Annotated in this window: 71 protein-coding genes, 1 tRNA gene and 2 pseudogenes; 36 read left to right on the plus strand and 38 right to left on the minus strand. The window is 70.4% G+C overall.

What is annotated here, in order from left to right; all coding sequences use genetic code 11:
* Window positions 1-96 precede the first annotated feature (96 nt).
* Both ACFP2V_RS03140 and ACFP2V_RS03145 read left to right on the plus strand, forming a co-directional pair.
* Window positions 97-345, plus strand: coding sequence for a DUF6458 family protein (locus ACFP2V_RS03140; RefSeq protein ID WP_381204939.1), 249 nt, complete (start codon window positions 97-99; stop codon window positions 343-345).
* Between the two features lie 156 nt (window positions 346-501).
* Window positions 502-993: an LURP-one-related/scramblase family protein gene (locus tag ACFP2V_RS03145; RefSeq protein ID WP_381204941.1), complete on the plus strand. Its 492-nt coding sequence runs from the start codon at window positions 502-504 to the stop codon at window positions 991-993.
* A gap of 34 nt (window positions 994-1,027) precedes the next feature.
* On the opposite strand, the gene ACFP2V_RS03150 is transcribed toward ACFP2V_RS03145, so the two are convergent.
* Complete coding sequence (locus ACFP2V_RS03150; RefSeq protein ID WP_381204943.1) at window positions 1,028-1,846, minus strand: carbon-nitrogen family hydrolase; 819 nt, start codon at window positions 1,844-1,846, stop codon at window positions 1,028-1,030.
* Window positions 1,847-2,064: 218 nt separating this feature from the next.
* Here ACFP2V_RS03150 and ACFP2V_RS03155 point away from each other — a divergent pair, with 218 nt between their 5' ends.
* Window positions 2,065-2,889: a maleylpyruvate isomerase family mycothiol-dependent enzyme gene (locus tag ACFP2V_RS03155; protein WP_381204945.1), complete on the plus strand. Its 825-nt coding sequence runs from the start codon at window positions 2,065-2,067 to the stop codon at window positions 2,887-2,889.
* 101 nt (window positions 2,890-2,990) lie between these two features.
* Here the strand turns inward: ACFP2V_RS03155 and ACFP2V_RS03160 are convergent, their stop codons facing one another.
* Window positions 2,991-4,289: an MFS transporter gene (locus ACFP2V_RS03160; protein WP_381204946.1), complete on the minus strand. Its 1,299-nt coding sequence runs from the start codon at window positions 4,287-4,289 to the stop codon at window positions 2,991-2,993.
* Window positions 4,286-4,939, minus strand: a complete 654-nt coding sequence (locus tag ACFP2V_RS03165; protein WP_381204949.1) for a GntR family transcriptional regulator — start codon at window positions 4,937-4,939, stop codon at window positions 4,286-4,288. The genes ACFP2V_RS03160 and ACFP2V_RS03165 overlap by 4 nt, the downstream gene beginning before the upstream one ends.
* Window positions 4,940-5,162: 223 nt before the next feature.
* Here ACFP2V_RS03165 and ACFP2V_RS03170 point away from each other — a divergent pair, with 223 nt between their 5' ends.
* Window positions 5,163-6,062, plus strand: a complete 900-nt coding sequence (locus ACFP2V_RS03170; RefSeq protein ID WP_381204951.1) for a D-alanyl-D-alanine carboxypeptidase family protein — start codon at window positions 5,163-5,165, stop codon at window positions 6,060-6,062.
* Window positions 6,063-6,198: 136 nt separating this feature from the next.
* On the opposite strand, the gene ACFP2V_RS03175 is transcribed toward ACFP2V_RS03170, so the two are convergent.
* The 8 genes from ACFP2V_RS03175 to ACFP2V_RS03210 are packed head-to-tail and all read right to left on the minus strand — an operon-like array spanning window position 6,199 to window position 12,674.
* Complete coding sequence (locus ACFP2V_RS03175; RefSeq protein WP_381204953.1) at window positions 6,199-7,362, minus strand: flavin reductase family protein; 1,164 nt, start codon at window positions 7,360-7,362, stop codon at window positions 6,199-6,201.
* Window positions 7,359-7,802, minus strand: coding sequence for an acyl-CoA thioesterase (locus ACFP2V_RS03180; protein WP_381204955.1), 444 nt, complete (start codon window positions 7,800-7,802; stop codon window positions 7,359-7,361). The genes ACFP2V_RS03175 and ACFP2V_RS03180 overlap by 4 nt, the downstream gene beginning before the upstream one ends.
* 8 nt (window positions 7,803-7,810) lie before the next feature.
* Window positions 7,811-8,584, minus strand: a complete 774-nt coding sequence (locus ACFP2V_RS03185) for an enoyl-CoA hydratase/isomerase family protein (RefSeq protein ID WP_381204957.1) — start codon at window positions 8,582-8,584, stop codon at window positions 7,811-7,813.
* A gap of 20 nt (window positions 8,585-8,604) precedes the next feature.
* On the minus strand, window positions 8,605-9,105 hold the full coding sequence (locus tag ACFP2V_RS03190) for a peptidase associated/transthyretin-like domain-containing protein (RefSeq protein ID WP_381204959.1): 501 nt from the start codon (window positions 9,103-9,105) through the stop codon (window positions 8,605-8,607).
* A gap of 8 nt (window positions 9,106-9,113) precedes the next feature.
* Complete coding sequence (locus tag ACFP2V_RS03195; protein WP_381204961.1) at window positions 9,114-9,899, minus strand: dioxygenase family protein; 786 nt, start codon at window positions 9,897-9,899, stop codon at window positions 9,114-9,116.
* Window positions 9,896-11,134 (minus strand): NAD(P)/FAD-dependent oxidoreductase, encoded by a 1,239-nt coding sequence (locus tag ACFP2V_RS03200; RefSeq protein WP_381204963.1) that lies wholly within the window; start codon window positions 11,132-11,134, stop codon window positions 9,896-9,898. Before ACFP2V_RS03200 ends, ACFP2V_RS03195 begins: the two co-directional genes overlap by 4 nt.
* Window positions 11,135-11,143: 9 nt before the next feature.
* Entirely contained in the window at window positions 11,144-11,458 is a 315-nt protein-coding gene (locus ACFP2V_RS03205) for a 2Fe-2S iron-sulfur cluster-binding protein (protein WP_381204965.1), read from the minus strand.
* Complete coding sequence (locus ACFP2V_RS03210; protein WP_381204967.1) at window positions 11,451-12,674, minus strand: cytochrome P450; 1,224 nt, start codon at window positions 12,672-12,674, stop codon at window positions 11,451-11,453. Before ACFP2V_RS03210 ends, ACFP2V_RS03205 begins: the two co-directional genes overlap by 8 nt.
* A gap of 468 nt (window positions 12,675-13,142) precedes the next feature.
* Between ACFP2V_RS03210 and ACFP2V_RS03215 the strand changes: the two genes are divergently transcribed.
* The 5 genes from ACFP2V_RS03215 to ACFP2V_RS03235 all read left to right on the plus strand — a co-directional run bounded on the left by ACFP2V_RS03215 (window position 13,143) and on the right by ACFP2V_RS03235 (window position 19,612).
* Window positions 13,143-14,495 carry an MFS transporter gene (locus ACFP2V_RS03215; protein WP_381204969.1) on the plus strand — a complete coding sequence of 451 codons (1,353 nt, stop codon included), beginning with the start codon at window positions 13,143-13,145 and terminating at the stop codon, window positions 14,493-14,495.
* A 199-nt stretch (window positions 14,496-14,694) separates the two neighbouring features.
* Window positions 14,695-15,882, plus strand: coding sequence for a CaiB/BaiF CoA transferase family protein (locus ACFP2V_RS03220; RefSeq protein WP_381204971.1), 1,188 nt, complete (start codon window positions 14,695-14,697; stop codon window positions 15,880-15,882).
* A complete protein-coding gene (locus tag ACFP2V_RS03225) occupies window positions 15,879-16,655 on the plus strand; it encodes a citryl-CoA lyase (protein WP_381204973.1) in 777 nt (258 codons plus the stop codon). Before ACFP2V_RS03220 ends, ACFP2V_RS03225 begins: the two co-directional genes overlap by 4 nt.
* On the plus strand, window positions 16,648-18,264 hold the full coding sequence (locus tag ACFP2V_RS03230) for a class I adenylate-forming enzyme family protein (RefSeq protein ID WP_381204975.1): 1,617 nt from the start codon (window positions 16,648-16,650) through the stop codon (window positions 18,262-18,264). Before ACFP2V_RS03225 ends, ACFP2V_RS03230 begins: the two co-directional genes overlap by 8 nt.
* 67 nt (window positions 18,265-18,331) lie before the next feature.
* Window positions 18,332-19,612 (plus strand): acyl-CoA dehydrogenase family protein, encoded by a 1,281-nt coding sequence (locus tag ACFP2V_RS03235; RefSeq protein WP_381204977.1) that lies wholly within the window; start codon window positions 18,332-18,334, stop codon window positions 19,610-19,612.
* A 56-nt stretch (window positions 19,613-19,668) separates the two neighbouring features.
* Here ACFP2V_RS03235 and ACFP2V_RS03240 read toward each other — a convergent pair whose 3' ends face one another.
* The 3 genes from ACFP2V_RS03240 to ACFP2V_RS03250 all read right to left on the minus strand — a co-directional run bounded on the left by ACFP2V_RS03240 (window position 19,669) and on the right by ACFP2V_RS03250 (window position 23,315).
* A complete protein-coding gene (locus tag ACFP2V_RS03240) occupies window positions 19,669-20,172 on the minus strand; it encodes a MarR family winged helix-turn-helix transcriptional regulator (RefSeq protein ID WP_381204980.1) in 504 nt (167 codons plus the stop codon).
* A 332-nt stretch (window positions 20,173-20,504) separates the two neighbouring features.
* Entirely contained in the window at window positions 20,505-21,965 is a 1,461-nt protein-coding gene (locus ACFP2V_RS03245) for an MmgE/PrpD family protein (protein ID WP_381204982.1), read from the minus strand.
* Between the two features lie 18 nt (window positions 21,966-21,983).
* Complete coding sequence (locus ACFP2V_RS03250; RefSeq protein WP_381204984.1) at window positions 21,984-23,315, minus strand: MFS transporter; 1,332 nt, start codon at window positions 23,313-23,315, stop codon at window positions 21,984-21,986.
* Window positions 23,316-23,481: 166 nt separating this feature from the next.
* On the opposite strand from ACFP2V_RS03250, the gene ACFP2V_RS03255 reads away from it, so the two are divergent.
* The 5 genes from ACFP2V_RS03255 to ACFP2V_RS03275 all read left to right on the plus strand — a co-directional run bounded on the left by ACFP2V_RS03255 (window position 23,482) and on the right by ACFP2V_RS03275 (window position 30,222).
* Window positions 23,482-24,255 carry an IclR family transcriptional regulator gene (locus tag ACFP2V_RS03255; protein ID WP_381204987.1) on the plus strand — a complete coding sequence of 258 codons (774 nt, stop codon included), beginning with the start codon at window positions 23,482-23,484 and terminating at the stop codon, window positions 24,253-24,255.
* Entirely contained in the window at window positions 24,252-25,457 is a 1,206-nt protein-coding gene (locus ACFP2V_RS03260) for a CaiB/BaiF CoA transferase family protein (protein ID WP_381204990.1), read from the plus strand. Before ACFP2V_RS03255 ends, ACFP2V_RS03260 begins: the two co-directional genes overlap by 4 nt.
* On the plus strand, window positions 25,454-26,410 hold the full coding sequence (locus ACFP2V_RS03265) for a citryl-CoA lyase (protein ID WP_381204993.1): 957 nt from the start codon (window positions 25,454-25,456) through the stop codon (window positions 26,408-26,410). Before ACFP2V_RS03260 ends, ACFP2V_RS03265 begins: the two co-directional genes overlap by 4 nt.
* Window positions 26,407-29,031 (plus strand): aconitate hydratase, encoded by a 2,625-nt coding sequence (acnA, locus tag ACFP2V_RS03270; RefSeq protein WP_381204996.1) that lies wholly within the window; start codon window positions 26,407-26,409, stop codon window positions 29,029-29,031. Before ACFP2V_RS03265 ends, acnA begins: the two co-directional genes overlap by 4 nt.
* A 192-nt stretch (window positions 29,032-29,223) precedes the next feature.
* Complete coding sequence (locus ACFP2V_RS03275; RefSeq protein WP_381205000.1) at window positions 29,224-30,222, plus strand: BRO-N domain-containing protein; 999 nt, start codon at window positions 29,224-29,226, stop codon at window positions 30,220-30,222.
* A gap of 78 nt (window positions 30,223-30,300) precedes the next feature.
* Here ACFP2V_RS03275 and ACFP2V_RS03280 read toward each other — a convergent pair whose 3' ends face one another.
* From ACFP2V_RS03280 to pdhA (ACFP2V_RS03290), 3 genes are read right to left on the minus strand one after another with little or no spacing between them, the layout of a single operon-like run.
* The gene (locus ACFP2V_RS03280) at window positions 30,301-31,785 is read right to left on the minus strand and encodes a dihydrolipoamide acetyltransferase family protein (RefSeq protein ID WP_381205003.1); all 1,485 of its coding nucleotides are present in this window, start codon (window positions 31,783-31,785) and stop codon (window positions 30,301-30,303) included.
* Between the two features lie 15 nt (window positions 31,786-31,800).
* Window positions 31,801-32,793, minus strand: coding sequence for an alpha-ketoacid dehydrogenase subunit beta (locus tag ACFP2V_RS03285; RefSeq protein WP_381205006.1), 993 nt, complete (start codon window positions 32,791-32,793; stop codon window positions 31,801-31,803).
* Between the two features lies 1 nt (window position 32,794).
* Complete coding sequence (gene pdhA, locus ACFP2V_RS03290; protein ID WP_381205009.1) at window positions 32,795-34,078, minus strand: pyruvate dehydrogenase (acetyl-transferring) E1 component subunit alpha; 1,284 nt, start codon at window positions 34,076-34,078, stop codon at window positions 32,795-32,797.
* A 573-nt stretch (window positions 34,079-34,651) separates the two neighbouring features.
* Here pdhA (ACFP2V_RS03290) and ACFP2V_RS03295 point away from each other — a divergent pair.
* Window positions 34,652-35,683, plus strand: coding sequence for a phosphotransferase (locus ACFP2V_RS03295; protein ID WP_381205012.1), 1,032 nt, complete (start codon window positions 34,652-34,654; stop codon window positions 35,681-35,683).
* A gap of 142 nt (window positions 35,684-35,825) precedes the next feature.
* On the opposite strand, the gene ACFP2V_RS03300 is transcribed toward ACFP2V_RS03295, so the two are convergent.
* A complete protein-coding gene (locus ACFP2V_RS03300; protein ID WP_381205015.1) occupies window positions 35,826-37,427 on the minus strand; it encodes a protein kinase domain-containing protein in 1,602 nt (533 codons plus the stop codon).
* Between the two features lie 347 nt (window positions 37,428-37,774).
* Between ACFP2V_RS03300 and ACFP2V_RS03305 the strand changes: the two genes are divergently transcribed.
* Window positions 37,775-39,457, plus strand: coding sequence for a protein kinase domain-containing protein (locus ACFP2V_RS03305; RefSeq protein WP_381205018.1), 1,683 nt, complete (start codon window positions 37,775-37,777; stop codon window positions 39,455-39,457).
* A gap of 117 nt (window positions 39,458-39,574) precedes the next feature.
* Here ACFP2V_RS03305 and ACFP2V_RS03310 read toward each other — a convergent pair whose 3' ends face one another.
* On the minus strand, window positions 39,575-40,117 hold the full coding sequence (locus ACFP2V_RS03310) for a bacterial proteasome activator family protein (RefSeq protein ID WP_381205021.1): 543 nt from the start codon (window positions 40,115-40,117) through the stop codon (window positions 39,575-39,577).
* A gap of 918 nt (window positions 40,118-41,035) precedes the next feature.
* Between ACFP2V_RS03310 and ACFP2V_RS03315 the strand changes: the two genes are divergently transcribed.
* The gene (locus ACFP2V_RS03315) at window positions 41,036-41,185 is read left to right on the plus strand and encodes a hypothetical protein (protein ID WP_381205024.1); all 150 of its coding nucleotides are present in this window, start codon (window positions 41,036-41,038) and stop codon (window positions 41,183-41,185) included.
* A gap of 29 nt (window positions 41,186-41,214) precedes the next feature.
* Here ACFP2V_RS03315 and ACFP2V_RS03320 read toward each other — a convergent pair whose 3' ends face one another.
* Window positions 41,215-42,195, minus strand: coding sequence for an NAD(P)H-quinone oxidoreductase (locus ACFP2V_RS03320; RefSeq protein WP_381205027.1), 981 nt, complete (start codon window positions 42,193-42,195; stop codon window positions 41,215-41,217).
* An 86-nt stretch (window positions 42,196-42,281) separates the two neighbouring features.
* Here ACFP2V_RS03320 and ACFP2V_RS03325 point away from each other — a divergent pair.
* Window positions 42,282-42,598, plus strand: a pseudogene (locus tag ACFP2V_RS03325) (ABC transporter permease); the annotation flags it as partial.
* A gap of 107 nt (window positions 42,599-42,705) precedes the next feature.
* On the opposite strand, the gene ACFP2V_RS03330 reads toward ACFP2V_RS03325, so the two are convergent.
* From ACFP2V_RS03330 to pdhA (ACFP2V_RS03355), 6 genes are all read right to left on the minus strand, one after another.
* The gene (locus ACFP2V_RS03330) at window positions 42,706-43,800 is read right to left on the minus strand and encodes a potassium channel family protein (RefSeq protein ID WP_381205030.1); all 1,095 of its coding nucleotides are present in this window, start codon (window positions 43,798-43,800) and stop codon (window positions 42,706-42,708) included.
* Window positions 43,797-45,287, minus strand: coding sequence for a molybdopterin molybdotransferase MoeA (locus ACFP2V_RS03335; protein ID WP_381205033.1), 1,491 nt, complete (start codon window positions 45,285-45,287; stop codon window positions 43,797-43,799). The genes ACFP2V_RS03330 and ACFP2V_RS03335 overlap by 4 nt, the downstream gene beginning before the upstream one ends.
* Window positions 45,284-46,228 (minus strand): NTP transferase domain-containing protein, encoded by a 945-nt coding sequence (locus ACFP2V_RS03340; protein WP_381205140.1) that lies wholly within the window; start codon window positions 46,226-46,228, stop codon window positions 45,284-45,286. The genes ACFP2V_RS03335 and ACFP2V_RS03340 overlap by 4 nt, the downstream gene beginning before the upstream one ends.
* 239 nt (window positions 46,229-46,467) lie before the next feature.
* On the minus strand, window positions 46,468-48,045 hold the full coding sequence (locus ACFP2V_RS03345; protein ID WP_381205036.1) for a dihydrolipoamide acetyltransferase family protein: 1,578 nt from the start codon (window positions 48,043-48,045) through the stop codon (window positions 46,468-46,470).
* Complete coding sequence (locus tag ACFP2V_RS03350; protein WP_381205039.1) at window positions 48,045-49,049, minus strand: alpha-ketoacid dehydrogenase subunit beta; 1,005 nt, start codon at window positions 49,047-49,049, stop codon at window positions 48,045-48,047. Before ACFP2V_RS03350 ends, ACFP2V_RS03345 begins: the two co-directional genes overlap by 1 nt.
* Window positions 49,046-50,212, minus strand: a complete 1,167-nt coding sequence (gene pdhA, locus ACFP2V_RS03355; RefSeq protein ID WP_381205042.1) for a pyruvate dehydrogenase (acetyl-transferring) E1 component subunit alpha — start codon at window positions 50,210-50,212, stop codon at window positions 49,046-49,048. Before pdhA (ACFP2V_RS03355) ends, ACFP2V_RS03350 begins: the two co-directional genes overlap by 4 nt.
* Window positions 50,213-50,402: 190 nt before the next feature.
* Between pdhA (ACFP2V_RS03355) and ACFP2V_RS03360 the strand changes: the two genes are divergently transcribed.
* Entirely contained in the window at window positions 50,403-50,888 is a 486-nt protein-coding gene (locus ACFP2V_RS03360) for an Lrp/AsnC family transcriptional regulator (RefSeq protein WP_381205045.1), read from the plus strand.
* Window positions 50,889-51,122: 234 nt separating this feature from the next.
* On the opposite strand, the gene ACFP2V_RS03365 is transcribed toward ACFP2V_RS03360, so the two are convergent.
* Together ACFP2V_RS03365 and ACFP2V_RS03370 are read right to left on the minus strand one after the other, a co-directional pair.
* Window positions 51,123-51,713 carry a TetR/AcrR family transcriptional regulator gene (locus ACFP2V_RS03365; protein WP_381205048.1) on the minus strand — a complete coding sequence of 197 codons (591 nt, stop codon included), beginning with the start codon at window positions 51,711-51,713 and terminating at the stop codon, window positions 51,123-51,125.
* The gene (locus ACFP2V_RS03370; RefSeq protein WP_381205051.1) at window positions 51,710-53,224 is read right to left on the minus strand and encodes a 3-hydroxyacyl-CoA dehydrogenase; all 1,515 of its coding nucleotides are present in this window, start codon (window positions 53,222-53,224) and stop codon (window positions 51,710-51,712) included. Before ACFP2V_RS03370 ends, ACFP2V_RS03365 begins: the two co-directional genes overlap by 4 nt.
* Window positions 53,225-53,465: 241 nt before the next feature.
* On the opposite strand from ACFP2V_RS03370, the gene paaN reads away from it, so the two are divergent.
* Entirely contained in the window at window positions 53,466-55,157 is a 1,692-nt protein-coding gene (gene paaN / locus ACFP2V_RS03375; protein ID WP_381205054.1) for a phenylacetic acid degradation protein PaaN, read from the plus strand.
* Window positions 55,158-55,179: 22 nt separating this feature from the next.
* Here paaN and ACFP2V_RS03380 read toward each other — a convergent pair whose 3' ends face one another.
* From ACFP2V_RS03380 to ACFP2V_RS03390, 3 genes are read right to left on the minus strand one after another with little or no spacing between them, the layout of a single operon-like run.
* Window positions 55,180-56,085, minus strand: a complete 906-nt coding sequence (locus tag ACFP2V_RS03380; protein WP_381205058.1) for a TrmH family RNA methyltransferase — start codon at window positions 56,083-56,085, stop codon at window positions 55,180-55,182.
* A 10-nt stretch (window positions 56,086-56,095) separates the two neighbouring features.
* A complete protein-coding gene (locus ACFP2V_RS03385) occupies window positions 56,096-57,433 on the minus strand; it encodes an HTTM domain-containing protein (protein WP_381205062.1) in 1,338 nt (445 codons plus the stop codon).
* Window positions 57,430-58,257, minus strand: a complete 828-nt coding sequence (locus ACFP2V_RS03390) for a DUF5819 family protein (protein WP_381205065.1) — start codon at window positions 58,255-58,257, stop codon at window positions 57,430-57,432. Before ACFP2V_RS03390 ends, ACFP2V_RS03385 begins: the two co-directional genes overlap by 4 nt.
* A 409-nt stretch (window positions 58,258-58,666) precedes the next feature.
* On the opposite strand from ACFP2V_RS03390, the gene paaA reads away from it, so the two are divergent.
* The 5 genes from paaA to ACFP2V_RS03415 are packed head-to-tail and all read left to right on the plus strand — an operon-like array spanning window position 58,667 to window position 62,274.
* A complete protein-coding gene (paaA, locus tag ACFP2V_RS03395) occupies window positions 58,667-59,647 on the plus strand; it encodes a 1,2-phenylacetyl-CoA epoxidase subunit PaaA (protein ID WP_381205069.1) in 981 nt (326 codons plus the stop codon).
* Complete coding sequence (gene paaB, locus ACFP2V_RS03400) at window positions 59,644-59,931, plus strand: 1,2-phenylacetyl-CoA epoxidase subunit PaaB (protein WP_381205072.1); 288 nt, start codon at window positions 59,644-59,646, stop codon at window positions 59,929-59,931. Before paaA ends, paaB begins: the two co-directional genes overlap by 4 nt.
* Window positions 59,928-60,662 (plus strand): 1,2-phenylacetyl-CoA epoxidase subunit PaaC, encoded by a 735-nt coding sequence (paaC, locus tag ACFP2V_RS03405; RefSeq protein ID WP_381205075.1) that lies wholly within the window; start codon window positions 59,928-59,930, stop codon window positions 60,660-60,662. Before paaB ends, paaC begins: the two co-directional genes overlap by 4 nt.
* Window positions 60,656-61,216: a 1,2-phenylacetyl-CoA epoxidase subunit PaaD gene (gene paaD / locus ACFP2V_RS03410; protein WP_381205078.1), complete on the plus strand. Its 561-nt coding sequence runs from the start codon at window positions 60,656-60,658 to the stop codon at window positions 61,214-61,216. Before paaC ends, paaD begins: the two co-directional genes overlap by 7 nt.
* On the plus strand, window positions 61,216-62,274 hold the full coding sequence (locus ACFP2V_RS03415; protein ID WP_381205083.1) for a 2Fe-2S iron-sulfur cluster-binding protein: 1,059 nt from the start codon (window positions 61,216-61,218) through the stop codon (window positions 62,272-62,274). Before paaD ends, ACFP2V_RS03415 begins: the two co-directional genes overlap by 1 nt.
* A gap of 213 nt (window positions 62,275-62,487) precedes the next feature.
* Here ACFP2V_RS03415 and ACFP2V_RS03420 read toward each other — a convergent pair whose 3' ends face one another.
* The 5 genes and pseudogenes from ACFP2V_RS03420 to ACFP2V_RS03440 form a co-directional block, all read right to left on the minus strand.
* On the minus strand, window positions 62,488-62,817 hold the full coding sequence (locus ACFP2V_RS03420) for a rhodanese-like domain-containing protein (protein WP_381205143.1): 330 nt from the start codon (window positions 62,815-62,817) through the stop codon (window positions 62,488-62,490).
* Window positions 62,818-62,890: 73 nt separating this feature from the next.
* Complete coding sequence (locus tag ACFP2V_RS03425; RefSeq protein ID WP_381205086.1) at window positions 62,891-63,745, minus strand: hypothetical protein; 855 nt, start codon at window positions 63,743-63,745, stop codon at window positions 62,891-62,893.
* A 151-nt stretch (window positions 63,746-63,896) separates the two neighbouring features.
* Window positions 63,897-64,364, minus strand: a pseudogene (locus tag ACFP2V_RS03430) (hypothetical protein); the annotation flags it as partial.
* Between the two features lie 99 nt (window positions 64,365-64,463).
* A complete protein-coding gene (locus tag ACFP2V_RS03435; RefSeq protein WP_381205146.1) occupies window positions 64,464-65,876 on the minus strand; it encodes a DUF2252 domain-containing protein in 1,413 nt (470 codons plus the stop codon).
* Window positions 65,877-66,208: 332 nt separating this feature from the next.
* The gene (locus ACFP2V_RS03440; protein WP_381205089.1) at window positions 66,209-66,913 is read right to left on the minus strand and encodes a ScbR family autoregulator-binding transcription factor; all 705 of its coding nucleotides are present in this window, start codon (window positions 66,911-66,913) and stop codon (window positions 66,209-66,211) included.
* A 215-nt stretch (window positions 66,914-67,128) separates the two neighbouring features.
* Here ACFP2V_RS03440 and ACFP2V_RS03445 point away from each other — a divergent pair, with 215 nt between their 5' ends.
* Both ACFP2V_RS03445 and ACFP2V_RS03450 read left to right on the plus strand, forming a co-directional pair.
* Complete coding sequence (locus ACFP2V_RS03445) at window positions 67,129-68,193, plus strand: ScbA/BarX family gamma-butyrolactone biosynthesis protein (protein ID WP_381205092.1); 1,065 nt, start codon at window positions 67,129-67,131, stop codon at window positions 68,191-68,193.
* A complete protein-coding gene (locus ACFP2V_RS03450) occupies window positions 68,190-69,158 on the plus strand; it encodes an NAD-dependent epimerase/dehydratase family protein (protein WP_381205096.1) in 969 nt (322 codons plus the stop codon). The genes ACFP2V_RS03445 and ACFP2V_RS03450 overlap by 4 nt, the downstream gene beginning before the upstream one ends.
* Before the next feature lie 365 nt (window positions 69,159-69,523).
* Here the strand turns inward: ACFP2V_RS03450 and ACFP2V_RS03455 are convergent, their stop codons facing one another.
* Window positions 69,524-71,575 carry a hypothetical protein gene (locus tag ACFP2V_RS03455; RefSeq protein WP_381205101.1) on the minus strand — a complete coding sequence of 684 codons (2,052 nt, stop codon included), beginning with the start codon at window positions 71,573-71,575 and terminating at the stop codon, window positions 69,524-69,526.
* 708 nt (window positions 71,576-72,283) lie between these two features.
* Between ACFP2V_RS03455 and ACFP2V_RS03460 the strand changes: the two genes are divergently transcribed.
* Window positions 72,284-72,496, plus strand: a complete 213-nt coding sequence (locus tag ACFP2V_RS03460) for a hypothetical protein (RefSeq protein WP_381205105.1) — start codon at window positions 72,284-72,286, stop codon at window positions 72,494-72,496.
* A gap of 21 nt (window positions 72,497-72,517) precedes the next feature.
* On the plus strand, window positions 72,518-72,709 hold the full coding sequence (locus tag ACFP2V_RS03465) for a hypothetical protein (RefSeq protein ID WP_381205108.1): 192 nt from the start codon (window positions 72,518-72,520) through the stop codon (window positions 72,707-72,709).
* Between the two features lie 205 nt (window positions 72,710-72,914).
* Here the strand turns inward: ACFP2V_RS03465 and ACFP2V_RS03470 are convergent.
* A tRNA-Leu gene (locus ACFP2V_RS03470) sits at window positions 72,915-72,998 on the minus strand.
* Between the two features lie 680 nt (window positions 72,999-73,678).
* On the opposite strand from ACFP2V_RS03470, the gene ACFP2V_RS03475 reads away from it, so the two are divergent.
* From ACFP2V_RS03475 to ACFP2V_RS03505, 7 genes are all read left to right on the plus strand, one after another.
* Complete coding sequence (locus tag ACFP2V_RS03475) at window positions 73,679-74,551, plus strand: FhaA domain-containing protein (RefSeq protein ID WP_381205111.1); 873 nt, start codon at window positions 73,679-73,681, stop codon at window positions 74,549-74,551.
* Between the two features lie 10 nt (window positions 74,552-74,561).
* A complete protein-coding gene (locus ACFP2V_RS03480) occupies window positions 74,562-75,071 on the plus strand; it encodes an FHA domain-containing protein FhaB/FipA (RefSeq protein WP_042163133.1) in 510 nt (169 codons plus the stop codon).
* Window positions 75,072-75,203: 132 nt separating this feature from the next.
* The gene (locus ACFP2V_RS03485) at window positions 75,204-76,742 is read left to right on the plus strand and encodes a Stp1/IreP family PP2C-type Ser/Thr phosphatase (RefSeq protein WP_381205150.1); all 1,539 of its coding nucleotides are present in this window, start codon (window positions 75,204-75,206) and stop codon (window positions 76,740-76,742) included.
* Window positions 76,743-76,769: 27 nt separating this feature from the next.
* Complete coding sequence (locus ACFP2V_RS03490) at window positions 76,770-78,206, plus strand: FtsW/RodA/SpoVE family cell cycle protein (RefSeq protein WP_381205115.1); 1,437 nt, start codon at window positions 76,770-76,772, stop codon at window positions 78,204-78,206.
* Window positions 78,203-79,678, plus strand: coding sequence for a peptidoglycan D,D-transpeptidase FtsI family protein (locus ACFP2V_RS03495; RefSeq protein ID WP_381205118.1), 1,476 nt, complete (start codon window positions 78,203-78,205; stop codon window positions 79,676-79,678). Before ACFP2V_RS03490 ends, ACFP2V_RS03495 begins: the two co-directional genes overlap by 4 nt.
* A gap of 170 nt (window positions 79,679-79,848) precedes the next feature.
* The gene (pknB, locus tag ACFP2V_RS03500) at window positions 79,849-81,864 is read left to right on the plus strand and encodes a Stk1 family PASTA domain-containing Ser/Thr kinase (RefSeq protein WP_381205121.1); all 2,016 of its coding nucleotides are present in this window, start codon (window positions 79,849-79,851) and stop codon (window positions 81,862-81,864) included.
* Between the two features lie 188 nt (window positions 81,865-82,052).
* Window positions 82,053-82,337 (plus strand): hypothetical protein, encoded by a 285-nt coding sequence (locus tag ACFP2V_RS03505; RefSeq protein WP_381205124.1) that lies wholly within the window; start codon window positions 82,053-82,055, stop codon window positions 82,335-82,337.
* Window positions 82,338-82,339 lie beyond the last annotated feature (2 nt).

An 82,339-nucleotide genomic window follows, 5' to 3' on the forward strand; every position in this document is an offset into this window, starting at 1 on the left:
CCCCCCCCGACGCATGAGTGATGACTGCCCGGGTACCCGGAGGCAACCGGAAGGACCGGGGAAGAACCGGAAGAACCGGAGAGGAAGGCGGCACTCATGGGACTCGGCGGGTGCATCATCCTGATCGCCGTAGGGGCGATCCTCACCTTCGCGACCGACTGGGACATGCAGGGAGTCAACCTGAACCTGGTCGGCGTCATCTTCATGATCGTCGGGCTGATCGGCGTGGCGACCTTCAGCAGCATCGCCCGGCGCAGGCGCGTCGTCGTTCCGCCGGCCACACCGGTCATCGACGACACCCGCCCGCACAGCCGCGACGGCTACAGCGACGGATACGGGGTCTGAGCGAGCACCACCGGTGCGCGCCGTGCGTGCCTTGTACACCGTGTGTGCCCCATACACCGCATGTGCCATGTACACCGCATGCGCCGGGTGCGCCGCATGCCGACAATCGGCCTAGTGACGGCGTCGGGAGGCGGGCGGCGGGGCACCCGTGATGGCATGAGATTCCTCGTACGCGACCGGCTCCTCGGCATCGGTGACGACTACTGGATCGAGGACGACCAGGGCAACAAGGTCTTCCTCGTCGACGGCAAGGCCCTGCGGCTGCGGGACACCTTCGAACTGAAGGACGTCCGGGGCCGCGTGCTCATCGACATCCGCAAGAAGATGTTCGCCCTGCGCGACACCATGGTGATCGAACGGGACGGCGAGGCGCTGGCGGCGATCCGGCGCAAGCGGCTGTCCCTGCTGCGCAACCACTACCGGGTCACCCTGGCCGACGGCACCGAACTGGACGTCAGCGGCAAGATCCTCGACCGTGAGTTCGCCGTGGAGTACGACGGTGAGCTGCTCGCCGTGATCTCACGGCGCTGGCGGCACATCCGGGAGACGTACGGCGTCGACGTCGTACGGGACGACGCGGACCCGGCGCTGCTGATCGCGGTGGCGGTGTGCGTGATCCACCTGGCGGAGAAGGAGCGGGAGGGCTAGGGCCTGCCCCGGGGCCGCGTCTCGGGGCGAAGGCTCAGGGGTGCGGGCGGTCCAGGCCGAGGACGCGGTCCTTGAGGGCCGGGAACCGATCGCGGGTCTTCGCCACCGTCGCCGGGTCGAAGTCCACCGTGAGGACCTGCTCTCCGGGGCCGGCCTCCGCCAGGACCTCTCCCCACGGATCGACCACGATCGAGTGACCCGCCTGCGGAACTCCGGCGTGGGTTCCGGCCGTTCCGCACGCGAGGACGTACGCCTGGTTCTCCACGGCCCGCGCCTGCGCCAGGAGCGTCCAGTGGGACCGGCGGCGGTCCGGCCAGCCCGCCGGGACGACGAACGTCTCGGCACCGGCGTCGACAAGACCGCGGAAGAGTTCGGGGAAGCGGAGGTCGTAGCAGGTCGCGACACCGAGCGTGGTGTGCGGCAGCGGCACCGTCACCAGCGCGTCGCCCGCGCTCATCAGTACGGCCTCGCCCTTGTCGAAGCCGAAGCGGTGGATCTTGCGGTACACGGCGGCCAGGTCACCGGCGGGGGAGAGGACGAGCGAAGTGTTGTAGAGCGGCCCGTCGCCCGTGGCGGAGCCGCCGTCGGCGGCAGCCCGCTCCGGGATGGAGCCCGCGTGCAGCCATACACCGGCGTCGCGCGCGGCCGCGGCCATCGCCTCGAGGGTCGGCCCGTCGAGAGGCTCCGCCTCGCGCGCGAAGTCCTCGTAGGCGAACGCGCCGGTCGTCCACAGTTCCGGCAGGACGACGAGGTCGGCTCCGGCCTGTTCCCGCACCAGAGCGGCGACCCTGCGCCGACGGGATTCGACCGATTCACCCTCGTTCATGGCGACTTGGAGCAACGAAGCGCGCACAATACCACCGTCCTGGCATTCGACTCGTCGGCACGGCCTACGATCGTCACACGAAAGCACTGCCGGGGTGCCTCGCAGCAGCGTAACTTGGGGGCCCTCCCGGTTCGAGCGTAGCCGAGAACCGGGGGAGTCCCGAGACGCCCGCCGAGCGCAGCCACCGCCCACTGGCACCGCCGCCACAACCTGCCCGTGTACCGACCGCCGAGGGGTCCCGTTCCGTGAGTCTGCATCCCACCCTCCAGCCCTACGCCGACGCCTGGAACCAGTCCGTCGAGGCGATATCCGAGCTGGTGCAGCCGCTCGTGGAGGCCGACTGGAACCGGCGGACGCCGTGCCCGGGGTGGTCGGTCCGCGATGTGGTCTCCCATGTCATCGGTCTGGACTGCGAGATGCTGGGCGACCCGCGCCCGATCCACACACTGCCGCGCGACCTGTTCCACGTCACCAACGACCAGCAGCGCTACATGGAGATGCAGGTCGACGTGCGCCGCCACCACACGGCGCCGGAGATGACCTCCGAGCTGGAGTACACGATCATCCGCCGCAACCGCCAGCTGCGGAACGAGTCGCGTGAGCCGGGCCGGACGGTGCGCGGCCCGCTCGGCTCGGAACTCACGCTGGAGGAGTCCATGCGCCGGCACGCGTTCGCCGTGTGGGCGCATGAGCAGGACCTGCGCGTGGCTCTCGGCCGCCCCGGCAACCTCGACTCCCCCGGCGCGCACGTCGCCCGGGACGTGCTGCTCGCGGAGCTGCCGCGGGTGGTCGCCGAGAAGGCTCAGGCACCGCGCAGCTCGGCCGTGGTCATCGACGTCCACGGGCCCGTGGAGTTCCTGCGCACCATCCGCGTCGACATCCAGGGCCGGGGCACACTGGAGACCGCCCCGGCGCTCGGCCCGGCCGTCACGCTCGGCCTCGACTGGGAGACGTACGTCCGCCTGGCGTGCGGCCGGGTGACACCGGACGCGGTGTCGGACCGGGTGAAGACGGAGGGCGACCCGGACCTGGCGGCGGCGATCCTGCGGCACTTCGCGGTGACGCGGTAGGACCGACGGGAGCGGGGCGCCGGGCGCCCCTGGACGGCACCCGGGCCCCGGCGCCCGCCCACGCACCCCTTGCACCGGAACCGGCCCCGGCACCGGCCGGCTCACACCGGCACGTGCACGCTCTCCACCCGGCTGACGACCAGCCGTTCCCGCTCCCTGCGCGCCGCCTGCCCGCGCAGCCGCAGGATCTGGGTGAGCCCGAGGGCCTGGAGGACGAAGACGGCGGCGAAGGCGACGCCGTAGTCCCCGCCGGTGGCGTCCAGCAGCACGCCGACGGCGAACAGGGTGGTCATGGACGCGATGAAGCCACCCATGTTGGTGATGCCGGACGCCGTGCCCTGCCGCTCCGGCGGGTTCACCGGGCGGGAGAAGTCGAAGCCGATCATCGAGGCCGGACCGCAGGCACCCAGCACCGTGCACAGCACCACCAGCAGCCACATCGGGGCCGTCTCGCCCGGGTAGGCCAGCGTGGCCGCCCACAGCAGAGCCGTCACCCCCACGGTCCCGAGGACCAGCGGCAGCCGCGCGCCGTGCTGCCGGGCGATGAGCTGGCCGTAGACGAGCCCGAAGACCATGTTGGACAGCACCACGAGGGTGAGCAGCTCACCGGCGGTGGCCCGGTCCAGCCCCTGCGCCTCGACGAGGAACGGCATGCCCCACAGCAGCAGGAACACCATCGCCGGGAACTGCGTGGTGAAGTGCACCCACATCCCGAGCCGGGTCCCCGGTTCGCGCCAGGAGGCGGCGACCTGCCGGCGCACGTAGGCGGCGCCCTGGTGCCGGACGGGGTCCGGTTCCTGCCCCTCGGGGTGGTCCTTCAGGAACAGCAGGAGCAGGACGAACACCACGACACCGGCGAGCGCGCTGCCCGCGAAGGCCGCCGTCCAGCCGATGCCGTGCAGCAGTCGGGCCAGGACCAGGGTGGAGACGAGGTTGCCCGCCATGCCGGCCAGCCCGGCGAGCTGCCCGATCAGCGGCCCGCGCCGGGCCGGGAACCACCGGCTGCCCAGCCGCAGCACGCTGATGAACGTCATGGCGTCCCCGCAGCCGAGCAGGGCGCGGGAGGCGAGCGCCATGCCGTACGACGGGGAGAGGGCGAAGCCGAGCTGCCCGATGGTGAACAGCACGGCGCCGATGCCCAGAACCTTCTTGGTGCCGAGCCGGTCGACGAGCAGGCCGACGGGTATCTGCATGCCCGCGTAGACCAGCAACTGGAGGATGGAGAAGGTGGACAGGGCGGAGGCGTTGACGCCGAAGCGGTCGGCCGCGTCGAGGCCGGCCACGCCCAGGGACGTACGGAAGGTGACGGCGACGAAGTAGACCGAGACGCCGATCCCCCACACCACCAGGGCACGCCGCCCGCCCGGAGGATCCCCGGGCAGGGGACTCGCGCCGGTCATCGCACTTCTCCCCGGGCCAGGTGGGAGAACCAGCCCACGTGCCGGTTGACGACCCCGGCGGCCGCCTCCGGGTCCCCCGAGCGCAGCGCCTCGAGGATCTCCTGGTGCTCGGAGAGGGTCTTGGCGATGCGGTCGGGATGCGAGTACATGACGGCGACTCCCATCCGCAGCTGTCGGTCGCGGAGCTGGTCGTAGAGGCGGGAGAGGATCTCGTTGCCGCCGCTGCGGACGATCTCCGCGTGGAAGCAGCGGTCGGTGACGGACGCGGCGGCGAAGTCGCCCGCGGCGGCCTGTTCCCTCTGCCGGGCGAGCAACGCCTCCAGGCGCTCGATGAGCCCGGGGGGCGCGGGGACGGCCTTGCGCACCGCGTGCTCCTCGACGAGCAGCCGGGTCTCGACGACGTCGGCGATCTCCTGCGCGGAGACGGGCAGGACGAGGGCGCCCTTCTTCGGGTAGAGCCGGATCAGCCCCTCGGCCTCCAGCCGCAGCAGCGCCTCGCGCACCGGTGTGCGCGAGACCCCGGCGGCGTCGGCCAGCTCCCCCTCGGTCAGCAGCGTGCCGCCCTCGTAACGGCGTTCGAGGACACCCTGCTTGACGTGGGCGTAGACGCGCTCGGCGGCGGGGGGTTGCTTCACGGGAGCCGGACTCATGCCGACAGGATAGATACAACACGTACGCATGGACGCGTTCGTCCATCATCCGGACCGACCGCGCCGCGCTGTCGCGCGGACCGGGACCCCGGACCGGGAAATTGCCCCCGCCCCGGCGCACAACCATCCGCGCCACCCAAGTGTCAGACTCGTGCGACCGCTCCCGGCCGCACCTCAACTCGGCCGCAGCAATAGGGCATTCAACGCAATCGGGGTACCTCACTTGAACATCGGGATTCAGGGCATCCGGGTCCGCAGAGCCGTCGGTGTCGCCGTGACCACCGGCGCCGTGCTGGCCTCCGGCGCCCTCTACGCGGCGCCCGCGCAGGCCGCCGCCGCACCCACGATCGCCGCCAAGGGCGGCTTCGTGATGAACGACGCGAACGGCAAGTCGCTCTACACCAAGGCCGCGGACACCCGCCTTTCGACCGGTTCCACGACGAAGGTCATGACCGCGAAGGTCGTGCTCGCGCAGAAGAACCTGAACCTCGACGCCAAGGTCACCATTCAGATGGCCTACAGCGACTACATCGTGGCGAACAACGCGTCCTCCGCGCGCCTGATCGTGGGCGACAAGGTGACCGTGCGTCAGCTGCTGTACGGGCTGATGCTGCCGTCCGGCTGCGACGCGGCGTACGCGCTGGCCGACAAGTTCGGTACGGGCTCGACGCGGGCCGCCCGTGTGAAGTCCTTCGTCGGGAAGATGAACGCCGACGCGAAGAAGCTGGGGCTGAAGAACACCAACTTCGACTCGTTCGACGGCATCGGCAAGGGCAATAACTACTCCACGCCGCGCGATCTGACGAAGATCGCCAGCAGCGCGATGAAGAGCGCCAACTTCCGCGCGATCGTCAAGACGAAGACGTACACGGCGAAGACCGTCACGAAGACGGGCAGCACCCGCACGATGGCGCCGTGGACCAACACCAACACGCTGCTGAACAACTACAGCGGCGCGATCGGCGTGAAGACCGGCTCGGGCCCGACGGCCAAGTACTGCCTGGTCTTCGCCGCGACGAAGAACGGCAAGACCGTCATCGGCACGGTCCTCGCCTCGACCGGCTCCGCCCAGCGCGAGACGGACGCCAAGAAGGTCATGAACTACGGCTTCGGCCGGATCTGACCCGCGCCGGACGCACACGGCGCGCACGGGGGCTCACCCACGTCGGGTGGCCCCCGTCGCGTACGGGGCGTGCGGGGCTACGGGGAAGGAGCCGGGACCAGCGGGCCGGCTGAACCGCTCAGGTGGGACGACGGGCTCAGGCCTGCTGGGCGGACTTCTCGGCTTCTCGGGTGAGGCGACACAGTTCGTCGGCCAGGACCTCGATCCGGGCTCCGGAGACCGGCGGAATCTGACACAGCCGGAGCATGAGTTCGCATCGTCCGTGCCTGTTGCGGATGGGGGCCACCAGGCTTGCGCCCTCGTACTGCTTCTCCGGCTCGAGGTCCACCGGCCGGAGATCCTCCCCCGCGGCCTGGAGCATCGCCTGGATCTCGCGTTGCTTCGCCGGCGTGACTCCGTCCACGCCGTACTCGGTCAATGCGGGAAAGAGCAGCGTGTCTCTCGTGTCCCCGGCGTAGGACCCGGCCCAGCCGTGTTTATGCGCATGGTCCAGACGCTCCTGGGATATGCGCAGCAACTCCTCGCCCGCGGTCCTCGCCCTGTTCATCCACTGCTCTATCTCCGCCTCGGGAGCGCCGGTCAGGAACACCTCGCCGAAAGGAGGCGTGAGCGGCCACTTCGAACCGAGGATCGTGGACGTCGGCACATCCGGGCCGGCGACCGTCGCCACGGCCACCGCGTGGTCGGCGACCTTGGCGTAAGCGGTCACCTCCCCGTGGGCCGCATGCGCGAGGCGCTGCATGCCGTCGCGGATGTACTGCACGGTCTGCACGCTCTCGGCCACGATCGCATCACTCGGTGCGACGAAGGACCCCGGGACGAATCCGCCGAAACCGCCCTGGAAGAACAGCAGCGGGGCGACCGGACGATGGATCTCCAGGCTTTCGACCAAACCGGTCACGAAGTAGTGGTCTCCTGCCGGGGTGCAGGCCTCGAGGCTGCAGTCGATGCTGCACACCACGTCCGGGAGAACCGGCGAACCGTTACTGGAAGGCGACCACTGAAGTCCCTCGAACCGCCTGTCCGCGGGTCGGGACAACGCCCTGCAGAGGTGTTCCTGGTCGTGGGCGAGGATGTTGACGGTGAAGCGCCCCGCTTTCCTGATCGCGGCGAAGCTCGCGGAGTCCCGCGTGGGCAGGAAGCCGACCAGGGGCGGGTCGAGGGACACGGAGGTGAACGTGCCCACGATCAACCCGACGGGCTCCCCGTCCGCGTGGGTACTGGATATCAGGGCCACCCCCGTGGGGTGATGCCCGAGGGCCTGCCGGAAGGCGGCGGGATCCACCGCGCCGCCGCTCACGGGTGACTCGCTTCGCGTTCGGGGGGTGTGGCCAACGCGCGGATCTCCTCCGGCCAGGGTGTGGCCGCACCGCTGGAACGGTCGGTCAGCACGAAGACCGCTCGGGACGTCGCGACCAGCCGCGTGCCCACCAGCATGCGCTGCGCGAGTCCCAGCGAACTGCGGCCGACCCGGTCGAGGCGGGTCTCGGTGGTGAGCGTCGCGGGGTGGTGGACCTGCCCCTTGAAATCCACCTCCAGCCGGACCAGCGCGATGATTGGCTCGAACCCCACCGCCGGCCTCACCTGCTCGTTCATGAACGCGTAGCGCGCGTTGGCGAGGATCTCGGTGAACGCGGTGTTGCCCATGTGGCGTTGGAAGTCGAGGTCGCTCACCCGGAGCGTGTCCTTGACGATGTGTGCGCGGGGCTCCGAGAGCCCGGTGCTCGACTGATCGGTCATCAGTGTCCTCAGCCGGCCTTCACGGCCTTGACGGAGGCGCCGAACTCCTTTAGCGCCTCGGCACGGTACTCACGCATCTCCTCGTTCGCCTGACGGCCCCGCACGAGACCCTCGGCCAGCGGGAGATCCGCGACCGCGTGGAACAGCCGCTTGGTGGCCTGGAGCGCCATGGGCACCTGTCCCGCCAGTTTCTCGGCGATCTTCAGCGCCTCGGCGAACTCCTCGCCCGCCGGGACGACGCGCGTGACCATGCCCATCCGCTCGGCTTCCTCGGCGTCGACCAGGCGCCCACTGGCCACCAGCTCGAAACCCGCCTTGCGGCCGAGCTGCTTGGTCAGGTTGGCCATCACCACCGCCGCGACAAGACCGTGCTTGATCTCGGGGTAGCCCATGCGCACGTTGGCCGACGCGATGGTGATGTCACAGGCGAGGGCCAACCCGCAGCCGCCGCCGACGGCATACCCGTGAAGGGCGGCGATCACCGGCTTGGAGATCTCGGGAATGGTCTTGTGCAGACCGTAGGTGAGTCCGGCGCGGTACTCGACGCGTTCGGTGTTGTCGGGCGTGAGCTCGGCGAACTCACCGGTGTCGGCGCCCGTGCAGAAGGACGTCCCCGCCCCGCGGACGACCACCGCACGGATCTCGTCGTCCTGGTCGGCTCCCCGCAGTTCTTCGATCAGGCGCTCGTAGAGCGCGCTGTCCATGGCGTTGAGCTTGCGGGGACGGTTGAGGGTGAGCACCAGCACATGGCCCAGGCGCTCGACAATGAGGTTCTCTTCCATGGTTCAGCCTCGTTCGTGCTCTAGTCGATGGAGAAGAAGACGGACTCGCGCTCGCCCTGCAGCCTGATGTCGTACCGCAGGTGACGCTCGACGTCCGTGGGCTGTGCGATCAGGAGGGGCCGCCTGGCCTCGGGGATCTGCCGCAGGATCGCGTCGGACCCGTTGGCCCGCTCCTCGTCGGGGAAGTACACCTTCGTCGCCAGCGGCCCTGCCAGGCCGCGCGTGAAGACGAAGATGCTCAGGTGCGGCGCCAACCGGTTGCCGTCGGGCAGCGTCACCGGTTCCGGCTTCCTCACGACGGCGCGGAAGCGACCCTCGAGGGTGCGGACACGGCATGCCTGCTCCTGGCTCCAGAGCTCGAGGAACGCGCCGTAGTCGACGTGGTCCCCTTGACCGTCCAGGACCATGCCCTCGATCACGACGGCGCCCGGATCGTCCTCGGCGACGGCCTGGGTGATGCCCCGCGGGGTCATGGCGAAGCCGAACAGGGGACCGCAGGTCTGTGCGGGCGTGAGAATCATGGCCATCCCTACTCGAACGGGGTCGCGGCCGAGCCGCGCAGCACGATGTCGAACCGGTAGGCCAGCGCCGAGGGGTTCTTGGTCAGCAGGGCACCCGGGTCGGTTCGCTCGGGTGGGTGGATGACCGCGCCGCTGCCGTCGACGGTGGGCAGGGCCCGCCGGGGGCCGAACGACTCCGCGATGGAGTTCTCCTCGTCGAGCAGGGCGATCAGGCGCTCCTGGCCTCGTCGGTCCGGGACGGCGTTGATCATGCGGTCCATGCGGATCAGCGGGTCGCCCTCGAAGTACATCTGCGTGACGAGCCGGCCGGCGCAGCCGGCACCCAGGACGGAGAAGTGGATGTGGGACGCCCGCCAAGCACGGGCACCGTCCTTGAACATCGCCGGGTACGGGCCCGGACGGATCGTCACGAAGCGGTAGGCGCCGCGGCTGTCGGTCAGGCACCGGCCCGCGCCGTGGAAGTTGGCGTCGAGCGGAAAGCCCGACACGTCCATCGAGTCGCGGTAGCCCCCGGCGGCGTTGGCCTGCCAGATCTCGACCAGGGCGTTCTTGACCGGGATGCCACCGCTGTCGGTCACGGTTCCGTGGACGATGACGCGGGTGCCGATGGGCTCCGAGACGCCCTGCACCGTGAGGTCGTGGTCGAACGCGCCGAGCTTCAACTGCCCGAAGGCGGGGCCCGGCAGGTGGTGGAACCACTCCTTGTCCAGGTGCACCGGCGCCGCCAACGGCACACGCAGGGTACTGACGACGGAGTTGGAATCCGCCAACGGCGGATCGAACGATTCGATCATGAGGTTGCCCTCCCCAGTGCTTGTGCGGCGAGGGCCCGGATGCTGACACTCTCGTCCGCCAGGTGGTGACGCGCGGGACTGATTCCGCGGTCCAGCAGCCTTCTGGCCGTCAGGAAGGCGCCGGGGTCGTTCAGCGCCTCGACGGCGATCAGGCGGTCCCCGCGGTAGTGCCACAGCGAGAAGCCCGCGCCGTCCTCGGTGGTTCTCCTGATGACGCCGTCGCCGTCGCCGGTCAGGCCGACGATCTGCAGCCGGACGTCGTACTGGTCCGACCAGAACCAAGGCGCCGGCCGCGGGGGCACCGCGCGACCCGCGATGTGGGCCGCCGCCGCCTTGGCCATGTACTCCGCGTTCTGGACCGACTCCAGGCGGAGTCTGCCGCCCTGCCAGGCGAAGTTGGCGCAGTCGCCCACCGCGTACACCGACGGGGCGCTGGTCCGGCCGATTTCGTCGACGGTGATGCCGTTGTCGACCGTGATGCCGGCTCCCGCGGCGAGTTCGGCGACCGGTTCGGCACCGATCCCCACCAGGACGAGATCGGCCTCGATCCGGGTCCCGTCGGTGAGCACGCCGGCGACCACGCGGCCGTTCTCGCCGTCCAGCGACTGGAGCGCGCGGCCTTCCAGGACCTCGACCCCGGCGCGCAGGTGCTCCGAACGGAGGTGGTCGGCAGCTTGCTCGCTGACGACTCGCTGGAGCAGTCGGTCACGCTCGACCACGGTGACGTGACGTCCGAGGCGGGCCGCCACCGAGGCGAACTCGAGACCGATGAAGCCGCCACCGAGAACGAGTACCGACTTCGCCCGGTCGAGTGCCCCGGACAGGGCGTCGGCGTCGGCGAGCGTGCGCAACACGTGCACGCCCTGAACTCCGTCGACCAGCGAGTCGGGCAGGCGTCGGGCCCGCGCACCGGTCGCCAGGACCAGGTTGTCGTAGCGAAGAGTGCTGCCGTCCGTCCGGACCACGACCTGCTGGGCGACGTCGATCCGGGCCACCCGTTCGCCGGTGCGCAGGTCGACCTCGGGCTTCGCGCGGCCGGCGGGTGTGCCCAGCGTGAGGTGCTCCTGCCCGATCTCTCGCAGCAAGTAGCGCTTGGACAAGGGGGGGCGCTGGTAGGGGACGGCGGCTTCGGCGCCGATCAGGGTGATCGGCGCGTCATAGCCTGCGGCGCGCAGGTGCATGGCCGTGGTGTGGCCGGCCTGTCCGGCGCCGATGATCGCGGTTCCGTGTGTCATGGCGCGGCGTCACCAGGTGGACGGTACTTCGACGGTGATTCCGTCAAGCTCGGGCCGGGCGGAGATCTGGCAGCTCAGGCGACTGCCGTCGCGCCGAGGTGCGTCGGCGAAGTCCAGCAGGTCGGCCTCGATCGGGCCGGGCTCGCCGGTCCGGTGGTCGGACTCGACGTAGACATGGCAGGTGGCACACATCATCCCGCCACCGCATTCCCCGACGATGCCGGGAACGCCGTTGGCCACGGCCGCCTCCATCAGGCTGACGCCGTCGCCGACCTCAGCGGTGATGCGCTCGCCGTCGGCGGTGATCCACGTCACCTCAGCCATGATCAGAACCTCCGAGCCGGACCAGCAGACTCTGTGGACCGCGGTGGGCCATCGTCTTCGTCCATGCGGGTCGTTGTCCCTTCACCAGCTCCATGCCGGGGAAGGCGTTGATGAGTTCTTCCAGCACGATCTTCATTTCGATGCGTGCCAGGGGGGCGCCCATGCACACGTGGGTGCCGTATCCGAAGGACAGGTGACCTCGTGCGTTGGCGCGGTGGATGTCGAAGTCCGACGGCCGTTCGTACTGGTCCTCGTCGTGATTCGCCGATGCCAGGCTCAGCAGGACCTTGCCTCCCGCGGGGATGGTCGCGCCGCTGAGTTCGACGTCCTCGAGGGCCCTGCGCCGCCAGGTCATGACCGGGGTGCTGTGCCGGAGGACTTCTTCGACGGCACGCGGGATCAGTGTGGGATCCGCGACCAGTTCCTCCCAGGTCCCGCGGTTTTCCAGCAGCGTGAGGATGCTGATGGTCAGACCGTTGGTCACGGCCTCATGACCGGCCAGCAGCAACGCGAACACCAGACAGACGATCTCGTTCTCGGTCAGTACCGAGTCGTCGCCTCCGCGAAGTTCCAGCAGCTTGCTGGGGTAGTCGTCGCGCGGTGCCCGCTTGCGGTCCTCGACGATCTCCTTGCAGAAGTGGAAGAAGTCGTTCAGCTCATGGCCGGCATCGATCATTTCCTGCCGGGTCGGCTTGCCCCAGATCATCGTGGCGCGGTTGAGCGCCCAACGCTTGATCATCAGAGGGTCCACGTCGTCGACACCGAGGAGCATGAACACCACGCGCGCGGGCATCTCGTGCGTCAGCTCGGCGACGATGTCGACTTCGTCCTTGCCGCGCAGGCCGTTCACGTACTCCTGCACCAGCGCACGGATGCGCGGCTCGCACTCGCGATAGCGCTTGGGGTTGAGGAACTGGCCGGCACTCTGCCGGATCCGGGTGTGCCGGGGCCGGTCCGTGTTGGACTGCACCGGTTCGACGGTGAAGTCGTTGTCGGCGAGGAACCGGGTCAGTTCCTCGGGGTAGCCCTCCAGCGAGTCCAGGACGTTCGAGGCGGAGAACCGCTCGGGGTCCTTGAACACCGAGAGGACGTCCTCCCGTTTCGTGACGACCCAGTAGTCGGTCTCCTCGTTGTAGAACACCGGCGCCTCGCGACGGGCCATCGAGAAGAAATCGTAGGTGCCGTCGTGGTCGAACGGCCTGAAACCGCTGGTCACGGGGCATCGTGCGGCCGTCGGTCGCTGATCCACCACCGCCATCCGTCTCCACCCTCCCTCAGCGGCCGCAGCGACCGCTTGTTGTTTCGTCAACAGGCGGCCGAGTCTGTCCCGACGCTTGATGATTTGTCAACGGATCTGGGTGGCCGAGACAGCCACAAGGCTTGATCCATGCACGTTCGCGCCGGCCGGGGGGTCGCCGAGACCCGCCGACCGACCGCGAACGAGGCCTGCGGAGAACCGGACCGTCCCCGGCCGACCCCGGCCGCGGACAGGTGGCCCTTTTTCCGCAGTTGTCAAACTGACCCTTGACAAGTCAAGAGCGGTGGGGAGAGCGTGTGCCCTTGATCACTCAACACCTTGCTGAGCAGCGCTCTCCCATACCCGGGACGGGCCTTCTCGTGTCGCGGCTCATCGTCGGTTCGGGTGCGGCACTTCCTTAGCGGTATCCAGTCGAGAGAGGACGTCATGGGAGCGAATCAGACTGCTGAACCCAAAGCGTCGGTCGCCCTGGCGACCGACCACGCTCCAGGGGGCGAGGGGAAGAAACGCCGCCGGGTGGTCTACGCCACGCTGGTGGGTACCACCATCGAGTGGTACGACTTCCTGGTCTACGCCCAGGTCGCGGCCCTACTCTTCGGCGACCTGTTCTTCAGCGGGCTCGGCCAGTGGAGCCAGCTCACCGCCCTGGCGACCGCGGGGGTGAGCTTCTTCTTCCGGCCGCTCGGCGCCATCATCTCGGGCTATCTGGGTGACCGGTTCGGCCGTCGCATCGTCCTTGTGCTGACGCTCGGACTGATGGGCCTGTCGACCATGCTGGTCGGCCTGCTGCCGACGACCGCGGCGATCGGAATCGCGGCCCCGATCCTGCTCATCCTCCTGCGGTGCCTCCAAGGACTCTCCGCCGGTGGCGAGTGGGGCGGCGCGGCCATGCTCGCCGTGGAACACGCCAGAACCGGTCACCGCGGGCGGATGGGAGCCTTCCCGCAGATGGGCGTGCCGCTCGGGATGATGCTCGCCATCGTCGTGATGGGCACCTTCAACGCCCTGCTCGGCAAGGAGGCGTTCGACGCGTGGGGCTGGCGCCTGCCGTTCCTCTTCTCCGTCGTGCTCGTCCTGGTGGGGCATTACGTGCGGACCCAGGTCGCCGAGTCACCGGTCTTCACGGAACTCGAGGAGTCGAAGGCCAAGGCGAAGACGCCCCTGCGCGAGCTGCTGAGCACCCACGGCACCAAGGTGCTGAAGGCCGCCGCCACGATGGTGGGCAACATCGCCGCCGGCTACATGATCGTCGGCGGCTTCGCGCTGGCCTACGTGACCAGTGCCCATGACCTTCCTCGCGCTCACGTGCTGATGTTGCTCTTCGCGGCCAGCGCCGTGTGGATCGCTTTCACCTACGTCGGCGCATGGTGGAGTGACCGCTCCGGCCGTCCGGTCGTCTACAAGTTCGGCTACTCGATGCTGTTCGTGCTGCTCCTCCCGCAGTTCTGGCTTCTCAGTCAGGGCACCGAGCTGGGCGTCGGCGTGGCCCTGCTGACCCTCGCGGTGCCGCTGGGCCTGACCTACGGCCCCCAGTCGGCGCTCTTCGCGGAGATGTTCCCGGCCAGGATCCGGCTCTCCGGGGCGTCGCTCGCCTACGCGGTCGGTGCCGTCCTCGGTGGAGCCTTCGCGCCGATGATCGCCGAGGCGCTGACCCAGGGATTCGGCACGGTCATCGCGGTCGCGCCGTACTTGATGGGAATGGCATTGATCAGTCTGGTGACGGCCTTCTTCCTCACCGACCGCTCCACAGAGCCGCAGGAGTCGATGGCCGACCGCTGAGCCGTAGCCGCTGCCGCGAGCATCTGGGGCGCTTCTCCGCGTCGGAATTCCGTGTCGGAATCCGAGCGGGCGACGGAGCGCCCCAGATTGCTGTTGACAACACAACAAGATGACCCGAGGATGCTGTTGACACCACAACAACTTGATTGGTCCGCGCCGGGTTCTCCAGCGCCCGGGCCCAAGCCGCTAGGAGAAAGCTGTGGGAGTTCGGGAAAACGAGGGAACGGGCAAGCCGCTCGGAATACTTCCGGGCCTGAAGGTCGTCGAGATGGGCCAGAACCTGGCAGCCCCCTATGCCTCGCTGATTCTCGGTGACCTCGGCGCCGACGTCATCAAGATCGAGAAGCCCGGCGGGGACGACGCGCGTGGCTGGGGCCCGCCGTTCGTGGGCGACAGTTCGGTCAGTTTCCACATGATGAACCGGAACAAGCGGTCCGCCGTGCTGTCGCTGGACGACGAGGCCGACTACAAGGTCTTCCTCGATCTCGTCCGCGACGCCGACGTGTTCATCCACAACCTGCGCCCGGGCGTCGAGAACAAACTCAAGGCGGACGCCGAGACCCTCATGGCCGTGAACCCCCGGCTGATCTACTGCTCGATGTCGGCGTTCGGTCACACCGGTCCGATGGCGAACCGTCCCGGCTACGAACCGCTGCTGCAGGCCTTCTCCGGCCTCATCGCCATCAACGGCGACCCGAGCGGCCCGCCCTCCCGGGTGGGTCCGTCGGTCGTCGACCTCGGAACGGGCATGTGGACCGTGATCGGCGTGCTCGCCGCGGTCCTGGAGCGCCAGGCCACCGGGGTCGGCAGTGAGGTGAGGACCTCACTGCTGGAGACGGCCGTCAGCTGGGCGGGACGGCACATCGCGGACTACGGGGCGACGGGCATCATCCCACCGCGGGTCGGCACCGGCCACAACTCGCTCACTCCCTACGGCGCGTTCGAGGCAGCGGACGGCCCGTTCATCATCGCCGCGGGCAACGACCGCCTGTTCGCCAAGTTGGCCACGGCCCTGGAGAAGCCCGAGTGGGCGAACGACCCCCGCTTCGCCACGAATGCCGCGCGCAACGAGAACAGGGCCACGCTGCTGCCCCTCATCTCCGAACTCGTCGGCCGCAGCACCGTCGCCGACTGGATCGCGTGCCTGGAGCGCGCCGGCGTGCCGTGCGCACCCATCCATTCGATCCCGCAGGTGCTGGAGCACCCCCAGACCGAAGCCATGGACATCATCCTGGACAACGCCGACGACCGGCTCAAGCTCACCGGACTGCCGCTGAGCATCAACGGCGAGCGAGCGGGCTTCGGCACCACGGCACCGGCGCTCGACGAGTACCGCGACGAGCTGGTCGACTCCGCGCCGGCACCCGAGTCAGGACACGCACGGTGACCGGCAGCCGCACCCACATCGCGACGTCCGACGCGACCTCGATCACCGTCCGCGGGAAGGACCTGTGCGAGGACCTGATCGGCCGGCACAGCTTCACGGACATGATCTATTTCCTGTCCGTCGGCCGGATGCCCACACCGCCCGAAGCGCGGGTGCTCGACGCCTGCCTGGTCACGCTCATGGAGCACGGCTGGACCCCGACGTCGATCATCACCAGGCTGGCGGCCGACAGCGTGCCGGACGACGTGCAGGTGGCGATCGCCGCCGGGCTGCTGACGGTGGGGCCGGTGTTCGCCGGAACCATGGAGGGCTGCGCCCAGCTGCTGGTCGAGGGCCTCGAGAGCGACGAGGACCCGGACACCTACTGCACGCGCGTGGCAGCGGAGTACGTGAGTGCCAAGCGGCCGGTGCCCGGATTCGGGCACCGCCTGCACAGGCCGGACGACCCACGCGCGGTCAGACTCCTCCAGGTGGCCGAGGAGGACGGAATCAACGGCCGCTACGTCGACCTGCTGCAGAGACTGAGCCGCGCGGTCGACACGGCCCGGGGCGGGCGGCACCTCACCATCAATGCCACGGGCGCCATCGCGGCGCTGTTCCTGGAAATCGGGATCCCGCTGAGGGCCGGTCGCGGACTTGCCGTGGTGTCCCGGGCCGGCGGTCTGCTCGGCCATGTGGTGGAGGAGTTCACCGAACCCTCCGCCCGCACCATCTGGCAGCTCACCAGGGAGGGCATCCCGTACTCGGATCCCCAGGAGACTTCGCATGATTGATGCGGCGCGCGACCGGTACACCTCGGCCGAGGTGCTTGGTCTCTACCGGAAGCACAGTGACACCCTGACCGACCTCGTGGCGAGTCGCGCCGCGGTGGATCCGGGCCGTCCGATGATGGTGTGCGGTGAGCGTTCCTGGACGTGGGCCGAGGCCACCGACGCGGCGCGCCGACTGGCCGGTCATCTCCGGCATCGGGGGATCGAGCCCGGGGACCGTGTGCTCGTCATGGGCCGCAACAGCGACTGGCATGTCCTTGCCTTGCTGGCCGCCGCCGGACTGGGTGCGGTGTTCGTGCCCGTCAACCCTGATTTCAAGGTGGAGGAAGCGGCCTACGTGCTCCGTCAGTCGGGTGCACGGGCGATCCTCTGCGACGAGGCCGCTGAACCGGTTGCCGAGGCCGCACGCGACGACGTCCACAGCTCCGCCTGGATCCAGCGGCTCGGCGGCGAGCTCCTCGACGCCGAGCCGACCGAGCTGGTCGGCGGTGATCGGCAGGCTCCGTGCGTGATGATCTACACCTCGGGAACCACCGGATTCCCGAAGGGCGTCCTGCACAGCCAGCAGAGCGTGATCGCCGCGGGAGAGAGCTTCGTGGAGCGGGTTCGCCTGCAGCCGCACGACCGGGTGCTCACCGTCCTTCCGCTGTTCCACGTCAACGGTCTGCTCTATTCCGTGGCCGGAGCGCTCGCCGCCGGTGCCACGCTCCTGCTGGAGCCGCGTTTCTCCGCTTCGGGCTTCTGGCCCGCGGTCAAGCGGCTCGGTGCGACGCAGGTCAACATGATCGAGGCGATCAGTGCGATCCTGCTCAATCGGCCTCGCGACGAATACGTGCCCGACCACGGCCTGCGCAAGATCTACGGGATCCGGCAGGCGAGCACGCGAGCGTTCCGGGAGCGGTTCGACGTACCCCACCTGGTGGGCGGGTACGGCATGACCGAGATCCCGGGCATCCTGAGCACGCCCTACGACGCGGAGGCCAGGCCGGGCAGCATGGGCCGGCTCTGCCGGCATCCTGATCCCGCACGGCCGTGGGCGCGGTGCCGCATCGTGGACGAAGCCGGTGCGGACGTGCCCGACGGCGAGGTCGGGGAGCTCTGGGTACGGACGCCCATCGTGATGCTGGGGTACTTCCGCGAACCCGAGCAGACCGCCGATGCCTTCGAAGGCGACTGGTTCAGAACCGGCGACCTGGTGCGACGGGACCAGGACGGTTGGTACTACTTCGTCGCACGGAAGAAGGACATCATCCGCCGGCGGGGCGAGAACGTCTCCGGAGCCGAGCTCGACCGGGTGGTCGCCGAACACCCGGAGGTGGTGCTGGCAGCCGCGGTCGGAGTGCCGTCCGAGATGGGCGACGAAGACATCCTGCTGGTGGTCACGCCCCGTGAGGACTCCCTCCTGACCGAGCAGGAGGTCGCGGACTTCTGCGGCGTTCGGCTGGCCCGGATCAAGCGGCCCCGCTACGTCCTTCTCACCGGGAACATGCCGCTCACGCCGACCGGGAAGGTCGCCAAACACCTCCTGAAGGCAGACGCCACCCTGCGAGACCGGGCCCTCGAGGTCGACGTCCCCATCGATCAGCAGCCGTCCCGGCCCGGGCCCGGGTGAACCCCTCACACGTCCCGTCAGTGGATCTGCCACAGCAGCCTTGCACGAATGCGGAAAGGAACGCCCCATGACCGAGCTCCTCGCGCTGCGCCCCGACCGGATGACCGGCGACGTCGAACCGACCGGAGAGATCCACGCGTTTCTCCTGGGCGACTTCAGCACCTCGCCGATGGTGCAGCGTGCTCGGGACCTGGTCCCGGTCCTCAAGGAGCGAGCGGCCCGGCAGGCCCGGCACGACCGGCTGCTGCCCGAGACGATCGCGGACATGCAGCGCGCCGGCTTCTTCCGGATGCTGCAGCCCCGTGCCTACGGGGGGTACGAACTCACTCCCATCGAGTCCTTCGAAGTGACCTCCATCCTCGCCGAAGGCGACCCTTCGGTGGGGTGGGTCCTGGGCGTGATCGGCATTCACCACTTCCACCTGGGTTTCTTCGACGACCGCGCACAGTCCGATGTCTGGTCCTCGGACACCACCACCCTGATCAGCTCGCCGTACGCACCCCAGATGGCCAGGCGGGTGGAGGGCGGCTACCGCCTGTCCGGGCGGTGGTCGTTCTCCTCCGGCAGCGACTACTGCGACTGGGCACTGCTCGGGGCCAACATCGAGGGTGAACCGACCCCCGGACCGGGGCCGGTCGGCAGCCACGTGCTGCTGCTCCCGCGCGAGGACTACGAGATCATCCACAACTGGGACGTGTCCGGTCTGCGGGCCACCGGCAGCAACGACATCGTGGTCGAGGACGCGTTCGTTCCTGACCACCGGAGCCTCACCTGGACCGAGGTGCACCGAGGAACCGCACCGGGCTTGGCGCTCAACAAGGGTCTGCTGTTCAAGCTCCCCTTCTTCCAGGTCTTCTCACGGGCCACCCAGGCGCCGACGGCGCTCGGCGCCCTGAAGGGCATGGCGGACGCCCTGGTGGAGTTCAACCGGAGCAAGCGCCGGACCAGAATCGACCCGGCCGCGACACTCGCGTTGGCGGAGGCCTACTCTTTCGTCTCCGAGGCGAAGGGGCGGCTGTACGCCAACTATGCCGCGATGCTCTCCGAGGCCGGCGGAGGCGCCAGGGTCAGCGATGAGCGGCTGGAGGAGTTCCGCTTCCAGTCCGCGCACATCCCCGCACGCGCGGCCCGGTACGGCACCGAGCTGTACCGCGTCGCGGGCGGTACCGGCATCTACAACGCACAACCGTTCGGGCGTTATCTGACGGATCTCATGGCGACGCAGACCCATGCGATCAACAACTACCAAGCCCGGGCGATGGACTGGATCGGCCCGATCCTCGACACCACGGGGGCCGTCGCGTCGACACCACTCGGAGTGATCAAGGAGGGGGAACGCCCCGCCTGAGACAGCGTTCCGGCCGGGGCCGGCGCCCTTCCCAAGGCGCCGGCCCCGGCTTGTCGTCACTCCGGCAGGCTCTCGGCGTTCTCGCCGAAGAGTCTGAGCATGGCGTTGAACTTCTCCACGTCCTCGGGAGTGAATCCGGCGAGCACCTGCTTGTGACGTTCCAGAGCCGACCTGAGAATCCGGTCGTGGAGTTCGTAACCCGCGGGCGTGAGGTGCCACAGTCGGTTGCGGGGGTTGTTGCCGATGACCTTGGCTTCCGCCAGGCCGAGCTTGGCGAGCTTGCTCAGGGACCGGCTGACCGCGCCCTTGTCGTAGCCCACGGCGGGGCTGGCGGCGGTCACCGGGACGTCGGGTTCCCTGCAGAGCATCACCAGCATCCGCCACTCCATCGCGCTGATGCCGAACTCGTTCTGGTAGTGCCGGGAGAAGCTCCGGTTGAAACGATTGGCGGCCCACACCAGAAGGACTGTCGGGTTGTTGCCCAGGTTCAGCGTCTTGGACTTCTTCCCGTCGCCCACCTCGACCTCCTCGACAAAGAACTCATCGAGCTCGTCGCCCATGGGGTGGCCTCCCGGAGTCTTGTCGATGCGAGACGGCCGTCTCACATACGTGAATGCGCGGTCTCTCTTGCTCGGGAAACAGTCTAGGCAGGTCGTGGAGCCCGCCCCGCTTCCCCTCTGTGGTGATCATGCCGCTCTTGAGGCGGCCGTGTGAAGGACTCGGTCGTGACCGGCGTGCTGGGTCTTGTGGTCGGCGGTGCCGAGCATGCCCGGGGCGGTGGGCCGGCGGCGGGGGTGCACCAGACCTCGATGGCTCTGATCCGCCCCGTCACGACCTGACACAACGACAAGAAGTCCGTGCGGGAGCGATCCCGCACGGACTTCTTCCTCGATCACGCTGCACGACTCCCACGAGCCGCCCGTGGGACTGCGCTTGAACTGATCAGAGCGGATACGACATCACGGATGCCTTGGACCTCGGCGAGGTCCGCGGTCATTCTCTTCAGGTCCTGCACCTGTTCCGGCCGCAGGCCCCAGGGCGCGTAGCCCACGCAGTCGTCGAACCCTTGCGCGTGCTCCTCGGGCGTGAGCGGGTTCCCCGGATATCCCGGACCGATCTCGAGGGTTCTGACCCACCGGCCTCCGTCAGCGGTGCGCATCTCGAACCGCGACGCCGAATGACCGGTGAGTCCGGGATCGAAGTGCACGTGGATCCGCGAGAGCATGGCGGATGTGCTCAGCTCGGCGACCTGTTCGGGTTCGAAGTGTCTGAGGGACGCCGATCCCCGCTCCAGAGCGTTCGCCGCGCAGTACTGTGCGCTGAACTGGGCATTGACCCGCGGGTTGGTACCGGCCTCGAACGGTTTGCCGATGAGCTTGAAGGCGAAGTCGGGCAGGAAGATGTCCACCCGCTCGATCTCCTGCGTGTTCACCGAGTCGTCGCTCAGCGCCAGGAGGGCCGACTCGGTGATTCCCTGGGTGAGCCCGCAACTCGGGTACTTCTTGAAGAAAATGCCCTCCAGGTTGTAGCGGCGCCCGAGTTGGTCGGCGAAAGACTCCGGAGAGCGCTCGCCTCGTGCGTACAGTCGCGCATACCCGAACGGGCCGGCGATGAAGTGACGGGGTCCGGTCAGTCCGGCCCGGGCGAACTGCACGCTCTGAACAGCCGAGGCCGCAGTCCATCCCTGGATGAGCCGCACCGCCAAGGACGCATCGACGTTGCTCTGAAAACTCGCCGAACAACGGTTGAAGGAGAGCGCCAACGCGTGCAGCGTCTGCTCCGCGTCGAGGCCGGCAGCCCGCGCCGCGGCGGCGGTGGCTCCCATGAGGCCGGCGACGCCCGTCGGATCCAGCCCGCCGTACTGCTCCTCGGTGAGGTTGAACCGCACGCCTGCCTCGAGACCAACCGCCAGCGCGGCCAGGAGTTCGGCCCCGGTGCAGCCTCCACGCAGCTCTGCGGCGGCGAGCGCCGCGGGCACGACCGAGGACCCGAGGTGAAGTCCGGGCACCATGGTGTCGCAGTAGTCCAGCGCACGCGCCATGGAGCCGTTGAGCAGCGCGGCGCTCTGGGCCGGCAGGTGGTCTCCGTACACGAAGGACCTGGCTTCCGCTCGCCCCCCTTGGGTGACGACCAACTGCCGGAGTTCGGCGATCCCGTCCTGCGCGGCTCCTGCGACCGCGGTACCACACACGGTCCTCAGGACCTGGTGGGCGATGTCGAGCACATCCGCAGGGAGGTCGGCGGCTCGGGTGTGCGCCACGAAGCGGGCGATCCGCTCCTCGGGATCCAAGGCGGAGTCGGATGGTGCGACGTGGCGGTTCTGGCCGCCGTCCCCTGCCGTGGTGTTGCCCATGGGTTCCCTCTCGGAGGTTCAGAGGTGTGGAAGTGACTTGGTGGCGGTCCGTCCCACCGAGGCGACGCTGAGCAGACCGATCAGTGCGACCAGGATGATCCAGCCCGCGGGGCTGGTGTCGTACCCGGTGCTCTGCACGAGGATCTCGGCGATGAACGGCGCGGTTCCGCCGGCAACGATCGCCCCGAGGTTGTATCCCAGCGCGATGCCGGTGAAGCGGACCTTCGTCGGGAAGAGTTCGGCCACCAGCGCCCAGGTGGGCACCTGTACCCATCCGCTGAAGAACATGAAGACGAAGTAGACGAGGCCGATCGCCAGCAGGCTGCTCGTATGGGACAGGACGAGGAAAGCGGGCCAGGCGATCACCATGAACGCGAGGTATGCGGTGACCAGGATGGGCTTTCGGTCGAACCTGTCCGAGAGCAGGCCGGGCAACGGGTAGGTCATGGCCGCGAGCGCGATGCCCGCGGCAGCGGTCCAGGCAACCGCGGTGGGCGAGACGTTGCCCTTCAGCTGCAGGAAGATCCCGAAGTAGGTGAGCCCGATGTAGACGGTTCCGTTCAGGGCGATCGAGAGGCCGAGCACGCGCAGGACCGAGACCGGGTGGTCCCGGATCACGGACATGAGCGGGCGCTTCTCCACAGCCGCTCCGTCGCGGCGCTCCTCGAGTTCCTTGAACTTCGGGCTGTCCTCGATGCGCAGCCGCGCCCACAGGGCCAGGACGGCGAAGACAGCCGACAGCAGGAACGGAACCCGCCAGCCCCAGGACGCCATCTGCTCGGGGCTGAAACCGAGGCGGACCGCTCCCACCACGGCCGCGGCCACGGCGAAGCCGAGAGTCGCCCCGATCGCGGTCGAGCTGCCGTAGAGGCCACGGCGGCCGGGAGGCGCGAGCTCGGCGACATAGGTGGCCGCGCCGCCGATCTCGCCGCCGGCCGCGAATCCCTGCACCAGACGAACCAGGACGATCGCCACCGTCGCCGCGATACCGATGTCGGCGTGCGTGGGCAGCAGGCCCATGGCGACGCAGGCGGCGGACATGATCAGGACGGTGGCCACGAGCGAGAAGCGCCGGCCCCGCTTGTCGCCGAGGATGCCGAAGAACCATCCGCCGATCGGCCGCACCACATAGGACGAGGCGAACAGGGCCAGCGCCGCCAACGTCGCTGTGGCCGGATCCTGCTGGGGGAAGAACAGTGGTGCCAAGCTCAGCGCGAGGAAGCCGTACACGCTGAAGTCGTAGTACTCGATGACGGTGCCGACACCGCCGGCGACGGCGGCTCGCCGCGCCATGCTCGGATCGCCGGCTTCGGTTCTGCGCTGTTCCTCGAGCTCCGAGGTGGTGGTCATGGGTTCTCCTCGCCAGTCTGTACTGACCACAGGATGGTTCGCTTCAATCACCTGACGGTTCTGTGGCGTGTGTCACGGATGGAATCATGCAGAACTCACCACGTCAATGCATGTTCAACCCATCAGTTGGTTTACCTGAACCACCTAGTGGACCTATGCTGGCGGCATGACATTGCCCTCAGCGGCCGCCGCAGCCGACGGCGGCGTGCGTAGCGTCACTCGCGCCTTCGACCTTCTGAGAGCGTTCGACGCCGAACACAAGGTCCGCTCGCTGCGTGAACTCGTCGAGTTCACCGGTCTGCCCAAGTCGACGGTCGTCCGGCTCCTCAGCACACTCAGCAATCCGGGGATCATCACCAGCCCGAGCGAATCGACCTACAGCATCGGTCCCGCGTTCCTGCGGTGGGTCAAGCTGGCCGAGGCGATGTGGGAGGTGGGCGCCGAGGCCCGGCAGGTGATGACGGCCCTGCGCGACGAGTGCGGCGAGACGGTAAACATCTACATTCGCCAGGATCTGCACCGCATCTGCGTGGCCCAGGTCGAGGGCACCACGACCGTACGGAGCGTGGTGCGAGTCGGTGAGCCGTACCCCATGACCGGGGGTGCCGCGGCCAGAGTGCTTCTCGGTGGCTGCCCGGACACCGTGCTGGACGCCCTGTCCGAACAGGACGCACGCGTCGACGCGAAGGACCTGCGCACCGGGGCCGCGAGCACCCGTGAGGCCGGCTTCGCCATCACGCACGGCGATCGCGAACTGGGGGCCTCCGCGGTGGCGGCTCCGATCACGGCCGCCGACGGTCGTCTTCTCGCCGCGCTCTCCATGAGCGGTCCCACCTCTCGGTTCACCGCTGACCGAGTCACCCAGTACGTCGACGCCGTAACCAAAGCAGCCCGGCAGATCAGCGCTGTCGGGCTCGGCACCGTGGAGGCCTTCCTGTGACCGCAGACCTGCTCGAGGGCGTTCGAGTCCTGGACATGACCAATGTGCTCGCCGGACCGTTCGCCGGTTATCAACTCGCCCTGCTCGGCGCCGATGTGATCAAGGTGGAGACTCCCGGGAGCGGTGACCTGGCACGCCAGCTCGGCGCCGATCCCGAACTGAGCGCCGCACGGATGGGCGTCTCCTTCCTCGCCCAGAACTCCGGGAAACGGTCGGTGACGGTCAACCTCAAGACCGACGGCGGCAAGAAGGTGTTCGAACAGCTGCTGGCCGATGCCGACGTGCTCCTGGAGAACTTCCGCCCAGGGGTCCTCGAGCGCCTCGGCTTCGGCTGGGAGCGACTGCGGGAACTGAACCCCCGTCTGATCTACTGTGCCGTCTCCGGCTTCGGCGCCACCGGGCCGATGCGCGGTCGCCCGGCGTACGACCAGGTGATCCAGGGCCTCTCCGGCATCATGAGCGTGACCGGTGACACCCGGTCCGCGCCTTTGCGCGTCGGCTACCCGGTGTGCGACAGCTTCGGCGGCCTCGCCGCCGCCATGGCCGTGTGCGCCGCCGTCGTCAGACAGCGGCGGACGGGGCACGGCGCTTATCTCGACACCTCCATGCTGGACGCGGCCATCACCTCCATGGGCTGGGTCGTCTCCAACCATCTGGTGACCGGCCAGGAGCCCGTACCCATGGGCAACGAGAACATGACCTCGGCGCCGTCGGGCAGTTTCACCACGGCTGACGGAATGCTCAACATCGCGGCCAACAAGCAGGAACAGTTCGAGACGCTGTGCAAGGTCCTCCATCGCGAGGAACTCGTCACCGATCCCCGCTTCGTCACCCGTGAGGACCGCAAGCTCAACCGCGAACTCCTGCGCGACGAGCTCGAGGTCTCGCTCAAGGAGAAGACCGCCGCCGAATGGGACGAGGTCCTGCTGGACACGGGTGTTCCGGCCGCTCCGGTGATGTCGGTCCCCGAATCGCTCACCTCGGCACAGGTCGGGCACCGGGAACTGATCTCCGAGGTGCAGATGCCCGTCGCACCGGCCGGAACCGTCCAGGTCCTGGGACTGCCGACCCATGTCGACGGTCACGCGGTGAAACCCTCCTCGCCGCCCCCCGCACTCGGCGAGCACACCGAGGACATCCTGCGCGAGATCGGGTTCACCACCGAACAGATCAAGGACTTCCGCGAGGAGGGAGCCGTATGAGAACCCGACCGGACACCACCGACACCCCAGATGCCGGCCGGAACGAGCCCATGGACCACACCTCGCCGGCACGCGCCGCCGCACTGAACGCCGTGACCACCCGCAAGGTGGCCGACTGGTGGACCACCGAGGTGTCGGACATCGAGCCCGGCGTCATTCGATTCCGCGGATACCCGGTCCAGGACCTCATCCGCCGGGCCAGCTTCGTGGAGACCATCTGGACCATGGTCCGCGGCTCGATGCCGTCCCCTGCCCAGGCGGCGCTTCTGGAGAAGGCCCTCGTGGCCGCGGTGGACCACGGACCACAAGCACCCTCCATCGCGGCAGCCCGCATGGCCGCCACGTGCGGTGTGGGGTTGCACGGCGCGATGTCCACCGGCGTCGGACTGCTCGGCGACGTCCATGGCGGTGCCGGGCAGCAATGTGTCGAACTCCTGCAGCGACTGGTCACCGCGAGCGGAGGCGTCGAGGGCGCTGACGGCGGCTCCTCCCCCGCCGCGGTCTCCCTCGAGGAGGCCGTTGCCGCCGAGGTCGCCGCCCACCGCGAACGCCGGGCCTACATCCCCGGGTTCGGCCACCGGTTCCACCCCCGCGACCCGCGCCGGGACCCGCTCCTCGAGTTCGTCCAGGAAGCCGTCGACGCCGGGGTCGTCGCCGGTCATCACTTCGCCGCGGCGCAGGAGTTGGAGGCCCAGCTGTCGGTCGGCCGGGAGCGCCCCATCCCGATGAACATCGACGGCGCCACCGCCGTGATCTACGCCGAGCTCGGCTTCACCGCCGAACTCGCCCGCGGACTCTTCATCCTGTCGAGGTCCGTCGGCGTGCTGGCCCACAGCTGGGAGGAGTCCCGGAGTGGCCGGCGCATCAAGGGCCCGATGCCTCCGCCGCTCCTCCCGACCTATGCCGGCCACGCGGAACGGGCTTGGGCCGCCGAGACCGCGGAGACGCCGTGAGCACGCCGTTCACCGCGCCGGACTCGTTCGGGTGCCTCAGGGAGCTGCCGGTCGAGGGCGCACCCGGGGTTCCCCTGCAGTACTACAGTCTGGCCGACGCCGAGGCCAATGGCGCCGGGCCCGTCAGTGACCTGCCCTGGTCGCTGAGGACGCTGGTGGAGGGCATCCTGCGCCACCAGGGGCATCCGCAGGTGCTCCCCGAGCATGTACATGCGATCACTCGACGTGACGCGTCCGCGGCGGTCCCGTTCTTCCCCGGCCGTGTCCTCCTGCAGGACGCCTCCGGCATTCCGGTCCTGGCCGACCTGGTCACCCTGCTCGAGCGGGCCGCCGCCGACGGCCTGGACGGCTCGGCGCTCGAGCCGGTGCTTCCGCTCGACCTGGTCGTCGACCACGCCTTGGAGGTGGACGAGTACGCGAGCGGGGCCGCGGCGCCACGGAACATCGACCTGGAGTACGCGCGGCACCACGATCGCTACCGGTTCCTGCGGTGGGCCCAGGAACGGCTTCCCGGACTTCGGGTCGTGCCTCCCGGCGTGGGCATCTGCCACCAGCTGAACCTCGAGGTCCTCGCCCCGGTGGTGACCACCGAGGAGTCCGACGGCACGCGAATCGCCGCGCTCGACGCACTGGTCGGAACCGACTCGCACACCACGATGATCAACGCCCTGGGAGTCACCGGATGGGGGGTGGGAGGTATCGAGGCCACCGCCGCCGCGCTCGGTCAGGCCATCATGATCCGTGTGCCGCACGTCGTCGGTGTGGAGCTCACCGGACGGCTCGCCCCGGGGGTCTTCGCCTCCGACCTGGCCCTGACCTTGGCCGAACGACTGCGTGAGCTGAACGTCGTGGGGTCCATCGTGGAATTCCACGGCCCGGGCCTGCCCTCCTTGTCGGTGCCCGATCGCGCGACGGTCGCCAACATGGCTCCGGAGTACGGCGCGACCATGGCATGGTTCCCGGCCGACCGCCGCACCCTCGCATACCTGGCGACCACCGGTCGTTCGCCCGAACAGGTCCACCTGACCGAGCAGTACTTGAAGGCACAGGGCCTGCTGCACAGTCCGGCCGTCCCGGTCCCGCGCTACGACACCGAGGTGACCGTCGCACTGGACTCGATCTCGACCACCCTCGCAGGTCCCGCGCGGCCGCACGAAGCGCTCAGCCTGGCCGAGGTCCCCGCATCCCGTGGCCCCGCCGGGCCCCAGGACGGCGACGTGGCCATTGCGGCGATCACGAGCTGCACCAACACCTCGAACCCGCGCTCCCTGGTCGCCGCAGGCCTCCTGGCGCGCAACGCGGTCGAGGCGGGTCTCCGGCCGGCGGCGTGGACCAAGACCTCACTGACGCCGGGCTCCAGGTCGGCGGCGGACCTCCTGGCCTCGGCCGGTCTGCAGAAACACCTCGACGAACTCGGCTTCCACGTCGCGGGATTCGGGTGCGGCACCTGTATGGGCAACTCCGGGCCCTTGAGCCCGGCACTCGACGCGACGGCGCGGGCCAAGGACACCGCCCTGGCCGCGGTCCTCTCCGGGAACCGCAACTTCACCGGCCGCATCCACCCCGAGGTCGCGCACGCCTACCTCGCCTCACCGGCCATGGTCGTGGCCTACGCACTGGCCGGCACGGTGCGGACGAACCTGGAACTCGAACCCCTCGGTCACGCCGCCGACGGCTCACCGATCGTGCTCGCCGACCTCTGGCCGGACGAGAGTGAGATCGACGAGCTGCTGTCCGCCCATGAGGCCGCGTCGCTGGGCCGCGGAGCCCGCCGGCCCCTGACCACTGAGCGATGGCTGGCGCTCGAGCATCCACGTGACGACACCTACCCCTGGGACGGCGAAGCCGGCAGCATTCGACGGCCACCGTTCACCGACGCGGCTCTGACCAGACCCGCGGTCGACGGAGAGCTGCTCGGCGCCCGTCCGTTGCTGGTGCTCGGTGACGCGGTGACCACCGACCACATCTCGCCGGTCGCACGGATTCTGCGTGACTCCGCCGCGGGCCGTTGGCTGATCGAGCGAGGAGTCGACGAGCGGGCCCTGGGCACCTTCAGCTCCCGCCGCCTCAACCACGACGTCATGGTCAGGGGTGGCTTCGCGAACCCGCGCTTGTCCAACCACCTGGCCCCCGGCGGGGAGGGCGGCTGGACCCGCACCGCGCCCGACGAGACGCCGGTGCCCGTCCACGTCGCGGCCGAGTACCACCGCCGTCGGGGCACCCCGCTCGTCGTCGTGGCGGGCGACATGTACGGAGCGGGCTCCGCACGCGACTGGGCGGCCAAGGTCACTCGGCTCCTCGGCGTGCGCGCGGTGCTGGCACGGAGCTTCGAACGCATCCACCGCACCAACCTGGTCGCCCTGGGCGTCCTGCCGGTCCAATGGGAGGGCCCGCCCCCCGACCTGTTCGACGGAACCGAGGAGATCGACCTCCTCGGTATCGACGACCTCGCATCATCGACGAACGCCACTGTCCGGGTTCGTCGCGGCGACCACGTGCTGTGGAACGGCGCTGCCACGTGTCGCATCGACACACCGTTGGAACTGGACTGGCTCCGGGCCGGTGGATTGTTCGGGCACCTGCTGTCCACCCAGGCGGACAGCAGGGGCGTCTCCGGGTAAGCGGCCCACGCACGCGGGGCCCACCCCTTCCGGTGGGCCCCTTTCCCATGCTTCACGCTGCCGTCCGGCATACACACTCCCGTCGGCCGGAACAGCGGTTTCGATCACCTTCGCTCGCAGTCGTGAACATCCTCGAACTGGCTGGCATATTCGCTTCGCCCCGCTCTACGTTCCGCAGCGGAGGTGGTTCACATGAACGAACCCAGCAAACAGCCGAAGCATGCCGAGCGGCATGAGGCGATCGACGTCAGCGACTTCGTGTACGCGGCGACCGGCGCCCGGGTGCGGAGGCTGACCATGCCGGACGGAAGCCACTGGTTTCCGGCGGTGGACGTCTGCAAGGAACTCGGACACACCAACTCTCGGCAGGCGCTCGCAGATCATCTTCCCGACGAGCACCGAGAGATTCTCGAGACCGTAAGTGGAGCTTACGGTCTCAGCATTCCCGCAGGTAGAGAGTGGCGTCGAGACCTGAATGTCATCTCTCTCCAAGGTCTCATTCTTCTCGTCAACGCCTGCACCAAACCGGCCTGCGCGCCCTTCAAGCAATGGGTCGCCGAAGTCGTCGAGACCGTACAGCGCGAGGGTTCCTACTCGCTCGACGAGGCCGAGGTGCAGCCCGCCGAACCGGGCGCCCCCATCGCCTACGCGATGCCCGAACAGGTCGCCGAGGCCATCGTCCGGCTGGAAGCACACAACCTGCAGCTGGATGAGGAACTGGCCAACGGTCAGCGCGAATCGATCGTGTTGCAGAAGGAGACGCTGGTCACGCAGAGGGAGCTGCTGGCCACGCAACAGGCCACTCTCGCCGTACAACAGGCCACCCTCGCCGTGCAGCAGGCCATGGTCCGGGCCATGGAACGCATCGCGGACCGGTTCGACACCCTCGTCCTCGAACGTCGGACGCCCAAGGTCGCCCTCACCGCACTGCCCACCACCGAGTCGGTGCTGGCCGACTGGCGGCAGCGGCTGTCCGTGACGGAGGACGTGTGGACGGTGGCCGTCGTCATCGCCCCGGTGCTCGTCGAATCGGGTGAGCTGCGCGAACCGTTGGAGGCGATCGCCGCCCGTACGGGGCTTTCCGTGCACCGCGTCAACGAATGCCTCCGGCTGCTGCGCAAGCACGCCTGCATTCGCTCGCGGGGCGGGACCGAGAACGGGGCTCCTGTGTACGTGCTCCATCAGGCCTGAGCCCGGCACAGCAGGAGGGGCGTCGCAACTCGAACTTGCGGCGCCCCTCCTGTAATGAACCTACTCGGTTCGTGGCCGTCACGCCCAGCTGATCAGCCGCTTCGGCTGTTCCAGGATCGCCGCCACGTCGGCGAGGAACCTGGAGCCCAGTTCGCCGTCGACCAGGCGGTGGTCGAAGCTCAGGGCCAGGGTGGTGACCTGACGAGGCTTCACCTTGCCCTTGTGGACCCACGGCTGGAGCTTGATCGCGCCGACCGCCAGGATCGCGGACTCGCCGGGGTTCAGGATCGGCGTGCCCGTGTCGACGCCGAAGACGCCGACGTTGGTGATGGTGACCGTGCCCGCCTGCATCGCCGACGGAGAGGTCTTTCCGTCCCTCGCCGTGGACACCAGTTCACCCAGGGACTCGGCCAGTTGCGGCAGCGTCTTGGCGTGGGCGTCCTTGATGTTCGGGACGATCAGACCGCGCGGAGTGGCCGCCGCGATGCCCAGGTTGACGTAGTGCTTGACCACGATCTCCTGGGCCGCCTCGTCCCAGGACGCGTTGACGTCCGGGTTGCGCCTGATCGCGACCAGCAGGGCCTTGGCGATCAGCAGGAGCGGGTTCACGCGCAGGCCCGTGAACTCCCTATCCTGCTTCAGCTCCTCCACCAGCTTCATCGTGCGCGTCACGTCGACCGTCACGAACTCCGTGACGTGCGGCGCGGTGAACGCCGAGCCGACCATCGCCGCCGCCGTCGCCTTGCGCACCCCCTTGACCGGGATACGGGTCTCCCGGGCGGTGTCGTACGACACCGGCGCGGGAGCGGCCGCCGGGGCGGGAACGGTCGTCGGCTCCTGCGGCGCCTTCGGCGCTGCCGCGACCGCCGCCACCGCCGCGTGGACGTCCTCGCGCGTGACGATGCCGTCCGGGCCGGTCGGGGTGACCGTCGCCAGGTCGACGCCGAGGTCCTTCGCCAGCTTGCGCACCGGCGGCTTCGCCAGCGGACGCTGCGCGCCGGCCACCGGCACCGGACCGGCGGCGGGCGCCGGAGCGGCCGGGGCGTGGCCGTTCAGTTCCGCCCGGGCCCCCGCCACCGTCTGCCGGGCGAAGCCGTCCGGGGCGGCCTTGCGCGGGCGGCGGCGCGTGGCGGATGTCGACACTCCGTAGCCGACCAGCACGGGCTGGCGACCCGAGCCCACCGCCGTCGGCTCGGCTTTCGCCGGCTGCTCGGCGGGTGCGGCAGCGGCGGATACGGCTTCGGCGGGTGCGGCTTCGGCAACCGGGGCGGCCGCGGGGGCCTCCGGCTCCGGGGCCGCACCGCCCGAGACGTCCACCGCGATGATGGACGTGCCCACGTCCACCGTGGTGCCCTCGGGGAAGTGCAGCGCGCGGACCACCCCGTCGTAGGGGATGGGGAGCTCCACGGCCGCCTTCGCCGTCTCGACCTCGCACACCACCTGGCCGTCGGTGACCGTGTCACCGGGCTGGACGTACCACTTGAGGATCTCGGCCTCGGTCAGCCCCTCGCCCACGTCGGGCATCTTGAACTCACGGACGGGCGCTTGCGTCATCGTCGTCACGACCCTCCCTTTCCCTCAGTACGCCAGCGAGCGGTCGACGGCGTCCAGCACCCGGTCCAGGTCCGGGAGGTAGGACTCCTCCAGGCGGGCCGGCGGGTACGGGGCGTGGTAGCCGCCCACCCGCAGGACCGGGGCCTCCAGGTGGTAGAAGCAGCGCTCCGTGATCCGCGCGGCGATCTCCGCGCCCGAACCGAAGAACACCGGCGCCTCATGGACGACGACCAGGCGGCGGGTCTTCTCCACCGACGTCTGGATCGCGTCGAAGTCGAGCGGGGAGACCGAGCGCAGGTCCAGGACCTCCAGGGAGCGGCCCTCCTCGGCGGCCGCGTCCGCGACCTCCTGGCAGAGCTTCACCATCGGGCCGTACGCCACCAGCGTCAGGTCGGTGCCCTCGCGGACCACGCGCGCGGTGTGCAGCGGGCCGGGGATCGCCTCGGTGTTGACCTCGGCCTTGTCCCAGTAGCGCCGCTTGGGCTCGAAGAAGATCACCGGGTCGTCGCTCTGGATGGCCTGCTGCATCATCCAGTACGCGTCCGACGCGTTCGACGGCGAGACCACCTTCAGGCCCGCCACGTGCGCGAACAGCGACTCCGGGGACTCGGAGTGGTGCTCCACCGCGCCGATGCCGCCACCGTAGGGAATGCGCACGACGACCGGGAGCTTCACCTTGCCCAGCGAACGGGCGTGCATCTTCGCGAGCTGCGTGACGATCTGGTCGTACGCCGGGAAGACGAAACCGTCGAACTGGATCTCGACCACCGGGCGGTAGCCGCGCAGGGCGAGGCCGATCGCGGTGCCGACGATGCCCGACTCGGCGAGCGGGGTGTCGATGACGCGGCTCTCGCCGAAGTCCTTCTGCAGCCCGTCCGTCACCCGGAACACGCCGCCGAGCTTGCCGACGTCCTCACCCATGACGAGGACCTTGGGGTCCGTGTCCAGAGCGCGGCGCAGCGACTCGTTGATCGCCTTGGCCAGGGCCATGTTCTTGAATGTCACGGTCTCCGCCATGTCACTTACCCCCGTCCACGTCGGCGAACGACGCCTGGTAGGCGGCGAACTCGGCCCGCTCCTCGTCGACGAGGGCGTGTCCGTCCGCGTACGCGTTCTCGAAGATGGCGAAGTGGTCAGGGTCCTGCATGGCACGGACCGCTTCGCGTACTCGTTTGCCCAACGTCTCGCTTTCGTTCTCCAGTTCCGCAAAAAATCCCTCGTCCGCGTGGTGTGCGGACTCCAGGTAGCGGCGAAGGCGCAGGATCGGGTCCTTGGCCTCCCAGGAGGCCCGCTCGTCGTCGTGACGGTAGCGGGTGGGGTCGTCGGAGGTGGTGTGGGCGCCCATGCGGTAGGTGAACGCCTCGATCAGCGTCGGCCCCTCACCGGCGCGGGCCCGCTCCAGGGCCCACCGGGTCACGGCGAGGCTCGCCAGCACGTCGTTGCCGTCCACCCGCACGCCCGGGAAGCCGAAGCCCTGCGCGCGCTGGTACAGCGGGACGCGGGACTGCTTCTCGGTCGGCTCGGAGATCGCCCACTGGTTGTTCTGGCAGAAGAACACCACCGGGGCGTTGTAGACCGCGGAGAAGGTGAAGGCCTCGGCCACGTCACCCTGGCTGGAGGCGCCGTCGCCGAAGTAGGCGATCACCGCGCTGTCCGCGCCGTCCTTGGCGATGCCCATGGCGTAGCCCGTGGCGTGCAGCGTCTGGGAGCCGATGACGATCGTGTACAGGTGGAAGTTGTTGCTGTTCGGGTCCCACCCGCCGTTGTTGACGCCGCGGAACATGCCGAGCAGGTTGGTCGGGTCCACCCCGCGGCACCAGGCGACGCCGTGCTCGCGGTAGGTGGGGAAGACGTAGTCGTCGTCGCGCAGCGCGCGCCCCGAGCCGATCTGCGCCGCCTCCTGGCCCAGCAGCGAGGCCCACAGGCCCAGCTCGCCCTGGCGCTGGAGCGCGGTGGCCTCGGCGTCGAAGCGGCGGGTGAGCACCATGTCGCGGTACAGACCGCGGAACTCCTCGGGGGTGACGCCGGAGACGTACTGGTCGAACTCGGCGTTCTCGACCCGCTCGCCCTCGGGCGTCAGCAGCTGCACGAGGCCGGGTTCGGCACTTTGCGGCTTCGTGCCGCCTGCCTTCCTGGCCGCCGTGGCCTTCTTCGCGGCGGGTGCCTTCTTGGCCGCCGGGGCCTTCTTGGCCGGGTCCGCCTTCTTGGCGGTGGTGCTGGTGGTGCGCTTGGCGCCGGTGGCGCCGGCATCACTTCCGGCGCTGCGTCGCGGTGTGCGCGCGGCAGTGCTCTCCACGGTCACGTGTGCTCCTCCGTCGGTCCGACCCCCGGGGTCGCCGGTAGGTCTGGGGTCCCCCTCCAGCTCGTCGAGGCCTGGGGAGGCTCACCTCTTCTCGACCACGGGCACGGGGTGGGTGCCGCTCGGCCGGGAACAGGCCTGACAGGTGCCCCGGCGAGCGACCTGCAAATAGCACGTTACCCAGTGCGCCACATTTCTGTGAAACCCTTCCTGACCTGGGATTTTGCTTGGATTTCCAAGTAAATCGGAAAGGCGGGAAAGGTGCGCTGGTCACAGCCTTGCAGGAGGCCGGAGCAACGGCACGTTATCCCGGCGACCCCAGACACGGGAAGAGTCGTGTCCCGCGCCCGGCGCCGCATCCGACGAAAGATCGGCGGCGGGCTCGGCACCCACCGGGCTTCCGTCGGGCTCCCGCCCGGTGTTCGCCACGCGCCTGCCCGAGATCCCGCCCGGTGTCTGCCGGGCATCCCACCCGGTTCCCACCCGGCGGCGGATCGAGCACATAGTGCGACCGGAAACGACTGTCTGTGACAACGCGCAGCTCACGGGTTCGCGCAGTGCCCTAGCATCTGGCGCGTGTCGCCTTTACGTGTACCACCCCCTGTTTCTTACGCGCCCCCTTTGGGCGCCCTGCTGCGCCGGTACTCCGCCGGTTCCGCGGTGACCTGCGAGCCCGTCGACGAGGGTCTGCTCAACCGCGGCTACCGCCTGCGCACGACCCGGGGCCGCTACTTCCTCAAGCACCACTTCGATCCCGAGACCGCCGATCCGGCCGCGATCGTCCGCCAGCACCGGGCCACCCGGCGCCTGGCCGAACTGGGCGTGCCGGTGGCCCCGCCGCTGCCCGCCCGGGACGGGCGCACGGTCGCCGTGGTCGGCGGCCACGCGTACGCCCTGCATCCCTGGATCGACGGCCGGCACCGGCACGGCGGGCAGCTCACACCGGGACAGTGCGCACGGCTCGGGGCGCTGCTCGGCGCGGTGCACGCCGGCCTGGAACGCGTGATGCCGGCACCCGTACGGACCCACAGCGCCCCGGCGGAGAGCGCCGACCCGGCCGACACCCTCACCCTCATCGACGCGTTGCTCGGCCGCGTCCGCCGGCACCGCCCCGCCGACTCCTTCGACGCCCTCGCCCGCCGCCGACTCCTGGAACGGCGGACCCTTCTGGAGCGGCACGCCGGCCGGCGTCCTCCGCGCGGGGGCGCGGTGGGGTGGGTGCACGGCGACTTCCACCCGTTCAACGTGCTGTACCGGGGGAGCGCGCCCGCGGCGATCGTCGACTGGGACCGGCTCGGCGTGCAGCCCCGCGCGGAGGAGGCCGTACGCGCCGCGGCGATCTTCTTCGTCCGGCCCTCGGGCACCCTCGACCTGCCGCGCGTACGGTCCTACGCGCGTGCGTACCGGCGCGGCGCGGGGGCCACGCCCGCCCAGCTCGCCGCGGCGGTGCACCGGGTGTGGTGGGAACGCCTCAACGACTTCTGGATGCTCCGCTGGCACTACGAGCGCGACGACACCCGCGCGGACTCACAGTTCCCGGCCACGGCCGCACTGGTGGTGTGGTGGAGCCGGGAGTACGACGCGGTGCGCGCGGCGTTCACGGGGTGAGGCGGACGCCTGGCGAGCCGTTCACGACATGAGCCCACGCGGGACGTGCTCCGAGTGAGACGGCCCCGTGCGGGGTGAGGCGGACGCGGGACGGGGCGGACGCTTGAGCGCCCGCCCCGTAGTCCGTGCTCGTAGTTCGTGGTCAGCCGCCGGTGACGGCGCCGGCGGCCGCGCCGCCCTCCGTACCGCCGTTGACCGCGCCACCCTCACTGCCGCCCGTCTCCGGGTCCGGCTCCGGGTCCGGCTCCGGCGGTTCCTCGGGCTGCGTCACCGTCGGCGTCGTCGGGGTGTCCGTCGGCTCGCCCGTCGGCTCCTCGGGCTGCGGCTGGCTCTGCGTCGTCGTCGGGTACGGGGTGTACGGCGGGACGTAGCCCCCGCCACCGGAACCGTTGCCGGTGCCGGTGTCCGTGTTCGGCGTCTCCGGCTCCTTGGTGGCGTCGTCCTCGTCCGGTGACGCGCTGGGCTTCTCCTTCTCGCTGGTCTGCGAGGAGGACGGCGACTCGGACGGCTTCTTGTCGCCGTCGTCGCCGCCGCCGCTTTTCAGTGCCAGCGCGACACCCGCGACGACGGCGATCACCGCGAGCACCGCGAGAATCCACAGCTTGCCGCGGCCGTTGCCCCGGTTGTCACCACCCTCGAAACCGCCGTCGTCCCCGCCGCCGTACCGGTGGGGGAGGATCGGCTGCGGGATGGCCGCGGTGCCGGAGGCGTCCGGGTGCGGCATCGCCGTCGTGCCCGCGAAACCCGCCGCCGGGGTGCGCCCGCCGTCGTGCATGTCGACCGGACCGGTGTTCCAGGTGCCGGTGTGGCCGCCCTGGTCGTAGAGCATCTGCAGCCCGTACTGGATCAGCCCGCGCATCTCCTCGGCCGTCTGGAACCGGTCGTCCGGCTCCTTGGCGAGTGAGCGCATGACAAGCCCGTCCAGTTCCGGCGGGCTGGCGTCGGAGACCTCCGACGGGGGCGTGGGGATGTCCTGCACGTGCTGGTAGACCACGGACAGCGGCGTCTCACCGGTGAACGGGGGCCGCAGTGCCAGCAGTTCGTACAGCATGCAGCCGGTCGCGTACAGGTCGGACCGGTGGTCGACGGCCTTGCCGAGCGCCTGCTCCGGCGAGAGGTACTGCGGGGTGCCCATGACCATGCCGGTCTGCGTCATCGTCGTGGACGCGCCGTGCAGCGCGCGGGCGATGCCGAAGTCCATCACCTTCACGGCACCGTTGTGCGTGATGATGACGTTGGCGGGCTTGATGTCGCGGTGCACGATGCCGTGCTGGTGCGAGTAGGCCAGCGCCTCCAGGACGCCGGAGACGATGATCAGCGCCTGTTCGGGGCCGGGCGCCTCGGCGTTGACCAGGAGATCGCGGATCGTGCGGCCCTCGACGATCTCCATGATGATGTACGGCACGGCCTGGCCGCCCACGATGTCCTCACCGGAGTCGTACACGGCGACGATCGCGTGGTGGTTGAGACCGGCCACCGACTGCGCCTCGCGTGTGAACCGCGCTTTGGCGATCGGGTCCTCGGCGAGATCGGTATGCATCAGTTTGACGGCGACCGTCCGCCCGAGCCGCACGTCCTCCGCGGCGAACACCTCGGCCATGCCGCCCCGGCCGAGTCGGTGCGTCAGCCGGTAACGTCCGTCGCCGACAAGTCCGCCGTTACCCCAGTTGTCCGGCGCGTCCGACATGCCGCCGCCAGTCGCCTCGGGGTCGGACGGGCCCTGAGCGCGCTGCTGCTGTGCCATCAGTCCTCGCCGTCGTTTCTGCCCGCGGTGCGCGCGGTGTTGTCACGGTCTCCGTCGGCCACGCTACAGCCTTCACACCGGCCTCCCGTCCGGGACGGGCTGCCAAGAACGGGCATGAGACGGACCGGCCATGAAACCCGCAATCCATATCGTCGTGCAAATTCCGTGCACCGGCCTCACGTCCCCTGTAACGCTTCCGCGACGCTTCTCTCCCGTCCGGTCACGGAACGGGCCCCACGCTTGACGTGGCAGGGGCCTGGGGCAGACTTGGCCGGGCACAGCGCATTGGATCTACGAGGAATCGGTCGCCGACGGCAGTGCCGGAGAGGCTACGGGGGACGCGGAACATGAGCCAGGACGGCGCACAGGGCCACAACACGGGGCGCGCGCTCGCCGGCGGCCGCTACCAACTGCGCGACCTGCTCGGCCAGGGCGGCATGGCCTCCGTCCACCTCGCGTACGACAGCGTGCTCGACCGTCAGGTCGCGATCAAGACCTTGCACACGGAACTCGGCAGGGAGCAGGCCTTCCGCGAACGCTTCCGCCGCGAGGCCCAGTCCGTGGCGAAGCTCACTCACACCAACATCGTCTCGGTCTTCGACACCGGCGAGGACGATGTGGACGGCATGACGACTCCGTACATCGTCATGGAGTACGTCGAGGGCCGCCCGCTCGGCTCCATACTCGACGAGGACGTGCGGCAGCAGGGCGCGATGCCCGCCGACAAGGCGCTGAAGATCACCGCGGACGTGCTGGCAGCCCTGGAGATCAGCCACGAGATGGGCCTGGTCCACCGGGACATCAAGCCGGGCAACGTGATGACGACCAAGCGCGGCGTGGTCAAGGTGATGGACTTCGGCATCGCCCGCGCCATGCAGTCCGGCGTGACGTCGATGACACAGACCGGCATGGTCGTCGGCACCCCGCAGTACCTCTCGCCCGAGCAGGCGCTCGGACGGGGCGTCGACGCCCGCTCCGACCTGTACTCGGTCGGCATCATGCTCTTCCAACTGGTCACCGGGCGGCTCCCCTTCGACGCCGACTCGCCGCTGGCCATCGCATACGCGCACGTGCAGGAGGAGCCGCCGCTCGCCTCCTCGGTCAACCGCTCGCTGCCCCCGGCCGTGGACGCGCTGATCACCCGCGCACTGAAGAAGAACCCGAACGAGCGTTTCCCCAGCGCCGAAGCCATGCGCGGCGAGTGCCTGCGGGTGAGCCAGTCCTTCCAGGCCGCCCCGCCGAGCATCGTCCCCGGCACACGCGGGCAGAGCGGCTCGGGCGTCGGCTCCGCGGTGTTCCCGCCCGTCGACCAGTCGGCACCGGTGGCTCCGGGCAGCGTCCAGACGCCGTACACGCCGGGCCCGCCCCCGCACCACACCCCGAACCCGTACGGCACCCCGGCCGCGCCGGGCCCGACCCCGGCATACGGCTACCCCCAGCAGGGCGCCCCGCAGGGCGGCTACGCGACACCCCACTTCCCGTACGGCGCGCAGCACGGCGGCCCGTCGACGCCACCGCCGTACAACCTGGCTCCCCAGGGGCCGGGCTCGGGCGGATCGGGCGGCGGCAGGAACAACAAGCCGGTGATCATCGGCTCGATCGTCGTGTCCGTCCTCGCCGCCGGCGGCCTGGTCGCGGCGCTGCTGGCCAACGGCGGCGACGACGAGAAAAACCAGGCCGGCGACCCGGGCGTCAGCGCGTCGGTGTCGGCGTCGGCCTCCGAGGCGGCCGGCTACCGCGGGCCCGACCCGACCAGGACGATCGACTCGGAGGAGTGCACGGACCCGGAGGAGTCCTACAACGACGAGGACAAGATCAAGCTCCCGAAGCTGAAGTTCAAGAACATCGCGTCGGTCAAGGAATGCTTCCAGGCCGCCGGCTGGGACCTGGACGTGCGGAACGTCGACGAGAACACGTACGGCGAAGGCACGGTCATGAACCAGTTCCCCGCCGCCGGTACGGACGTCGACCCCAAGGACATGCCCAAGATCCAGCTCGACGTCTCCACGGGCAACCCGCCGAACGGCTGAGCCCCTGGAGAGACCTGAGTCCACCAGGACATCAGGACAAAGGGCACGCAAAGGGGGCCCGGCTTCGATGCCGGGCCCCCTTTTCGACTGTCGCCCTGTCGAAGCGGGCAGGGACGACTACAGGTAGGGGCCACCCGCGCGGCCGCCCATCGGGGGTTCCTCGGTTCCGCCGTCACCGACGCCCGGCGGAAGGGCCCGGCGCATCTGCTCCAACTGGGCGCGCGCGGCCATCTGCTGGGCGAAGAGCGTGGTCTGGATACCGTGGAAGAGGCCCTCCAGCCAGCCCACCAACTGGGCCTGCGCGATCCGCAGTTCGGAGTCGCTCGGAGTCGCCTCGTCCGTGAAGGGCAGCGAAAGCCGCTCCAGCTCCTCGACCAGCTGGGGTGCCAGTCCGTCCTCGAGCTCCTTCACCGAGCTGGCGTGGATCTCCTTGAGCCGGACCCGGCTGGCCTCGTCCAGAGGGGCCGCGCGCACCTCCTCCAGCAGCTGCTTGATCATGCTTCCGATCCGCATGACCTTCGCGGGCTGCTCCACCTGCTCCGTCACCGGGACCTCGCGGGAGTCCTCGTCCCCCGGGCCCCCGCCGAGCGCCATCCCGTCCTGGCCGACGACCAGAATATGTGGGTTGTCCGGCGACCGTTCGTTCCTCGGCATCTCCATGCGGCCATTCTCTCGCACGCCCGCCCCACACCTCCGGGGCCCCCTGACCGCCCCCCTGCCCACCCCCTGACTGGAGGAGTCCGAAATGCCGGGGACGCGCCGGAATGCGAGCCTGTTGAAGTCCATCCGGCCCATCTTGCCGACGGTGCGAACGGGCACCGGCCGGTGCGGGAGGTCACCGTCGTGACTCCATGGCTGTATGCAGTGAGGGCAACGGGGGCGGGGCTCGCCCTGCGAGCGGGCGTCGCACTCGGGGTGGTGACGGGCGCGGTGGCCGCGGCTGGGGTGGGGGCGGCGATGCCGTGCAGCGCTGCCGTGACGCCCTTCGGTACGACGGTGGCTCACGACTCCGAAGAGGCGGCGGGCGGGCGTCAGGAAACGGTGGCCGGAGGGTCCGAGGTGCCCTCCCCCGCGACCGCACACTCACCCTCTCCTGCTCCCTCTTCCGCGCCCTTACCCTTCCGTCTGGCTGAGGTTGCGGGGGCGGCTGCGGGGGCGGCTGCGACGCCGTCGCTCTGGTCCTCCGCACAGCAGCCCTCCCGGGCCGGCAGCCGGCCCGGGGAAGGGCGGAAGCGGCCGGGGCGGGAAGTGCCCGGAGCGGAGGGGAGAAGCGAAAGGCCCGAGGGGTCCGAAGGAACCGGGAAGGCGGACCCGCAGGGTGAACGGGACGGCGGACCGAGCGACGGCCGGCGCGGCACCGGCGATGACGACGGCGCGAGCCCTGTGCCGGAACTCTCCGGTCCGGGCGACGACGTGAGTGGCGTCCCCGAGAAGCCGGGCGGGGCCCATGTCGGTGCGGAGGACGGCGGGTCCGCCCCGCACTCCGGAGACAGTACGGACGGAGCCAAGGAACCCGGGGCCGGCGCCACCCATCGGACCCCCCCGTCGCAGGATGCCGCCGCCACGGTGACCTCTGATATGTCGCGGCAGCACGCGGCGAAGACCGGCACCGGCACCGAGCGCTCCACCGGGCCCGTGCTGCGCATCCTGCCCCTGGGCGGCGGACTGGTCCTGATGGGGCTCGGGCTGGGGCTGGCGTTCGTGGGCCTCAGGCTGCGGCGGAGCTGAAGCACGAAGCCCACGGACATCCGGACGTCCTACGGCGCGATCAGCAGCACCTTGCCGATGTGGCCGCTGGCCTCCACGACCCGGTGGGCATCGGCCGCGTCCGGCATCGGGATCTCACGGTCGACGACGGGACGGACATGGCCGCCGTCGATCAGCGGCCAGACGTGTTCCCGCACGGCCGCGACGATCGCCGCCTTCTCCGCCGGCGGCCGGGCGCGCAGCGAGGTCGCGCTGATGGCGGCACGCTTGCCGAGGAGGGCGCCGATGTTCAGTTCGCCCTTGACGCCGCCCTGCATGCCGATGATCGCGAGCCGGCCGTTGACGGCAAGGGCCTTGACGTTGCGGTCCAGGTACTTGGCGCCCATGTTGTCGAGGATGACGTCCGCGCCGGCGCCGTCGGTGGCCTGCTTCAGCTCGGCCACGAAGTCCTGCTCGCGGTAGTTGATCAGGATGTCGGCGCCCAACTCGGCGCAGCGCTCCAGCTTCTCCTTCGTGCCGGCCGTGACGGCTACCTTGGCTCCGACGGCCTTGGCGAGCTGGATCGCCATGGTGCCGATGCCGCTGGAGCCGCCGTGTACGAGCAGCGTCTCGCCTGGGCGGAGGTGGGCCACCATGAAGACGTTGGACCAGACCGTGCAGACGACCTCCGGGAGCGCCGCCGCCTGCTTGAGGTCGAGCCCCTCGGGGACGGGGAGCAACTGGCCGACCGGGACGGCGACCTGCTCCGCGTAGCCTCCGCCCGCGAGCAGCGCGCACACCTCGTCACCGACCGCCCACCCGGTCACCCCGGGACCGAGCGCGGTGATCCGGCCGGAGCACTCCAGGCCGGGGTAGGGGGAGGCGCCGGGCGGGGGGTCGTAGAAGCCCTGCCGCTGCATGATGTCGGCGCGGTTGACGGCGCCGGCCACCACCTCGACCAGTACCTCGCCCTCACCGGGAACGGGATCGGGGACCTTCGCCCACACCAGCGTCTCGGGCCCACCGGGTTCGGGAATCGTGATCGCATACATGAGAAGGACGCTACCCCTGGCCGGGCCGTGGGAGGCTCAGGTCCGGGACCGATCCGGTCCGGGGACAGCCTGGACGAGGTGTTCCTCTGGTCTTCGCGTTCGCGTTCTCGTGGATCTGGACGATGTCCGGGTTGATGCTGCGCACCGAGAAGTCCGTGATGGGCGTCAGCATGACGGTGATCTTCCCGCTCACCTTCCTGTCCAACGTCTTCGTCGACCCCGGCACCATGCCGGGCCGGCTCCAGGCCTTCGTCGACAACAGTCCCGTCACGCACCTGGCGTCCGCGGCGCGCGGACTGATGGCGGGGGGCCGGCCGACGAGGTGGCCTGGTCGCTGGGCTGGTCCACCCTGTTCATCCTGGTCTTCGGACCGATCACGATGCGGCTCTACAACCGCAAGTGACGTGGGCCGGCGACGCGGTGGGAAACGCGGAGCCCCCGGGGGCTGTACACCCCGGGGGCTCCGCCTTTCCCGTACCTTCTCGTGGTTCCTCGTCCGCCCCGGCGGTGTCAGTCGTGGAGCGGGCGGATGTCGGGGGTGACCTGGGTACCCGGCGTCGCCCGCACGATGGTGATCAGCCGGTCCGTCAGCTCGAGCGTCCCGACGTTCTCGTCGTCGTAACCGAGCACCCGGTGCCCGCGCAGGACGCTCACCACCAGATCGCCGACCTCGCGCGGCGACTTGCCCACCTCGGCCTTTATGACCGGCCGTTCGATCATGTCGAGACCGCTGCCCTGCTGGATGAGGTCCTCCATCACCATGCCCGCCGCGGGGCTGAGCACGGACAGACCGAGCAGCCGGCCGGCCGCGCTGGCACTGGTGATGACCGCGTCGGCACCCGACTGCTTCAGCAGCGGGGCGTTCTCCTCCTCGCGCACCGCGACCACGATCTTCGCGCCGCGGTTGAGCTGGCGGGCCGTCAGCGTCACCAGCACGGCCGTGTCATCGCGCTGTGTGGCGATGATGATCTGCTTCGCCCGATAGGCCTCGGCCCGCTTCAGCACCTCACTGCGCGTCGCGTCCCCTATGACACCCGCGAATCCGTCGGCCGCCGCGGCCTCGATCGCCTTGCTGCTGGGGTCGACCACCACGACCTGCTCCTTGCGGAGCCCCGTCGCGCAGACGGTCTTGATCGCGGACCTGCCCTTCGTGCCGAATCCGACGACGATGGTGTGATCACGCAACGTGGACCTCCAGCGGTTCAGTCGCCACTCCTCCCGCGTGCGTTCGGTGAGGGCTTCGAGGGTGGTGCCGACCAGGATGATCAGGAACATCACGCGCAACGGCGTGACGACGAAGATGTTGGTCAGCCGGGCAGCGTCGCTGACCGGAGTGATGTCGCCGTATCCCGTGGTGGAAAGGGTGACGGTCGCGTAGTAGAAGGCGTCGAGGAAGTCGAGGGTGCCGTCGGAGTTGTCGATGTAGCCGTCGCGGTCGGCGTACACGATCAACGCCGTCACCACGAGGAGGAGCAACGCCATGGACAGCCGCTTGGTGACCTGGCGGATCGGGTGCTCGACCACCTTCCTCGGCAGTTTCACCCGATGGGTCACCAGGTGCTCGTCCGCCTGGCGGGCAATGGCGTCCTCACCCGAAAGTTTCACGTGAAACACACCCCGATTCCCCCGGACGCCCAGGGCAGGTCGAGCAGTTCCGCCTCCTGGCCGGGGTGTGTGCCGCCCGGAGGGACGACCGCGAGGGCGTCGGCCGCCGCGATGCCACGCAGCATGGCCGGGCCGTTGTAGTGCAACGGCAGGGCTACGTCACCGCGCAGTACGACCGGGATGAGCCGGGTGTCGTGCGGGTGTCCATGAACCGCGTCCCGCAGCGGCATCATGTACGGCTCGGGGGCGGGGCGGGCCGCAAGGGTCCGCAGCAGGGGTTCGGCGAGCGTGAGCAGCCCGGAGACCGCGGCAAGGGGGTTGCCGGGCAGGCCGACGAGGTACTGGTTCTCCTTGGTCCGGGCCAGGAGCATGGGGTGGCCGGGACGCACCTCTACTCCGTCCACGAGGAGTTCGGCGCCGATGCGGCGCAGCGTCGGGTGGACGTGGTCGACCGGGCCCGCGGCGGTACCGCCGGTAGTGAGGACGACATCGGCGTCGGACCTCGTGATCGCCTTGTACAGCGTCTGCGCGTCATCGTGGACCCGGCGGACGGCGGTGACCTCGGCACCGAGCGCGCGCAGCCAGGGCGGCAGCATCGGGCCGAGGGCGTCCCGGATCAGTCCGTCGTGCGGCAGGCCTCCGGTGAGCAGTTCGTCGCCGAGGACGAGGACTTCGACGCGGGGGCGGGGGAGGGTACTGAGCGTGTCGTATCCGGCGGCCGCGGCGAGGCCCAGCACGGCCGGGGTCACCAGGGTGCCGACGGGCAGCAGCTGCTCGCCGCTGCGGCACTCCTGGCCGCGTGGGCGGATGTCCTGACCGTGCGCGACCGCGGAGGCGGGCCCGGCGTGGGGTGCGCCCGCCGGCCGGGGCGAGGTGGCTCGGGGCGGGGTGGCGTGCAGCCGGCCGTTGTCGTCGGTACGGCCGTGTTCGCTGCGCAGGACGGCGGTGGTGTCCGGGGGGACACGGGCGCCGGTGGCGATACGGACGGCTTCGCCGTCGGTGAGCGGCGGGTGCTCGGCGTGCCCGGCGAGAATGCCCTCCTCCCGCACTGCCCAGGGTCCGGGGCCGGAGACCGCCCAGCCGTCCATGGCCGAGGTGTCGAAGGAGGGCAGGTCGGTGAGGGCCGTGAGGGGGGCGGCCAGGGTGAGGCCGAGGGCGGCGTCGAGCGGCACGGGGGCCGGGGCACGGTGGGCGGCCCGACTGCCGGTGCCCCGGCGTGCGGCGCGCTCTGCGACGGTGCGGGCCTCGGTCCAGGAGAGGGCGTGGCGGTCGTCGTGGCGCGAGTGGCGGCCGGCGGGGCTCCGGCCGTCCGCGGCGGGCCGGGGCCCGCCCCGCCGGGGGGTGCGGGTGCGGGCGGGGTCACCGGGGATCCGGCCGGAGACCTCGTTCACGAGGGCGAGAGCCTCCTCGACGTCGAGATCATCGGGATCCTCGGCATCGTCGGTGGCCCCGGCGCCCTTGTCGGCTCGGGGCTCGGGCGCGTTCATTCGGCGTCCGGGCGTGTGCCGGGAGCCTGGGCCGGGTCGGGGGCCCCACCAGGGGCCGTGTCAGCGGCGTCGGACGGCCTGTCCGCGGGCTGCGCGGGCGCGGCGTCGGTGGTGTCCTCGTCGGCCCAGCGGGTGGCGAGGGCGGCGGCCTTGCGCGCGGCCTCGGCAACGGCCTCCTGGTCACCGCCCGCGCGGGCGGCCGCATAACCGACGAGGAAGGTGGTCAGCGGCGCCGCCGGCCTGGCCACACCATGGGCGGCGTCACGGGCGAGGTCGAGGAGGACGCCGGTGTCGACGTCCAGCTCGATGCCCAGCTCGTCCTTGACTGCGGAAATCCATTCATCCAACACGTGTCCATGCTCCCTGATGCGTGCTCTGGCGGCGGCGATGTCGTCCCAGGTGTCGCAGTCGAACGACGCCACCGGGCCGAGGATTCGGGTGAGGTCGAGCGCGCCGGTCAGCCGGCGCAGCGGCAACCCGGTCAACGCGCCGTGCCGTTCGGCGAGCACGGCCAGTCCGCGACGCAGGGCCGCCGTCCGGTACGCGGCCACGAGCGGCTGGTCCCGGCCGTCGGCGTCGGTCAGCAGGACCCCGTCCGCCGTGCTCGCTCGAAGGGCGGTCAGCAGCTCGTCGACGGTGGGTCCGTCGAGGAACGGCAGGTCGGCGGAGAGCAGCACGACGTACTCCGCGGTGCTCAGCCGGAGCCCCGCGTCGAGCGCGGCGAGCGGTCCGCCGCCCGGCGGCTCCTCACGCGCCCAGGACACGGGCCGGGAGGTGGGCCGGGGGTCGGCCACGACGACGGTGGTGCGGGCACCGGAGCAGGCGGCCAGCACGCGGTCGAGCAGCGATCGGCCGCCCACCCGCACCCCGGGCTTGTCCGCACCCCCGAGCCGCCGGGCACCTCCACCGGCCAGCACGAGGGCGTCGTACGCGAGGGGCACGGCGGGCGTGGGGCGCTTGCGGGGCGCGGCGGACTCGTCGTACGCGGCGGGCGCCGCCCGGCCCGGCGCGAGGTCGCGGTCACGGGCGCGGTCGCGGTCGCGGTCGCCAGCGGCTCCAGGAGCACCCGGGAGCTCGTACTCGGTCACCCCCCGAGTATGCGTGCCCCCGCGAGCACGGGGAACGCGGGGGCACGGAGAGCACGGACAACACGGACAGGGAGAACAGGGAGAACAGGACGTCACAGCGTCCGCAGCAGCACCGCCGGTTGTTCCACGCAGTCCGCCACGTACCGCAGGAAGCCGCCTGCCGTGCCGCCGTCACAGACCCGGTGGTCGAAGGTGAGCGAGAGCTGCACGACCTGCCTCACCGCCAACTCGCCCTCGTGCACCCAGGGCTTGGGGACGATGCGGCCGACGCCGAGCATGGCCGCCTCGGGATGGTTGATGATCGGGGTGGAACCGTCGACGCCGAAGACGCCGTAGTTGTTCAACGTGAACGTGCCGCCCGTGAGTTCCGCCGGCGTCAGTGTTCCCGTGCGGGCCGCCTCGGTCAGCCGGGCGAACTCCGCCGTCAGCGATTCCGCGTTGCGCGTGTGCGCGTCCCGTACGACAGGGACGACGAGCCCGCGCTCGGTCTGCGCGGCGAAGCCGAGATGCACGGCCGTGTGCTGGACGACCTCCCTGGCCGCCATGTCCACGGAGGAGTTGAGCTCGGGGAAGCGAGCCAGCGCGGCGGTGCAGATCCGGGCCAGCAGGGCGAGCACGGAGATCTTCGGCCCGCCGGCCACGGGGCTCTGGGGGCGCTCCTCGGCGAAGCGCCTCATGGCGTCCCGCGCCCGCATCAGCTCGGTCGCGTCGGCGTCCACCCAGCAGGTCGCGTCGGGGATCTCGGTACGGCTGCGGGAGAGCTTGTCGGCCATGACACCGCGGATGCCCTTGAGGGGGATGCGGGTGGCCTCCGGGGCACCGACGGTCGGTATGTGCGCCTGCACCTGCTCCTGTGCCGGTGTCCGCGGCACGGTCTGTGCCTGTGCCGCGGTCTGTGCCGGTGTCTGCGGCACGCGCGGGTGCGGCTCGGCGGTGGGCGTCCGGCCCTTGCCGGCCTGCGTTCCGGCGGCCCGGAGCGCGTACTCCACGTCCGCCCTCAGGATCAGCCCCTCGGGCCCGGAACCAGCCATCTCCCGCAGGTCCAGGCCGTTCTGCCGGGCCAGCCGGCGCACCAGGGGCGAGATCACGGGAACCGGCCCGTCCACCGCCCCGGCGGTACGGGCCTGCCGGGCAGCGGGTGCCCGTCCGTCGTCATCGGCGGCGGCGGCCCAACCGTTCGTCGTGGGCTCAGTGGGCTCAGCGGGCGTGGCGGGCGTGGCCGACGCGCTCTGCGCCGGCTGTCCCGGCCGGACCCTGCGACGCCGGGCCGGCGCCTCCGAAGTGCCGTAACCGACCAGCACATTGCCGGAGCCCTCCGAGCGTGGGCCCTCCGCACGCGAACTGCCGGCACGGGAGCTGTCGGCACGGGAGACATCCGTTGCGGGACGCGGCTCCCCCGCCGGACGGCCGTCGTCGTCGGCCGGGCCGTCCACCGCGACCGTGATCAGCGGGGCGCCCACCGGCACCTCGGCTCCCTCCTCGCCGAAGCGGGCGGTGACCACGCCCCCGTAGGGGCAGGGCACGTCCACCATGGCCTTGGCCGTCTCGACCTCGACGACCGGCTGGTCGACGGCGACGACCTCGCCGACCTCGACCAGCCAGCGCACGATCTCCGCCCCGGTGAGCCCCTCACCGAGGTCGGGGAGCTTGAACTCCAGCACCTGTGCCATCAGCTTTCGACCTCCCACTGCAGACGCCCCACGGCATCCAGGATCCGGTCGACGCCGGGCAGGTGGTGACGCTCCAGCATCGGCGGCGGATACGGGAGATCGAACCCTGCCACACGCAGCACCGGCGCCTCCAGGTGATGGAAGCAGCGCTCCGTGACCCGGGCCACGATCTCGCCGCCGGGACCGCCGAATCCGCCCGACTCATGGACGACGACCGCGCGTCCCGTCCGCCGCACCGAGGCGCACACCGTCTCGTCGTCGAACGGCACCAGCGAGCGCAGGTCGACGACCTCCAGGTCCCAGCCCTCGGCACGGGCCGCCTCGGCCGCCTCCATGCAGACGGGAACGGACGGCCCGTACGTGATGAGCGTGGCGCTCCGGCCGGAGCGCCGCACCACCGCACGGCCCAAGGGTTCAACGAGCGTCGGCCGCTCCGGGTTCCAGGAGTCCTTCGACCAGTACAGACGCTTGGGTTCGAGGAGGACGACCGGGTCGTCGGAGGCGATGGCGGCACGCAGCAGCCCATAGGCGTCCGGGACGGTCGCGGGCGTGACGACATGGAGCCCGGGAGTCGCCATGTAGTACGCCTCGGAGGAGTCGCTGTGATGCTCGACGCCGCCGATGCCACCGCCGTAGGGGATGCGGATGGTGAGCGGCAGGGGCATCGTCCCACGCGTGCGATTGCGCATCCTGGCGACGTGCGACGCCAACTGCTCGAACGCCGGGTAGGCGAACGCGTCGAACTGCATCTCCACGACCGGCCGCAGCCCGTACATCGCCATGCCGACGGCCGTTCCGAGGATGCCTGCCTCGGCCAGCGGGGTGTCCGTGCAGCGGTCCTCGCCGAACTCCTCGGCGAGTCCGTCGGTGATGCGGAAGACACCGCCGAGGGCGCCGACGTCCTCACCCATGACGTGCACCGACGGGTCCGCGGCCATCGCGTCGCGCAGCGCGCGCGTGAGCGCCTGCGCCATGGTGGCCGGTTTGGCGGCGACGGTGGTCATCTCTGCGTCCTCCCCGACTCGGGTGCGGGTCCGGCCTCGGCCTCGACCTCCGCCGCAAGCTCGGCCCTCAGCTGCTCCCGCTGTTCCAGCAGCTGGGAGGTGGGCTCGGCGTAGACGTGGGCGAACAGGTCCATGGGGTCGAGTACCGGGTCCTGGTTCATGCGCGCTCGCAGGTCGGCGGCCATGGTCTCGGCGTCCTGGCGGACGGCGGCGACGCGGTCGTCGTCGAGCAGACCGCGCCGGGTCAGTTCCTGTTCGAGGAGCGCGACGGGGTCGTGCTCCTTCCAGGTCTCCACCTCGGCCTCGCCCCGGTAGCGGGTCGCGTCGTCGGCGTTGGTGTGGGCCTCCACGCGGTAGGTGATCGCCTCGACCAGGGTCGGGCCGCCGCCCGCGCGCGCGTGGCGCACGGCGTCGGCCAGGACCTCGTGCACGGCGGCCGCGTCGTTGCCGTCGACCAGGCGGCCGGGCATCCCGTAGCCGACGGCCTTGTGGGCCAGCGACGGGGCCGCGGTCTGCTTGGCGAGCGGGACGGAGATCGCGAAGCCGTTGTTCTGGACGAGGAAGACGACCGGCGCCCGCCACACGGCGGCGAAGTTCAGTGCCTCGTGGAAGTCGCCCTCGCTGGTCCCGCCGTCGCCGACCATCGCCAGCGCGACCACGTCGTCGCCCTTGAGGCGGGCGGCGTGCGCGAGTCCGACGGCATGCGGCAACTGGGTGGCGAGCGGCGTGCTCAGCGGCGCGACCCGGTGCTCGTAGGGGTCGTAGCCGGTATGCCAGTCACCACGCAGGAGGGTGAGGGTCTCGACGGGGTCCACCCCGCGCGCGACGACGGCGAGCGTGTCGCGATAGCTCGGGAAGAGCCAGTCCTGCTCTTTCAGGACCAGCGCGGCGGCGACCTCACAGGCCTCCTGACCGGTGCTGGAGGGGTAGACCGCGAGACGGCCCTGCTTGGTGAGCGCGGTGGCCTGCGCGTTGTAACGGCGGCCCTTCACCAGCTCCGCGTACAGCCGGCGCAACAACTCCGGGTCGGCCGCGTCGGCCCGCCCGGTGCCGAGCACGCGGTACGGCTCCGGGTCGGGCAGCAACGGCGCGGGGTCGGTACGTGGCTGCCAGGCGGGCGGCGGGGTCGGCCGGTACGCGCCCCGCTGCTCCATGACCGTCATGACGGCACCTCCTCGTGGGAGCGGCTTGAAGAGGCGCGGCGTCTGTGACGCGCCCCACCAACCGATTGTTCGGTCGCCGGCACATTTTGGCTACGGGTGGCACCAGGCTGTGGACAAACGGTTCTCCACAGCCTGAGATGGACGCAGTACGTCCATGGCGGAGAGGCGGGGCCGGGTGTCGTCTGAACAAATGGCCGAGAGTCCGGAAGAGAGCGGGCCGTTGCCGCCCGCGCGCCCCCTGGACGCCATAGACCAGGACATCCTGCGCATGCTCCAGGCGGACGGCCGCGCGTCCGTCCGGTCCGTCGCCGACCGGGTCCATGTCTCCCGCGCGAACGCCTACGCCCGGATCAACCGGCTCGCGGAGGACGGCGTCATCCGCGGCTTCGGCGCCCGCGTCGATCACGAACGGGCCGGTCACGGCACCTCCGCGTACATCACACTGAAGATCGTCCAGAACACCTGGCGCACGGTCCGCGAGCAGCTGCGGCAGCTCCCCGGCGCCTCCCACATCGCCCTGGTGGGCGGCGACTTCGACGTGCTGCTCCTGGTGCACACCCCGGACAACCGGGCGTTGCGCGAGCTGGTGCTGACCCGGCTCCAGGCGATCCCCGAAGTGCTCAGCACGCGCACCCTGCTGGTGTTCGAGGAGGAGGACCTGGAACCACAGGGGTGAACCGCCGGACAAGCCCGGGACCGCTCCCGGACAGCCCCACGCGGAACTGCCCCACGCGGAACTGCCCCTGCGAGGACCGCGCCGGCCGGCCCTGGAGCCAGGGCCTCTCGTGTGGATCCAGGCCGGGCTCGCGGGCCCCGGCACCGCGCCTCGCCGCGTTGTCGTCGGTCCCCAGGGCGGTGCCCCCGGCACCGGACCCCGCTCCCTGACCCGGTCCGACCCGGACGAAAGACCCTAGGACGCCTCGCGCAGCCCGCCGAAGGCCAGCTGGACCACCGCGTCCGTCACCTCGCGCTCGCTCATGCCGCGTCCGTCCGGCCGGTACCACTCGACGATCGAGTTGATCATCCCGAAGACCAGCCGGGTCACCAGGCGCACCTCTATGTCGCCGCGCACGTCCCCGTCCGCCGCCGCGGCCTTCAGCAGTGCCGCCACCCGGTGGTCGAACTCGCGCCGCCGCTCCAGGGCCCACCGCTCGGTGCCCGTGTTGCCGCGCACGCGCAGCAGCAGCGTCACGTACGGCAGCTCCGCGATCAGGACCTCGACCATGCGCCGTACGACGTACTCCAGGCGCTCGGCGGCACGCCCCACGCGCGCGTGCTCCTCGTCGAGGATGCCGAAGAGCCCGTCCAGCGCCCGGCTCACCGCGCGCCGCAGCAGCTCCTCCTTGCCCGCCACGTGGTGGTATATCGACGACTTGGAGATGCCGGCGGCCTTGGAGAGGTGCTCCATGGAGGTGCCGTCGTAGCCACGTTCGTTGAACACCTGGACGGCGACGGAGAGCAGGGACTCCGGGGTGTACGTGTCGCGCCTGGCGGTGGTCATGGGGTGTCCTCCCGCTTCTCGGTGGCGCACGCGTACCGGTAGAGCGCGAGGGACGGCGCGTAGCGGCCGGACTGATCGCGCTCGTGCAGGTCCTCCAGGAGCGAGCCGGCCCATCCGCTGCCCAGGCGGCGGCTCCACTCGAAGGGCCCGAGGGGATAGTTGACGCCCAGGCGCATCGCGGTGTCGACGTCCTCCTCGGTGGCCACGCCCTTGGCGACGGCGTCATGCGCCAGATCGATGATCCGCGCCACCGTGCGCGCGACGATCATGCCGGGGACGTCCTCGATGACGCTGACCTTCTTTCCGAGCGCCTGGAACAGTCCGGTGGCCTCGGCGACGGTCCGCGCGGAGGTGGTCCGGGAGTGGGACAGGGCGATGCGCGTGGCCCCGCGGTAGTCCGGCGAGAGGTCGAAGTAGACGACGTCGCGGTACTCCACGGAGGTCTGGCCGTCGGCGAGCGCCAGCTGGCCGCCACTGGGCAGCACCAGGCGGGTGCCGTTGTCCTCGTCCTCCGTGCGGACCTGGATTCCGGCCTCGCGGATCAGGGCGAGCAGGTCCGAGGCAGGCCCCAGATCGCCCTCGGCGACCACGTACGCGGGTGGCCCGGCCCGCTCCGCGGTGTGCGGCTCGGGGCGCTCGGCGCCGTCCGCGTAGTCGTACCAGCCCCGGCCGCTCTTGCGGCCGAGACGGCCGGACTCGACCAGCCGGCGCTGGACCAGGGACGGTGTGAAGCGCACGTCCTGGAAGAAGGACTGCCACACCGATTGGGTGACGGACTCGTTGACGTCCTGCCCGATGAGGTCGGTCAGTTCGAAGGCGCCCATGCGGAAGCCGCCGGACTCGCGCAGCACCGCGTCGACGGTGGCCGGATCGGCCCCCTGGGACTCGTACACCGTGAAGGCCTCGGCGTAGAAGGGCCTGGCGATGCGGTTGACGATGAAGCCGGGGGTGTCGGCGCAGGCGACCGGCGTCTTGCCCCAGGCGCGGGCCGTCTCGTACGCGCGCGTGGCGCAGGTGACGTCGGTGGCGAACCCGGAGACGACCTCGACGAGCGGCAGCAGCGGCGCCGGGTTGAAGAAGTGCAGGCCCACGAAGCGGCCGGGGACGCGCAGGGCGCCGCCGATGGCGGTGACCGACAGGGAGGACGTGTTGGTGGCGAGCAGGCAGTCGTCGGAGACGACGTTCTCCAGCGCGCGGAACAGCTCCTGCTTGACGTCCAGGCGCTCCAGGACGGCCTCGACGACCAGGGCGCAGTCGGCGAGTGCGGCGAGGTCGTCGGCGGGCAGCAGACGGGCGCGGGCCGCGTCCCGGTCGGCGGCGGTGAGCCGCTCCTTCGCCACGAGCCGGTCGAGCCGGGCCACGATCCCCTCGGCCGCTTCCCGGGCCCGGCCGGGGGCGGCGTCGTACAGCCGCACGGGATGACCCGCGACCAGTGCGACCTGGGCGATGCCCTGGCCCATGGTGCCGGTGCCGACGACGGCCACGGGGCTGCTGAGGTCGAGTGCTGTCATGTGCGCGATCCTCCCGCACGGGCTTGTCCACAGATGCGGCGGACCCCCTTGTCCCGACCGATCGTTCGGTTACTCTAACTCCGAACGCCCGACTTCCGACATCCCTTGCCTCCGACGCCCTTCCCTCCGGCACCGGAAGCCGTCCCCGCCGTCCGGCACCGTCGGCTTCCGATGTCCCCGCCCCCCACCTCCTGCCCAAGGCTTTGCCCGGTCCCCGAACTCGACGAGGAGTTGGTCCCCGATGGCCGCCGAACTCACCGCGCAGCAGCTGACCACCCAGCACCGGCCCACCCTGGACCGGGCGCTGGAAGCGATCCGCACGCGCGCGTACTGGTCCCCGCACCCCGAGCACCCCAAGGCCTACGGGGAGAACGGCAGCCTGGATCTCCCGGCGGGCAAGGCCGCCTTCGACGCGCTGCTCGGCACCCGCCTCGACCTCGGCCAGCCCGGCACCGACGACTGGGTGGGCGGCGAGACCTCCCCGTACGGCGTCGAACTGGGCGTCAGCTATCCGCACGCGGACCTCGACGCGCTGCTGCCCGCCATGCGGGCCGGGATGCGGGCCTGGCGGGACGCGGGCGCCGAGACCCGCGCGGTGGTCTGCCTGGAGATCCTCAAGCGGATCAGCGACCGGACGCTCGAGTTCGCCCACGCGGTCATGCACACCTCCGGCCAGGCGTTCATGATGGCGTTCCAGGCCGGCGGCCCGCACGCGCAGGACCGCGGCCTGGAGGCGGTGGCGTACGCGTACGCCGAGCAGGTGCGCACCCCCGACACCGCGGAATGGACCAAGCCGCAGGGCAAGCGCGACCCGCTGGCGCTGACCAAGCGGTTCACCCCGGTCCCGCGCGGCATCGGCCTGGTCATCGGCTGCAACACCTTCCCGACGTGGAACGGCTATCCGGGCCTGTTCGCCTCCCTCGCCACCGGCAACGCGGTCCTGGTCAAGCCGCACCCCCGCGCGGTGCTGCCGCTCGCGCTCACCGTCCAGGTCGCGCGCCAGGTGCTCACCGAGGCCGGCTTCGACCCGAACCTGGTGGCGCTGGCCGCCGAGCGGCCCGGCGAGGGCATCGCCAAGCCCCTGGCCACGCGTCCGGAGATCCGGATCGTCGACTACACCGGCTCCACGGAGTTCGGCGACTGGCTGGAGGCCAACGCCCGCCAGGCGCAGGTGTACACGGAGAAGGCCGGCGTCAACACGGTGATCGTGGAATCGGCCGGCGACTACAAGGGCATGCTCGCCAACCTGGCGTTCTCCCTGTCGCTCTACAGCGGCCAGATGTGCACCACCCCGCAGAACCTGCTGATCCCGCGCGACGGCATCACCACCGACCAGGGCCCCAAGTCCTTCGACGAGGTCGTCGCCGACCTGGCACGTGCGGTCGACGGTCTGCTCGGCGACGACGCGCGCGCAGGCGGCCTGCTCGGCGCGCTCGTCAACCCCGGCGTCAAGGCTCGACTGGAGGCCGCCGCCGGTCTGGGTGAGGTCGCCCTCGCCTCCCGCGAGATCGCCCACCCGGAGTTCCCGGACGCGGTGGTCCGTACGCCGGTGATCGTGAAGCTGGACGGTGCGAAGCCGGACGCCGAGGCCGCCTACATGAGCGAGTGCTTCGGACCGGTCTCCTTCGCCGTCGCCGTCGACTCGGCGTCCGACGCGGCTGAGCTGCTGCGACGCACCGTCCGCGAGAAGGGCGCGATGACCGTCGGCGCGTACACGACCTCCCCGGAGTTCGAGGAGGAGGTGCGGGAGGTCTGCCTGGAGGAGGCCGCCCAGCTCTCCCTCAACCTCACCGGCGGGGTGTACGTCAACCAGACGGCCGCCTTTTCCGACTTCCACGGCTCCGGCGGCAACCCGGCGGCCAACGCGGCCCTCACCGACGCCGCGTTCGTGGCCAACCGCTTCCGGGTGATCGAGGTGCGCCGGGAGGCGTAGGCCCGGCCGGCGCGGGAGGCGCTCAGGCGGGTGCGCCCCCGGTGGCGCTCCAGTGGTACAGCGTCATGGCCACACTGGTCGCGAGGTTGTAGCTGGAGACCTGGGGGCGCATCGGCAGCGCCACCAGATGGTCGGCACGCGCGCGCAGCTCGGGCGAGAGCCCGCTGCGTTCCGAGCCGAAGGCGAGCAGCGCGTCGTCCGGCAGTTTCAGCGTGCGGATGTCCTGGCCCTCCGGGTCGAGTGCGAACACCGGGCCGGCGGGCAGTTCGTCGACGGCCAGCCGTTCCACGGCGGTCGCGAAGTGCAGCCCGGCCCCGCCGCGCACGACCGTGGGATGCCAGGGGTCGAGGGTGCCGGTGGTGACGACCCCGGTCGCCCCGAAACCGGCGGCCAGCCGGATCACGGCACCCGCGTTGCCCAGGTTGCGCGGCTGGTCCAGGACCACCACGGGCGCGGTGCGCGGGGTCTGCGCCAGCCTGGCCAGGTTGCCCGCGCGGGAGGGCCGTACGGCGAGGGCGGCGACGGCGGTGGGATGCGGGCGCGGGACGAGCGAGGCGTACGTCTCGTACGGCACCTCAGCCAGCAGCGCCGCCAGCGCCTCCCGGACATCCGGGGCCAGCTCGTCGGCGAGGGCGAGCGCGGCGGCCCGGTCCGCGGTCACCGCCACCTCGACCTCGGCCCCGAAGCGCACGGCGTGCTTGAGGGCGTGGAAGCCGTCGAGCAGAACCGCACCACCGCTGTGCCGGTGCCAGCGGGTCGCGGGGGCGGTGTCCTGGGCGGGGGCCTCAGGGGGCACGGAGTCGCTGTCGGGACCGGTGTCGTTGTCGGGACCGGTGTCGTTGTCGGGACCGGTGTCGTTGTCGGGACCGGTGTCGTTGTCGGGACCGGTGTCGTTGTCGGGACCGGTGTCGCGTTGGGGGGCGGCCATGACGTGCAGCCTACGGGCGCGTGCCGGGTGCTTTCCCGGGCATGGGGGCGGCCGGCCCCTGACCGGCCTGCTCCTCCCTGTCCACGTGATCCATCTGATCCACCTGCTCCACCTGCGCTACGTGGTCCACCGGCTCTCCCGGACTCCCCGTCCTGGGTACGGGCACCGGCGCACCGACCGCGCGCGTGCGCGGCGGCAGGACACGGAGTATCCGAGTGCGTACCCACGCGCAGGCGCGCCCGAAGGCGTTGCCCAGGCGGCGCAGGAACGACGTCGGCAGGAAGACCGCGTCGGCCGCGATCATCGCCAGGGAGAAGAAGGGCAGCCCCAGGGCGACGGCGATCACCGCGTGCTCGGTGATCATGAGCGCCAGGAGCACGTTCTTGACCCGCCGGTTGAACAGGGTGAACGGGAAGGCGACCTGTACGACGACCGTCCCGTAGGTCACCAGCATCACCAGGGTGCCGCTGGCGGTCAGCAGGTCGCCGAGGGCCGGCCAGGGGGAGAAGTACTCCAGGTGCAGCGGATAGTGCACCGCGGTGCCGTCCTGCCAGCGGGAGCCCTGGATCTTGTACCAGCCGGCCGTGGCGTAGATCAGACAGGCCTCGGCCATGATCACCAGCAGGGCGCCGTTGTGCACGATGTTGGCGACGACATCCAGCAGGCCGCGCGGCTGCGGGGTCTTTGCGTAGCGCCCCACCAGCCACCACAGCGCCTGCGCCGACCATACGGCCCACAGCAGCGCCGGGACGAACCAGTCGCCGTCCATCCGGCCGGCCAGGGTCGCCAAGAGCAGCAGGAAGCCCAGCACCCCCCACAGCGCGGGGCCCGTCCGGTCCTGCGGCCGCTCTCCACGCGCGCGTGCCTCGTCCGTGCGCCGGGCGCGCCTCGCGTCCAGGGACCACACCTGGCCGCAGCGCGTGAACACGAGGTAGACCGACATCAGGTGCAGCACGTTGTCGCCGCCGTCGCCCATGAAGACGCTGCGGTTCTGCAGCGACAGCACGCCCACCATGAACAGCACCGACATGGTGCGGGTGCGCCAGCCCAGCAGCAGCAGGACGCTCCACACCACCACGAGCAGGTAGAGGGCCTCGAACCAGCCCTGGCCGTCCGACCACAGCAGCGCGGTGAAGGAGCCGTTGGACCCGACGAGCTGATCGGCGAGGTCCCAGTCCCACGGGCCGTCGGGCCCGTACAGCTCCTGGCGGTGGGGGAACTCACGCAGCAGGAACAGCAGCCAGGTCGCGCTGAAGCCGATCCGGATCACCGCGGTCTGATGGGGGCCGAGGGCGGAATCGGTGACCCGCGCGGCGGCGCCGGAGACCTTGAGCAGGAAGCGGTTCACCCGATGCCTCCCCGGGCCTCGTCCTCCGGCACCGGCCACCAGGGCAGCGTGCGGTACACCAGCTTCGTGGAGACCTCCTCCTCGCTCCACTCCGGCGGCGGCACGTCGGCCGTGCGGGAGCGGACCTGGATCCGGTCGACGACACCGCCCGGCCCGGCCGCCTCCGACCGGTCGAGACGCATCACCATGATCCGGCGCAGATACGACTCGGCCAGCGTGCCGCGCATCCCCACCGGCCGGTCCTCGCCGTCGTGCGTGGCGACGAAGAAGTCCCAGGCGCGGCGCAGCTCGTTCTGCTGGGTGTGGCTGGGCAGGAGGTTGCCGTCGATGGCCCGGCCGTCCTCGGCGGACAGGTCGTACCAGCCGGTGGTCCGCACTCCCCCGTCCGGCGTCAGGACCTCGGCGCGGACCTGGACGGAGATGTTCTGCTGCAACGGGTTCGGCGCGAACAGTTTCCAGTTCTGCTCGAACTCCGGGTAGATCCAGTCCTCGATCGCCTCGGCGTGCCCCTTGGAGACCGTGTTCGCGGGCGCGACGTGGAGGAACGTCATGCCTATGTGCACACAGACGACGGCGGCGACGATCCCGAACGCCACGGCGGCGGCGATCCGATGGCGGAGGGAGAGGGCGGCCACGCCGGTACGGGGCTCAGGAGGTGGGGGATCCGCGTCCGGGGCCGGAGGGGCGTCCGAGGGCCGGGAATCGTCCTGGCCGGCGGGCACCGGTGCGGGAGCGGGCGGGAAGGAGGTCGGGGCAGGGTCGCTCGGCACGCCCGGCCCGGTCCGCCCGTGCCGGGCGTGCGAGCCCTCGTCGTACGCGTCCATCCCGCCCCGTCCCCACAGTCCCGGTGCCCACGGTCCCGGCCCGAATCCCGGTCGATCGCCAATCCCGGTCGATCGCCGCCGCCGTCCGGCGTGCGAGAACGACGTGCCGCCCGCACACCGCTTCGCAGCGTCGCACGGGAACGGTACTCAGCACCGGCCATCGCGGCACAGATCCAGCGGTCCGCACATTCCGTGGCCGTCACCACATCCACGGCCGGCCCGGTTGCCCACAGGCGGGCCCGCCCCGCCGGGACGCTCCCGCCCCCCGCAGGTTATCCACAACTGTTGACACCTCGCGGCCCCCGTCTCACCATGGAATCGCACGAACCGAACGATCGGTCGGGAGCGTGTTCCGGGGAGAACCCGAGAAGAGCCCAGGTCGAGAAGAGCCCAGGTCGAGGGGGACCTCATGGCGACAGCAGTCGACAGCGTCGGCGCAGGCAGCAGCACGGAGTACGAGCGCGCCTTCGACGCGGCCGTGGCCGCCGACGAGCGGATCGAACCGCGCGACTGGATGCCCGACGCCTACCGCGCCACACTCGTCCGGCAGATCGCGCAGCACGCCCACTCCGAGATCATCGGCATGCAGCCGGAGGCCAACTGGATCACCCGCGCGCCCTCGTTGCGCCGCAAGGCGATCCTGATGGCCAAGGTGCAGGACGAGGCCGGACACGGCCTGTATCTCTACAGCGCCGCCGAAACCCTCGGCACGGGGCGCGACGAGCTGCTGGACAAGCTGCACTCCGGCCGTCAGAAGTACTCGTCGATCTTCAATTACCCCACGCTGACCTGGGCCGACGTCGGTGCGATCGGCTGGCTGGTGGATGGCGCCGCGATCACCAACCAGGTGCCCCTGTGCCGTTGCTCGTACGGCCCGTACGCGCGCGCGATGGTGCGCATCTGCAAGGAGGAGTCCTTCCACCAGCGCCAGGGCTACGAGCTACTGCTGGCCCTGAGCCGCGGCACCCCCGAGCAGCACGCGATGGCCCAGGACGCGGTGGACCGCTGGTGGTGGCCGTCGCTGATGATGTTCGGCCCGCCCGATGACGAGTCCCAGCACTCCGCGCAGTCGATGGCCTGGAAGATCAAGCGGCATTCCAACGACGAGCTGCGCCGGCGCTTCGTCGACATCTGCGTCCCCCAGGCCGAGTCGCTCGGCCTCACCCTCCCCGACCCGGACCTGCGGTGGAACGAGGAACGGGGACACCACGACTTCGGCCCGATCGACTGGGCGGAGTTCCGCGACGTCCTCAAGGGCAACGGCCCGTGCAACGAGGAGCGGCTGACCCGGCGCAGGCGCGCCCACGAGGAGGGCGCCTGGGTCAGGGAGTCGGCAGTCGCCTACACGGCCAAGCACACGACCGGCGAGACAGGAGCGATCCGCGCATGACCGACATCGACTGGCCCCTGTGGGAGGTCTTCGTGCGCTCGCGCCGGGGACTGTCCCACACCCACGCCGGCAGCCTGCACGCCCCGGACGCGGAGCTGGCCCTGCGCAATGCCCGCGATCTGTACACCCGGCGCGGCGAGGGCGTCTCGATCTGGGTCGTTCCCTCGTCCGCGATCACCGCGTCCTCGCCCGACGAGAAGGACCCGTTCTTCGAACCGGCCGCCGACAAGCCCTACCGGCACCCGACGTTCTACGAGATCCCCGAGGGGGTGCGGCACCTGTGACGACGACACCCGCCCAGGACACCGTCCTCACGGCGGCCGCGCTCGCCCTCGGCGACGACGCCCTGGTGCTCTCCCACCGCCTGGGCGAATGGGCCGGCCACGCCCCGGTGCTGGAGGAGGAGGTCGCCCTCGCCAACATCGCGCTGGACCTGCTGGGCCAGGCCCGCGTCCTGCTGTCGCTGGCGGGCGACGAGGACGAGCTGGCGTTCCTCCGCGAGGAGCGCGCCTTCCGCAACCTCCAGCTGGTCGAGCAGCCGAACGGCGACTTCGCCCACACCATCGCCCGCCAGCTGTACTTCTCCACCTACCAGCACCTCCTGCACACGGAACTCGCCGCCGGGGGCGGCCCGCTGGCACCGCTGGCCGGCAAGGCCGTCAAGGAGGTCGCCTACCACCGCGACCACGCCGAGCAATGGACCCTGCGGCTCGGCGACGGCACCGACACAGGCCACACCCGGATGCAGCGGGCCGTGGACGCGCTGTGGCGGTACACCGGCGAGATGTTCCAGCCGGTCGAGGGCCTCGGCGTCGACTGGCCGGCCCTGGAGACGGCCTGGCTGGAGCGGATCACACAGATACTGCGCCGGGCCACGCTCACCGTGCCCGAAAGCCCGCGTACGGGTGCGTGGGCGGCCGGTGCCGGGCGCCAAGGGCTGCACACCGAGTCCTTCGGCCACATGCTCGCCGAGATGCAGCACCTGCACCGCAGTCACCCGGGGGCGACATGGTGACCCCGGCGGCCACCACCCCGCTGGAGGCGGAACTGCTGGAACTGGCCGGTTCGGTGCCCGACCCCGAACTGCCCGTGCTGACCCTGCGCGAACTGGGCGTGGTGCGCGCGGTGCACGCGCACGGGGCGGACACCGTCGAGGTCGAACTGACCCCCACGTACACGGGGTGCCCGGCCGTCGAGGCGATGTCGGCGGACATAGCGCGGGTGCTGCGCGATCACGGGGTGCGCGAGGTCACCGTCCGCAGAGTGCTCGCGCCCGCCTGGTCGACCGACGACATCACCGACGAAGGGCGGCGCAAGCTCCGGGAGTTCGGCATCGCCCCGCCGCGCGTACGGCCGGCGTCCGGTGCGGTCGCGGTGGCTCTCGGGCCGACCCGCGCCCGCGACCCACGGGCGGGCGGAGCGGACGAGCCCACGCCGGAGCCCGTGCGGTGCCCGCACTGCGGCTCCGCCGACACCGAGTTGCTCAGCCGTTTCTCGTCCACCGCGTGCAAGGCGCTGCGCCGGTGCCTGGCCTGCCGTGAACCGTTCGACCACTTCAAGGAGTTGTGATGGCGCGCTTCCACCGGCTCCGGGTGGCCGCCGTCGACCGGCTCACCGACGACTCCGTCGCCCTCACCCTCACCGTCCCGCCGGACCTGCGCGAGGAGTACCGCTACGCACCCGGCCAGCATCTGGCCCTGCGGCGCAGGGCCGACGGCGAGGACATCCGGCGCACCTACTCGATCTGCTCCCCGGCCCCCGACGGCGCGGGGCCCGGCACGCTGCGGGTGGGGGTGCGACTGGTCGAGGGCGGCGCCTTCTCGACGTACGCCCTGAAGGAGGTCGGCGTCGGGGACGAGCTGGAGGTGATGGTCCCGGCGGGCCGGTTCACCCTCTTGCCCGCGCCCGGCCGGTACGCGGCGATCGTCGGCGGGAGCGGCATCACCCCGGTGCTCTCCATCGTCTCGACCCTTTTGGAGCGCGAGCCCGGGGCCCGGTTCTGCCTGATCCGCAGTGACCGGACAGCCGCCTCGACGATGTTCCTGGAGGAGGTCGCCGACCTGAAGGACCGCTACCCCGACCGGTTCCAGCTGGTGCCGGTGCTCTCGCGGGAGGAGCAGCAGGCGGGGCTGCCCTCCGGACGGCTCGACGAGGAGCGGCTCGCCGCCCTGCTGCCGGCCCTGCTGCCCGTGGGACAGGTGGACGGCTGGTTCCTGTGCGGCCCGTACGGGCTGGTCGAGGGGGCCGAACGGGCCCTGCGCGGCCTGGGTGTGGCGCGCTCCCGCATCCACGAGGAGATCTTCCACGTGGACACCGGCGCACCGGCCGCCCCCACGACGCCGGCCCCCGTCCACAGCACGGTCACCGCCCTGCTCGACGGACGCGGCGGCACCTGGCCCGTCCAGGCCGGCGAGTCCCTGCTGGAGACGGTGCTGCGCAACCGCCCCGACGCCCCCTACGCCTGCAAGGGCGGGGTGTGCGGAACGTGCCGCGCCTTCCTCGTCTCGGGCGAGGTGCGGATGGACCGCAACTTCGCGCTGGAGTCGGAGGAGACCGACGCGGGCTACGTACTGGCCTGCCAGTCGCATCCGGTGACGGAGAGGGTGGAACTGGACTTCGACCGCTGACGGACGCCGGCACCGGCACCGGGGACACGGTGCGACCCCGGCCCCGCCCTCGCCACCAAGCACCTGGACCTCTCGCTCGGCCCGGTGGCAGCACACGAGGAAGCACCGGGCCGGGGGAGAGAGATCTGCCGGTGACGCGTCCCCTGGGCCGAGCCCGCCGTACTGGGCCGAAGGAGCGGCCGCGCGTGATGGCCGCCGCCGCCCTTCCGATTCCTACAGAACGTGTCCGGGCTGTCCGTCATCGGTGACGACCGGGCGCCCGGCGGACTCCCAGACCTGCATACCGCCGTCCACGTTCACGGCGTCGATGCCCTGCTGGACCAGATACATCGTGACCTGGGCCGAACGCCCGCCGGAACGGCAGATCACATGCACCCGGCCGTCCTGCGGAGCCGCCTCGGTCAGCTCGCCGTAACGGGCGACGAACTCACTGATCGGAATGTGCAGCGCCCCTTCGGCATGACCGGACGTCCACTCGTCGCTTTCGCGGACGTCCAGCAGGAAGTCGCCGTCCTTGAGGTCCGAGACCCCGACCGTGGGCACCCCAGTCGCAAAACTCATGCCCCCGACGCTACCGGAAACCACGGCCCGGGACTCACGTCCACCGGACCGGAACTCAGCCCTCCAGGGCCTCCAGGGCCGCCAGCTCCGCCTCACGCTCGGCCACCTGGGCACGCAACTGCTCGGCGATCTCCTCCAGGAGACGGTCCGGGTCGTCCGGGGCCAGCCGGAGCATCGAGCCGATGGCGCCCTCCCCGAGCTCCTTCGCGACCAGCGTGAGCAGTTCCTTGCGCTGGGCGAGCCATTCGAGCCGGGCATAGAGCTCGTCGCCGGCGCTCGGGGCCTGCTCCTTCAGCTTCGGGCCCGCCGCCCATTCCGCGGCGAGCTCCCGCAGCTCGGCCTCGCTGCCGCGGGCGTAGGAGGCGTTGACGCGGGTGATGAACTCCTCGCGACGGTGGCGTTCCGCCTCCTCCTGCGCCAGGTCCGGGTGCGCCTTGCGGGCGAGGTCGCGGTAGAGCTTGCGGGCCTCCTCGCTGGGCCGCACCCGCTCCGGAGGCCGGACGGGCTGGTCGGTGAGCATGGCCGCGGCCTCCGGGAAGAGACCGTTGCCGTCCATCCAGCCACCCAGCAGTTCCTCCACACCGGGGATCGGCTGCAGCCGGGAGCGCGCGTCGTCGGCCAGCCGACGGTCCTCGGGATCACCGCTGCGGGCGGCCTTGGCCTCCAGGATGCGGGCGTCCAGCTCCTCGAGGCGGGCGTACACGGGGCCGAGCCGCTGCTCGTGCAGCCGGGAGAAGTTCTCGACCTCGATGCGGAAGGTGTCCACCGCGATCTCGAACTCGATCAGCGCCTGCTCCGCGGCCCGCACAGCCTGCTCCAACCGCGCCTCGGGCCGCTGCGCACCACCGCCGGCCGCCGCCTGCTCCGCACCGGCGCCGCCGCTGCCCTGCTCACCCTCCGAGGTCGTCACCCGAACAGCGTAGGCCACCACCGCCACCCCCGAATCCCCTCACCCTGCTTCCTGACGCCGCCCACCCTGCCCCCCGGCAGCCGGGCGACCTCTCCACCCGGCCGACCAGGAACCGACCAGGGTCATGGCCCCATCGGTCCCGCCCACCTCTCACCCGGCCGGCCTCGACGTCGTCCCCAAGCACCGGAGGCTGTCGTCACCGCCCTCAGCATCCATGATCACCGGCTTGCCCGGCCGCCGCCCCAGCGTCCGCAGGAACCCGCAGAACACATCGGGTCGTTCCTGGCCCTGGAGCTCCCGCGGATCCACATCGAAGTCGCTCTCTTCCGCTGCGCGGAAGCGGAAGACCGCCGGCACACCGGCCGCGGGCCACACCCTCAGGGCCGGGCACTCGGCGTCAGCCGGGCGGGACAGCACGTCCTCCGCCCTCGGGATCGGCAGCACCGGGCAGCACCGCCTCGCCTTCGGAGCACCGGCGCCTCCAAGCACTCGCGACGACGAGATCGAGAACCGCCCGCCAGTCCTGCGCCGAGGCATCAGGCGTACACAGGTCCGGCAGCGCCCCCGGCAGTTCCGGGTCGAAGAAGCACTTGACGTCGTCCCACAACAGATCAGCCACCGCGCCCCCAGGGACACGATTCCCTTGACGAACCGCGTGGGGGAACCCGTAGGCCTCCGGAGGCCCTCCGGAGAGCCTCCGGAGGGACGGAAGCGGTGCTCAGACCCCCATCTCCGCCGCGATCCGGCCCGACCGGACCGCTGCCACCAGGTCCGCGTGGTCCGCCTCCGTGCGGTCGGCGTAGCGGAAGGCGAAATCGCCCATCGCCTCGTCGAGTTCGTCGTTCCTGCCGCAGTAGCCCGCGATCAGGCGGGGGTCGGCGCTGTGGGAGTGGGCGCGGGCCAGGAGCGCGCCGGTCATCCGGGCGTAGTCGTCGACCTGGTCGGCGGACAGGGCCGTCGGGTCGACGCTGCCCTTGCGGTTGCGGAACTGCCGTACCTGGTAGGGCCGCTCCTCGACGGTCGTCCAGCCCAGCAGGTTGTCGCTGACCACCTGCATCCGCTTCTGGCCCAGGACCACGCGCCGGCCCTCGTGGCCGGCGTCGGGCACGTCGAAGCCGGCCGTCAGCAGATGCGGCACCAGCGCCGAGGCGCGGGCCTCCTTCACCTGGAGGACAAGAGGCTCACCCCGGTGGTCGAGGAGCAGCACGACGTACGAGCGGGTGCCCACGCTGCCCGTGCCGACGACGCGGAACGCCACGTCCTGCACCGCGTGCCGGGCCAGCAGCGGAAGCCGGTCGGGCTGGAGGGTGCCGACGTACTGCTCCAGGGAGGAGGCCACCGCGAGGGCCTCGGCGTCGGGGACACGACGCAGCACCGGCGGGGCGTCGACGAAGCGGCGTCCGCCGTCCTCCGTCGCCTCGGTGGACTTGGCCGCAAAACGGCCGCTGGTGTTGGCGCGGGCCTTCGCGTAGACCCGCTCCAGCGTGCCGAGCAGATCGTGCGCGTCGGTGTGGGAGACCAGCTCCTCGTCGGCGATGGCGTTCCACGCGTCCAGCACCGGCATCCTGGCCAGCAGCCGCATCGTGCGACGGTAGGCGCCCACCGTGTCACGGGCGGCCTTGCGGCAGGTGTCCTCGTCCGCGCCGACCTCCCGTCCCGCGAGCACCAGCGAGGTGGCGAGCCGCTTGAGGTCCCACTCCCAGGGGCCCCACACCGTCTCGTCGAAGTCGTTCAGGTCGATGACCAGCCCACCGCGCGCGTCGCCGTACAGGCCGAAGTTCGCCGCGTGCGCGTCACCGCAGAGCTGCGCGCGGATCCGCGTCATGGGAGTGCGGGCCAGGTCGTGACCCATCAGGCCCGCCGCTCCGCGCAGGAAGGCGAACGGTGTCGCCGCCATCCTGCCCACCCGTATCGGTGTCAGCTCGGGCAGCCGGCCACGGCTGGACTCCTCGACCGCGCTGACCGCGTCGGGTCGGGAGGGATCCGGGTCGAAAGCGGAGTGCGCACTGCGCGGCACCAGCCGGCGCAAAGCCTTGCCGTCCGCCTTGGCCGAGCCCTCGGGCGGCCACACCGCGAAACCCGGTACGCGCGGCAGCCGCCGCACCTCACCGGCGGCGAGGCCCGGCTCCACCTGCTCCGTCGCCCTGCCCGTCCCGACCCCGTCGGCACCCGTCTCGGTCACCACAACCGCCTCCCCGTACGCCCACACGTACGCCCGTACCCACACGTCGGCCGCGCCGCACCCGAACGGCCGCCGCCGGTCGTCCCGTCTCGATGTCGACACGGGCCTCGACGCGGGCCATGACATCAACCGTGCCGACCGTACAGCCCGGTGGCCGAAACACGTCAGGCCCTGTGGGCAACTCCGGTGCTGTGGACAACTCCGTCACCCACCCGCGCCCCTGCCACCCCCCACCCCGCAACCACCGTCCACCCCGTCGTCCGGGCCGCGGTGACCGCCTGTCATACCCGCCCAGCCGTCCCGCTGCCCCACTGTCCCACTCCTGCCTCGGCGGCCACATTCCCCGTGGCCGGCTCCAGCCGCCCCGCCTCGAGGGCCCGTCGGCCGCGGTCCGCCGAGATGTCCAGCCGGGCCAGCACCGCCGGCACCGCGATGCCCGGCAGCATGTGCTGGAACAGCACCACGACCCGGTGTTCCAGGTCCCGTCGCTGACAGCGCAGTTGCGAGAGGAGCTGCACTCCCGAAAAGCTCGCGACCAGCAGTTCCGCCGTCTCCGTCACCTCGACGTGCGGCAGCAGCTCGCCCCCCGTTTTCGCCTCGGCCAGGGTCCGGGTGGTCTGGTCGATCCACATCCGGAACGCCGGGGTCCGGTCCAGCCCCAACGCTCCCTGGTCCAGGGCCAGTCCGACACTGGCGCGCACCAGTGGATCCGTACACAGCCGCAGGGCCAGCACCAGACCGGAGTCGACGAGCTCCTGGAGCTTGCTGGACTGGGGCGGCAGGGTCACCGCCAGCTGCTCCTCGAAAACGCCGAGCGCCAGCTCCTCCTTGGAGCCGAAGTGGAAGTACAGCGCGCCCTTGGTCACCCCTGCTCGGCCCAGAATCTCGCCGATGGTCGCCGAGGTGTACCCGCGCTCGTCGAAGACGGCCGCGGCCGCGGCCAGAATGGTCCGCCGTGTGCGGATCGCGCGCTCCTGTCGCGCCATCGGGTGCCTCCTGATCTCGGTGGATCTCGTGGATCGCCGTGAAGTAGCCATGCGGTAGCCGTACGGTCGGCATACCGCCGTACCACGATGCCGTGCGGGCGCGTGGGCTGGTGGGCTCGTCTCCAACGGTGTGGATCACCCTTGAAAAAAACCGGCTCGTCCGTATCTTAGTGCGAAGTCGACCGGAGCCAGGCCTTCTATCCGGAGGGTTCCTCATGCCGCAGTCAGGTGCCACAAGCACACCCACGGAAGACCGGACCGGACAGCGGAGCGCGCCCGCAACCACCGCTGGACGGGCCGCCGGCGCCCGCACCGTCACCCGGGTCACCACGGAACTCGCCCACCGCACCCGCGCGGCGGACATCTTCCCGACGGAATGGGTCCGCCTGTCCGAACGCGACTTCCGCGTCACCGCGCACTGGCCCGCCGACCACTCCTTCTTCGGCCCCGTGAACGACCTCCACCAGGATCCGATGATCATCGCCGAGACACTGCGCCAGACAGCGATGGCCCTCGCCCATGCCGAGTTCGGCGCCCCCCTCGACACACACTTCGTCATGTGGGACCTGGGAATCTCCACCGTCCCCTCCGAACTGCTGCTCGCGGACGCCGCGGAGCCGGTCACCATCGATGTCGTCTGCTCCGAGATACGCCGCCGGGGCCGCGGCCTGAGCAGCATGCGGACCATCATGGAGTTCCACCGCGCGGGACGGCTCGTCGCCCGGGGCACCGGCAGCATGGGCTGCACCTCGCCGGCCGCGTACCGCCGCCTGCGGGCCGGGCAGCCGGCCGGCCCGGGCACCGCGATATCTCCCTTCCCCCCCGTCCCTCACGAACTGGTCGGCCGCCGCCGCGCGGAGGACGTCGTCCTCTCCCGCTCGGACCGCCCCGGTACCTGGCTCCTGCGCGTCGACACCGGTCACCCCGTCCTCTTCGCCCGGCCCAACGACCACGTCCCCGGCATGGTTCTGTTCGAGGCGGCCCGCCAGGCAGCGACAGCGGCAACCGGCGGACGCGTCTTCCTGCCGTCCGACCTGGCCTCCTCCTTCAACCGCTACACCGAACTGGACAGCCCTTGCCTCCTCGAAACCGAGGTCTTCGACAAGAGCGGACCCGGCGAAGAAGCCAGGAGCCCCGACCGGGAGGACAACGGCGAAGGAGGCGAGGTGACCGTACGGGTCTTCGGCCTGCAGAACGGCGAACCCGTCTTCACCGTCACCCTCGCTTCGGCGCCCCACCGTCGGACCCCGGGGCCGCCCCCAGTACGGTCGCTGACGTGACGGTGAACATCCTGATCACGGGCGGCACCGGCTTCATCGGCAGCCGGGTCACCGCCGCGGCACGCCAACGCCCATATACCCGTGTCCGGTTGCTGTCCCGCCGCACCCCCGCCGGGAGCGCACGGCCCGAAGCCCCGCAAGCGAACGCCTTCCCGGGCGCGCCCCCGTCCGCCGGAACCGTCCCCGGCGACCTCGCCGACCCCGCCTCTCTGCACGGCAGTTGCGCCGGCGTCGATGTCCTCGTCCACTGCGCCTCGCGCATCACCGGCGACCCGGAATCCGTCGCGGCGGTCAACGACCAGGGCACGAAGGCCCTGGTGGAGGAGGCGGTACGCAGCGGGGTGCGCCGCATCCTGTACGTGAGCACCGCCGCCGTCCACGGCAGGGGCCCCTTCCACGGCGTACGGCCCGGCGAGACCCCCGTCGCCCCCGCCTCCAGCACCAGCCGCACCCGTGCCGCGGCCGAGCGGCACGTCCTCGACGCGGGCGGCCTGGTGCTGCGACCCCACCTGGTGTACGGCGCGGGCGACCGCTGGGTGCTCCCCGGACTGGTGGGACTCCTGAGGGAGTTGTCGGCGACCGTGGCAGGCTGCGGGGCCCTGCACTCGATGATCGACGTCGGCTCCCTGGGCCGCGCGGCCGTCGCCGCGGCGCTCTCCCCGGCCCACGAACCCGGCGTCCACTACGTCAACCACCCGGACCCGGTCACCGCGTCGGAACTGCTCGCGGCCGTCTGCACACAGGTGGAACAGCCCGGCGAGGGAACGCCGGTCGACGTCGCGACCGCCTACGCGCGGGCCGCCGGCTCCCCACGCGCCCTGCACCACCTCGGCATGCTCACCGTCGACCACTGGTTCAGGGACGACACCTTCTGGGACACCCTGGACTGCTCCCCGGGCGCTCCCTTCGCCCACGTCTTCCCCCGGGCAGCCTCTTGGTACCGGTCGTTCGTCGGCGCGCCCTGACCGACCGCCCTTGCACTCCGGCCCGCCCGCGCTCGTCCGCCACTCCGACACCAAACCAACTCGTCGGTTTCCCCCTAGGGCAAAAGTTCGACCCCACCCAAGGCCCATCACATCGCCGTCCGGCCACCGAGCCGCCGTCGTCTCACGGCACCCGGCCGAGGCCGCTGCGGCCGCAGCGGCCTCGGCATCCGGCTCCAGTGACTTTTTCCCGGCCGCCACGGCCCCTCTCGCCGCAGCGGTCCGCGAACAACGCCGGTCCGCCTGGTGTGTTCAGCGGCCGAGCCCGGCCCGTCCGCCCGTCCGCAACGGGCCGACCGTGCTCGTCCCGCCTGCCACGGTGAACCAGCCGCCGTTCATCCTGTCCGTCAGCTCAGATCGGCTCGGTTCGCGTCGAGGGCCGGTATCAACAGCGTGCCGCTCGGCGCATGTTCCTGCTGATGGAGGAGGGCCGTGTCGGCGAGGGCGTTGACGGCGGTGTTGAACCGTTCCATCGAGGTGGGCTGGTCGGGGCCGAGGACGTACTCCTTGAGCGTGTGCCGGTCGAGTGCCATCGGGTCATGGCGTGGCTCTCGCACCGATCGCAGGATCTCCGGCAGCCGGGTGCAGGCCCGGTCGAGGAGATAGGCGCCTCCCGCGGTGGTGTAGGCGGCGCGGAATTCCTCGTCGGGCAGGTCGTGAGCGTTGGTCAGGACGTACGGCTTGAGGCTTGCGACGAAGTCGGCGACGACGGATGAGACGTCGCTGATGAGGATGTCCGCCTGGTTGAAGCACTCGTACAGGGTGGGCAGTTGGCCGGTGATCACCTGGTGGCGGAGGGGGCCGGTGTGGCTCCAGAAGAGGTGGTGCCATTCGGCTTCCAGTGCGTGCCACTCGTCGGAGCCGGTGTGGTCCGGCATCCGCGCGTCGCGCGTTTGCTGGGCGTCGTCGCCGGTTCGGTTGCGGCCGGCGAGTTCGTTGAGCCGTTCCTTGATCTCCTGCATCCGCGGCTCCTGCCCGGCGGCGAGGCCGGGCAGGGTGCCGGCGGACTGGCGTCGGCGGTTGTCGGCGTCGAGCATCTCCCGGATGGCCTGATCGGCGGCCGCGGCTTCGTCGGAGCGCTTGCCGGTCAGCGGATGCGGTTTGTACAGGACCCGTACGCCCTCGTCGAGCAGGGCACTGACCAGGGCCGTACCCATGGGGATCAGGGAGGTGTGGCAGTCGTCGTCGCTCCAGCCTTCCCAGGTCGGCGCGTACAGCACGACAGGCAGCGGGCCGGGTATGTGCTCGTCGTACGGCCGGATCGGAGCCAGCTGGGGACGGCCGACCTCCACGATCGCGGCGTCGTCGATGGCGTGCCGGATCCGCTGGTAGCGGTCGCGGCCTGCGCGTCCGGCCACCCAGATCTCGTCGTACACCTTGCTGACCCGGTTGCTGCTGGCGAGCTTGTCGCTGTCGCCATGGCCGATGAAGACGTGCTTGGCCTCGGCGACGCGCAGCATGTGGACGTTCTTGCCCGCGTTGCCCGGATACAGCACCACCTTCAGGTCGGGCAGGTCCAGTTGGGCCAGGTCGTCGGCTCTGGGCACGCACACGACCGGGAGGCGGGTGCGGCTGAGGTAGGAGAAGGAGGCGCGTTCGCGCAGGATGATCAGCGGGCGGCGGTCGAGGTTCTCCAGGGTTTCGATCCACATGTTGACCTGGTACATGAAGTTCCGGGAGACCGCGGCGAAGCTGAAGTACAGGGCCACCTCCGGCCGGTAGTCGGCCAGCTGCCGGTTGAGTGCGGCGATGATCTCCTCCCGCTCCGGCGTCCGGCGGGCCGTTCGCACCTGCGTGGCCAGGGCCAGCAGCATGAGAGCGGACAGGCCGAGGCTCGCCGCGTATCCGGCCTTGGTGAGGGACCATGCGGCGGTCGCCAGACCGGCGAGCAGCCCCGCGTGCATCGGCAGGTCGAGGTGGAGCAGCCGGCGCAGGTAGCGGCGGTACAGCAGGGGCAGCGGCGCCTTGGGGATGCCCGCGTCGCTCATGTCCATATTGCGCACGGCGATCGGGAGCGTCCGCTTCCGGTGGATGACGCGGTGCAGCGCGGTGTAGAGCACGAGTATCCCGAACTGGGCGCCCAGGACGAGCAGTCCGGCGACCAGCACGGGCTCGGGTGCGTCCATGCGCACCGCCAGCACGAGAAGCAGCGCGTCACGAAGCAGGAATCGCATGATCCGGTCGAGCCTGAACGTGGCCACCCGGCGGATGAAGGCGGGCTCGACGCGGTGCAGCCACGCGTCCGTGACATAGCTGACGGCTGATGCGGCGATGAACCCCCACAGATGGGGAAGCAGAGCGAACAGCGGTAGCGCCGCATAGCTCGCCCCGAGCAGGAGCGCCAGCGCAAAGCCGCCCCACGTGTGTATGCGCAGCGCGGCACGCAGCGGTCGAACCATGGTTGCTCGATGCCCCTTCCAGGGTGCGGCTCGAAAGCCGCCCGAGAGATGAGTAATACGTGTGTTGGACACATGAATGAGGTGAACGGTTGTACGACAAGAGGTAAATTTCTCGGCGTGCGAATCGGGCGAACCCGACGCACTTGCCCCAGGGCCTACGTGACGATCGGTCGACCGTCAGGCGTGTGCCGCCATGTCCGCCGCCCGCGGTCGGAGGGGGCGGCGCGCAGGCCCGCGTGCGGGAGCCGGGGGACGCCGCGCCCACATCCATCGGATTGCCGTTCTGGAACGTGGTGGGATACCGCCGGGCGGTGCGGGCGGCCCGCTCCGCGCGCTTCCGGCAGACGTCGAAAGGCGAAGCAGGCGTTGGAGCTTCCCTTGGACGAGAGCGAGGACAGCCCCTCGTACCGGCATCCGTACGGCTCGGTGACGCGGACGAAGGCCGCGGACTCCACCAGGAGTGCCGCGGGTCGCGGGCGTCACGCCGTTCGGCATCCTGTGCACCGCCCCTCAGCGGTTCCTCGAGCCGGGGCCGGGGGAGTATCTCGCCTCCTGAGGCGGCGTCATCGGACCGTGCCGGGATGTCGTAGCGGTGCCATCGCGATGACGGCGAAACCACTCGTCCCGCAGATTGCTCCCTCTCACCTGGGCGGTCCGGCTCCCCCTCGCGCCGGGAACACGGCAGAGCTGCACAAAGAGGGATGAAGCGTGGGTTCGTCGAAGTACCCGCGTCTCGGGTTCGATCCGGCACCGGGCGATCCGAAGACCGTGCGGTTGACGACCTCCCTGATCGGGCGGGCCGACCGGGAGAGCGGCGTGGCGCAACTCAGCGAGATCGGCGCATCCGGTGGGATCCGGGTGGGCCGGTCCGCCGACACGTTCACGAAGTCGACCGACAAGATCCAGCCACATCTGAAGTGAGCATTCGAACCGATCAGTTCAGTGCACCACGCCCTGTCGAACCGGCAGACCGGTCCGGACGGCTTCCAGGCGCGCGGCCCGCAAGCCGTGGAGGGGGAGAACGCGGCGGCCGCGAGCAGGGCGAACACCGACAAGGGCGGCCCCGGCTGCCTGCCCGGCACCATCGTCACCCGACAAGAGAGCCGGAGAACCGGACTCCGACCGGTCACCTGACACGAGCTGCCCAGCCGGACGCACCATCCCCGACGGCGTCACCACGCACCATGGACAAACGAAACAGGGGCCCCGCCCGTGAGATAACTCACGGACGGGGCCCCTGCGCGCTTCAACCGGGTCGTGATCGCCTCACAACCCGCAGCAAACGAGAAACGGGCCCCTGCCATGACTTTCGCCACGTGCAGCGACCCGTTTCGCGATGTGCGCGAGGGGGGAGTTGAACCCCCACGCCCTTGCGGGCACTGGAACCTGAATCCAGCGCGTCTGCCTATTCCGCCACTCGCGCATCTAACGTGTCGTCCAGCCCTTCCCCGCAGGGGTTCGGCGCCTTCCGACACGTGAACATTAGCACGCTGATCGGGGTGGATTCACATCCCTTTCCACCCGCCCCAGGCCCGCCCGCCCCGAGCCGCACCGCCGGCCACAAACAGCCCCTGAGCGGCCCGTACGCAGCCCACGGACCGCCCGAGCCGTCACGGACGACCACCGTGACACCGCCGCACCGGCCGTCCCGCACCCACCCGCATCGCCCAGGATGTCCCGTTCGCCGGGCAGCCCCGGGCAGCCGCGTACCCATGCGTACCGACGCGTATCGACAAGAACCGACGAGGACCGACGAGGACCGCTTCACGTATCAACCTCGTACCGGTGACCCCCGTCTCCCCAGGTGCCGGGCCGAGTCCACAGCCGGGTGCGGGACACTGGTCCGCAGCCCCCTCTACGATCCATGGCAGAGGGCTCGCACGAGCACGGCCGGAAGAGTTCGAAGGCAAGCCCCTGAGGGAGCTCCGTCAAGCATCGACACCCGTCGGTCCGGGCGGGCAGGGGGAACCAGCCGATCGACCGGGGCGTGGATACGATCAGTAAGCAGTACCAGTTATGCGGTGCACGGAACAGTGCACCGGGCAGTAGACGCAGTAGAAGACAGGGCAGTACACAGGACGGCGACTACGGAGGAGGTGCCACATGGGAGTCCTGAAGAAGTTCGAGCAGCGACTCGAAGGCCTGGTCAACGGCACCTTTGCCAAGGTGTTCAAGTCCGAGGTGCAACCCGTGGAGATCGCGGGAGCGCTCCAGCGGGAGTGCGACAACAACGCGACCATCTGGAACCGCGACCGCACCGTTGTCCCCAACGACTTCATCGTCGAGCTGAGCACACCCGACTTCGAGCGGCTCAGCCCGTACTCCGGGCAGCTCGGCGACGAACTCGCGGGCATGGTGCGTGACTACGCCAAGCAGCAGCGCTACACCTTCATGGGCCCCATCAAGGTGCACCTGGAGAAGGCCGAGGACCTCGACACCGGCCTGTACCGGGTGCGCAGCCGTACGCTCGCCTCCTCCAGCAGCCAGGCGGGCCCCACGGGCCCCGGCCCCGCCGGGCCCGGCATGGGCGGCCCGCCCGCCGGCGCCCCCGGCGGCTACGGCTACCCGCCGGCCGGCCCCACGGGCGCCCCGCCCATGCCGGCCGCGCCGCCGCCCGGTGGCCGGCCCGGAGGCTACGGCTACCCGCAGCCCGCGGGCGGCCAGCGGCCCCCCGCCGCACCCGCGTCCGCCGGGCGCACCCGGTACTGGGTCGAGGTCAACGGCAACCGCCACCAGATCTCCAACGCGACGCTCGTCATGGGCCGCAGCACCGAGGCCGACGTGCGGATCGACGACCCCGGCGTCTCCCGCCGGCACTGCGAGATCCGGACCGGAACGCCCTCGACGATCCAGGATCTCGGGTCCACCAACGGCATCGTGGTGGACGGACAGCACACCACCCGCGCTACGCTCCGCGACGGCTCGCGAATCGTCGTGGGCAGCACCACCATCATTTACCGGCAAGCCGAAGGGTGAAGCGGGGGCAATGTCAGAGCTGACCCTCACGGTCATGCGGCTGGGTTTCCTGGCCGTTCTGTGGCTGTTCGTGATCGTGGCCGTGCAGGTCATTCGCAGTGACCTGTTCGGCACACGGGTCACCCAGCGCGGAGCACGCCGGGAGGCCGCCCGGCCGCAACAGAGCGCCCGGCAGGCACCACCGCCGCAGCGCCAGCAGTCCGGGGGCGGCCGCCGCGGCCGCAACGCCCCCACCAAACTGGTCGTGACCGAGGGCACCCTCACGGGCACCACCGTCGCGCTCCAGGGCCAGACCATCACGCTGGGCCGGGCGCACGACAGCACCATCGTGCTGGACGACGACTACGCCTCCAGCCGCCATGCCCGGATCTACCCGGACCGCGACGGCCAGTGGATCGTCGAGGACCTGGGTTCCACGAACGGCACCTATCTGGACCGGTCCAGGCTGACGACCCCCACACCGATCGGACCGGGTTCACCGATCCGCATCGGCAAGACCGTCATCGAGCTGCGGAAGTAGTACGACAATGAGCGAGCGGAGCGAGCACGCAGTGGGGGTCCCCACCCCGGGCCCCGGCGCGCTCCCGACCGGAGGGTGGGCAGTGTGGCTCGACACGACCGGCTGTACCCGGAGCCGACGGGCGAGGTGCGCATGAGCCTGTCCCTGCGCTTCGCCGCCGGATCACACAAGGGGATGATCCGGGAGGGCAACGAGGACTCCGGTTATGCCGGTCCCCGCCTGCTCGCCATCGCCGACGGCATGGGCGGCGCCGCGGCCGGTGAGGTCGCCTCCTCCGAGGCCATCTCCACCATCGTCTCGCTCGACGACGACGTCCCCGGCTCCGACCTGCTCACCTCCCTCGGTACGGCCGTGCAGCGCGCCAACGACCAGCTGCGCATGATGGTCGAGGAGGACCCCCAGCTCGAGGGCATGGGCACCACCCTGACCGCGCTGCTGTGGACCGGCCAGCGCCTCGGCATGGTCCACGTCGGCGACTCCAGGGCCTACCTGCTGCGCGACGGCGTCCTCACCCAGATCACCCAGGACCACACCTGGGTGCAGCGGCTGGTGGACGAGGGCCGGATCACCGAGGAAGAGGCGACCACCCACCCGCAGCGGTCCCTGCTCATGCGGGCCCTCGGCAGCGGCGAGCACGTCGAACCCGACCTGTCGATCCGCGAGGTCCGGGCGGGCGACCGGTATCTGATCTGCTCCGACGGCCTGTCCGGCGTGGTCTCCCACCAGACCCTGGAGGAGGCCCTCGCCGGCTACCAGGGCCCCGAGGACACCGTGCAGACCCTGATCGAGCTGGCACTGCGCGGCGGCGGCCCGGACAACATCACCGTGATCATCGCCGATGTCCTCGACCTCGACACCGGTGACACCCTGGCCGGCCAGCTGTCCGATACTCCGGTCGTGGTCGGCGCCGTCGCCGAGAACCAGAACCAGCCCAGCGACAACAGCGCCATGCAGACCCCGGCCGGCCGCGCCGCCGGACTCGGCCGCAGGCGCGGCCAGGACGGCGGCGGGGGCGAGTTCGGCCCGCCCGGCAGCGGCGACGTGACCGGCTTCATCCAGACCGACGGCTTCGGCTACGACGAGGGCGACTTCGTCAAGCCCCGCAAGAGCCGCCGGTGGCTCAAACGCTCCTTCTTCAGCCTGCTCACCCTCGCCGTCATCGGCGGCGGCGTGTACAGCGGCTGGCGCTGGACGCAAACCCAGTACTACGTCGGCACCAACGGCGAACACGTCGCGCTCTACCAGGGCATCAGCCAGGACCTGGCCTGGGTCTCGCTCTCGAAGGTCGAAAAGGACCACCCCGAGATCGAACTCAAGTACCTGCCGCCCTACCAGCGGAAGCTCGTCGAGGCGACCATCGCCGACGGCGACCTGCACGGCGCCCGGTCGAAGATCGACGAACTCGCGGTCCAGGCCTCCGCGTGCAGGAAGCAAGCCGAGCGCCGTGCCACCGAGAGCAAGAGCAGCGCCAAGACCGGCGAGGGCGAGGCCGGAGGCACCACGGGAACCACACCCGCCTCCTTCACGTCCAAGGCCTCGCCGACGCCGACCCCCTCGGGCTCGACCGAGGCCCCGCAGAAGTCCACGCCCCCGTCCGCACCTACTCCCAGCCCCGGCCCCAGCCTCTCGGAGGAGGAGCAGAAGGTCGTCTCGCTGTGCGGTAAGCAGTAGGCAAGCCGTGAGAGGCCCTGTCACACGATGAGCAGTACTACCAACCCATCGGCGCAGCACACGTCCACGATCGGTGCGATCGGGGCGCCGAGCCGGCGCAACACCGAGCTCGCGCTGCTTGTCTTCGCCGTCGTCATCCCGGTCTTCGCCTACGCCAACGTGGGGCTGGCCATCGACGGCTCCGTCCCCTCCGGGCTGCTCGCCTACGGGCTGGGGCTCGGCCTGATGGCGGGGGTCGGACACCTCGTGGTGCGGAAGTTCGCCGCCTACGCCGACCCCCTGCTGCTGCCTCTCGCAACGCTGCTGAACGGTCTCGGGCTGGTCGTGATCTGGCGGCTGGACCAGTCCGAGCGGTTGCAGAACCTGGCGAAGCGCCTGTACGGGGCGTTCAGCCCGTCGGCGCCGAACCAGCTGCTGTACTCGGCCGTCGGGCTGGCTCTGTTCGTGGCGGTACTCGTCCTCATGAAGGACCACCGGATTCTCCAGCGGTACACCTACATCTCGATGGTGGGGGCGCTGTTCCTGCTGCTGCTGCCTCTGGTGCCCGGGGTCGGCGCCGACGTGTTCGGCGCCAAGATCTGGATCAGCGTCGCCGGTTTCTCCATCCAGCCCGGTGAGTTCGCCAAGATCATCATCGCGATCTTCTTCTCCGGCTACATGATGGTGAAGCGGGACGCGCTGGCCCTGGCCAGCCGCCGCTTCATGGGCCTGTACCTGCCCCGCGGCCGGGACCTCGGCCCCATCATCACCATCTGGGCCGTCAGCCTGCTCATCCTCATCTTCGAGAACGACCTCGGTACCTCGCTGCTGTTCTTCGGCATGTTCGTGATCATGTTGTACGTTGCCACGGAGCGGACGAGCTGGATCGTGATCGGTCTGCTGATGTCCGCCGCCGGCGCCGTGGGCGTGGCCTCGTTCGCCACCCACGTCCAGGCCCGCGTCGACGCCTGGCTGGACCCGTTCGGCTGCTACAAAACCTCCGGCGCCTGTGAGCAGATCGGCCAGTCGATCATGTCGTTCGGATCCGGCGGCGTCATCGGCACAGGCCTCGGGCAGGGCAACTCCGATCTGATCGGCTTCGCCGCCAACTCCGACTTCGTCTTCTCCACGTTCGGCGAGGAACTCGGCCTGGCCGGCGTCATGGCCATCCTCCTGCTCTACGCGCTGATCATCGAGCGCGGTGTACGGACTGCCCTGGCAGCGCGTGACCCCTTCGGCAAACTGTTCGCGATCGGTCTGTCCGGAGCCTTCGCCCTGCAGGTCTTCGTGGTAGCAGGTGGTGTCATGGGGCTCATCCCGCTGACGGGTATGACGATGCCGTTCCTCGCCGCCGGTGGGTCGTCGGTCATCGCCAACTGGGCCCTGATCGGCATCCTGCTCCGCATCAGCGACACCGCCCGCCGCCCGGCCCCCGCGCCCGCCACCAACCCAGACGCCGAGATGACTCAGGTGGTCCGACCGTGAACAAACCCCTGCGCCGCATCGCGATCTTCTGTGGGCTCCTCGTCCTCGCCCTTCTGATCCGCGGCAACTGGCTCCAGTACGTCCAGGCGGATGCCCTGCAGAAGAACGAGCACAACCGACGCATCGCCATCGGGCGCTACGAGCAGCCGCGCGGAGACATCATCGTCGACGGCAAGCCGATCACCGGTTCCAAGCAGACGTCTGGCAGCGACTTCGATTACAAGCGCACCTACAAGGACGGCCCGATGTGGGCGCCGGTCACCGGGTACGCCTCGCAGGCCTTCGGTGCCAACCATCTGGAGTTCATCGAGGACGGCATCCTCACCGGCAACGACGACCGCCTCTTCTTCCGCAACACGCTCGACATGCTGACGGGCAAGAAAAAGGAGGGCGGCAATGTCGTCACCACCCTCAACGCCGACGCGCAGAAGGCCGCTTACAACGGCCTGAAGCAGCGGGGCGGCAAGGGCTCGGTCGTCGCCCTCGAACCCTCCACCGGCAAGATCCTCGCGCTCGCCTCCTTCCCCTCCTACGACCCGTCCGAGATCGCCGGAAACAGCAACGCGGACGCCGAAGCCTGGAAGAAGTTCCAGAAGTCGGAGAACCCCGACGACCCGATGCAGAACCGGGCCCTGCGCGAGGTCTACCCGCCCGGCTCCACCTTCAAGGTCCTCACCGCGGCCGCCGCCCTGGAGGAGGGCCTGTACAAGAGCGCGGACGAGGAGACGGACACGCCGCTGCCGTGGATCATGCCGGGCACCACGACCCCGCTGGAGAACGACGGCGACCTCCCCTGCGAGAACGCCACCCTCCGCGAAGCGCTCCGGGTCTCCTGCAACACCGTCTTCGGCAAGATCGGCGCCCAACTCGGCAACGACAAGATGCTCGAGTACGCCAAGAAGTTCGGCTTCACCGAGGAGCACTTCACCCCGACCCGCTCCAGCGCCTCGGTCTTCTCCGACGACATGAACGAGTCGCAGACCGCCCTCTCCTCCATCGGCCAGTTCAACACCGCCACCACCCCGCTGCAGATGGCCATGGTCACCGCCGCCATCGCCAACAACGGCACCCTGATGAAGCCGTACATGGTCGACGAACTCCAGGCCCCCAGCGTCGACACCATCGAGAAGACGGACCCGGAGGAGCTGAGCAAGCCGATGTCGGCGGAGAACGCCCAGATCCTCCAGTCGATGATGGAGACCGTCGTCTCCGAAGGCACCGGCTCCAAGGCGAAGATCGACGGCGTCACCGTCGGCGGCAAGACCGGTACCGCCCAGCACGGTGTGGACAACAGCGAGAACCCCTACGCGTGGTTCATCTCCTACGCCAAGGGCGAGGACGGCAGCTCACCGGTGGCCGTCGCCGTGATCATCGAGGACGACAAAGCCGTGCGTGGCGACATCTCCGGCGGTGGCCTCGCGGCCCCCATCGCGAAGAGCGTGATGGAGGCGGTCGTCAAGGGCAAGCAGTGACCCCGCTCACGTCCGCTTCACATCGGCGCACGTTGCGGTACCGGTCCTGTATCGGCTGCGGTACTTGGCCAGGTCACACAAAGCGAGCCGGGTACGGTAGGGCCCGGACGGCAGCCTCCGGCCGCACGAACGTGCCGGCCGGGACCGACGGAGAGGGCTGGTAGGTAGCTATGGAAGAGCCGCGTCGCCTCGGCGGCCGGTACGAACTGGGCCAGGTGCTCGGCCGCGGTGGCATGGCAGAGGTCTACCTCGGCCATGACACCCGTCTCGGCCGCACCGTAGCAGTGAAGACGCTCCGCGCCGACCTCGCGCGCGACCCGTCCTTCCAGGCCCGGTTCCGCCGGGAGGCCCAGTCGGCCGCCTCGCTCAACCATCCCGCGATCGTCGCGGTCTACGACACGGGCGAGGACTACATCGACGGGGTCTCCATCCCGTACATCGTCATGGAGTACGTCGACGGTTCCACACTCCGTGAACTCCTGCACAGCGGCCGCAAGCTGCTGCCGGAGCGGACGCTGGAGATGACCATCGGCATCCTCCAGGCCCTGGAGTACTCGCACCGGGCCGGCATCGTCCACCGTGACATCAAGCCCGCGAACGTCATGCTGACGCGCAACGGCCAGGTCAAGGTCATGGACTTCGGCATCGCCCGCGCCATGGGCGACTCCGGCATGACGATGACCCAGACCTCGGCGGTCATCGGCACCGCGCAGTACCTCTCGCCCGAGCAGGCCAAGGGCGAGCAGGTCGACGCCCGCTCCGACCTGTACTCCACCGGCTGTCTGCTGTACGAACTGCTCACCGTCCGCCCGCCGTTCGTCGGCGACTCCCCGGTTGCGGTCGCCTACCAGCACGTCCGGGAGGAACCGCAGGCGCCGAGCGTCTTCGACCCCGAGGTCACGCCCGAGATAGACGCGATCACACTGAAGGCGCTCGTCAAGGACCCCGACTACCGCTACCAGTCGGCCGACGAGATGCGCGCCGACATCGAGGCCTACCTCGACGGCCAGCCCGTCGCCGCCACCGCCGCGATGGGCGCGGCCGGCTACGGCGGCTACCCCGACGACCAGGCGACGACGGCGCTGCGCTCGGACTCCGGCGCCGCGACGTCGATGCTGCCGCCGATGAACCCGGACGACGGCGGCTACGGCTACGACGACCGCCCCGGCCGGCGCCGCCAGCAGAAGAAGAACAACAACAACAACACCTCGACGATCCTGCTGGTCGCGTCGGGCGTCCTGGTCCTGATCGGCGCCATCCTGCTCGGCCGCTGGGTCTTCTCCGGCAACGGAGGCGTGGGCAACGACGACCTCAAAGCCCCGAACTTCATCGGCATCACGAAGGAAGCCGCCGAGAAACAGGCCGCCAACACCGACCTGGTCCTGAAGTTCACCGAGGAGCCCTGCGAGGAGCAGGCCAAGGGCAACATCTGCGACCAGGACCCGAAGCCGGGCACCGACGTCAAGAAGAAGTCCACCGTCAACCTGGTGGTGTCCACCGGGGCGCCCAAGGTCGAGGTTCCGGATGTCAAGGGCCTCAGCTTCGCCGACGCGGAGAAGGCCCTGAAGGAGAAGGGTTTCGAGGCCGAGAAGGAGAGCCAGGAGTCCAATGAGACGCCGGACACCGTGCTCGCCCAGGATCCCGCGGGCGGAACCACCCGTGAAAAGGGATCCACCGTCACCCTCACCATCGCCAGGGAGACATCCCAGGTGACCGTGCCCAGCCTCCTGGGCAGGACCCCCGACGCGGCCAAGGCACTGCTGGAGTCGAAGGGCCTGGTGCTCGGAACCCAGACGGAGGAGGAGTCGACGGCCCAGGCCGAAGGAACGGTCTTCGAGCAGAGCCTCAACCCGGGCACGGACGTCGACCGGGGCAGCACGGTCACCATCAAGATCGCCAAGGCCCCGGCGGACGAGAAGTTCGCGATGCCGAAGGTCACCGAGATCACCGTCGCCCAGGCCAAGCAAGTCCTCGCCGAGCACGGCTTGCAGCTCGAGGGCGTCCAGGGTGCCCCGAACGATGAGAACGCCTTCGTGTTCGGCAGCAACCCGCAAGAGGGCCAGGAAGTGAAGAAGGGCGACAAGGTGACCCTGTTCGCAGCTGGCCAGCAGGGGGGCAACAACGGCGAGGGCAACAACCGCGGAGGCGACAACGGCAACCTCTTCGGCGGCCTCATCGGCGGCTGACCCCACCCGCGCACGACGGACACGACGGAGCCCCGGCCCCCTCTTCGGAGCGGGCCGGGGCTCTTTCATGGACCCAGCCTGAACGCGTGTCCTCGCTTCGCTCGTGCCTTCGCGTGCCACAGCTCGTTGATCGGGTGGGGTGGGCCATCCGGGTTCTGCTCCGACCACGAGAACCGAAGGGGCAGAAGATGATCAAAGAATCAGTACTGCTGGAATCGCAGACCCTGCGCAGCAGCGTGCTGGACCGCACGGACGTACTCGACAAGGTCAAGGCCCTGTCACTGCTCCCGGATGGTATGCACGTGACGACGGCGATGGTAGCGGCCTACTTCGGAGTCGCTGCCGAAGCCATCCGGCAGCTGACCAAGCGCCACCGCGAGGAACTCACAGTCAATGGGATGTCAGTGCTCCGAGGCGCTGACCGGAAAACTCAACGGTCAGATGGGTATGGCGGGGTAGCCCCTCGGCGGTGATG

The organism is Streptomyces incanus, assembly GCF_042656345.1.
Taxonomy (GTDB): domain Bacteria; phylum Actinomycetota; class Actinomycetes; order Streptomycetales; family Streptomycetaceae; genus Streptomyces; species Streptomyces incanus.

Excerpts from the sequence above, each read along its gene's own strand:
- ACFP2V_RS03140 (WP_381204939.1), top strand. The coding sequence starts at position 97 with ATGGGACTCGGCGGGTGCATCATCCTGATCGCCGTAGGGGCGATCCTC.
- ACFP2V_RS03145 (WP_381204941.1), top strand. The coding sequence starts at position 502 with ATGAGATTCCTCGTACGCGACCGGCTCCTCGGCATCGGTGACGACTAC.
- ACFP2V_RS03160 (WP_381204946.1), bottom strand. The coding sequence starts at position 4,289 with ATGACCGGCGCGAGTCCCCTGCCCGGGGATCCTCCGGGCGGGCGGCGT.
- ACFP2V_RS03165 (WP_381204949.1), bottom strand. The coding sequence starts at position 4,939 with ATGAGTCCGGCTCCCGTGAAGCAACCCCCCGCCGCCGAGCGCGTCTAC.
- ACFP2V_RS03180 (WP_381204955.1), bottom strand. The coding sequence starts at position 7,802 with ATGACCGATCAGTCGAGCACCGGGCTCTCGGAGCCCCGCGCACACATC.
- ACFP2V_RS03185 (WP_381204957.1), bottom strand. The coding sequence starts at position 8,584 with ATGGAAGAGAACCTCATTGTCGAGCGCCTGGGCCATGTGCTGGTGCTC.
- ACFP2V_RS03190 (WP_381204959.1), bottom strand. The coding sequence starts at position 9,105 with ATGATTCTCACGCCCGCACAGACCTGCGGTCCCCTGTTCGGCTTCGCC.
- ACFP2V_RS03195 (WP_381204961.1), bottom strand. The coding sequence starts at position 9,899 with ATGATCGAATCGTTCGATCCGCCGTTGGCGGATTCCAACTCCGTCGTC.
- ACFP2V_RS03200 (WP_381204963.1), bottom strand. The coding sequence starts at position 11,134 with ATGACACACGGAACCGCGATCATCGGCGCCGGACAGGCCGGCCACACC.
- ACFP2V_RS03205 (WP_381204965.1), bottom strand. The coding sequence starts at position 11,458 with ATGGCTGAGGTGACGTGGATCACCGCCGACGGCGAGCGCATCACCGCT.
- ACFP2V_RS03215 (WP_381204969.1), top strand. The coding sequence starts at position 13,143 with ATGGGAGCGAATCAGACTGCTGAACCCAAAGCGTCGGTCGCCCTGGCG.
- ACFP2V_RS03230 (WP_381204975.1), top strand. The coding sequence starts at position 16,648 with ATGATTGATGCGGCGCGCGACCGGTACACCTCGGCCGAGGTGCTTGGT.
- ACFP2V_RS03235 (WP_381204977.1), top strand. The coding sequence starts at position 18,332 with ATGACCGAGCTCCTCGCGCTGCGCCCCGACCGGATGACCGGCGACGTC.
- ACFP2V_RS03240 (WP_381204980.1), bottom strand. The coding sequence starts at position 20,172 with ATGGGCGACGAGCTCGATGAGTTCTTTGTCGAGGAGGTCGAGGTGGGC.
- ACFP2V_RS03245 (WP_381204982.1), bottom strand. The coding sequence starts at position 21,965 with ATGGGCAACACCACGGCAGGGGACGGCGGCCAGAACCGCCACGTCGCA.
- ACFP2V_RS03250 (WP_381204984.1), bottom strand. The coding sequence starts at position 23,315 with ATGACCACCACCTCGGAGCTCGAGGAACAGCGCAGAACCGAAGCCGGC.
- ACFP2V_RS03255 (WP_381204987.1), top strand. The coding sequence starts at position 23,482 with ATGACATTGCCCTCAGCGGCCGCCGCAGCCGACGGCGGCGTGCGTAGC.
- ACFP2V_RS03265 (WP_381204993.1), top strand. The coding sequence starts at position 25,454 with ATGAGAACCCGACCGGACACCACCGACACCCCAGATGCCGGCCGGAAC.
- ACFP2V_RS03275 (WP_381205000.1), top strand. The coding sequence starts at position 29,224 with ATGAACGAACCCAGCAAACAGCCGAAGCATGCCGAGCGGCATGAGGCG.
- ACFP2V_RS03285 (WP_381205006.1), bottom strand. The coding sequence starts at position 32,793 with ATGGCGGAGACCGTGACATTCAAGAACATGGCCCTGGCCAAGGCGATC.
- ACFP2V_RS03300 (WP_381205015.1), bottom strand. The coding sequence starts at position 37,427 with ATGGCACAGCAGCAGCGCGCTCAGGGCCCGTCCGACCCCGAGGCGACT.
- ACFP2V_RS03305 (WP_381205018.1), top strand. The coding sequence starts at position 37,775 with ATGAGCCAGGACGGCGCACAGGGCCACAACACGGGGCGCGCGCTCGCC.
- ACFP2V_RS03310 (WP_381205021.1), bottom strand. The coding sequence starts at position 40,117 with ATGGAGATGCCGAGGAACGAACGGTCGCCGGACAACCCACATATTCTG.
- ACFP2V_RS03315 (WP_381205024.1), top strand. The coding sequence starts at position 41,036 with ATGTCGCGGCAGCACGCGGCGAAGACCGGCACCGGCACCGAGCGCTCC.
- ACFP2V_RS03320 (WP_381205027.1), bottom strand. The coding sequence starts at position 42,195 with ATGTATGCGATCACGATTCCCGAACCCGGTGGGCCCGAGACGCTGGTG.
- ACFP2V_RS03335 (WP_381205033.1), bottom strand. The coding sequence starts at position 45,287 with ATGAACGCGCCCGAGCCCCGAGCCGACAAGGGCGCCGGGGCCACCGAC.
- ACFP2V_RS03345 (WP_381205036.1), bottom strand. The coding sequence starts at position 48,045 with ATGGCACAGGTGCTGGAGTTCAAGCTCCCCGACCTCGGTGAGGGGCTC.
- ACFP2V_RS03350 (WP_381205039.1), bottom strand. The coding sequence starts at position 49,049 with ATGACCACCGTCGCCGCCAAACCGGCCACCATGGCGCAGGCGCTCACG.
- pdhA (WP_381205042.1), bottom strand. The coding sequence starts at position 50,212 with ATGACGGTCATGGAGCAGCGGGGCGCGTACCGGCCGACCCCGCCGCCC.
- ACFP2V_RS03360 (WP_381205045.1), top strand. The coding sequence starts at position 50,403 with ATGGCCGAGAGTCCGGAAGAGAGCGGGCCGTTGCCGCCCGCGCGCCCC.
- ACFP2V_RS03365 (WP_381205048.1), bottom strand. The coding sequence starts at position 51,713 with ATGACCACCGCCAGGCGCGACACGTACACCCCGGAGTCCCTGCTCTCC.
- ACFP2V_RS03370 (WP_381205051.1), bottom strand. The coding sequence starts at position 53,224 with ATGACAGCACTCGACCTCAGCAGCCCCGTGGCCGTCGTCGGCACCGGC.
- paaN (WP_381205054.1), top strand. The coding sequence starts at position 53,466 with ATGGCCGCCGAACTCACCGCGCAGCAGCTGACCACCCAGCACCGGCCC.
- ACFP2V_RS03380 (WP_381205058.1), bottom strand. The coding sequence starts at position 56,085 with ATGGCCGCCCCCCAACGCGACACCGGTCCCGACAACGACACCGGTCCC.
- ACFP2V_RS03390 (WP_381205065.1), bottom strand. The coding sequence starts at position 58,257 with ATGGACGCGTACGACGAGGGCTCGCACGCCCGGCACGGGCGGACCGGG.
- paaA (WP_381205069.1), top strand. The coding sequence starts at position 58,667 with ATGGCGACAGCAGTCGACAGCGTCGGCGCAGGCAGCAGCACGGAGTAC.
- paaB (WP_381205072.1), top strand. The coding sequence starts at position 59,644 with ATGACCGACATCGACTGGCCCCTGTGGGAGGTCTTCGTGCGCTCGCGC.
- paaD (WP_381205078.1), top strand. The coding sequence starts at position 60,656 with ATGGTGACCCCGGCGGCCACCACCCCGCTGGAGGCGGAACTGCTGGAA.
- ACFP2V_RS03415 (WP_381205083.1), top strand. The coding sequence starts at position 61,216 with ATGGCGCGCTTCCACCGGCTCCGGGTGGCCGCCGTCGACCGGCTCACC.
- ACFP2V_RS03440 (WP_381205089.1), bottom strand. The coding sequence starts at position 66,913 with ATGGCGCGACAGGAGCGCGCGATCCGCACACGGCGGACCATTCTGGCC.
- ACFP2V_RS03445 (WP_381205092.1), top strand. The coding sequence starts at position 67,129 with ATGCCGCAGTCAGGTGCCACAAGCACACCCACGGAAGACCGGACCGGA.
- ACFP2V_RS03455 (WP_381205101.1), bottom strand. The coding sequence starts at position 71,575 with ATGGTTCGACCGCTGCGTGCCGCGCTGCGCATACACACGTGGGGCGGC.
- ACFP2V_RS03475 (WP_381205111.1), top strand. The coding sequence starts at position 73,679 with ATGGGAGTCCTGAAGAAGTTCGAGCAGCGACTCGAAGGCCTGGTCAAC.
- ACFP2V_RS03480 (WP_042163133.1), top strand. The coding sequence starts at position 74,562 with ATGTCAGAGCTGACCCTCACGGTCATGCGGCTGGGTTTCCTGGCCGTT.
- ACFP2V_RS03485 (WP_381205150.1), top strand. The coding sequence starts at position 75,204 with ATGAGCCTGTCCCTGCGCTTCGCCGCCGGATCACACAAGGGGATGATC.
- ACFP2V_RS03490 (WP_381205115.1), top strand. The coding sequence starts at position 76,770 with ATGAGCAGTACTACCAACCCATCGGCGCAGCACACGTCCACGATCGGT.
- pknB (WP_381205121.1), top strand. The coding sequence starts at position 79,849 with ATGGAAGAGCCGCGTCGCCTCGGCGGCCGGTACGAACTGGGCCAGGTG.
- ACFP2V_RS03505 (WP_381205124.1), top strand. The coding sequence starts at position 82,053 with ATGATCAAAGAATCAGTACTGCTGGAATCGCAGACCCTGCGCAGCAGC.